Annotated in this window: 105 protein-coding genes, 1 tRNA gene and 3 pseudogenes (1 of these 109 running past the window's edge); 48 read left to right on the top strand and 61 right to left on the bottom strand. The window is 41.2% G+C overall.

The window, feature by feature from the left end; all coding sequences use genetic code 11:
* The 7 genes in view from BSCG_RS21295 to BSCG_RS21325 are tightly spaced (at most 21 nt apart) and all read right to left on the bottom strand, a layout consistent with a single transcriptional unit that may run on beyond the window.
* Window positions 1-664 carry the 5' portion of a hypothetical protein gene (locus BSCG_RS21295; RefSeq protein ID WP_008775167.1) on the bottom strand. Its footprint begins 17 nt before the window's first position, so the window shows 664 of its 681 coding nt (coding positions 1-664); it begins with the start codon at window positions 662-664; its stop codon lies off the left edge, out of view.
* A 20-nt stretch (window positions 665-684) separates the two neighbouring features.
* Window positions 685-1374, bottom strand: a complete 690-nt coding sequence (locus tag BSCG_RS21300; RefSeq protein WP_008775166.1) for a hypothetical protein — start codon at window positions 1372-1374, stop codon at window positions 685-687.
* A complete protein-coding gene (locus BSCG_RS21305) occupies window positions 1355-1840 on the bottom strand; it encodes a PH domain-containing protein (protein WP_008775165.1) in 486 nt (161 codons plus the stop codon). The genes BSCG_RS21300 and BSCG_RS21305 overlap by 20 nt, the downstream gene beginning before the upstream one ends.
* Before the next feature lie 5 nt (window positions 1841-1845).
* Complete coding sequence (locus BSCG_RS21310) at window positions 1846-3018, bottom strand: toprim domain-containing protein (RefSeq protein WP_008775164.1); 1173 nt, start codon at window positions 3016-3018, stop codon at window positions 1846-1848.
* Window positions 3019-3038: 20 nt separating this feature from the next.
* The gene (locus tag BSCG_RS21315; RefSeq protein ID WP_008997480.1) at window positions 3039-4658 is read right to left on the bottom strand and encodes a hypothetical protein; all 1620 of its coding nucleotides are present in this window, start codon (window positions 4656-4658) and stop codon (window positions 3039-3041) included.
* A gap of 9 nt (window positions 4659-4667) precedes the next feature.
* The gene (locus BSCG_RS21320; protein WP_008771378.1) at window positions 4668-4892 is read right to left on the bottom strand and encodes a hypothetical protein; all 225 of its coding nucleotides are present in this window, start codon (window positions 4890-4892) and stop codon (window positions 4668-4670) included.
* A 21-nt stretch (window positions 4893-4913) separates the two neighbouring features.
* Window positions 4914-5672: a DUF4099 domain-containing protein gene (locus tag BSCG_RS21325; RefSeq protein ID WP_008771379.1), complete on the bottom strand. Its 759-nt coding sequence runs from the start codon at window positions 5670-5672 to the stop codon at window positions 4914-4916.
* Window positions 5673-5892: 220 nt separating this feature from the next.
* Here BSCG_RS21325 and BSCG_RS21330 point away from each other — a divergent pair, with 220 nt between their 5' ends.
* Window positions 5893-6567, top strand: a complete 675-nt coding sequence (locus tag BSCG_RS21330; protein WP_008771380.1) for a M23 family metallopeptidase — start codon at window positions 5893-5895, stop codon at window positions 6565-6567.
* Window position 6568: 1 nt separating this feature from the next.
* On the opposite strand, the gene BSCG_RS21335 is transcribed toward BSCG_RS21330, so the two are convergent.
* Genes BSCG_RS21335 through BSCG_RS21380 form a run of 10 tightly spaced genes read right to left on the bottom strand, consistent with a single transcriptional unit; the run spans window position 6569 to window position 20090 of the window.
* The gene (locus BSCG_RS21335; protein WP_008997482.1) at window positions 6569-7096 is read right to left on the bottom strand and encodes a hypothetical protein; all 528 of its coding nucleotides are present in this window, start codon (window positions 7094-7096) and stop codon (window positions 6569-6571) included.
* 1 nt (window position 7097) lies between these two features.
* Window positions 7098-7496 carry a hypothetical protein gene (locus BSCG_RS21340; RefSeq protein WP_008771382.1) on the bottom strand — a complete coding sequence of 133 codons (399 nt, stop codon included), beginning with the start codon at window positions 7494-7496 and terminating at the stop codon, window positions 7098-7100.
* Window positions 7497-7522: 26 nt separating this feature from the next.
* Window positions 7523-10771 (bottom strand): DEAD/DEAH box helicase, encoded by a 3249-nt coding sequence (locus tag BSCG_RS21345; protein ID WP_008771383.1) that lies wholly within the window; start codon window positions 10769-10771, stop codon window positions 7523-7525.
* A 13-nt stretch (window positions 10772-10784) separates the two neighbouring features.
* On the bottom strand, window positions 10785-12371 hold the full coding sequence (locus BSCG_RS21350; RefSeq protein WP_008771384.1) for an ATP-binding protein: 1587 nt from the start codon (window positions 12369-12371) through the stop codon (window positions 10785-10787).
* A gap of 7 nt (window positions 12372-12378) precedes the next feature.
* Window positions 12379-14379: an AAA family ATPase gene (locus tag BSCG_RS21355; RefSeq protein WP_008771385.1), complete on the bottom strand. Its 2001-nt coding sequence runs from the start codon at window positions 14377-14379 to the stop codon at window positions 12379-12381.
* Window positions 14380-14391: 12 nt separating this feature from the next.
* Window positions 14392-14610 (bottom strand): DNA modification system-associated small protein, encoded by a 219-nt coding sequence (locus BSCG_RS21360; RefSeq protein ID WP_008771386.1) that lies wholly within the window; start codon window positions 14608-14610, stop codon window positions 14392-14394.
* Between the two features lie 5 nt (window positions 14611-14615).
* Window positions 14616-16976 carry a DEAD/DEAH box helicase gene (locus tag BSCG_RS21365; RefSeq protein WP_008771387.1) on the bottom strand — a complete coding sequence of 787 codons (2361 nt, stop codon included), beginning with the start codon at window positions 16974-16976 and terminating at the stop codon, window positions 14616-14618.
* A 10-nt stretch (window positions 16977-16986) separates the two neighbouring features.
* Window positions 16987-18006 carry a virulence RhuM family protein gene (locus tag BSCG_RS21370; RefSeq protein WP_008771388.1) on the bottom strand — a complete coding sequence of 340 codons (1020 nt, stop codon included), beginning with the start codon at window positions 18004-18006 and terminating at the stop codon, window positions 16987-16989.
* Entirely contained in the window at window positions 18003-19835 is a 1833-nt protein-coding gene (locus BSCG_RS21375) for a site-specific DNA-methyltransferase (RefSeq protein ID WP_008771389.1), read from the bottom strand. The genes BSCG_RS21370 and BSCG_RS21375 overlap by 4 nt, the downstream gene beginning before the upstream one ends.
* Window positions 19836-19847: 12 nt before the next feature.
* Window positions 19848-20090: a helix-turn-helix transcriptional regulator gene (locus BSCG_RS21380; RefSeq protein ID WP_008771390.1), complete on the bottom strand. Its 243-nt coding sequence runs from the start codon at window positions 20088-20090 to the stop codon at window positions 19848-19850.
* A gap of 189 nt (window positions 20091-20279) precedes the next feature.
* Here BSCG_RS21380 and BSCG_RS21385 point away from each other — a divergent pair, with 189 nt between their 5' ends.
* Entirely contained in the window at window positions 20280-24248 is a 3969-nt protein-coding gene (locus BSCG_RS21385; RefSeq protein ID WP_008775161.1) for an NACHT domain-containing protein, read from the top strand.
* A 59-nt stretch (window positions 24249-24307) separates the two neighbouring features.
* Here BSCG_RS21385 and BSCG_RS21390 read toward each other — a convergent pair whose 3' ends face one another.
* From BSCG_RS21390 to BSCG_RS21425, 8 genes and pseudogenes are all read right to left on the bottom strand, one after another.
* Window positions 24308-26488, bottom strand: a complete 2181-nt coding sequence (locus tag BSCG_RS21390; RefSeq protein ID WP_008771392.1) for a type IV secretory system conjugative DNA transfer family protein — start codon at window positions 26486-26488, stop codon at window positions 24308-24310.
* A 41-nt stretch (window positions 26489-26529) separates the two neighbouring features.
* Window positions 26530-27201, bottom strand: coding sequence for a DUF1566 domain-containing protein (locus tag BSCG_RS21395; protein WP_008771393.1), 672 nt, complete (start codon window positions 27199-27201; stop codon window positions 26530-26532).
* A 6-nt stretch (window positions 27202-27207) separates the two neighbouring features.
* Window positions 27208-27717 carry a hypothetical protein gene (locus tag BSCG_RS21400; RefSeq protein WP_008771394.1) on the bottom strand — a complete coding sequence of 170 codons (510 nt, stop codon included), beginning with the start codon at window positions 27715-27717 and terminating at the stop codon, window positions 27208-27210.
* Window positions 27714-28559, bottom strand: coding sequence for a conjugative transposon protein TraN (gene traN / locus BSCG_RS21405; RefSeq protein ID WP_008771395.1), 846 nt, complete (start codon window positions 28557-28559; stop codon window positions 27714-27716). The genes BSCG_RS21400 and traN overlap by 4 nt, the downstream gene beginning before the upstream one ends.
* Window positions 28560-28583: 24 nt before the next feature.
* The gene (traM, locus tag BSCG_RS21410; RefSeq protein ID WP_008775160.1) at window positions 28584-29744 is read right to left on the bottom strand and encodes a conjugative transposon protein TraM; all 1161 of its coding nucleotides are present in this window, start codon (window positions 29742-29744) and stop codon (window positions 28584-28586) included.
* On the bottom strand, window positions 29741-30106 hold the full coding sequence (locus BSCG_RS21415; protein WP_008775159.1) for a hypothetical protein: 366 nt from the start codon (window positions 30104-30106) through the stop codon (window positions 29741-29743). Before BSCG_RS21415 ends, traM begins: the two co-directional genes overlap by 4 nt.
* 11 nt (window positions 30107-30117) lie before the next feature.
* The gene (gene traK / locus BSCG_RS21420; RefSeq protein ID WP_008771398.1) at window positions 30118-30732 is read right to left on the bottom strand and encodes a conjugative transposon protein TraK; all 615 of its coding nucleotides are present in this window, start codon (window positions 30730-30732) and stop codon (window positions 30118-30120) included.
* A 27-nt stretch (window positions 30733-30759) separates the two neighbouring features.
* Window positions 30760-31218: pseudogene (locus tag BSCG_RS21425) on the bottom strand (hypothetical protein); the annotation flags it as partial.
* 202 nt (window positions 31219-31420) lie between these two features.
* Here BSCG_RS21425 and BSCG_RS21430 point away from each other — a divergent pair.
* The 27 genes from BSCG_RS21430 to BSCG_RS21535 all read left to right on the top strand — a co-directional run bounded on the left by BSCG_RS21430 (window position 31421) and on the right by BSCG_RS21535 (window position 61148).
* The gene (locus tag BSCG_RS21430; RefSeq protein ID WP_004292635.1) at window positions 31421-32563 is read left to right on the top strand and encodes a site-specific integrase; all 1143 of its coding nucleotides are present in this window, start codon (window positions 31421-31423) and stop codon (window positions 32561-32563) included.
* Window positions 32564-32577: 14 nt separating this feature from the next.
* Window positions 32578-33723, top strand: coding sequence for a site-specific integrase (locus tag BSCG_RS21435; protein WP_004292636.1), 1146 nt, complete (start codon window positions 32578-32580; stop codon window positions 33721-33723).
* Window positions 33724-34032: 309 nt separating this feature from the next.
* Entirely contained in the window at window positions 34033-35463 is a 1431-nt protein-coding gene (locus BSCG_RS21440; RefSeq protein ID WP_004292637.1) for an AAA family ATPase, read from the top strand.
* Between the two features lie 5 nt (window positions 35464-35468).
* A complete protein-coding gene (locus BSCG_RS21445) occupies window positions 35469-36089 on the top strand; it encodes a hypothetical protein (RefSeq protein ID WP_004312206.1) in 621 nt (206 codons plus the stop codon).
* The gene (locus tag BSCG_RS21450) at window positions 36086-36499 is read left to right on the top strand and encodes a hypothetical protein (RefSeq protein ID WP_004312207.1); all 414 of its coding nucleotides are present in this window, start codon (window positions 36086-36088) and stop codon (window positions 36497-36499) included. Before BSCG_RS21445 ends, BSCG_RS21450 begins: the two co-directional genes overlap by 4 nt.
* 233 nt (window positions 36500-36732) lie before the next feature.
* Window positions 36733-36975, top strand: coding sequence for a helix-turn-helix domain-containing protein (locus tag BSCG_RS21455; RefSeq protein WP_004292639.1), 243 nt, complete (start codon window positions 36733-36735; stop codon window positions 36973-36975).
* A gap of 30 nt (window positions 36976-37005) precedes the next feature.
* Window positions 37006-37479 carry a hypothetical protein gene (locus tag BSCG_RS21460; protein ID WP_004312208.1) on the top strand — a complete coding sequence of 158 codons (474 nt, stop codon included), beginning with the start codon at window positions 37006-37008 and terminating at the stop codon, window positions 37477-37479.
* 111 nt (window positions 37480-37590) lie between these two features.
* The gene (locus BSCG_RS21465) at window positions 37591-38106 is read left to right on the top strand and encodes a hypothetical protein (protein ID WP_005942618.1); all 516 of its coding nucleotides are present in this window, start codon (window positions 37591-37593) and stop codon (window positions 38104-38106) included.
* A 141-nt stretch (window positions 38107-38247) separates the two neighbouring features.
* Complete coding sequence (locus BSCG_RS21470) at window positions 38248-38685, top strand: plasmid mobilization protein (RefSeq protein WP_004292642.1); 438 nt, start codon at window positions 38248-38250, stop codon at window positions 38683-38685.
* Window positions 38682-39914 carry a hypothetical protein gene (locus tag BSCG_RS21475; protein ID WP_004312209.1) on the top strand — a complete coding sequence of 411 codons (1233 nt, stop codon included), beginning with the start codon at window positions 38682-38684 and terminating at the stop codon, window positions 39912-39914. The genes BSCG_RS21470 and BSCG_RS21475 overlap by 4 nt, the downstream gene beginning before the upstream one ends.
* 6 nt (window positions 39915-39920) lie before the next feature.
* Window positions 39921-40457, top strand: coding sequence for a hypothetical protein (locus BSCG_RS21480; protein WP_004292644.1), 537 nt, complete (start codon window positions 39921-39923; stop codon window positions 40455-40457).
* A 27-nt stretch (window positions 40458-40484) separates the two neighbouring features.
* Window positions 40485-40907: an integrase gene (locus tag BSCG_RS21485; protein WP_004312210.1), complete on the top strand. Its 423-nt coding sequence runs from the start codon at window positions 40485-40487 to the stop codon at window positions 40905-40907.
* A gap of 464 nt (window positions 40908-41371) precedes the next feature.
* Complete coding sequence (locus BSCG_RS30410; RefSeq protein ID WP_008775156.1) at window positions 41372-44449, top strand: non-ribosomal peptide synthetase; 3078 nt, start codon at window positions 41372-41374, stop codon at window positions 44447-44449.
* Complete coding sequence (locus BSCG_RS30405) at window positions 44427-47537, top strand: non-ribosomal peptide synthetase (protein WP_008775155.1); 3111 nt, start codon at window positions 44427-44429, stop codon at window positions 47535-47537. Before BSCG_RS30410 ends, BSCG_RS30405 begins: the two co-directional genes overlap by 23 nt.
* Window positions 47538-47539: 2 nt before the next feature.
* A complete protein-coding gene (locus BSCG_RS21490; RefSeq protein ID WP_004292648.1) occupies window positions 47540-48130 on the top strand; it encodes a 4'-phosphopantetheinyl transferase in 591 nt (196 codons plus the stop codon).
* Window positions 48112-50541: a TonB-dependent receptor gene (locus tag BSCG_RS21495; protein ID WP_017140788.1), complete on the top strand. Its 2430-nt coding sequence runs from the start codon at window positions 48112-48114 to the stop codon at window positions 50539-50541. The genes BSCG_RS21490 and BSCG_RS21495 overlap by 19 nt, the downstream gene beginning before the upstream one ends.
* A gap of 38 nt (window positions 50542-50579) precedes the next feature.
* The gene (locus tag BSCG_RS21500) at window positions 50580-51767 is read left to right on the top strand and encodes a YncE family protein (RefSeq protein ID WP_004292650.1); all 1188 of its coding nucleotides are present in this window, start codon (window positions 50580-50582) and stop codon (window positions 51765-51767) included.
* Window positions 51768-51819: 52 nt separating this feature from the next.
* The gene (locus BSCG_RS30855; protein WP_008778686.1) at window positions 51820-52479 is read left to right on the top strand and encodes a DUF6796 family protein; all 660 of its coding nucleotides are present in this window, start codon (window positions 51820-51822) and stop codon (window positions 52477-52479) included.
* Window positions 52458-52979 (top strand): saccharopine dehydrogenase NADP-binding domain-containing protein, encoded by a 522-nt coding sequence (locus tag BSCG_RS30400; RefSeq protein WP_008775153.1) that lies wholly within the window; start codon window positions 52458-52460, stop codon window positions 52977-52979. Before BSCG_RS30855 ends, BSCG_RS30400 begins: the two co-directional genes overlap by 22 nt.
* Window positions 52918-53541: a hypothetical protein gene (locus BSCG_RS30395; protein ID WP_241762141.1), complete on the top strand. Its 624-nt coding sequence runs from the start codon at window positions 52918-52920 to the stop codon at window positions 53539-53541. Before BSCG_RS30400 ends, BSCG_RS30395 begins: the two co-directional genes overlap by 62 nt.
* Before the next feature lie 4 nt (window positions 53542-53545).
* The gene (locus BSCG_RS21510) at window positions 53546-54655 is read left to right on the top strand and encodes a saccharopine dehydrogenase NADP-binding domain-containing protein (protein WP_004292658.1); all 1110 of its coding nucleotides are present in this window, start codon (window positions 53546-53548) and stop codon (window positions 54653-54655) included.
* Complete coding sequence (locus tag BSCG_RS21515; protein WP_008775151.1) at window positions 54639-55445, top strand: hypothetical protein; 807 nt, start codon at window positions 54639-54641, stop codon at window positions 55443-55445. The genes BSCG_RS21510 and BSCG_RS21515 overlap by 17 nt, the downstream gene beginning before the upstream one ends.
* Window positions 55435-56229, top strand: coding sequence for a methyltransferase domain-containing protein (locus tag BSCG_RS21520; RefSeq protein ID WP_005942640.1), 795 nt, complete (start codon window positions 55435-55437; stop codon window positions 56227-56229). Before BSCG_RS21515 ends, BSCG_RS21520 begins: the two co-directional genes overlap by 11 nt.
* Before the next feature lie 250 nt (window positions 56230-56479).
* Window positions 56480-56902 (top strand): methyltransferase, encoded by a 423-nt coding sequence (locus BSCG_RS30390; protein ID WP_241762140.1) that lies wholly within the window; start codon window positions 56480-56482, stop codon window positions 56900-56902.
* Window positions 56899-57594 (top strand): methyltransferase family protein, encoded by a 696-nt coding sequence (locus tag BSCG_RS21525; protein WP_004292666.1) that lies wholly within the window; start codon window positions 56899-56901, stop codon window positions 57592-57594. Before BSCG_RS30390 ends, BSCG_RS21525 begins: the two co-directional genes overlap by 4 nt.
* Window positions 57595-57601: 7 nt before the next feature.
* Entirely contained in the window at window positions 57602-59404 is a 1803-nt protein-coding gene (locus BSCG_RS21530) for an ABC transporter ATP-binding protein (protein ID WP_008775147.1), read from the top strand.
* A gap of 1 nt (window position 59405) precedes the next feature.
* Entirely contained in the window at window positions 59406-61148 is a 1743-nt protein-coding gene (locus BSCG_RS21535; RefSeq protein ID WP_004312237.1) for an ABC transporter ATP-binding protein, read from the top strand.
* A 564-nt stretch (window positions 61149-61712) separates the two neighbouring features.
* On the opposite strand, the pseudogene BSCG_RS21540 reads toward BSCG_RS21535, so the two are convergent.
* The 17 genes and pseudogenes from BSCG_RS21540 to mnmE form a co-directional block, all read right to left on the bottom strand.
* Window positions 61713-62396, bottom strand: a pseudogene (locus BSCG_RS21540) (hypothetical protein); the annotation flags it as partial.
* An 18-nt stretch (window positions 62397-62414) separates the two neighbouring features.
* Complete coding sequence (locus BSCG_RS21545) at window positions 62415-63170, bottom strand: DUF5045 domain-containing protein (RefSeq protein WP_008771400.1); 756 nt, start codon at window positions 63168-63170, stop codon at window positions 62415-62417.
* 20 nt (window positions 63171-63190) lie between these two features.
* Window positions 63191-63922 (bottom strand): hypothetical protein, encoded by a 732-nt coding sequence (locus BSCG_RS21550; protein ID WP_008775144.1) that lies wholly within the window; start codon window positions 63920-63922, stop codon window positions 63191-63193.
* On the bottom strand, window positions 63919-66444 hold the full coding sequence (locus BSCG_RS21555) for a hypothetical protein (RefSeq protein ID WP_008775143.1): 2526 nt from the start codon (window positions 66442-66444) through the stop codon (window positions 63919-63921). Before BSCG_RS21555 ends, BSCG_RS21550 begins: the two co-directional genes overlap by 4 nt.
* On the bottom strand, window positions 66441-69158 hold the full coding sequence (locus BSCG_RS21560; RefSeq protein WP_008775142.1) for a helicase HerA domain-containing protein: 2718 nt from the start codon (window positions 69156-69158) through the stop codon (window positions 66441-66443). Before BSCG_RS21560 ends, BSCG_RS21555 begins: the two co-directional genes overlap by 4 nt.
* 98 nt (window positions 69159-69256) lie before the next feature.
* Window positions 69257-69553, bottom strand: a complete 297-nt coding sequence (locus BSCG_RS21565; RefSeq protein WP_008775141.1) for a DUF4133 domain-containing protein — start codon at window positions 69551-69553, stop codon at window positions 69257-69259.
* Between the two features lie 12 nt (window positions 69554-69565).
* A complete protein-coding gene (locus tag BSCG_RS21570) occupies window positions 69566-69928 on the bottom strand; it encodes a DUF4134 domain-containing protein (RefSeq protein WP_008770785.1) in 363 nt (120 codons plus the stop codon).
* Between the two features lie 51 nt (window positions 69929-69979).
* On the bottom strand, window positions 69980-70312 hold the full coding sequence (locus BSCG_RS21575; protein WP_008775140.1) for a DUF4134 domain-containing protein: 333 nt from the start codon (window positions 70310-70312) through the stop codon (window positions 69980-69982).
* On the bottom strand, window positions 70309-70761 hold the full coding sequence (locus BSCG_RS21580) for a hypothetical protein (RefSeq protein WP_008775139.1): 453 nt from the start codon (window positions 70759-70761) through the stop codon (window positions 70309-70311). The genes BSCG_RS21575 and BSCG_RS21580 overlap by 4 nt, the downstream gene beginning before the upstream one ends.
* A gap of 244 nt (window positions 70762-71005) precedes the next feature.
* The gene (locus BSCG_RS21585) at window positions 71006-71893 is read right to left on the bottom strand and encodes a toprim domain-containing protein (protein WP_008775138.1); all 888 of its coding nucleotides are present in this window, start codon (window positions 71891-71893) and stop codon (window positions 71006-71008) included.
* 46 nt (window positions 71894-71939) lie between these two features.
* Window positions 71940-73007, bottom strand: a complete 1068-nt coding sequence (locus tag BSCG_RS21590; protein ID WP_008775137.1) for an AAA family ATPase — start codon at window positions 73005-73007, stop codon at window positions 71940-71942.
* The gene (locus tag BSCG_RS21595; RefSeq protein ID WP_008770791.1) at window positions 73007-73453 is read right to left on the bottom strand and encodes a helix-turn-helix domain-containing protein; all 447 of its coding nucleotides are present in this window, start codon (window positions 73451-73453) and stop codon (window positions 73007-73009) included. Before BSCG_RS21595 ends, BSCG_RS21590 begins: the two co-directional genes overlap by 1 nt.
* Window positions 73450-73845 carry a helix-turn-helix domain-containing protein gene (locus tag BSCG_RS21600; protein WP_008770792.1) on the bottom strand — a complete coding sequence of 132 codons (396 nt, stop codon included), beginning with the start codon at window positions 73843-73845 and terminating at the stop codon, window positions 73450-73452. Before BSCG_RS21600 ends, BSCG_RS21595 begins: the two co-directional genes overlap by 4 nt.
* A gap of 158 nt (window positions 73846-74003) precedes the next feature.
* Window positions 74004-74780, bottom strand: coding sequence for a hypothetical protein (locus tag BSCG_RS21605; protein ID WP_008997488.1), 777 nt, complete (start codon window positions 74778-74780; stop codon window positions 74004-74006).
* Window positions 74781-74837: 57 nt separating this feature from the next.
* Window positions 74838-76346, bottom strand: coding sequence for a hypothetical protein (locus BSCG_RS21610; RefSeq protein ID WP_008997489.1), 1509 nt, complete (start codon window positions 76344-76346; stop codon window positions 74838-74840).
* Window positions 76347-76357: 11 nt separating this feature from the next.
* Window positions 76358-77518: a site-specific integrase gene (locus BSCG_RS21615; RefSeq protein ID WP_008775134.1), complete on the bottom strand. Its 1161-nt coding sequence runs from the start codon at window positions 77516-77518 to the stop codon at window positions 76358-76360.
* Between the two features lie 227 nt (window positions 77519-77745).
* A complete protein-coding gene (gene mnmE, locus BSCG_RS21620; protein ID WP_008775133.1) occupies window positions 77746-79143 on the bottom strand; it encodes a tRNA uridine-5-carboxymethylaminomethyl(34) synthesis GTPase MnmE in 1398 nt (465 codons plus the stop codon).
* Window positions 79144-79428: 285 nt separating this feature from the next.
* On the opposite strand from mnmE, the pseudogene BSCG_RS30385 reads away from it, so the two are divergent.
* Both BSCG_RS30385 and BSCG_RS21630 read left to right on the top strand, forming a co-directional pair.
* Window positions 79429-79686: pseudogene (locus BSCG_RS30385) on the top strand (response regulator); the annotation flags it as partial.
* 82 nt (window positions 79687-79768) lie between these two features.
* Complete coding sequence (locus BSCG_RS21630; RefSeq protein ID WP_008775131.1) at window positions 79769-80428, top strand: NAD(P)-dependent oxidoreductase; 660 nt, start codon at window positions 79769-79771, stop codon at window positions 80426-80428.
* A 284-nt stretch (window positions 80429-80712) separates the two neighbouring features.
* Here the strand turns inward: BSCG_RS21630 and BSCG_RS21635 are convergent, their stop codons facing one another.
* The 4 genes from BSCG_RS21635 to BSCG_RS21650 form a co-directional block, all read right to left on the bottom strand.
* Entirely contained in the window at window positions 80713-81591 is an 879-nt protein-coding gene (locus tag BSCG_RS21635) for a nucleoside phosphorylase (protein ID WP_008775130.1), read from the bottom strand.
* Window positions 81592-81749: 158 nt separating this feature from the next.
* Entirely contained in the window at window positions 81750-82751 is a 1002-nt protein-coding gene (gene floA, locus BSCG_RS21640) for a flotillin-like protein FloA (protein WP_004316484.1), read from the bottom strand.
* Window positions 82752-82773: 22 nt separating this feature from the next.
* Window positions 82774-83244 carry an NfeD family protein gene (locus tag BSCG_RS21645; protein ID WP_008775129.1) on the bottom strand — a complete coding sequence of 157 codons (471 nt, stop codon included), beginning with the start codon at window positions 83242-83244 and terminating at the stop codon, window positions 82774-82776.
* Window positions 83245-83261: 17 nt separating this feature from the next.
* Window positions 83262-84683 carry a tetratricopeptide repeat protein gene (locus BSCG_RS21650; RefSeq protein WP_008775128.1) on the bottom strand — a complete coding sequence of 474 codons (1422 nt, stop codon included), beginning with the start codon at window positions 84681-84683 and terminating at the stop codon, window positions 83262-83264.
* A 183-nt stretch (window positions 84684-84866) separates the two neighbouring features.
* Here BSCG_RS21650 and BSCG_RS21655 point away from each other — a divergent pair, with 183 nt between their 5' ends.
* Together BSCG_RS21655 and BSCG_RS21660 are read left to right on the top strand one after the other, a co-directional pair.
* On the top strand, window positions 84867-85613 hold the full coding sequence (locus tag BSCG_RS21655; RefSeq protein ID WP_008775127.1) for an ATP-binding protein: 747 nt from the start codon (window positions 84867-84869) through the stop codon (window positions 85611-85613).
* A gap of 15 nt (window positions 85614-85628) precedes the next feature.
* On the top strand, window positions 85629-86000 hold the full coding sequence (locus tag BSCG_RS21660; protein ID WP_004302024.1) for a DMT family protein: 372 nt from the start codon (window positions 85629-85631) through the stop codon (window positions 85998-86000).
* A 66-nt stretch (window positions 86001-86066) separates the two neighbouring features.
* Here the strand turns inward: BSCG_RS21660 and BSCG_RS21665 are convergent, their stop codons facing one another.
* From BSCG_RS21665 to BSCG_RS21690, 6 genes are read right to left on the bottom strand one after another with little or no spacing between them, the layout of a single operon-like run.
* On the bottom strand, window positions 86067-87080 hold the full coding sequence (locus tag BSCG_RS21665) for an FAD:protein FMN transferase (protein ID WP_004309770.1): 1014 nt from the start codon (window positions 87078-87080) through the stop codon (window positions 86067-86069).
* A 30-nt stretch (window positions 87081-87110) separates the two neighbouring features.
* Window positions 87111-87692, bottom strand: coding sequence for a manganese efflux pump MntP family protein (locus tag BSCG_RS21670; RefSeq protein WP_004302038.1), 582 nt, complete (start codon window positions 87690-87692; stop codon window positions 87111-87113).
* A gap of 6 nt (window positions 87693-87698) precedes the next feature.
* Window positions 87699-88448 carry a DUF6048 family protein gene (locus tag BSCG_RS21675; protein WP_004309771.1) on the bottom strand — a complete coding sequence of 250 codons (750 nt, stop codon included), beginning with the start codon at window positions 88446-88448 and terminating at the stop codon, window positions 87699-87701.
* On the bottom strand, window positions 88432-89016 hold the full coding sequence (locus tag BSCG_RS21680; protein WP_004309772.1) for a DUF6452 family protein: 585 nt from the start codon (window positions 89014-89016) through the stop codon (window positions 88432-88434). The genes BSCG_RS21675 and BSCG_RS21680 overlap by 17 nt, the downstream gene beginning before the upstream one ends.
* A gap of 21 nt (window positions 89017-89037) precedes the next feature.
* Window positions 89038-89988 carry a glycosyltransferase family 2 protein gene (locus tag BSCG_RS21685; RefSeq protein WP_004309773.1) on the bottom strand — a complete coding sequence of 317 codons (951 nt, stop codon included), beginning with the start codon at window positions 89986-89988 and terminating at the stop codon, window positions 89038-89040.
* Window positions 89989-90020: 32 nt separating this feature from the next.
* On the bottom strand, window positions 90021-90578 hold the full coding sequence (locus BSCG_RS21690; protein ID WP_015532571.1) for a DUF4199 domain-containing protein: 558 nt from the start codon (window positions 90576-90578) through the stop codon (window positions 90021-90023).
* Between the two features lie 308 nt (window positions 90579-90886).
* Here BSCG_RS21690 and BSCG_RS21695 point away from each other — a divergent pair.
* Window positions 90887-90960 (top strand) — tRNA-Thr (locus BSCG_RS21695).
* A 169-nt stretch (window positions 90961-91129) separates the two neighbouring features.
* On the opposite strand, the gene BSCG_RS21700 is transcribed toward BSCG_RS21695, so the two are convergent.
* From BSCG_RS21700 to crcB, 4 genes are all read right to left on the bottom strand, one after another.
* Window positions 91130-91603, bottom strand: coding sequence for a hypothetical protein (locus BSCG_RS21700; protein WP_008644435.1), 474 nt, complete (start codon window positions 91601-91603; stop codon window positions 91130-91132).
* A 402-nt stretch (window positions 91604-92005) separates the two neighbouring features.
* Window positions 92006-93286: a phosphopyruvate hydratase gene (gene eno, locus BSCG_RS21705; RefSeq protein WP_004302046.1), complete on the bottom strand. Its 1281-nt coding sequence runs from the start codon at window positions 93284-93286 to the stop codon at window positions 92006-92008.
* A 179-nt stretch (window positions 93287-93465) separates the two neighbouring features.
* Complete coding sequence (locus BSCG_RS21710) at window positions 93466-94128, bottom strand: pentapeptide repeat-containing protein (RefSeq protein WP_008644437.1); 663 nt, start codon at window positions 94126-94128, stop codon at window positions 93466-93468.
* Window positions 94129-94158: 30 nt separating this feature from the next.
* Complete coding sequence (gene crcB / locus BSCG_RS21715) at window positions 94159-94536, bottom strand: fluoride efflux transporter CrcB (RefSeq protein ID WP_004309778.1); 378 nt, start codon at window positions 94534-94536, stop codon at window positions 94159-94161.
* Between the two features lie 357 nt (window positions 94537-94893).
* Between crcB and BSCG_RS21720 the strand changes: the two genes are divergently transcribed.
* From BSCG_RS21720 to BSCG_RS21745, 6 genes are all read left to right on the top strand, one after another.
* Window positions 94894-97053, top strand: a complete 2160-nt coding sequence (locus BSCG_RS21720; protein WP_004309779.1) for a glycoside hydrolase family 97 protein — start codon at window positions 94894-94896, stop codon at window positions 97051-97053.
* A gap of 164 nt (window positions 97054-97217) precedes the next feature.
* Window positions 97218-98627: an amidophosphoribosyltransferase gene (locus BSCG_RS21725; protein ID WP_008775124.1), complete on the top strand. Its 1410-nt coding sequence runs from the start codon at window positions 97218-97220 to the stop codon at window positions 98625-98627.
* 152 nt (window positions 98628-98779) lie between these two features.
* On the top strand, window positions 98780-100003 hold the full coding sequence (pepT, locus tag BSCG_RS21730; protein WP_004302053.1) for a peptidase T: 1224 nt from the start codon (window positions 98780-98782) through the stop codon (window positions 100001-100003).
* Window positions 100004-100064: 61 nt separating this feature from the next.
* Entirely contained in the window at window positions 100065-101150 is a 1086-nt protein-coding gene (gene gcvT / locus BSCG_RS21735; protein WP_004302054.1) for a glycine cleavage system aminomethyltransferase GcvT, read from the top strand.
* A 151-nt stretch (window positions 101151-101301) separates the two neighbouring features.
* A complete protein-coding gene (locus tag BSCG_RS21740) occupies window positions 101302-103575 on the top strand; it encodes a cation:proton antiporter (protein WP_008775123.1) in 2274 nt (757 codons plus the stop codon).
* A gap of 49 nt (window positions 103576-103624) precedes the next feature.
* Window positions 103625-104050: an HIT family protein gene (locus BSCG_RS21745; protein WP_004302057.1), complete on the top strand. Its 426-nt coding sequence runs from the start codon at window positions 103625-103627 to the stop codon at window positions 104048-104050.
* Between the two features lie 143 nt (window positions 104051-104193).
* On the opposite strand, the gene BSCG_RS21750 is transcribed toward BSCG_RS21745, so the two are convergent.
* The 4 genes from BSCG_RS21750 to BSCG_RS21765 form a co-directional block, all read right to left on the bottom strand.
* Window positions 104194-104610 (bottom strand): RNA-binding S4 domain-containing protein, encoded by a 417-nt coding sequence (locus BSCG_RS21750; RefSeq protein ID WP_004302058.1) that lies wholly within the window; start codon window positions 104608-104610, stop codon window positions 104194-104196.
* 101 nt (window positions 104611-104711) lie between these two features.
* Window positions 104712-105278 carry an aminoacyl-tRNA hydrolase gene (gene pth / locus BSCG_RS21755; protein ID WP_032849357.1) on the bottom strand — a complete coding sequence of 189 codons (567 nt, stop codon included), beginning with the start codon at window positions 105276-105278 and terminating at the stop codon, window positions 104712-104714.
* Between the two features lie 136 nt (window positions 105279-105414).
* Window positions 105415-106005, bottom strand: coding sequence for a 50S ribosomal protein L25/general stress protein Ctc (locus tag BSCG_RS21760; RefSeq protein WP_004302060.1), 591 nt, complete (start codon window positions 106003-106005; stop codon window positions 105415-105417).
* A 137-nt stretch (window positions 106006-106142) separates the two neighbouring features.
* On the bottom strand, window positions 106143-106544 hold the full coding sequence (locus BSCG_RS21765; protein ID WP_008651309.1) for a PUR family DNA/RNA-binding protein: 402 nt from the start codon (window positions 106542-106544) through the stop codon (window positions 106143-106145).
* 168 nt (window positions 106545-106712) lie between these two features.
* Here BSCG_RS21765 and nusB point away from each other — a divergent pair, with 168 nt between their 5' ends.
* The 6 genes from nusB to BSCG_RS21795 all read left to right on the top strand — a co-directional run bounded on the left by nusB (window position 106713) and on the right by BSCG_RS21795 (window position 110817).
* Window positions 106713-107639 (top strand): transcription antitermination factor NusB, encoded by a 927-nt coding sequence (gene nusB / locus BSCG_RS21770; protein WP_004302062.1) that lies wholly within the window; start codon window positions 106713-106715, stop codon window positions 107637-107639.
* Between the two features lie 39 nt (window positions 107640-107678).
* The gene (gene yajC / locus BSCG_RS21775; protein ID WP_004302063.1) at window positions 107679-108002 is read left to right on the top strand and encodes a preprotein translocase subunit YajC; all 324 of its coding nucleotides are present in this window, start codon (window positions 107679-107681) and stop codon (window positions 108000-108002) included.
* A gap of 20 nt (window positions 108003-108022) precedes the next feature.
* Window positions 108023-109036: a CdaR family protein gene (locus tag BSCG_RS21780; protein ID WP_004309789.1), complete on the top strand. Its 1014-nt coding sequence runs from the start codon at window positions 108023-108025 to the stop codon at window positions 109034-109036.
* Window positions 109026-109643, top strand: a complete 618-nt coding sequence (gene coaE / locus BSCG_RS21785; protein WP_004302065.1) for a dephospho-CoA kinase — start codon at window positions 109026-109028, stop codon at window positions 109641-109643. The genes BSCG_RS21780 and coaE overlap by 11 nt, the downstream gene beginning before the upstream one ends.
* A gap of 20 nt (window positions 109644-109663) precedes the next feature.
* Window positions 109664-110092, top strand: coding sequence for a DUF5606 domain-containing protein (locus tag BSCG_RS21790; protein WP_004302066.1), 429 nt, complete (start codon window positions 109664-109666; stop codon window positions 110090-110092).
* Between the two features lie 476 nt (window positions 110093-110568).
* On the top strand, window positions 110569-110817 hold the full coding sequence (locus tag BSCG_RS21795) for a hypothetical protein (RefSeq protein WP_004309790.1): 249 nt from the start codon (window positions 110569-110571) through the stop codon (window positions 110815-110817).
* Window positions 110818-110873: 56 nt separating this feature from the next.
* Here the strand turns inward: BSCG_RS21795 and clpB are convergent, their stop codons facing one another.
* Window positions 110874-113462 carry an ATP-dependent chaperone ClpB gene (gene clpB / locus BSCG_RS21800; RefSeq protein WP_004302069.1) on the bottom strand — a complete coding sequence of 863 codons (2589 nt, stop codon included), beginning with the start codon at window positions 113460-113462 and terminating at the stop codon, window positions 110874-110876.
* A 285-nt stretch (window positions 113463-113747) separates the two neighbouring features.
* Here clpB and BSCG_RS21805 point away from each other — a divergent pair, with 285 nt between their 5' ends.
* Both BSCG_RS21805 and BSCG_RS21810 read left to right on the top strand, forming a co-directional pair.
* Window positions 113748-114335, top strand: coding sequence for a DUF6621 family protein (locus BSCG_RS21805; RefSeq protein WP_004309792.1), 588 nt, complete (start codon window positions 113748-113750; stop codon window positions 114333-114335).
* 70 nt (window positions 114336-114405) lie between these two features.
* Window positions 114406-115302, top strand: a complete 897-nt coding sequence (locus tag BSCG_RS21810; RefSeq protein WP_004309793.1) for a LysR family transcriptional regulator — start codon at window positions 114406-114408, stop codon at window positions 115300-115302.
* Window positions 115303-115343: the final 41 nt, after the last annotated feature.

Raw genomic sequence — 115343 nt, 5'->3', positions numbered from 1 at the left:
TTCCGCTTCGTTTCCACCGTTTCATGGCAGACCTGGCTATCTCTGCTTTGTTGGCTTTGGGTTGTTCCCGTTCCGTGATTTCTGCCCACACGTCACCCATCGAGGTGTATTTCACCGCCATGGTCAGCCGTCGCAGCTTTTTGTTCATCAGTTGCAGCTTGGGACGGATTCCGAACACGATTTCCATCCGCTGTTTCTCCGTCATCTTGTTGTCTGACAGGCAGACCGTGCGTATGTCATTGACAATTTCCACGGAGTTGTATATCAGTTCCCGGTATATCTTGTTCCGGTTCGTAGAGAGTGCTACTGCTACGGCATTGGCAGGACTTTTCCTGAGTTGCCCGGTGAACTCTCCCATGTTTTCCGTGAGATGGGTTATCTCGTGATAGAAGCCGTATATCTGTGCGGCGTAACTGATGACCGAACGGAATGAATCCAGATAATCATTGAACTCCCGTTGCAGGTCGGTGACGGCTTCCACCTCCTCTTTCGTCCAGATGTGGCCGGTGGTTTGCAGGAGCATGATTTTCTCTTGGTTCTTCAAGGTCTTCTTGGACTTTTCGGTATAGATGAGAACCATTCCGGCAAGGGTGGGGTCTATCTGCGCGTGGACTTTCACGCCTATGCACAGCAGTGTGATTATGATAAAGATTGCCCGTCTCATTTTCTCTTTCCTCCATCTTTTTATCTTACCGTTGCTGCCCTGCGCCACCTGTTCATTGCCATTCGTGCCACTTCACCATTGTTCCTGTCCAGCATACCTGCCGTCACGTTGTTCCACACGTCCGTCATCGTGTAAGTCCTGATGCTCAGGTAAAGCAGGTTGAGTTTCTTTTGGAATGCGGACAGTTGGTCGTTCAATGCCCATAGGGTCTGGCTCCGTTCCGCTCCCGTAAGCATATTCTCCTTGCCTCCCTTTGCCACGGCATCACGGAGCAGGGAGAATACCGTCACCAGTTCGGTTGCGGTCTCGATGTACAGGTTGTTCATGCTCATTGCGGCGACAATGCCCTGTGGATTGTCGCTGATGGCTTTTTTCAACTTGCATAGCGAGATAAAAATCCTCACACCGTCATTGTACAGGTGGGTACAGGCTTTCAGCGAGGATGCGAAACCGCTTACCGTTTTAAGGTAACTGTTGTATTTCTTCTCCCACTGGCGCATCTGCTCGAACTCTGCGGCAATGGTATTCTGCAAAAGGGCGGTTTTCTTCTGCCCGTCCATCTGGTCTTTGACTTTGCCGAGAATCAGTTCGTTGCCTTCTGCCAATGCCACATATTCCAACGGATTGGTCGTGACAATCTGCGCCTTCGCCGTGACAGACAAGATGATGCAGAATAGGAGCATCGTTATTTTAGTGATTGGTGATCTCATAGATTCCTTTTCGTTGTTTGTTAAACTCTACACGCTCTCTGATAATATCCACGATATTGATTCGTTTGGGCAGACCTGTCAATTCCAACTTGGGCGTGGTCCTGTCCATAGACAACACCGTGACAGTCTTTAGCCCGAAAATCTGCTGCAACAAGCTCTGCTGTTCGTGGAAGTCCACCACACGGTACAATTCGATGTAACCGATACTGCGTTGGAACACGCCATGCTCGGCAGTCAGCTGTTCGCTACCGACGTGATAGCGTATGCGTTTCAGGTATATAAGCCGGTAAATCAAAATGAGGGAAAGGAGAACGGCAAGGAGGGTGGCGATAGATGCAAGAGGGGCGTTCTCCATTCCTCCATAGACCAGTCCCACGGGACAAAGCAACAGCAAGGGCAGTTCGTCGATGAAGAACTGTGCCGTTTGCGGTCGTAGTGAAATCTCTCTGTATATCGGTTGTTGCATGGCTCTTATCTGTGTATATTTGGTTGTCGGTGTTCTTCTTCCTTGTCAGTTGCACATCCCGTTGTACCGAGTGGTGCCCCCAATGGGATAATCGCGTCCTTGATGCTGCCAAGGTATTCCTCGCTTGTCTTGCCAAGCAGGGCATCGTTCCAGTCCTTGTAACAGGGCATCAAGGGAAATACTTTTATACGGTCGGAACTGATGTGTATGGATTCCGCTATGGCTTGGAATTTTTTCACGAACTCACGTCCGGCACTGTCGTTGTCAAAACACAAGTAGTGGTTTATATCCGGAGTGACGGAAAGCATACCGCGAATCTGCATATCGGTGGGAGTGCCGCCCGTGGAGACGAACACGCTTTTCTTGGAAAGGTCAGGGTTGTCCCGAAAGCCATTCCTGTGTATCTGGTAGAAAGCCATTGCATCGTAGGCACTTTCAAACCACGCAACGCCGCCTGCCTTTTGCAAAGGCTCACCGCTGAAATTGGCTATCCACAAGCCCTCGCTGCTGTTGCTGCCCTCGGCTTTGCCCTTGTAACTTCCGCTACCGTCCATCTTGGGACGGCCTCGTTCCTCCAGTCCTGCAATCTTGTCCGGCTCTTTGGGAAGTACCAGTGGAAAGGCAAGGTTGGCATACGCCAAACCGTCTGAACGGTGTCTGGTAGCCAGAAAGAAATGGTTGGCAAAAGCCCGTTGCGTGAAGATGTCGATGCCACGGTTCTTGAAGTAGGGATAAAAACGCTTGTGGGTCTCCCTGTCTTTCACGTCAAAACGGTGGATGTCGTAATCATCCAGCCTGAACGGAGTGTTCTCCCGTCTGGGTTGGATGATGCGCAAAGGTCTGTCATTGATGGGCTGGTTCAACAGCCTGTTGCAGACAAGGTTGACCAACCTGTCTGGAGAGACGCCGTTCCGGTGTTCCGCAAACTTCTCAGGGAATGCCTTGATAAAGGATATGATATTATAGAGCTTTTGCTGTGGTGGCTGGAAACAGCATTTGCCGTTCGGTGTGACGATGAACTTGTCACCCCGGATGCGTGTGCCGTTGCTGTCCGTGCGGATATAGGACGGATAACGCAAGCCGTCACGCTTGTTCAGGTGATAGCCTGCGTCCATCAGTATATCCTGAATGTCTAGCCGTTGCAGGAAGTCATCGTATGTCAGTTCTCCGTTTGCCATTTCCGTGTTCCTTTTATTCCTTAAAATCCTCTGCGCATCTCTGCCACCTCCTTGTTCATCTGCGCTTCAAAGTTCCTTGCTGCCACATCCATCGGCGAGTCCACTCCCGGCTTGAAATAAGGACGAGGTGCGGAACTGAAACGCTCTCCGTAAAATTCCGGACAGGGATGGTGCAGCCCGTGGGCGACATCCGACAACACAACCGCACCTGCGGCAAGTGCGGCGAATATCTTCGTCCCCAATCCGCTGCTCATTTCGGGACGGGTCTTCATATCCACTTCGTTGAATATCTTGGAAAAGAGCTTCATGCGGTGGTAGTCATCGACTGCCAGGAACTTGTCGTACTGTTTCTGGCTGATTTCATGGGTGATGGGTTCTCCGTTGATAATGGCGGTCATCTTGTATTTGCCCTCTGTTTCTGCTGGTTGTACGGCGATGGCTTCCACTTCCACTTCACGTCCGTGTTCTCCTTCCCGGTACCAGCCTTTGTTTTCGTTGATGTATGACAAGTCCCGTCCGTCAATCAAGGCTCCTTCTTGTGGTTCTCTGATGATATGTTCGTCTTCTTGCAGTACGGTCTGTTCGGTAGAGTGCGGTGCAAGGCTGTTATCGGATTCCAATGGCAGGAGCAAGTCCTGTTCCTGCCGGTTCCGCATAGCCAGATCCTGCTCCACTTCGGGATGCAGGGCAATGCTGATGCGCTCCTTGCTGTTCAGAGATTCCAATGTGACCTTATCGGAATAGTCATTTTGAATGACATTGTTCAGAATCTCCAGGCGTTTTTCAACCGGATGCTCTTCAATGGAATTGGAGGTCAGTGCGGATAATTCCTCTTCTGTCAGGTCATAGACCATATCGGCACTGACTTTCTCCGACTGGATGGTCAGTGTTCCGGCTTCCGTATCCACGATGATGCCGTGTGACGAAAGGCATTCTTGCCATTTCTCATTGGAGAAATAGACGGGTGAGGTAATCAGCTCCTTGTAAGGCTTTGCCGGTTCTTCGCTTCTTGGCTTGTTTACCATCGGGGTGATGACTGCCTGCAAATCCTGCAAGACATCCTGCTGGAATGGCTGTACCTGCTCTTGCGGTTGCCGATGCCCTTTGTAGTAGAATCCGTAACCGCCCGATTGCAATTCGCCGGGTTTCATGCGCCCGTCCGGGCGTTCTGCCACCATAGGTGTACCTGCATAGAAAAGCCGGCCGCCGACTCTGCGCAAGTGATAGCCTTCCTGCTGTCTGGGAGTCCATCCGAGGAAAGGGGGCGGCATACCGTACCTGCCGACCCTGCCATACTCACCGATGCCGATACGGTAGCCGTGAAGTCCCATTGCCACACGACCGTTGGCGTTGCGTGCGTGGACGAAGTTGCGGGGCATATCAAAATCCTCCTTTACGATGTCCGTGAAGGTCTCGTAGGCTTTCTTGTTGGCATGGTTCGTTCCCCAGTCGGTCAGGGCCTGCATCTGCTGCCTGCTGATGGGGTATCGTAACAGTGGGGAATCGTGCCCCTGTACTACCAGCTGGTAGCTGTCACCCACAGGTACGACATGGGCTTGCATACCGTTGCGCATCAAAAGAGCACGCATTTCGGGTTGCAAGTCCGGTCTCATCGGGTTTGTGTTGGTTCGTATTGCCATAGTCCGTGTTTATGCTTCACCGCTTTCCATGGCGGCTTCTAATTGTTCACTCTTGTAGTGGACGAATTGCTCGGCTGCCGTATCGTCAATCGTGAGCGAGTGCGCCTTGCAGTATTCCACCAGTTCTTCCTGCCATTCGGCAGAAAAGTGGTTGACGTAATCCAGCCAGCCGTATTCTCCGCGCTCCATCTTCTCGATGAGCACTTCTTCGGGATAATAGGTGTTTTGTGCCATAATTACAGTGTTTGAAAGGTTTTACTTGTGAAGTCCAGCACCCATATTGCGTTGGGCACTCTTTTTCTGTTCGTTCCAGAGTTCTTCCGTGTATTGCTCTTCCGGAATATAGTCGAGATTGCCGTCATCGTCCATCATCCAGCAACCGTAACAGCCGAAGGTGTATTTGTCCCATTCTCTTTTGGTCTGCTCGTTCCATTTCTTGGCGTCTCCCTGACAGAAGCGGATGCCGTCCTTCTCGTGCAGGCTGATGCCGACTGTTACAGGCTCGTCTTGCATCACAAAGGTCAGCGGTTCGCCCTGCTGCATCACCTTGATTTCGGCATTGCTGAGTTTCAGTTCTTCTGCCATCACCTGAAGGTTCCGGGCGATGACCTGCGTGGGGACGGACATGACCTGATTGGTCTCGGTATCGATCTGTACGAAGGCTTTTGTCTTTCGCCCGTCAGCCGTTACCGTGTCGGCAAGAATGACTTTGCCGGAACGGAGCTGCTTCTGTTGTTCCTCGCTGTACTTCTCCAAGGAGGATTTCTTCAGCACCGGGTAGAACACGACATCGGCTTCTCCGTTCTCCTTGCGCACGAAAGCGAATCGGCTATGGTCGGTGACCGTGTTTCCGTTATCATCGTTTACCTTGATGGGAAGCACAGGCGAGTGCCTGCCGTGACTGAGTTCTTCCAAAATGCGCATAGGAAGGTCTTCAATCATTTCCTGTGTGAGTCCGAACTGCGAGAGAGTTTCGTAAGGCAGTTCTTCAAATTCAAATCGTACTTGTTTCATACTTTAATATGATATTTTGATTATACTTTGGCAAAGGTATATACTATTGTTCATACTTCAATTAGTGTAGTTCTAAATAGCCTAATTATTTGTGTTTATTTATGCTTTAAGTATGATTATAATGCAGTATTCATACTCTGAACTTATTTAATGTTATATTTTGGAGGTAAATCAAGACATCTTTTGGCACGGTCGGAGAACTGTTCCTACATTTGCATCTATGAGTAATACACGAATCGTTATAGCCCTTCTTTTGTTATTATCCGGGAACCATGTGAAAGCGCAGTTCAACACGGTTTCCTGTCCGGGCAATCACTATAAAGTCGCTGTGGAAACCCCATCCCGGACGTCAAACGGAACAGAGGCGACACCCGAAAGCATCACCTCTGAAAACGAGAAGTCCGTACCCGACAAGGTTGCTTTGTCAAGTGCGGACTCAAAAAAGAAAGAGCAGGTAGCACGCTATCTCAGCGTATGCTATCCGCTCTCGTATGTCAAGATCAATTCACCATATGGCTATCGCAAGGATCCGTTCACCGGAAAAAGGAAGTTTCACAACGGTATTGACCTCCATGCCCGGAGTGCCAAGGTGTTTGCCATGATGCAGGGGAGAGTGCTGAAGGTAGGACAGGATAAAGTCTCCGGAAAGTATGTCACGTTACAACATGGCAACTTCACCGTCAGCTATTGTCACCTGTCGCAGGTTTCTGTGTCGAAAGGGAAAATAGTCAAGGCAGGGGAAGTGGTAGGCATAACCGGCAGTACAGGCCGCAGCACCGGGGAACATCTGCATCTGACCATTCGTCATAAAGGAGATTATATCAATCCTTGTATAGTCCTTGATTATATTCAGTCCCAATCCAATAAGTGGGACGCTGTCCCATCTTTTGGATGAATCATACGTGGGTGTCTATTTTTACGCACTTACGACCTTTAAGTCCTATCATTCCTTTAGTAACCAATTCCATTGCAAGGTCTTCTGCATCACTGCCGCTCACTGCTGAGACTTTCAAGGTCTCATGCTCGTCAAGTTCGGTGGTAATCTCTAACTGGTATTGATGTATCACAGAAATGCAATCGTTTTCTAATGCTCTTTCTGTCATTTGGGATGTCCAGATGATTTTAGACACCGGTGCCTTGCGGATGTTTTTCAACATTTTCACCTTTACAGGAGCATCCGTTCCGTCTTCGTTTACTTTTCTGAATCGTTTGCATCCACACGAACAGCACCAAATAGGTGGACGGAGAGGTATATTGTCGCCACCCATAATGGCGGTCTTGCGATATTCAAGCATGAAATCCATTTCCGTCATATCCCCGGTGCCATACACAATATCAACGACTTCACTGCCACAAACCGGACATTTTGATGGCTTGCGTGTCACGTTGATAATTTGTGGTCTTGTATCATTGGGCATACTCATATCATTCAAAATACTTGTTTAAAAAATCTTCCTGAAATTCATTGAGCTCTTTGAATTGCGTGTGTCGATTGATACCGATCTCTTCCAATGTATCTAATGACAATTCCTTGCCTTCGTACATTGTAAAAGTCGGTATTAGTTTATAACAATTTTCATCAGCCTGAAATGGCGTAATCCAACAAGAACTATCTTCACGAACACAACTTGTATCAACGACTTCAAGACGATAGCGTACTTGATAATGCCCCTTACCGATAAGATATAAATAGCATATATCCCCAACTTCCAATTTTTTATTGCGAGACTTTTTCCAGTAAGCACATCCTAAAGTTTGGATGCTCTTTACGTGGTCAATCATGCTTTCTTTCCCTTTTAATAAAAATACTCGTATTGGCTTCATATCCTATAGTTGTTAAAACAATGTTTTTATAGATTGCAATATACGTTCAAATCAATATTTGATACATCCTTAATATATGAAGAGACACAACCCAACAAATTAAGTATGTCTGGGCTTGGATTTGAACAGCTTAATCCTGGTTGCACAATATTGATGTGCATAATCAGATCTTTTTTCCAGTTCACCTGTGAGCTTAATTGTTCGAGTTCTTCTTCAGTCCCTTTGAGTATTCTAGAACATTCTCTTCCTTGATATTTTTTTATCTTCCGAGCAAAAAGACGATTAAATAATTGGCGACTTTTATCTCTATCGTTCCATTTTAAGCATTTTTGAGCTTGTCCGCAAACCTCATAAAAATTTGAAATCATATTGCTTATTTTTCCTCCATGTGCGTATTTGAGATGAAATAAATGCATGTGTATTGCATTATTTTCATTTTTGAATCCTATTAAATCTGCAATTTCTCCGCTACCGTCATCATCGTAAATCAGATCGAATTTTTCCGAGATGTATCTTGAAAAATAGTATTGAATAGAGTCCGTCTCATAAGGTACTACATGTTGTGATTCATTTTCAATTTTAGTATCCGCCCAATCTATACCTATCAATTTTTCTTGAGGGAATGGGATAATATCGGAATTTACACGCACTAAATTATTAGCATAAAGACATGAACCATCAGCAAAATATATAACAGGTGCTGCATCGTCATTATTAAAATAATCACAAATATCATCATAGAGACGAGTACCATATCTCATTTTTAGTTTATTTCCCCGTATCTGTTTAACGCGATATATTGGGCGGCTATCCTGTTCGGAATACTCGATTATATAGGTGAATTTAGAATCCTCAATAAGTATATTAAACGTAATTGTGCTCTTTATCTCGTAATCCGCTAATTCAATAGTAGCATACCATAATTGATAGTCAACAAGGTTATGAGATAAGAATATTCCATGCTCTGGGTAATCTCTGTATAATTCCGGGTCCCAATCAATTGCAATAGGTGCAATTTGGGGTAATTCAGAAATTGCTTGAACTCTTAAAGTGTTATTGATAAAAGAATTAGGATCTATTTTCTCATTTTCAACTAACTTCCCAATCATTCTAGCCCATTTTGTGTATTCAAGTAGATTACCTCTTGTATGACTCCATATTTTCCCCTTTACAGAACAACCTACACTAACCCTTTCTCCACGTCTATAGCCGTTACCAAACAAATTATTCGCCGTTAATTGTTTTTGCTCAGTCATGGAAATACCTTCTTGAACATCTTTCCCATAGTAAGACTTAAACGAAACATTACCCATTCGAGCTTTTCTTCCTCCAAAATTAACAATGGCAAAACGTCTTATATCGTGGAAGACACGAAATACACAGTGCCCTGAAATTTTACAGGTATCATCTTCGCCAAAAATCGCCTTTACTATCTCATCCGTTTCACTTAAAGTACTATATACGTAGGCGTGGTTATATTTGGGTGTACAATATCTATGAATGACAAGAATATTCCAAAGTAAATTCTGTACACATTCGACATTACCCCAATCAACATTTTCAATGCTGCCTCCGATTACAACTAATGTATCTCCATCTGTGGTGCTACTTCCGAAACGATAATCATAAATCTCAGGAGATAGTATATTTTCCCAAGCTTTGGGATTCCACGTGTTTGAAGTTCGATATATGACTGCACTTAATGGAATATTTATACTTTGGAATGGAATTTTTGATAATTCCAAATTGTTAAATGACTGGATGAATTGATTAAAATCTTTTTCTTGTTCAGTCGTTCCATCATTTAGGAGTGGCAACAAGCTGTTCCAATCTGCATCCTTAGCATATAGTTCTTCTAGCTCTTCCAATATTGGAGGATATGCAATGTTCGTAATAAAACTTGCATTTCCAAGGTTAGAATCATATGATGTACGTGTAAATCGACCTATGAATTGTAAGGTGATTGGTAAACTCTGCTTTGCGTCGTGAATTGCTGCAATCTTTAATTCAGGCATATCAAATCCTTCTCCCAACATATTTACGCAGACAATAATTTTATGTTTTTTGTCTTTTATGTTGTTTAAAATTGATTTTTGGTTTGGCATTGAACTAAATACCATCACCGGATTTAAATCAGAGTATTGCTGATATATCTCCATTACTTCCTTGGCTCTTTGTTTTGTACTGCATCTAGCCATAAGAATATGGTCGTATCCATTCTCCATATCAGAACGGAGTTGCTTAACAGCTACCTCGGCTATATGTTTATCAGCTTGAATTAAATCATACTCCCTTATTGGAATAAATTTTATAGGTTTGTAATATCCCTGCGATTGTGCATCTTTTAAGGAAAAGTTATATATAAAATCTCCTTTTAATCTTCGGCTATCATTTCTGAATGGAGTTGCGGTAAATAGTGTGACTTTTTCATCATCAAAAGAGTCGATGAACTCGCTCCATGTTTTAGCTTCGGAGTGATGTGCTTCATCAACAAATAGATGACTTATGTTTTCCTTTAATAAATTTATAATCTCCGATTCGCAATTTGTAATAAGAGGCATAGTCGTGATTATAACATTTGATTTTTCAATTAAAGTGTACCAACCATTATAATCCATACCTTCCTTAACAATACCAACATTCGGATAAGAGCAATCACTTGTAACTATTCCAAATTTGTGAAGTACGCCCAAAGTAAAAAATTTATTTGCTAATTGGTCTCTTAACGCATCAGATGGAACAGTTACAAGTACTTTGGCACATTGATTCGCAATGAGGATACTTAACATGGTTTCTGTCTTTCCTGTCCCAGTTGGCATGACTATTATATTTCTGCCATGATGAATTTGAGCCTTTGACATAAACGCATATATAGCTCCAAGTTGCGGAGCACGAAGCCCTAAAATGGATTCTTGAATATTTTCCTTCTTATAAAGGAATTTACCTCTCCAAGAAGCTGTTATTTCCTCAGGACGTAAGGTGTCTATTTTGGGGTGTTTAATCCATCTGATAGATAAAATATTTCCTCTAAGAAATTCACTTTTGCGAGGTATCTTGTTTGTTAATACGACATATTGATAACCATCAATACTATGATCATTTTCATCTCGCGTAAGAAGTATTTCTGTATTATTTGCGCGTATAACAAAGGGTGAGGTGGAAACAATATCAAATGTAGCTTCACTAAATTCAGTAGCAAATCCGTTAAGATGCTCAACTCGATTGTTTCCACAACTCCACAAAAGTTGGATTATTTCGAAAGGTAATTTTATCATAATCTAATCTTGCTTATATCAAGTGCGTTACATTGATTTTCTTGTACTTTTTGCCCATACTCAGTGCAAAAGCCATTTGGTCTTTGATTATCAGCTCTCCCTTTTGAAGCCCAGCAATGGCAGTGCGAATTTCTTGAAGTTCATTGCCACTTACACCAAATAAATCCTTGATAACCTTGTCATCAATAGTTTGCTGCTTCATAATGAGCGGATATTGAGCATTGGCATAAAAGTCAAATCCTTTGCTCTTGAAACTACTCATATTTTGTGTGGCAAGAATGATGCTTAATCCCTTATTTCGACCTACGGCAATCAGATTACGCAGAGGACGATTGTCAAAGTCAAGCATATAGTGAGCTTCGTCTATAATGGAGAAATGGCGTATCTGAACCACATCGTCGTTTGTTGCTTGCTTTTCTAACTGTTCATAGATGTTATTCAGCTTAGAGATTAAGAAGTACACGATTGCCTTGGCAATAGGCCCGTCCTTCGGATAACCATCCATCTTGATGATATAGCAATCACCAATCAAATCAGCTTTGTCCTCTTCCTCAAATATATTGGCTCGTACCAACTGTTTAAGTACAGACGAAATACTGTCGTCTTTTGCAGGGTCGGTCATTTTAGCTTGATATTCCTTCAACATCATTGTGAATGTGATAGGCGATCCGCTGGTTTTCTTATATGCTTCAACAATAGCCTCACTCAGCCGGTTATTCATATTGGCACTTGCCGAAACTCTGTCAATGGAACAGAGAGCTGATGCCATTTCAGACGAATAGAGATTGATTTCGTTGATAGGTCGCCCTGTAAAGTCTTTGAACGGAGTGAATGGAAGCGGATGCTCGATGGGGTCAAGTATGCAACTGCGATCCACATCAAAGTGAGAGAGCCAATGATTGTTTTGGATATCGCTAAATTCTCCTTTATAATCGAATAACAGAAAATTTACAGGATATTGCGATTCGGAAGACAACGCTCTAAATTGCTGCATCAATACAGCTAACAAGTTTGTTTTTCCAGATCCGGTAGCTCCAGCTATGATAATTTGAGAGTTGGTAATGTTGCGGCTGTTGATGTCAAGGTTCGCTTCCATTTCCTCGTCTCCATAGTTACCCACAAGTAGATTAAGCACTGGAATGTCTTTTGTCATAGCCACCTTGCTGCCCATAGAATACAAATATGTATCCAAATTGTTTTCTTTTATCAGATAATCACGACCACGAAGCATTTCCGCTGCTATGATACGTGAAAGGGTGGCGTTCTGGGTCCAGTCAATATTCAAACTTGAATATCGTAATTTCAAAAGAGCTGCATATAGGGTTGACAAGTCGTGCATGGTAAAGAAACTGGGGACAATACGTGCAGAACTTGTTGAAAGCTGAATGTCCTTAAATTCTTCCTCTTTTCGCTCGGCAGGAATACTCAGTCCCACAATGAAACAGATTCTCATTACCTTATTGAGGGTAAGACTCACACGCTTTTCTCTGTCCACAATACGAGACAGATTGATTTTATTCTCCATCAGATCTTTGACAGGACTGATTTCATCCAGCAGACCTTCCATTTGACGTGTATTTGAAAAATTGATGATACTCATGTCGTTACTACTGATTAAGCGTGATACCAAAATAGCCTTCATCTATGGTTGTCCGTTGCTCTTCCACATTCCTATGTAGGGTATAGGTCTTTGAGATAAATGGCTCTAACTTTATATAGTCGCTGTCCGTTCTGATTTCCGAAGTGGTACACAACAGAATTGTCTGTTCTGCCAACTGCGGGAAATACTCTTCCATAAGTGCATCACGGCTTTCATTATCAAGTACGCCCATCACCGTGTCTATCATCACCGGTGGATTATAGTCGCCTAAGTTACGAAGCACTTTCAAAAGAACTTGAATGAATATCTGCTTGGATGCAGCGTTGAGTTGATTCAATGAGATTTCATTTCCGGCTGTATGGTATAGCTTAATATTGAATTTTTCCATACTATCGGATAACTCAACACGCCCAACATGTCCTTTATAGGAAACAAGCAACTTGTTTAGTTGCTCTTGCATTTCCGTTTCTATCTGTGCTTTTTTCTTTTTCAAAAGCATATCTGCCACTTTGTCGAAGAATGGACGAAGTTTCATCAATGTGTCATACTTCAAATCCGGCTCTTGCTGTATCTGTACATCGTATTGATGAATGCGTTTCTCCAAACGTTGGATTTCGCCTTTCAAGTTGCCTTCCAGCGATTTTTGCTTTTCTATATTATGTTTGGCTTCCTCATAATTGGCTATCAGCATACTATTTCCACCGGAACGAGTCTGTTCCAATGTGCGCTTTTCTGATTTCAAATTATCTATGTTCGCTAATTGAACCTCTAATTCTTGTCTTTTTCTGTCGATAGAAACGAACTGGTTATGACCGCCTTTGCCGGGCAGTTCACGAAGAGCAGTTACTTCCGAATCGTCTAAATAATCATATGGATCTTCTGTATTGGTAGCATTCTGTAAAGCTACCATATGTGCTACTACATTTTCTTCATCCACCGCATGACTACATAGGGACAGTTCTTTTAGATATTCTATAATTTTGGAGGTTACATCACGTAACGTTTCTATCGGATAGGCACCGGTATTCTGTTTTTGTAGCTGCTCTTTTACACGGAGAAGATTGTTGATTTCCTGCGACAGGTTTGATGCCAGTTTGGGCAGGAACACATTGATTTCAATGTTCTCTACAAACGACTTCAAGACCTCTGCATAATTTGCAGCTTCGTCAGTGATGTTTTTTATTTTGCCGTCAATGTCTTGTATGCGTTTGTTCAGGTTGGCTGTTTGTTGCGCACCTTCTTTTGCACGTTGATACTCTTCTTCTACCGAAGTCATATATTTGTACAGCCTGTCTTGTTCGGCAAGACATTCATTCAACTCACTTATCAACTGTTCCTTTTGACCGCATAAGGCATTGTATTCCTTTGCTTCCTTTTCTGCTTCTAAACGTTGTTGCGCCCATTCCTGCTGGAGTTTTTCTGATGCGTGTTTTAGTTGTAGATATTTTTTGAAACCGAGCACGTTTTCAAAGTTATCTCGAATGGTTTGCTGAAAGACGTTCTTTTTCAGTAGTTCGCTCGATTGCATGGCATCAAACAAGAAATATTGGCTGAGTTCCTGGGGAAGATTAGCCTTGATGATTTTGTTTATCTCCTGTTCGGCACGTAGTCTGTCTTTGGCGGCTGTCATGGTACCATACACATACATATTGCCATTCATGTTGAGAGAGACACTTTCGAGAGGTCTTCCTTGTGGATTAAGCACGTAGGTTCTTTTCAAGATGTATTTTTGCTGTTGTCCTAATACTTTGCCTACAAATGTTATTTGCAGACTTATCTCCGGCTTCGCTGTATTTATAGCACCTTGATTGAGCAATTCAATGAAATGTTCTTTGCTCTCTATTTTCAACCCGTACAAAGCCCCACTGATGGCTTCAAATAGAGTCGTTTTACCACCACCATTCGATCCTCCGATAAGGATGATTGGCCTGTCATCATCCACCGTCAAATCAAGGTCGAGGGCCAGATAGGTTTTATAGTTGCTTATTTTTATTTTCTGTATGAGCATGGCATCTAAATTTTATTGACGAATTTTCTGAATGGCGTTACGGATAATCTCTTCCGTATCGTTGTCACTCATTTCTATCACATCTACTTTCTTAGCGTGATACGCTTTAAGTATGTCTTCACTAAGCCAATCAAAGTCAATCTCTTCTTTTTCACAGATTGCCTCTATCATAGCCAAGTCATCCTTTCGGATGCCATAGTGTACAAATTTGGGGTCTATTCCTTTTGCCATAATCATCATGCGTTTTGAGGATAGAAACAATTCCAGTTCAATGTGTCGGTAGTGTTCTTTATGGGAAGCGGCGAGAACAACCAGTTTTCATCCTTCCGAAGAATGACACCACCGTAGAGCGGCTGTTCTTCCGTTGTGTTTTCTTTTATGTATTGCAACAAGGCGTTATGCTTGTCGGACGCAAACACATCGCTGCCTATACTTTTGGTATCGAACAGATAGATATGTCCGTTCTTCATCCGGATTACAAAATCCACGTAGAAGAGTGATTTTGCCTGTTCGTCTCCGGTGGTATATTCTATGGCGTAATGCTGTTTGCCTTTATCCCCGTTCTTATACCACCAGTCTATGTATTGGCTGTTCTGTTCTAAATAGGCAACAAAATCTTTTTCCGGATTCGAAGCCTGATTGAGTTGCACAAATGGCAGTAGCGCATGATTACCGGTTTCTTCTATGTGACTTGTTTCGTTATCGTATGTCCGTTCTTCCGGCACTTCCCAGCCGTATTTCCTGAATACTCTTTTTGCTGCCGATTCTTTGCGGGCCTTGTCACGGATACGGGCATACCTTTCCAAAGCGGAGTCGATGATACGGTCGAATTTGGGGCGGTTCGAATGGTAGAGTACCACTTTTTTGGCTTCCGTCTCATAGATTCCAAAGAAATCGGCAAGTATCTCTAACAGGTAACTTGCTATTTTGTCAGTTCTTCCTTTGCTCTCGAACTGATGGCCTTTAGTGGCAATGTATGCCATAAACACACGGTCTATCTCCGTGGCTTTTCTCGCGTATTTTACAGTATCAACTTCCAGCACCTGTTCTTCATTTTGGAAGTGTACATCTTGCGGTATCTCGATATTGATGTTCTTTACATCAAGGCGCAAGGAGTTAGCCACCTTTTTCCTGTTTTCATTGATTTGAAGGTCATCGCTATCCGGCAATGTATTGCTTTCTTCATCATTATCCAACTTGGCCAACTCCTCCAACGAGAACAGCAAGTTGCCTTCCACAAAGTCCCAAAACCTGCGGGCTTCTTCGTGTAACACCTTACGGAAGTCCGGGCCTAAATAGTTACGTTCTACATTGGGGCGTTCTGTATAGCTTGACGGTAAGTTTACATTTTTCAGATTCTCACGGCGATGCGCGGTAATGGTATTGTTCAAGATATATCCGGCATCCGCCGTAACAATCTGTATCTTGTCCTTTGCGATGTCGGTAAACACATAGCCGGAGTTCAGTATCTCCTTTTGATAATGTTTCTGCTCCGGCATACGCATGATACGCCCCACTGTCTGTATGGTAAACTGGTCGCTTTGCAATTTGCGGAAGATGAGCAATACCGCTGCGCGAGGGCAGTCCCAACCCAAGGCAATCGCCTCTTTGAAAAGCAATACCTCTGTCAGGTTATCCGGCTTTTCAAGGTCTGTCAGATTCTCTTTCTCGCCGGCAAGCCATACTGCCAGCCGATGATTGTCTGTTGTGATGCCACACATCACTTCAAGATATTTCTTTACTTGGTCGGCGATGGCTGTATCTTCGGCTGTCATACTCTCTTTGGTGTCGTTAGGCAACTGAATCAACAGCAGGGGATTGACGTTGGAACCTACCGCTTTATACGCTTCGGCTATCTGGTTACGCTTGTCCAATGCCGCTTTGATAAGGTTGGCATTGAGTTCCAGTTCATCACTGAAATTCAGCTCTATTTCCGGATTGAGCACCACTTCCTTTTTTATCATTTCTGCAGCAATCACATCCTGACGATAGACCGTGACCTTTTCCTTTGGATTGGCAGTTTTGGGAGTGGCAGAAATACGAATCTCCACAGTCGGATTGATTCTATCGAGCACGGCAGCCGACTTGTCCGCTGTCTTCGACCAGAACATGTGTTCCTCATCAATGATGGCTACAATAGGTAGGCCGAATTCCTCTTTCGTCCTGTCGGTTATTTCGTAAAGCGAAAGTGAACAATCACCCTCACGTACCATTACATTATTCTCCTTATTCACGCTTTCCCAGTTTACAAAGAGTATTTCACCGGGACGGATACCTTCATTCTGGTCCAGTTCATCGAACATTACCGGGCGAAGCGTGCGTGTCTCCTCGAATGCGCCTTTCAATTTTTCATAACTCTGTATGTGCAGTTTGCGTGGGGCAAACCATATAAATGCCACTTCCTGGTAACGGCTGTCACCACGGTCGTGCAATTCGTCCATCAGTCCTGCCAGCATCTGGCAAGCCATCACGGTCTTTCCGGCTCCGGTAGTCGCCTCGAACACTAATTTATTGCGCTGCCCTCCAAGGTTTAACAGGCGGATAGTTTTATCTACCAATTCGGTTACGGCTTTCTGTTGATATGCTAAATTCTTCATTGTTTTCCGTCTATTCCTTTAATTTTTTCTGTTCCTTTTCAAAATTCTCCAAGAAATGAATTTCCACAGGCGATAGTTCATACATGGTCCGTTCCTTAAACTTATCATATTCCATATCGGCTTTCTGTTTGGCTATTTCTGCCGATATTCTGCCAGCATGGGTAAGTAGTTCTTTCCCGGATAGTTTGAGAAAGTCGTCCAACTTCTGAATCCAGTCTTTCATATACATGGGCTGGTGCGACTTGGCTTGCAGTTCAGCAAAATCAAGGTATAGGCTGACTATTCTATTGAGCGTATCCAATTCATCAGCCGAAAGATAGTTTTTCGCTACCTCTGCATCAGTACGTTTAGGCATTGCGCCTGTCCACGAGGTCAATCCCATGAAATCCTTTTCTGCATCGGCACGTTCATATATTACTTCAGCGGCAGTGTGTCCGTGAGCGGAAAAGTGCATCTTGTTCTGTACGGTCTTGAAAAAGAGTTGTGTGGCTTCTGCCCGTGGGTCATAGTCTATGCTTAACGCATAGATTGCCAAAACCTTTCGGTAGAACACTTTTTCGGATGAGCGGATGTCGCGAATACGTGCAAGCAATTCGTCAAAATAGTTGCCACCTCCGGCACGTTTCAGCAGTTCATCGTTCAGGGCAAATCCTTTCACGATATATTCGCGCAGTACATTTGTAGCCCATATACGAAACTGGACGCCACGATGTGACTTTACACGATAGCCTATGCTGATTATCATGTCAAGGTTGTAAAAGGCTGTTTGATGCGTTTGTTGCTTACCTATGATAGCTCCGTGTTGAGTGGTTGTTGCAAAAAACGCAACAACCATATCTGCCTGCAACTCACCCTCTTCAAACACGTTTTTTATGTGCCGTGAGATGGTGGACTTATTTCTCTGAAACAGTTCTGCCATTTGGTCGGCAGTGAGCCACACCGTATCGCCCGACAGGGTTACTTCTATCTTCGATTGCCCATCTGGGGTTTGGTAGAGTATGATGTTTCCTTTATCCTGCTGCTCGTTCATTGCTCGTCCTCCTTTTCATCAAAATTAAGCATACCGTTGAATGCTTTGTCGTCATTGCTGGCAGCATCGTTTTCTTGTTCAAGAGTGATGTCTTTTTTCTTTGGCAGGATGCGCTTGTAGGCGTTGTATATGGCCTGCGGAAGAGCGCAAAGCTGCACTTTGTCCTGTACCTCTTCAAATTCACCTTCCCACGGGTCTTCGCTTGGCGAGAACACATACACGCGCATCTTCCCCTCGTAATCAGTCTTTCGGATAAGGTCTGCCAACAGCGGCACGGCCTCTTCCTTATATATAATCATCATACGCTTCTTGCCATTGTCGAAATAGCGGAACACATTCTTGTAGGTCGGTTGTTCACCGAATTTTGTCTGTTCGGTATAGAGGTCTTCCTTAATGCAGAGCATATCGGTGGAGAGGTTCATCAGTTGACGCATATTCTTCATGCTCCGGCTTCTGCCGACAAAACTTGTACGATAGTAGCGCAGTGTGTTGTTCTTTAAGCCGGTGACTTCTTCACCTTTAGGTGTGGTGTAGCCATTGATTACCCGTTTGTTTCGTTCGTAGGTCACTTCTTCGCAGATGTTATTCTCATTGTTGGTGACGAGGATGCACTTGCGGTGCCCGCCATCTTCAGCATTGAGTTGCATAGTGGCGTGAAGGGTGGTACCGGAGCCGGCAAAGAAGTCAAGAACCATAGCGTTAGGTGATGTTACAACTGCTGAGGATAGTAAGAATTTCACAAAGGTTGATGGCTTTGGAAAAGCAAAAGGTCTAATAGCAAAAATATTAGCTATTTCTGCTGTACCTTGGGCTGTGTTGAACAAATCTGATGTGATTAGATTCCTATAAGGTGTTGTCCTATCTACCTGTCTGTTAGAGTTATCTACTTTTTGGTAACGCTTACAATATACTGCCCATTCATTTTTGTTTTTCTTAAAAACGATAAAATCATTATCTAACCCCCATTGAACTTTTGTTTTACTCCATAAATAGTTCCATCCTTCATTCTGTTGTTGTCCTCCACCCGGGTATCGTAAAGTTCCATCTGGCATTTTAATTGGAAAATTAAGTGCTTCTGAATAATGTCCCCCTACTCGTCTTCGATCAAGTTTATCCAAAGTATAATGTCCTCTCTCTTTGATATGTTCATCCGTTAGTTTAAATGTATCATCTGAAGGTGGCTGTCCGTCAAAATGAGCTTTTGAACGATTTGCAGTATAGACTAAAACATATTCTGTTGTTGTTACAATTTCATTCCCTGTATTAGAGCCTGCTGTTGACTGCCATATAATATTGGTTATAAAATTATTATTTCCGAACACTTCATCACACAGCAATTTCAATTGCGCTTGTTCGTTATCATCAATTGAGATAAAGATAACGCCACGGTCAGACAGCAGTTGTTTTGCAATACGCAACCGCTTGTTCATAAACGACAGCCATTTGGAATGACGGTAGCTGTCTTCCTTGTCAACAATACAGTCGTTATAGACAAAATCCTTGTTTCCCGTATTGTACGGTGGATCGATATAGATAACATCAATCTTTCCCTCATGCGTGTAGGCAAGTGAGGTCAGGGCTTCCAAGTTATCACCCTCGATAAGGATATGGTTCGGTGCATTGGCATCATCGCTGATTATGGCTTTCATGGCATCCTCTATCAATACCGGCAACTCATCCCGCAAACGCTCCTCCACATCCTCCGGCTTATCCTCCCACACAAGCCCATACTTCTTTTGCTTGCGCAGCAGGCCCAACAGTTCCGACTTTTCTTCGTTTGTCAGTCCATCGAGCTGCACTATCTTATTGTATAATTCCGTTTTGTTCATATCCACGTATTATCATTTAACGAGTCTGACAGTCTGGATGCTTTCCTCCAACGAGGAGTTCAACAACTCTTTCACATCAACATTCAGCACATTGGCAATCTGCAACAGAGTTTCCAATCCGGGCTGTGAGGTGTTCGTGCACCATTTAGACACTGTTGCCGGATCCTTGCCCAATTGTTCTGCCAGCCATTTGTTGGTTCGCTTCTTTTCAACAAGAACGACTTTGATTCGATTTATATCTTTCGTCTCTTCCATTTTGGTTTATTATTTACCTTACCATGCAAAAGTAATGAATTTATTTTATTCAGACATCATTCAAGTTATATGATTTTCCATTGAAATTGCGAATTAGTTCAATATTCCTGCTTATCTATGATTATTAGATCAGGAAAAAGGGTTATCTTTGCTCTATAGTTATTTTATGATAAGACTGGTACATAAAGAATGGAAAATTATATTACACCTCAAATAGTCAGGTATCAAAATGTGTATGATCTGTTAGAGAATAACAGAACCACTTCGTTGTTTGGTGTCGAAGAAAATTTGTCAATAGACAAATTGCTTCAAGAAAAATTTGTTTGTATAGTGGGTGAACCTGGTATTGGAAAGAGTCGGCTTGTTGATGAAATAAAGAAGCAAATTTCTGGTCATTTGTATTTATGTCCTGCATCTAAATTTAATTTAGAATCCGCTCCGACCAATGAGGATTTCTGCATAATAGATGCCTTGGACGAGGTTGAGGGAAATATATTCCATACTGTTTTACTTTCAATAAGACAATATAGGGAAAATAATCCCGAAACAAAGGTGCTATTTACTTGTAGAAAGCATTATGTGGCATCTTATAAAAAGCATTTCTCAGTTTGCAGTGATTTAATTTTTATTGAATTATGCAGGTTGAGTGAGCATATTGTAAGTGATGTTGTTAATTGTAGATGTTCGAATATAACAAACGAAAATATCAGTAAAAGCGCAAAGTTAAAAGAGCTTCTAACAGTTCCTAGATATTTGACATTTTTATTGGAGTATGATGAGAAAAAAGGAGGATGTTTAAATGTCGGAGAACTTTTTGAGTATATGATTGTCCGTTCAATACAAACAGCCATAGATGTTTATCCGAACACTACGAATAATGAAAGTGTTAAAGTTCTTATACAACGAGTATTGGAAAAAGTGGCTTTCATTATGGAAATAAGCAGAAAGGATCAAATTTCAAAAGATGAATTATATACGGTCTTAGATGAAGTAGAAGGCAATATGACACAGATGCTTATTGCTAATTTTGATTTGTTATTCTTTGAGAGTCGTATATTAAAAGAAACAAATGGGATATTGCAATTTGAAAATACTGAACTACAGGAATATCTTGCTGCTAAAGAATTATGTAGGCAGGACAATATTGAAAGTGTACTTTATGATGTTGCTGTGCATAAAGAATTGAAACGTATTTACATAAACTGGTACGATGTTATTCCTCATATTTCATATGCGGAAGATAAAATACATACATTTGTTAATGTGCTAAAACTTATTGTGGCATATGAATCTAATCTTGAAAATGAGCCATTTGAAACTTTGCTGAAATATATAGATTCTTCTCTTCTTTCTCTTCAACAGAAAGAAGAGTTATTCTTCATCATTTTTGACCACTATCAACGTGTACCTGTATATATTAACTGGAGAGGGGCAATTTGCGGATTATTACAAGAATGCTATACTTCAAGTTGTAATAATAAAATAATATTGGCTGTAGAACGGCTTAATAAGATTCAAATAACGAATATCTGTACTATATTGGAAGTAATTGCCGAAGATGACAAACTGAGCAAAGAAGTTTTCGACCATTGGAATAATGCAGCAAATATTCTCATGCAAACAGGCGATGAGGAAAAACAACTGGTGGCTTTAAGTTTGTATAATGCACTAAAAAATGAAGACGAACTTGTCAAATTATCTGGTTCATACAGTCGTTTTACTGAAAGAGTGAAAGAAAAATACTGTGAAGTGACCGGCTATGGAAAATTTACAAATAATAATGTTGTAGATTGCTGGTTGGATAGTTGCTATGCAAGTGATTCATATGCAATAAATGCAGTACTATTTATAATGGATGGTCCTACAATTATTTATGCGTATAATAAGATTACAGAAGCTAATAAACTTGGTGATTTTTTTAATCATAATAGGACTTTACATATCCATTATGAGTGGCATTTAACGAAACAATTTCATATTGCGTGGGATATAGATTTAGAAAGTAAAAAACTCATGACAAAAGTTATTGTGAGTTTCATTAATAATCATCTGTATATGAGCTATACAGAGATCAATCCTATTATTAAACAAATACTGCTTGAGAAAACAACAGGATCCTTGTTTATTGATAGTTTTGATAGAGTATGGGATTTAGAAGATTTATTTCGACATTTTGATGCAGAAATTGTTGATGCTGAACTTATATCTTCTTTAGACAAACTTTTACATGAAATAAAGATAGGAGAATGGCATATAGACAATATTCTAACTGCTCTTATTAGTAAAATCAGAAATGATGAAGTTAAGAGCATTTCTATATCCGAATACATAAAACGTTATGCAGAGACATTTGAACGATGGGATGAAAACTCAAAGAAAAAAGTAGAAAGTCAAACAAATTCACATGAATATCAGCGACTTATTGATTCTTATCAAATCCTTTCAAAACTAAATGTACACGAATTCTACAAGTATGAAGCTGCATTTGAAGTATCTAAAAATGTAGAATTTATACAACAACAGGAATTTATTCAACCTTTTGTGGATGTTATTGCAAAATTTTTCACAGAACTAAATTTGGATGAAATGACATTAAAGAAGACATCCGAAAATTCTTTTAATCTATCTACATCTTTAATTAAAATACCGTATTTTGTTAATGCAATTTATCGGTTAGGATTCCGTAAAGTGTTGGAAGAAAATAGAACTGTTTTGATAAAGACTTTACCTGTTGTCTGCTGTACTTTGAATGCTGGGGCCAACGAGATAAAGGAAATATACAAGTCTATTATTTGTAGTATTAGTGATGATGAGAAGAAGCAACTTGTCGAATGGTGGAAGTCAAGGGAAGATGATTTTATGAATATTAGTACGGAGGATGTTTTAACCTGTATTACCGATTATGGAATTGATGCTTTGTCCTATAAAGTGGAAGAGTATATCGAACAATATAAAGCCAATCAAGACTTTAGTCACAGTATTGCTGCATCTAAAGCTTTAGCTCTTGTATCTGAAGGGTACTGTAATTGGAATATAAATAATTACAGAGCATTGTTCGATTCTCTTGCTGATGATAGTATTGGAAGCATAAAAATGCAGTGTAATGACATAATGATTGAAAAATATCAAGATCCAGAGGCAATGACATGGAGGATTGAATATTTAAAAAATCATGTTGTAAAGTCTCTTTGTCGTAAAACTGGGTATGTATATGCGGTTTCTAAGGAAGAATCAGAAATGACACATCCACAGATGTTCAAATGCTTTATGAGCATAAAAAATAATGAGAGACTGATTGAACAAATGTTTGATTTGTTTGATTTTGGCTTATCATTATGTATAACTTCAGAGACACAGGAATACTCAAGCTATCTTCTTAATCAGATATGCTTTTTCTTTATAAATACCAATAATATTTTTTATATATTAGAATTAAGAAAAAAGGTGGCGTATTTTAATGATACAAATGCGAGTTTTCTCGTAAACAACATTATGGATAATGCTGAAATAATGTATTTGAAAAAAGAAAAAATTACAATTGGTAAAGCTATTAAGCAATACAATAAATGCGTCAAAGAATCACATTTGGAAATCCGGAACGATAACGATTTAAGACGATATTTTAATTATATTTATTCTGAGGTTCAAAAAGAAATACAAGACCAAGGTATATATTCTTTAGTACGACAAGAGGCTTTAAGTGAAGATTTTATTCAGAGGGAGTTGAAAAATACCGTCATCAATAAATGCTGCCAAATGGGATTAGAGGCTGTTCGTGTAGATCGGGAGGTTACTCTACAAGATAATAAGCGTACAGATCTTCTTATTCGATATGGTTTATGTAATCCTATTATGGTAGAGCTTAAACTGCTTCACAATAAAGAACTTAAAAATAAAAAAGAACGTCAGGAGTATAAGAAAAAGTTCATACAATACACTAATGCAACAGGTGCTTGCTTGTCTGTATTTTGGATATTTGATGTTCATAAAAAAGGTGGTAATTGTTCTAATTTTGATGATTTGAAAAATGAATACACTGATTTACCACATACCTTAGTATTGCTAACAGATTGTAAATGTAGTAGTTGTATTGACACTGGCGTATCAAAAAATGGAACGAGGCCTAAAATCAAGAAAACTCAAAATAGAAAAAAATAAAGCATTATTGGGGTTGGAATATGGGGGCAATGCCTGATGATTTGCCCCCATTAGAAAAGCTATTTCACTTTATATTTCTGAATCTCTTGTATCATTTCCTTGACATCTTCTCCAACCTGTACGAAGTTCTTGTAAAGGATGCGTTCCCGTTCATCCCTTGATTTGAAGGTGTAGAACTTGGGAAGCGGTACATAGCCGGCTTCTTCCTTTTTTATTTCTTTCATGTCGAAGTCTGTCTTGCAGTAAAACTTGGAGGTCTTGAACTCCTCGCTTTCCTGAATGTTCATGCTTCCACCGCTTCCTGTTTTTGTCTTCACAAAATCACGGGCTGTCTGACCGCATATCCATCCGGTCGGCATATCGGAGATTTTGGATGCAGGAACAAGACTGTCCATGTTCTCATTGAGGTTGATGCTGGTTTTGTCCCGGTCGATGGTCACGCCCTTTTTGAGTTGTACCACCTTGCCGAAGATGTCGGAAGACAGCCATTCCAAGGTCTCTTTGGAACGGGCAGAACCGCTGACCACATTGCCGACAGTGGTGATAATCTTCTGCATACCTACCTTGCCATAATCCGCTTCGAGCTGCGGAAGTTCCTGGAATCCCAACGCCACTGACACCTTGTTGCTTCGAGCCGTACCGATAAGGCGGTCTATCTTGTGAAAATACAAAGTCGGCAGCTCATCAACGATGATGCTTACCGGGATATTTTTGCCTTGTCCCGTGTTCACTCGTGTAACCAGACGATTGAGGATAAGGGCGTTCAGCGCACCGATGATGCTCTCCATTTCCGGGTCATTGGCAATCAAGAGATAAGAAGGACTTTTCGGGTCAGAAACTTTCAAGTCGAAGTCGTCACCGTCCTTGTGGAATATCCAGTAACTTTCCTTGGTGGCAAGGCGTGAGGTATAGACACGTAGCGTACCAATCATACCTTCCAACTGTTCCATTGCCTTGTTCTTCAAAGCGGTTTGAAACGGACCGAGCAACGGCGTCACCTCGTTGTCGGTCTCCAACACCTCGAAAATGGTCTGGTAACTCTCATTGAGGAATGACAGGATATGTGGCATATCGGAATACTTTCCGAGCCAATAAGCCGGTTCCACTTCCTCGCCTGCGGAATTGAACACCCGTCCGGTGGGTATCATCCGTTTGGTCTGTTTGTCCTGTACCTTCTCTGCCGTGAGCATATTGCCGTCCTTGTCGTATGGCTCTTTGCCCCAGTTGCAGAAGAAATAGATGCAGGCTGCAAGGAAGTTGACAGCGGATGTCTGAAAGAACTGGTCACTGCCACCGCCTCCTTCTTTCTTGCCTTTTTGTAAGGACTCAAGCAGGGTTTCTGCGGTTTCAGATGCGGCAGCAAGGTTGTTGATGTATTTCAACTGGATAGGGTTCACCCTCCTCGAATACTCCACATCAACGAAATTGATGATGTTGAACTTGCACCCCTTGGGCAGATTTCCGAGCTTCTGGTTTTTCTTGTAATGATAGTATAATTTGGTAGCCAAGGTCGGAAACTTATAATCGTAAACGACTAAGGCAAAGCCTTTTGCCGAGTGTTGCCGGATAAACGGTTCGATAATGGAGAAAGTCTTGCCGGAACCCGGTGTGCCGACCACCCATGTGCCTCGGAAAGGATTGCTGATGTTCACCCAACCTTTGCGGAACTTCCCCTTGTAATAGTAGCGCATGGGGATATTGACCGAATACTTGTTCTCCTGCAACTCCCGGCACTGCTCAAAACTCTCATTCTCAAAATTGAAACGGTCTTTCAGTAATCCCTCTTTGAGGAACTTGGAAATGTTGTCAAGGGCAATGTGTACCAGTACCACACCGATTATTGAGGCAAGCATATAAAGCCAGATGTTCAACCGTAAAGTGTAAAGCCTTGTTTCCATCGGATATCCGAACAACCAAACAGACAATACAACCAGCCCCATACCTATTATAATAGGATAAAGAACTTGTTTCCGTGCATTGAACTCCAGTTTCTTCTTGTTCCTTGTCCCTATACAGGTGATGCATATAAGCAGGAATGTGGCTAACTTGCTATACGCGAGATTCCCGTCATTGTAGATTACCCACCGCTTGATACGCCCGTGTATGTCGCAGAGTATGCCGCCCCAATGGTCAAGCATGGCCGGGTCAATGGCATACTCGAAAAACTCCAGCAGAATGGAGACATAGATGATCGAACGGAATATCTTGTAAAAACCTTGTAACTCTTTGCTTTCTTCCATTTCGTTTCCAGTTATTCGCTAATTCTTGTATATTCTGATTCTTAATCTCTCAAGGTAATGATTGCTCGTACCTTGTGCGCCTGTGTCTTGGGTGTTTCCTGCATCGAGCCGCTTCCCATGGAATAGAGCCACGCTTTCGCCTTTTCCTGCCCGGCCACTTCCGTACTCGTCCAGTACCAGCAGTCATCGGCTGCATCGGGCAGTTCGTCGCCACCGCACATCCTGATGATGGGGTTTATCTGGCTCTTGGCATTATAGAGCATCCGCATCTGTGCCACGGATGGGATATAGGACGACTGTCCGTACCGCCACAGGGCGAAGACTGCTTCTGCCATAGGCGAGGTGGTTTCTCTGGTGTCGTAGATTGCAAAGGTGTTTTCGTTGCCGTCCAGTGCCGTGATGTCAGTAGATGTGCGTTGGTTTACCCCTATGCTATCTGCAAAAGCCTCCGGAGCCAAGTCCCACAGGTAAACCGCATAGCCGTTGCCTTCAATGGCTTCATCGTGATTGACATGGAACACCACGGCAATGGGCTGTTTTTCGGATTGCTTGAAGTCTGATACCGACAACACTTTGCCGTCCGTACACAGGATATGACAGGGCTTCATTGCCGTGTCCGGGAAATCCCGGTGTGCGTCACAGGCCACGAATAACATGACGATGGCCGACAGACTGAATAGCCTGCAAGCGTTTATGTATAATTTCTTTTTCATTTTCCCTTAGTTTAGAGGTAATTTTACACCTAAGACAATGCCCGTGCGGAACAGGTCTTCTCCTTTTATCATCAAATCGGTTTTCACCTGGCAGAAAAGTCTCCAGCCACCTCGAAGTACGTAATTGTGTTCATAGCCGAGGTGGATGCCGCCCAAGAACCGTTTTGTGTCACTCCCGGCCGATGCCCCGATACGGACATTGCCGTAATGGTTGCGACCACGCGCCACACAAGGCTTGTAGGCTACTCCGAATCCGTAACTCCTGTAATTCCTCCAGAATGATTCCGGACAGATATGACCGCAGGATGCGCATTCGTCCCATTTGAGATAACCATTGGCAAAAAACTCCCATGTGTGGTGGTACTTGCCCTCATGTTCGTATGAGAGGGTGATGTCCAGCCCGTTTTGATACAGGCAACCGACACCCAACGAAAGACGGTCGCTGTTGCTTTGCGCTTTACCGTTCATGGCAAATGTCATTACCGTGACCAATACCAATAATATCTTTTTCATCATTCCTCCTCCAATAATACACGGTTAAACGAATCGGCTGAAAGCACATCCTCGTAGTCTATATTCAGATGTATGTTCCTGCCGCTTATCTGTTTCTCGGTCATTTCAATGGTCAGTACCTTGTCGTTGGGGAAGGTCATCTTCTTCAACACGATGACATTGCGGTAGCCATGACGGAATGACTTTGCCTGTTCAAGTACCAATGCGGGAGCCAGCTCTATGATTTGGGCGTTGGTCGCCTTGGACAACTTCTTGTCCGCGAGTTTTACCCGGATCTCGTCAATGTCAAAACGGATGTTTGTCTTGTTCTCAATGGAGAAGTCAATGAAAAAATAATCACCGACCGCGTAGATGTTGTTCAATCTCATCGTCATGCGGTGTTCCCGGCTTCTCACGTTGCGGTATTTGGCAGGAGAGTTCCATATACGCCTCGCAAACTGTGTCATATCCGCCTGTGACATACTCACGGCAGGATTGTTATAGGCGTTACGTTCCCGGAACTCGATTTCCTTGTCCGTCACGGCTTCCTGCATCCTTGTGGTATAGAGCAACGCATACTGGGTACGATAGCGTTCCGTGACAATGGTGACGATGGCCAGTATCTCACCGTCCTCGTATCCCGTCTCCTTTGGTTTCAGACGGATCGTGTTGTTTATCGGTTGGTCACCGACTACTTTGTCCGTGGAAATATCCACGAAGCGTATAGGTTCGGAAGCGGTAATGACCGTGGTCACTTGCTCGTTGACGGTCAGTTGCTCCAGTTCCTCGTAAGTCTGCTGGGCGAATGTAGGCAGGCTCGACAATGCCGCCGTTACTCCGATACAGATAGTCTTGATAATCTTCATATCTATGATTCTTTGAATGGTTATTTACTTTGCATTTCTTTTTTCCTTGCTGTTGATGATATAGACAAACGTACCGTATTTCAGGTTGACCTTGTTCTTTTTGATGTTCTTGCTGATGGCGTTGCTCGTCTTCTGGTAGGCATCCTGAATAGCCTGCATTCCCCATTGGGTAAGGCTGTTGCCATTACTGCCGGTATTCATGTTCATGTTGCTGTTGAACGCTCCGCTTGCCACATCTTTGGCGGTTTCCCTGAATGAACTTGACGGCACATACAGTCCCTCCAGTCCGTCGGTATCATAGAGCGAAAGGCTGACCTTGATGATTTCATCATTCACCAGTACGCTGTTAATGGTTCCCTTGACCCTCTGCGAGGAAAAGCCGCTCATGATGGCGTAGAGATAAGAACCGCTTTTGACCACCGTCTCATTGATTTCCACATCATCCAAAAGCCGAAGTCTGACACGGCTTCCGTCCACGGCCTTGACATCCTCGTCTATAATCGCCTTGATCAGATTAGGCTCATGCTCGTTTTGGGCAATGGTGTTGAAATAGTCGGAGGTCACTTTTACTTTCTTGACCATTTCACCCGGTTCTTCGTTTTCGGAAGGAGCGTTTACCGCCCGGCTTTCTTCATTGATTGTTCCGCTTGCGGACACTCCGGTTTCCGTGCGTTGTTCAAGACTGTCTTCTGCAAGCGGTTCAACAGGTTCCACCTGTGCCTGCGCCTTTAGTCGTGCTTCCGCGAGGGCACGCTCCAGTTCTTTGAGGGCTTCCTGCTCTCTCGCTTTGGCATCGGCAGTTTCCTCTGCCTGTAATTTCTGCTGTTCCAGTTCACCCAAGAAGGCAACTTCGTCCTGGCTGTACTGCGATTCGTATTTTTCCTTGTCATCATCGGGTTCGTCTCGTTCTATGTTATCCACAGCCGTGTAGTCGGCAATCTTGCCCCACGACTTTGCCATGTTCTCGTATTTGCTTCCTATGCCGTCGCCGCCCTTGATGGTGGCATCGGGCAGGTCGGGATTCAGGAACTCCGTGGTCTGGAGTGTCTTGTCGGCTATCTCTGCCTTTTCTGCATTGAAGAGGTCAAAGATGAAATAGGACGCGCCCAACAGCGGAATATACAATATGGCAGGAAGCATATATTTGGGCTGCCTGAAATTGATTTTCTCGAATATCCTTTTCATCGTTGTCTGGTTTGGGTGGGTTCAACAATGGGAGCAACCGGCTCCTTGTGGCGTTCTCTGAGCAGACTGTCCTGCATTTCTGTAGCACTTCTTATCTCCTGACCATGCCGATAGGCCTTGGTCAGCCGATAAATGTTGAAGGTGAATGTGCCGATTACGAAACCGAATACCATGACAAGGAACAGTATCTTGTTCCTGTTGGCAAAGCCCTGTATCTTGGCGGCCAGTTTGTCAAGACGTGTCGCCTGGGCGAATTTGCGACCGGCATTCACATCACGCTCGTATCTCTCTTTGTATTGTGGATCGTTCTTGTCCGGCATCTTTTCGCCGAACAGCATCCTGCGGAATCCTTTGGTGTTCATATCTGTAAATTTTAATAGGTTGCTTTCGTTTTCTGTTCGATGTCTTTATTGAGGAGGGTACGCCAATTTACGATAAGCAATCCGTGCGGATTGTTCTCGGTTCTCGGCACTCGTTTGAGTTGTCCTGCCGTCACCAGTTCACGCATCAGGATGTTGCTTCTGCGCTCGATACGTTGCCGTCCGTAATAAGTGAACTCCATATTGCTTTTGTCAAACCGCACACTGTCGCAGTAAATGGAGAATACGGCACTCGTTCCCAAGATGTTGGAGTAAAAGCCTTTCTCTTTGAGCGTGTTGTACTGTGCAAGTCCGGTCTCGTCCACCAGGTACATCGCCTTTTCCATCGTGTATTTGATGTACTTGTCATCGGGAGGAAGCGTGAAAAAGAAGTGGTGGAACATTTCCACATGACTTTTGGCTTCCACATCAAGGGTTTCGTCCATCGTGGTACGGTTGACCAATATTGGCACGTTGCCGTCCAGCACATAGACTTTCTTCTGTGCATCTGTCACCATTGTCCGTGCCGTCCAAATGCTGCTTACGCTGATGATGATGCAGCCGACAAGGAAGAACGAGCAGATGATTCCCACTAACTTGATTTTGTTTTCTAAATTTCTGATTACCATTGTATATTTTTGATTATGAGTTTACGATTATCGCATCATAGTACCGATTGCACCAGTCGCTGTCATCTTCGCCTGTTGAGCCACACCTTCACCGAAGTTTCGGGTTGAGAATGCGGTATCGCCCTCCGGTATCATCCAGGCGGCCAAGTCCGGAACAAGGTTCAAGCATTTCAATGCCACGATACTTGCAGCCATAAGGTAGCCTGCCGAGAAAAAGGAGTTTTGCAGATAAGCAGCCATTGTCTGCTCACTTACCGTGATTGCCGTCAGGTTTTCCACCTGTATGCAAAGCACAATGTCGAACAGAAGCAGGACATAAAATCCGACGAAGTAGAGCATCGCACCATAAAAATGTACCGTCAGATACCTTGTCAGCCATTTGGCCCAAGCTCCTTCCCATTTGGGCAAGAGGCTGAAAGCCCATTGTATCGGTCCGAAAATCGTGAGCATTCCGAGCAGGATTTGCTGGCAGTAAATCGTCGCCCATTAGCCAATGTATTGAAACGAAGGGAAAATAAAAACAGATAAAATCTATATAAATACTGATTATCAATGTATTATTAACTAATGATGATTTCTGTTGTATTCCTTAAAAATCTCTATTATTCGACATTTTTGTTACCTAAAACGATACTTATATTCGGATTATTTGTTACCTTTGTATATGGATATAAATCATTGATATACAATGGGAAGAAAAAAGAAATCATTAATAGAGAAATCTCCGTTCAAGTTACGTCACCGTAAACTGGCGGACGGACGTTTATCCCTGTTTCTTGACCGTAGTGTAGACGGCGGGCATGAGTACGAGTTTCTGCAACTCTACCTCATGCCGGAAACATCTGCCAAAGCAAGGCGGCAAAATGCGCAGACACTCCGCAAGGCGGAAGATATTCAGCGAGAACGGACAGAAGCCCTGCTCAATGCGAAGGTGGGAACAGTACCGGAAAGCAAATCTTCCGATATGCTGCTGTCCGACTGGATGACCATTGTCCGCAAGAACCACGAACACCGGGAAGCACGCGACCTGAACGGAATCGACAACGCCCGTAAAAACTTGCTGAAATTCCGTGCAGATGTCAGGCTCTGTGATGTGGACAGACAGTTTTACATTGATTATATCGACTGGCTTCGTTCTTCCTGCAAGACCGCATGGGGAAAACAGATTACTCCCAAGACGGCTCATTCCTATTATACCACTTTGCGTACCGCTTTGAACGAGGCTGTACGTGAGAGACTGATTGAATCAAATCCTTGGTACAAACTGGAGATGACCGAGAAAATCAAAGTTCCCGAAAGCAAACGGGATTTTCTGACCATCGAGGAGATAAAGAAAATGATAGCCACGCCATTTTTTAACGAGCAGGTACGGCAGGCATACCTGTTTTCCTGTTTTTGCGGACTTCGTATCAGTGACATACGGAAATTGCGTTGGCGTGACATTTCCATATCAGGCGGGCAATGGCTCGTGTCGGTAGTAATGACAAAGACCACCAATCCCGTTTATATCCCCCTTTCGTCCCAAGCGGTAAAATGGTTGCCGGAACGTAATGGCTGTACACCGGATGGCCTTGTCTTTGGAGGGCTGCCCAATACAAGCAACCTTTGTGTCAGTCTCAAGAACTGGGCTGATAAGGCAGGCGTAAAGAAGAACGTGACATTCCACACGGCACGTCATTCATGTGCGGTGCTGCTGCTGACGCTCGGAGCGGACATCTATACCGTTTCCAAAATCCTCGGCCACCGTTCCGTGCGTGCCACACAGGTTTATGCAAAAATAGTAGACAAGAAAAAGGACGATGCAATCACCTTGGTTGACGACGCATTCTAAATACATTATTATATATGGCAACAACAAAGAAATCGACCAGACTCAAGGAACCGGTAAAGGTGCGCACGAAGAAGCTCGCCGACGGTTCGGAATCCTATTATCTCGACATCTATGTTGACGGAAAACGCAGTTACGAGTTCTTGAAACTGTACCTGTTGCCCGAAATCAATCCTATGGTCAAGGAGCAGAACCGGGCCACAAAAGCGGCGGTAGAGGCCATCAAATCAAAACGCATCATCGAACTGACTCACTCGAAGGCCGGACTGAAAAAGACATCCGTCCGTTCCAAAATGCTACTGGACGACTGGATGGAAGCCTATCTTGCCGAACAGGAACGAAAAGGCGCGAGAGGACTGAAACTGTTACGAACAGTCTGCCGGTTACTTCCCCTTTACAAGAAAAAGGTGAAGATGAGAGAGATTGACAAGGACTGGTGTCTGGGTTTCATCGACTGGATTCAGCACACCTACAAGACCCGGTGGGACAAGCCGCTTTCACCCAAGAGTGCAGCGGACTACGTGGGTTATTTCTCCACCGCACTCAACGCCGCCGTCCGTGCCGAGGTTATCCCGGAGAACCCGATAATGACACTTGCAGCCACAGAACGTATCAAGGTGCCGGAATCCAAACGGGAATACCTGACCATTGACGAAATAAAAGTTCTGATTGACACGGAATGCCCCCGCGAAGACGTGAAACGTGCCTACCTTTTCGCCTGTTACTGCGGTTTGAGGTTGAGCGATGTTTATGCCTTACGATGGAAAGATATTGTTCAGGACGGGGAACAATACCGGATGTCAACCGTGATGCAAAAAACTACCACACCGATTTACTTGCCTCTTTCCCGCCATGCCGTCCGTTGGCTGCCTGAAAGGAACGGTGCGGAAGACGGGCTGCATGTCTTTGCCGGACTCCCGGCAGAACCCAATATCAACAAGGTACTGGCCAAATGGATGGCAACGGCAGGAATCAATAAAAAAATCACCTATCACACGAGCCGCCACACGTTCGCCACAATGATGCTTACCCTCGGTGCGGATCTTTATACCACGAGCAAGCTGCTCGGCCATGCCAACGTAAAGACTACGCAGATTTACGCGAAAATCGTTGACAGCAAGAAAGTTGAAGCGGTGAATCTGGTTGATAACGTATTTGGCTGACATCCTGCGTTGTACTCCATTACCACCGTTTTCAGCCTTATTTGAATAATTGCCGAATTTTGACCTTTCCGGCCAGATTTCAATCCGAAGAGGTCAAAACTCGGCATATCTGTTTATCAGATACATAAACCTGAACTTATCTTCTTGATTTGGATAGATAATTTCAGATTTATGGACGCAGTTCATAAACCTCACAAAACCTTATATCTGAATTTACAGCGTAATATTTCATAGATAATATCAAATAAGTGGTTCTAAAATTTGCTTGGGCAATTCCAAATGCGTAATTTTGCATCAAAACATGAAAGTATGGATAAACTTATTGGCCGCGACAAAGAACACGCGGAACTGGAAAGATGCCTGAACTCGGACAGATCGGAGCTGGTCATAGTCTACGGCAGGCGGCGTATCGGAAAGACATTCCTGATTGAAGAATTTTTCGACCGGGAGTTTGATTTCAAATATGTCGGTGCGCATGGAATGACCACCCGCAGACAGTTGAACAACTTCCTGAATGTGCTCAACAGTTATTCGGGAAAAAAGTTCTCCCATTTAAGCAACTGGGATGAAGCCTTTTATGCCCTTGAAGAATACCTGTCGTCCCTGCCCGCTGACCGTAAACGGATTGTGTTCATAGATGAAATGCCTTGGATGGATTCGGGAAAATCCATATTCGTGTCGGCCCTTGAAAACTTCTGGAACGGCTGGGCCATGTCACAGCGGAACATCATGCTTATCGCCACGGGGTCCGCGACCTCATGGATGAAAGACAAGATTGTCGCCAACAAGGGAGGCCTCCATGCCAGAGTGACGTGTAACCTGCATCTGTCCCCGTTCACCCTGAATGAGACGGAGCGGTATCTCGCTACCAGAGGCATCGAATGGGATCGTTACCAGCTTACCCAGACATACATGGTGCTTGGCGGTGTTCCGTTTTATTACAGCCTTCTTGACCCCGCGTTGAGCCTTTCCCAGAATATAGACCGGCTGTTTTTCAATGAAGGCGCACTTTTGAAACTGGAGTTCGAGGAGCTATACAACGCCCTTTTCGACAATGCCGACCTGTACACGTCAATCGTACAACTACTCAGCGAACACGAATCGGGAATGACAAGCAAGGACATATTCCAGTCACTATCATCGAAGAGCAGCAACATAACCAAGGCGATAAAAAACCTTGAAAGGTCCGATATGATAGAGAAATGGCTTCAGTACGGCAACAAACGTCGCGGAGCCGTTTACAGGCTTACGGATTTCTTTTCGCTGTTCTATTTCAAGTTCCTTGCCGACAACCTCTCACACGATGATGAATGGTGGAGCAATCATCTTGATTCCGGAAATGTATTCGACTGGATGGGTAGCAGTTTCGAGCTTGTCTGCATGAGACATCATAAACAGATCAAGTCGGCTTTGGGAATAAGGGGCATGGCTACATCCTTGTCCACATGGCAGGTCAAGCCCAATAAGGAGGAAGGAATGCCCGGCGGACAAATAGACATGATAATAGAGCGGGCTGACCGGATCATACACCTGTGCGAGATGAAATTCTGCATGGACACATACCGTATCAAGCCCGAATACGAACGCCGGTTGCGTGACCGTTCCGGTTTGTTCAGGGAACTTACCAAGACCAACAAGACACTGGTTCATACCTTTATCACGACGTATGGTGTGGCCAATGGCAAGAACAGAAGCATCGTCCACAGCGAGGTGACGATGGACGACCTTTTCAATTCCTGACGATTATGATGATACGGCAAATAACACAACGGTTGCACGAAGTGAACACGCTTCTTGCAACTTACGGACAAGGCGTCTTGTCTTTTGAACAGGCCTTGCCGCCGTCCCTGTTCTATCAGGATTTCAACGACACGAACCTTCTTGTCAAGGAGGCAGCCTGTCTGGTAAAGGAGAACCCCGGACAACTTCTGGACTTTTCTTCTTCCCTTCTTTCGGAAACGAACAAATACCTTTCACTCGACAGGACACCGTTGCAGACAGTGAACTTTGAAGCCCTTTTCGAGGAATATCTAAGCCCCTTTGAACACCGGTACGAGGAAGCGAAAACAGCCGCCACAGAACTTTGGCGCGAGTATTCGGCAATGAGTAACCGGTTGGATTTCCTGCCTCTGGATTCGGAAGAATACAGGTCGCTCGACACGGAGTGCGGAGTAGCAAAGGCAAAATATGACCAAGCTCATGCACACGCAAACCTATCATATAAGGAATGGCAGCAGGAGCGTGACCGGAATTTCTGTGTCTGGTGCTTCAAACCGGTATTCCTCGACGTGCTGGTGGAGCGTCTGCAAGGAATCGCCGGAAGCATCATCTCCGACATCAGACGCGTGAAGGAGGGCAACCCATGAACCGTGCAGGCCTGCTGCAAGAGACCACCGCATGGATGGATACCGTTGACCTCGCCCTGTGCCTGTTCATTTACGAGGTGTGCAACGACTACCAGTTCGAGTATCTGTCGGGCAGCGACTTCGTGAACTTCCTGAACCTGAAACCCACCGAACGGGAGGTCATCGTGCGCCCGAAAGAGAACCTTCGCATCTGTTACATGGTGTTTTCCATCGCCCGTACCATCAGGCCGCGAGAGCGCGGGAAACTCTGGTCGGAAGAGTTCCTGAAACGCTGCGGCATATCCAAATCCTACTACGACAAGCACCGCAGCGATGTTTGCAACAATGCTGCCACCAAAGAGAATCAAGATTTCCGCAAATCCATCGACAAGGCCGTTGAAAACGCAAGACGGCTGAAAGGTACCCCATAACCGCCCGTCGTTTCCCCATTCAGCCCGGTATCTTCCCATTATAGCTATGCGCTATACCGTTCATACACAACGGTATGGCGCATTTTCTTTTCATGCACTTTCCCCATTCGTCCCCCATTGGCCCACCTTGGAGCAAACTTAACTTTGCATCGGAAACAGAAGAAAGGAAAAGTCTGAAAAAACAGCAGATTCCGATTCTACGAAAGTACAAGTAACAATAAAAATGAACGTATATGGAAAGTGAACGTAATTTGATGACCACCACGGAAGCAGCCCGTTACCTCGGACTGAAGCCAAGCTATCTCTACAAGATGATGATGCGCCGCGCAATCCCTTACTACAAGCCGGGCGGCAAGCTGTGCTTCTTCGCCAAGGAAGACCTCGACGCATGGCTGAAACGGGTACGGGTGAAATCGCAGGTCGAGATCGACAGCGAGGCATCCCACTATCTGGTAACACATGAGAAAAACAAATGATTCATCAACCTTTTTTAGAACAATGCAGTTATGGACAATTCAAAGAACATGGAACCGGGTATCAGGAATGCCACGGTTCAGGAATCCCCGAACAAGGAACAGAGAAAGAAAGAGAGCAGACCCGTAATCAGCGCGAAGGTACAGACCATTCTGGACTTTCTTCGCGGCTGTTCCCCCTACGAGGCCGATTCCATACGGGTAATGGTCGGTTACGGGACGGGCAACGGCGATACCGCAACGATTGAGGCGACGGACATGTTGGCTGTCAACCGCTTTCTCAATCACGGGCTTGCCAAAGAAAACGGAACAAGTAACGAGGCCGTGATGAAACACCGTCAGGAACGTGCGCAAAAACTGTTGGAAGCCGTCAAGGATTTCGTTGACATCGGCCAGCTCTGCCGCGTCAGCATCGTGCTGATGAAAATCTCTTCCGACTTCAAGGCGGTGGAGGACGCACGGGGACACCTGCAATCCCAACCCGCCGCCAACGTGAACCGGAACTGATGTCAAAACCGGAACGGGGTATCGGACGGACAAGGAAACTCCCGCACGCACTATCTCATTGAAACTGTTGTAGGTTTTCCGATACTCCATTCCCTTATTTTTTATTGAATTATGCAAGAAAACAAGAGGAACAAGGAAACATCCCTTTTCAAAAAGCCGCAGGGCTTCCGTACAGTCCGCATCCACTTTACCGCAGAGGCAATCGAATGGCTCGGAGGGACAACGAAAGATGACGACGGCAATACAATCGGCAACCATACTCTTTTTTATGACCTGCTCTCACGGATGCGACTGTCCCCCGGCAGGGGCGATTCATTCCGCAGGCCGCAGGAATTGCAGCCCGGACAGTTCCAGTTCTCGGAAACCAGACTCGCGGAGGAATGGAACATAGGGAGAAAAAGAATCCGCAATCTCCTTGCAACGATGGAAAAGCTGGGCATGATAGCGGTGGACGCTTCCAAAACCGCTTCCGTCGCTTCCATGACCTGTGTCGAGGAATGGACGGACTTTCAGAACTTCCACGTCGTAAACCTTTGCAATCCCGCCCTGAATGGTATTCGAACGGCATCTGAACGGCCTTTGAATGGCATTTTATCCGGCAGCGGAGGCACGCCGCAGGAGAGGTGAAAACGTCTTTCAGTTTCGAGATATGCCAAGGTATCACCTCCCTTCGGTCAGTCATCCCTTGGCGCTCTCGCGGCTCACTGGCAGTTCGCCGGTGGCGGCGCTCGCAGGCTCGCACCGCTTAACCCTTATAAAACAACAGTTATGACAGAAGACAATAAGCAAGACACATCATTTCCGTCCGGCGGCAGCCGCACCGAATACATCGGAGCCAAAGTCACCGTGGAACAGAAACAGTACATCCGCCGCCTTGCCGCCGAGTGCGGCATGACCGTCAGCAGCTACGTGCTGGCAAGAGCTTTCAACTACAGGCCGAAAGCGAGGCTGACGGCAAGGCAGGAGGCGGTCATGGAGACCCTTATAGGATGCCGCAGCGACCTCGTGAACTACACGTCCGCGCTCCGTGGCATGAACCCCGAAAAGCGCAGACAGATGTTTAACAGTTACCCTTTCATGCTCGAATGGCTCAAGGAACTCGGCAGGCTGGCCGAGCGTGTCACGGACGTGCTCGACAAGGTACGGTTTTCCAACCGCCTGCCCGACGGGACAAGGAACGGTGAAGACAGGGAGGACGAGCCATGATAGGGAAAGCGAAATCCATCTCCCACGGGATAAATGACATCAGGTACATCACGGGAGAATCGAGGAACAAGAAACATCCCGAACGCATCTTCCACGTGGGGGACAATCTGCTGCCGCCCGGTCTGGATGCCACGGGTATATGGGATTCTATGCGGCTGACGCTGGAGAAGTCCAAACGGGTCAAAAATTCCGTCATCCGCATCGAGGTCAGCCCTGCGCCGGAACACACCAAAGACTTTACCATCGACGACTGGCAAAGGTTGTGGGACGACTTCACGGATGAGTTCGACAACATCGAACTGCTTGACAAGAACGGCAAGACCTATTCCCCGAAAACCGCCCTCAAAGGCAGCAAGGGCACGGTGTGGCTGCATCTGGAATCCAAGAGCGGCATTCCCCACCTTCACGGTGCGTTCTGCCGTATCGACGAACGGGGGAATATCAACAACGACCATGACATACACCTGCGGGCACAGCGGGCAGCCGAGCGTGTGGCCCTGAAACGGGGCTGGACGACTGCCGCCGAAGTACGTGAGACGAACATCGGGCAGGTGAACCGGGACTGCATGGAAACCCTGCAATCCATGGAAAGCTGGTCATGGGATGAGTACGTGGCCAGACTCCGGAGCAAGGGATATGAGTTTTGGGAGCTGCGCGACAACAAGAAGATATTGCGCGGTTACGTGCTGAAGAAAGGCAACGCCAGATACAAGGCTTCCGAACTCGGCAGGGGGCGCAACCTCATGGCGACCAAACTTGAAAGCACGTGGAAAAAGCTGCACGCGGCTCCCAAGACAAGGACTGTTTCGACACAGCCCGCCGCAGGGAAATCTATACCGACTACACCCCGGACGATTCCGGTTCACGCACAAGGAACGACACCGGTTCCGCAATACACCGGCTATCGTCCCGGTACCAGCCCGTACCATATCGACATCGACGGGGAAAGCCGCCGGTTCTTCATTCCCGATGAAGCGTTGGACGTATTCAATGACGAGTTCGACTACCGGGAGACAGCCAACAGCCGTGACCTCACGGACATGGCTGCGGCACTTTTCGTCGGGATGCTCGATACTCCGGCGGTTCCTTCGGGAGGTGGTGGCGGCAGTTCCAACGACCTGCCTTGGGGAAGATGCGAGGACGAGGACGAACGGGAATGGGCACGCCGGTGCGCCCGTGAAGCGGCAAGGGTAATCGGAAAGAAACCGAAGACAGGACGAAAAAGATAACAGCCTATGAATAAAAAATTCGATTTCTCGGAAATAGACGGGGCACTTCCGACTGCCGAAAAAATGCAGGAGCAAGACCGCATAATCGATGCGCTGAAAAACAATTATGAAGCTGTCCGCATTCTTAGTGCCAACGTGGAAAAGCTCGAAAACAGACTTTCGGAAGCCCTGCCCAAAATGGACGGGGCTGTTTCTTCCCTGCGTGGGGCAAGCACGGTCACACTCGGCGAGGAAGCGAGAAAGACGCTTGAACAGGAGGGAGAGAAAATCTGCCGGAAGATGGCCGACAGGATGGAACGGGAATGCGCAAGGCTAGCCGGACGCCTCTCGGCGAATGACCGTGTGCTTATCTCCGCAACCGCTTTCTGGTGTATGGTAGAGGCAATCATCTCCCTCGCGGCGGCTTTCGTTTGTACCTGCGCCGCGAACGCTCGTCTTATACATAGCATATTGCTGTGGGAAGTACTCGGCTGTACCGCTGCTTTTCTCGTTGTCTGTGTCACGTTGACCATTTTTATATGCCGCAAGTTAAGACGAGAATGAAACATTACCAATTAAATAAATATAAGTATGACAACAGTAAAGGTGAAATTCCGCCCGTCAACAGTCGAAGGCCGTCCGGGCACTATCGTTTATTTTGTAACTCACCGCCGTGTCGTCAGGCAAATCACAACCGGTTATAAGGTGTTCTCTCATGAATGGGATGATAAACAGTCAAGACCTGTTTCGGCACCGGCTGGCGAACGGATAACCGTTATTCAGACAATAATCCGAAAACTGGAGGAGAATTTGGAAAAGCTGAACAGGATTATTGAAAGATTCGATCTGCTACGACGAGGTTATTCATCTGAAGATATAATTATGGAGTTCCGGTGCACCGAAAAAGAAAATACCCTTTTTATATTCATGGAGAATCTCATCGAGCGACTCTGCCAATTAAATCACATCGGTACGGCCAAGAACTACCATACCGCACTCGGCAGCTTCAAATGATTCCGGGATAACAAGGACGTTCCGTTGGCAGTAATAGACCAGATGATAATGGAAGATTATCAGGTATACCTGAAATATACATTGACTGTTATAGTAAATAACTAAATATTTTTAGAGCATTGCGTATCAGTAATATATTAAATGTGATGATTTCTAGGTCTTAATAAAGAAGCAATAGTTATTTATGAGATATAAAGAACTTATCATTTTACAAAAAATAGGAAGGTAAAAATACATATAATACCCCTTTGTAGGTAATATTTCCTTATCATAAATGATTATGTATAACAATCTAATATAAATTAATATCAACTGACTACTAATACGATAGCTACACACAATAAATAGAAATATATAATTTAAGTAATATTATATGCATACAACAATTTATTAAAAATACCTAATAATTGGTATTGATGGATTTAGCTAAACAAACGAACTTTGCGGGCAAAAAATAAAGCAAGATGGAAAACCTATATGAATTGTTGGAAGAAGCAGCACATAAAGTGCCGACAAAAGGAATTGTTATTGTAAATAATAGTCAATGTGATCTTTTTCTAACTTATTCAGAGTTACGAGAAAAATCTAGAAAAATAGCTTTTATTTTAAAATCTTACTATCAAGTAAAGCCTGTCAGTAAGATAATAATCTCTGTTGAAAAATCCGAAAATTTTATATTATTATTTTGGGGATGTGTTATGGCAGGTTGTATACCCGTTTTAATGCCTTCTGTACAATTCAGTAATAAGAACTCTATTGCTTTTGAACGCCTAAAGAATGCAATTGATATATTAGGTGTAGTTACACTTATAACAAATGATATTAATCTATTTGAATATTATAAATCTTCATTTCATAAAGCTGTGTGTGTTGAAGATATTATGAAACAATTGGATTTGTTGCAAGATTATTCTTTACACATACCTAAAAGAGATAGTAAAGATTTATGTGTTATTCAGTTTTCATCAGGAAGTACAGGGGCACCCAAAGGAGTCATGCTTAGTTTTAACAATATTTTAACTAATTTGAAAATAAAAACTCTTGCGGATGAAATTACAACTGAAGATACTTTGATTCACTGGATGCCATATTTTCATGATTATGGTCTATTTGGAAATCATTTGGTTTGTTTGTATAACCAAATTACAGAAATAAAAATAGAGCCTTTTTCCTTTTTAAGAGATCCTTTGATTTTTCTAAAGAAAATTTCCGAATATCAAGTAAGTATTTGTGGCGGTACGACACCTTCAGGATTGGATTTGTTAATTCAAAAGTTAGAACAATCTAATGACATAAAAGAATTGGATTTATCTCAAGTGAAGACTCTTTCAATTGGAGCAGAAATGGTTCCATCTAATTTATACGTCCGATTATCCCCCCTTTTTCAACTTGGGTTTAATCGAAATGCATTCCGCCCTTCATATGGAATGGCTGAAACAACATTGATTGTTTCTTCCTGTTTACCGGGTTATGGAAATAAAAATATAAGAATAAATAGAGAGGCGTTCTATGAAGGGATTATCAAATTAGTCGATAAACAACAAGATTTTTGTGAATTTGTTAGTGCAGGTAGAATATTACCAGGCTTACAAGTACGCATTGTTAAAGACGGTATTCCTCAAAATAATTTAAATTTAGGAGAGATTCAAGTAAAAGGCGCTTGTGTCATGTCTGGTTATTATAATGACATACAATCAACAGATGAAGTATTAAAAGACGGTTGGTTAAGTACAGGAGATTTGGGCTTTTTTGATTATAACAATATTCTTTATATAGTAGGTCGAAAAAAGGAAACAATTATAGTAAATGGACAAAACTTTCATCCTTTTGATTTAGAAAATTGTGTCTTAGAGAAATTTGGTCTTTCAATTGAAAAAACTGTATTTACATCTTTTTATTCTTCTACAGAAAATCGTGAAATTGTACTTCATTTCTTTGTATTATCAAGAAAAATGTCGGAAGAACAAATAAGACAATTAATAAATGAATGTAACGCATTTCTAGCAGACAAAGTTGGATTTGCTCCAGAATACTCTATAAAGATAAAAAAAGGAGAAATACTCAGAACTTCTAGCTCTAAAATAAAACGTCGATCTATGGCAAAGTATTTTGAGCAAGGACAGTATAATAAATCAATTGTAAAACTAAACAAAGAATCTCATAATATGGATTATTTATTGGTTCTCAAAAAAATATGGTCAGAAGTTTTAAAAACAAACCTCATTCATATAGAAGATAACTTCTTTTCTTTAGGAGGAGACTCAATACGCAGTATGATGGCTGTTTCTAAACTTGAAGAACTGTTAAATATTAAATTAGAAAATAGTTTCTTCTATAAATATCCGACCTTAGTCTCTCAAAAACATTATCTTGAACAATATTTATTAAAAGAACTTCAATCTCCTTTAAATGAATATGAACTGTTAGTTCGAGAGTTTATCAGCGAAGAAATAGGAATTCCCTCTTTAGAAATACAATATACAGAAAATATTATAACTAAAGTGACTTCTTTTGCCGCTGTATATCAAATGATGAAGCGCTTAACTGAAGTTTTTGATAAAATAACATTAGATGATATAAAAGATAAAACTTGTATACGAGATATAGCACAAACCATTAAGGAACGCTATGCAACTCCAGAGGGGTATTCTTTTCCGTTAATGGATTTCCAAGAAACATTATTCTATCACAGTAAAAGTTTTATCCGTAATGAACCGACAGGATTAAGTTGTTATATCATTTGTCGGACACAATTGAAAGGTTTTTTTGATCCAGCATGTTGGGACAAGACGTTAAATCACATTATTAACTGTCATCCATTGTTACATTCTATTCTTTCCGAAGAGTCGGATAAACCTGAGATGATAACTCTTCCTGAATATCCGACATTTAAAAGTTCTTATGAAGATATAACTTCAATGAACAAAGAACAACAGGAAACATTCTTTTTACAAAAGGACGAAAAAGATCATGATCACAGATTTGACCTTAAAGAGTATCCTTTATTCTATTGTAATATTTATAAAACAGGGGAAGATGAACATGAATTAATTATACATATTGATCACCAGATAATTGATGGTTTCAGCTTTTTTCAATTCCTTCAAGAATTAACATCAACTTATGATCAGTTTATCGCTGGTAAAGAAATAACTGTTGAACAAGAAAAAGGTCTAACTTTTTCTGACTATGTTTTTGTGGAGAGATTCAGAAGGCAAACAAAGCGATATCAGAATGCAATGGATTTTGCCCTAAAGGTGTTTAAAGATTTACCAGAGAAAATATCTATTCCCACGAAATGTCAGCCATCTTTAATAAATAAAGTCCATTTTAATACCTTACATACGGAATTGGATTCTTTATTGATGAATAAAGTTCTTGAAATCAGTTCTCATACTTCTGGTATATGCCTTAATTCCTTACTTATGGCATGCTATTTTAAACTGATGAATTTGTGGTCTGGACAAAATGATCTCATTATCAACATGCCTGTATTTAACAGGGAACAGCATTTACCTAATGACAAAAAATATAATAGGTAGTTTTCTTGATATTTTCCCTGTCCGTATCCAAACATCTCCACAAGAACCGATTGTTTCTATTGCACGTAAGATAGAACAATTTGTACGAACCATGCTTGAGTATCCAATATCTTCAATAGAATTGTCCAGAAAAATCGCAGAACAGGAAGGCTTAAAACAAAGCTCTTTGAGTGCAATTATTTTTAGTAATTCTATCAATATGCTTCCCAAAGGTATCAGTCATTCATCTAGATATTTGACAATTGGTGCGCCTAAAGTACAGACAGGTGCACCTGGTACTTATATAGACCTTGTTATGTATACATGGGAAAATAAATGGTGTTTTGATTGGAATTATGTTCGTGAGCTATTTGATGCGGAATACATACAACTACTTTCTGAACAATTCACGTCTATGCTTAACCAATTGGTAGATGATACAAACACTAAGGGATACGAAGAGCGTTCATGTTCAAATATACTCCCTCTCTTCTATATAAAATTATTGGAGCAAACAAATAAAACAGAACATGCTTATCCTCTTAAAACAATATATGAACAGATCAGTAATACTGTAGATTTGTATCCTAATAGAGAGGCGATCTCTTATCAAGGAGTTTCTTTAACTTATACAGAGTTTTGGAAAAAAGCTAATCAGATGGCGCATTTCTTACGTTCTCTTGGAGTGGTACGAAATTCTAAGGTTGCTTTATTACTGAACAGAACGCTTGATTTGCCTATAGTACAACTTGGAATTCTTTTAGCAGGTGGGGCGTATGTGCCAATTGACCCTTCTTATCCTTCGGATAGAATACAGTATATGATAAATGACTGTGGAGCAGAAGTTCTTGTAACTCAAGGAATACATGTAGACAATATTAATAGTTCATATACCCCCAACATTAAACATTGTGTGTTACTTGATGATGATTCTATTCCTTTACCTGATACATATCGTCGATACACCGTAAATGATATAAATAGTCAATCTATGGATAATATAGTACCTTGTAATACTCCTGATGATTTGATTTATATGATTTATACTTCTGGTTCAACAGGACAACCTAAAGGTACAATGCTTAGGCATAGAAATGTATCCAATTTTTTGAATTATGAGAAAGAAGCGTTTAATGTAAACTGTAATAACAGGTTTGCTTTAATAACATCGTATTCCTTTGATATGACTGTTACTTCTAATTGGCTACCTTTCATTGCCGGAGCTTCTTTACACATTCTTTCCGATAATGCAACTAAAGATATAGAGAAACTTCTGTATTTTATAGATGAAGAAAAAATCAATTTTTTGAATGTAACTCCCTCTCATTTTTCAATGTTGGTAAATATGTTGGGATTTTTGGAGAGACCTGTAAACCTATCACCCAATATGACTATTATGCTGGGTGCTGAAATTATCAATGTTTCGGATATAAACAGGTGGTTAGAAAATTATCCTTTGCACAAATTTATTAATGAATACGGCCCTACAGAAACAACGGTGGCTTCCACTTTTTATCCTATCCCGATTGAAGAAGACGGCAAATGTCATTTAAATATAGTTCCAATAGGGAAACCGATTTATAATACACAAGTATATGTATTAAATGATAATTTAGAATATACACTACCAGAAGTTCCTGGTATCCTTTATATTGGAGGCGAGGGAGTGTCATGTGGTTATTTGAATAAAGAAGAGAAAACGAAATCTGTATTTATCAATAATCCTATTACTCATGAAGGAATTGTATATAATACAGGAGACGTTGTAAAGATGACTGTAACTGGCGATATTGTATTTGTAGGACGTAAAGATTTTCAAGTAAATGTCAGAGGGTATAGAATTGAATTAGGAGAAATAGAGAATGCTTTATTAAAAGTATCAGGTATTACAGAGGCTTGTGCAGAGATTCAATATGATGTAAACAAACAGCCTGTAGTTGTAGCTTTTTATGTTACAGCAAATAATTGTGATTTAGAATACAAGGATATAATGTCTGTTCTGCAAATGAAGATACCTCACTATATGTTACCTTCCGCAATGGCTAGAATAGAGCAGATTCCAATTTCTGCCAATGGAAAAACAGACAAGAAGCAATTACCCAATATTGCGAATCAGAAACAAAATTTTGTTAAAAGGGATATTGTAGGTCCAAGGAATGAAAGGGAAAAACAAATAACCTTAATCTGGGAAAAGGTATTAGGGATACCAGAGGTAGGTGTATTTGATAATTTCTGGGATATAGGAGGCGACTCTATCCGATCTGTAAGGTTAATAAAAGAATTAAAGGAGGTCGGATTAACCAACATCAAATTAAAAGATTTATTCGATAAACCTACGATAGCCGAACTGCTTGAACAAGAAATAGAGAATAATAAAGTTGAGAATCTCATTTGTATGAAAAAGGTTTCTACTCCATATGCAAAACTTATATGTCTTCCATATGCAGCAGGAACCCCTGGTATGTATAGTACATTTTCTGGGGATTTTACCGGAGAAATCAACTTATATACAGTACAATATCCGGGACATGGAGATGGACGTGAGATAAAGTCCTCTGTAGAAGAAGTTGGTGCGCTATTAGCCAATGAACTGAAAGAGGCTGATAAAGAGATTCCTTTGTTTATCATGGGATATTCTTACAGTTGCTATATTGCTTATGATATCTGTAAACGATTTGAACAAGAAAATATTCCGATACAGGGTATTATAATGATTGGTGGAACTCCTCCTACATTGCGTGATGACTTAATGCAATTCTTTTCAAATGACGATAATGCCCTTTTGGATTATTCACGTGCAAAAGATCTGTTGAATGAAGAATTGATCGCAACTTTATCAGATGAAGAAAAACATGAATATTTGCATGAGTTGAGAATGAATACTGTAGCAATGGTAAATTACAAGTTTCTTGATTGTAAATTGAAAACCCCATTATGTTCCATCGTCGGTAGAGAGGATGAGCCTACAATTCGAAACAATCAACATCTATGGAATAATTACTTTCAGAAAGTTTCTTTCCACCAATTGCCAGGAGGGCATGTTCTTATTACAAAATATCATGCGGAATTAGCTAAGTTGATAATGAATTATATAGAATTGCATGTATAAATATGCTTGTATTACCCTTTTCCGATATAGCAGTAGAAATTGTGGAAGATAGTCCTTTTGCTACTTCAGATAATCTCTTTAATGAGGAAAAAATATTCATTAAAAGAGAATGGTCTGAAATACGTCTTAAAACTTATATTTTGGGACGTTGTGCCGCACATCGTGCCTTACAGACTTTACAAAAGGAAATAGTTCCCATTTTAAAAGGAAGAGATGGTGAACCAATATGGCCATTTGACATAGTTGGTTCTATATCTCATAAAGATGCAATAGCAGTTGCTGCTGTTGGAAAGAAAAAGAGGTATAAGGGTATTGGAGTAGATATTGAAGATCAAACGACGATATTATCAAAAAAGGAATATTCTCTTTTTTGTACACCCCAAGAGATAGCGTGTATAGATAAGAAAGAATTTTCTCCTATTGACATTTTTTCACGTAAAGAAGCTATTCTAAAGGCATATTATACAGCATATAGTAAATTATGCAATTGGATTGATATTGACACGATAAATGTATCTAAAGCTTCCAATGTAACTATAATATGCATGTTAAAAAAAAATTTTATTATAAACCTATGTTGTGTAGAAAAGTAAAAACAATTTTAGTCATTATGGGAATATGTTGTTTCCCTATGATATCTTGGGCACAAGTTTTTCTTTCTGGTCGAATCGTAGATAAAAAGACAAATGAACCTGTTGTAGGAGCTTCTGTATATATACGAAAAAATCAGGTTGGAGATAATGCAAATGATAATGGGTTATACAGAATAAAATTACCTCAAAACGGAACGTATCTTGTAGAGGTTTCTTTTATCGGATACAAAACAATAAAACAGTCTGTTACTGTAAATAGAAATACAACTAAAAATTTCTTTTTGGAAGAAAGTACAGAAGTGTTGAATGAGGTCGTGGTAAAAGCATCCTCACAGCAGGCAGAAATAAATCATATACGTAAAAGTCCTATGGCTGTAACGGTTGTTGATGGAGCAAAATTAAGAGGTCGTTCAACTGGAATTGAAGAAGTACTTACTCGTACTTCTGGAATCAAAGTTAGAAAATCCGGAGGTTTGGGTAGCTCTTCTAAAATGTCCATACATGGTCTGGAAGGAAAAAGAGTAGCTATTTATATAGATGGTTTTCCTTTAAATAGCCCCGATGGTTCATTTGATATAAACGACATACCTATTGATGCCATTAAATATATTGAGATATATAAAGGAATAGTTCCTGCTGAATATGGCAGTGATGGTCTGGGAGGAGCGATTAATGTTGTTACAAGAGAGGACGAGTGTGACTTGGTAGGCTTTACTCAGGAGTTTGCTTCATTTGGTACTTCCAAAACGTTAGTCAGTGTAAAAAAAATGTTTGAAAAACCAGGGATTCAAATTGGAGGAGGTTTTTTTCATAATAAATCGGATAATAATTATAAAATGACTTATCCTGTTTTTGAAACAAATTTACCTTCAAGTGCCTACCAAGAAGTAATAAGAAATAATGATTATTATAGGTCCACAATGTATAATGTAGGTTTAACATTTACAAAATTCTGGTTTGATAAGATTGAATTAGAATGTGCTTTTTATAACAATAAAAAGGGAATTCAGGCCTTAGATTTTGATTCACGTTTTTCTCATACACATGGGACAAACATTATGCCTACTTTAACTTTAGAGAAGAAGAATTTCTTATTTAAAAACCTTGAATTCAAGTCAGGTCTAGTAACTCCAATCATTCATACGCATTTGGTTGATACCGCTAGAACAAAACGGCAATGGGATGGAACCATAACAAATACAATGGGAGAAACTGATGATAATTTATTAAACTATTCAGATGACAAACAATTTGAAATCAGACATAAATTGAATTTAAAATACAAGTTAAAGCAACATACCTTTAATCTTAACAATCAATTCACATATTCAAGGTATAGACCTAAGGATGATTATACAGCAGAATATGTTGGTTTTGACCCTAGTGGTTTTCCCAGTAATATGAAGGGAAATACTTTGGGGTTAGCACATGAGTATTCTTCACGTAATAACAAACTTCAAAACTCTTTAATGTTCAGTCTATACTATTTAAATTCTGGAATATATAGAACAAGTGATAAAATTGTAGATGAATCTGAAAGTGTTAAGAAAGAACCGAAAAAAACAAAAATAAACAATTTTTACTATGGAATAAGTGAAGGAATCAGTTATGAATTTTTCAAAGGGGTGAGAGGTAAATTTTCCTTATCACATAACGTGAGGCTTCCTGATACGGAAGAATTGTTTGGAGACGGAGTGACAGTAAAGCCTTCAGTTGATTTAAATCCCGAAATAAGTAATAATATAAATTTAGGGTTAATCATGGATAAAAGTAATTTTATGGGGTTAAGTCGTTTTCAGTTAGAGACAAATTTATATTATATGTATATAACAGATATGATAAGTTTATTTCCTGCTGATATACGAATGATTTATACGAATTTGGGTAAGACTCAGATCATGGGGGGAGATTTTGATTTAAAAATAGATGTGACTCCACAGCTTTATAGTTATTTTAACTTAACCTATCAAGATATTCGGGATAAGCTAAAATGGACTACTAATGACCAAAGTGTGAAAAACCCGACTTATGATAAACAGGTACCCAATATTCCTCGTTTTTATTTTAACTATGGTTTAGAGTATCATACAGAGGGATTACTTGGGAAACATGAAATATCTAGAATCTATATAGACGCATCTTACGTTCATGATTTTGATTGGAGTTGGCAAATGAGTAACTTACCAGAACAGCGAAAGAAATGGTTAATTCCTCGTAGTCATCTTTTTACGGCAGGATTCCAGCAATCTATTTGGAAAAATAAAGTATCATTAGGGTTTGAAGTTGAAAATATATTCAACAAGGAGAGCTATATGGAATTTAAAAAGCCTTTACAAGGTCGTACTTTTAAAATTAAATTACGATTTAATTGGTTTGGTGATGAATCTTCAGGGGGAGCGATGAGTTTGTAATATTATAAATAATTATTTTAACTAAAAAAATAAAAAAAATGAAAAATCAATGGTTTTTATTGTCGCTATTAGCGACCTTTTTAAGTTTTATTTCATGTAGTAAAGATGATCCGTTTCCAACAGATGAAGAAGACGATATGAGTTTTGTTCATAGTGTCACGGTGGGTGATAATGCTTATGTTAGTCTATTTAAAGATTTAAATGTAGAACAGACAAGTACACAAAATTCTTTGGTCTTTGCAAAAGAATCTTTTCTTTTTACTTATGGGGGTAACATTTATGTCTTAGAATCGATGAATGCCCGTTTATATAAGTACAGAGTCGAGAATGGTTTGCTAATTCAAGAAAAAGAAACGATGATTCTCCCTTCCGGTTCTCTTCCTGCATTCCTTACATTTGATTCAGAAGAAAAAGCTTATATATCATGCGTAGGATTGGGAAAATTGTATATAATAAATCCTACGACAATGCAAAAAACAGGTGAAATAGATTTATCTGAATATGCAATTGGGAAAGAAAGTGGTGATAAAAATCCTGAACCTGGTGCTTCGGTTATTAGAGATGGTATTTTATATGTAGGATTAGCTCAAGATAAGTCCCAGTTTAACCCTAATACTGGAGCTTATGTACTTTTGATTGATACAAAGACAGACAAGCCTATTAAAATGATATCTGATAATAGAGCTACAATGGCAACCGCTTATGAGTATTCAGGTGATCCTTTCATTGATGAAAAAGGCGATCTTTATATTTATTGTGTAGGAGGCTTCGGATATTTTGCAAACTGTACAGAAGGTTTCTTGCGTATAAAGAAAGGAGAAACAGACTTTGATCAGTCATACTATTTCCCAATAGAAACAATTAGTATACCGGACATAAAGGGTAATAAAGCAAATTATATTTATAGCAAAACATATACAGGAAATGGTAAGCTATATGGATATTTCAATGTTCCGGGATATGTTAGTAATCCACCTGATTATGTAAATGACAAATCAATGCAAACATTTGAAATAGATGTTTATAATAAAACTGTCAAAAAAATGAACTTTGACGGAACTACGGGTTGGTCATGTAGTCAATGTAAAGCAGGAGACTATATGGTGTTCGGGATGGCTTCTACTCAAGGAACAGGTTATTATCTTTACAACTATAAAGAAGATAAGTATGAACCTTTAAAGATAAAAACAGAAGGTAATCCCTTCAAAATTCAATATTTAAAATAAATAAAGACTGCCGGAAGCTAAAAGATTCCGGCAGCTTTTTAATTTTTATGGAATGAACAATCGTAATTATGACTGTATAATCATTATAAGTGTAATCTCAGGTTTATTTATCACAACCTGCGACTATCTAGTACAGATGAAAACTGTTGAAACAGATTATTTTGTTTCAAGACTACTTTCTTTAGAAGAAACTATTTTAAATTTATCATCTTTTGGATGTATTTTTACTTTTCCTTTTTGGATATTAGGGACATACTTCATATACACAACAATGTGTAAAGTTAATAAAAAGCTTGCGCTTATTAATACATTCTGTATATCTTATTCTTTATTGATGTTGGGGTTTTATCATTACAGCTATGCCATAATATATAGTATTGGTACATCAAAAATGATAATGCAAACAAATATAGATTGGCAATTATTAACAGGATCTAATATACCTTTTTTCCCCTTTATGTTTATTCTACTTCCAGTGACCTGGCTGATTGTTGGATTTAGTAACTTTTCATCCAAAGCTATAGTTCCTCGATGGTCTATAGTTGTGAACCCTGTTATACTAACAATTATTTTATCTATTGTCACTTGGATAATTCCCAAGACCGAATGCTTACTACCAGGCATTTTTAGTTTGGGGATCACTCTGTATTATATAATTTGTTGGATAAGCTTAAAAAAAGATAGAAATTTATGTCTAAAAAGAAAGTTTTAGTAATTGGTGGCACAGGGATTGCGGGACAATTTATTACAGATTACTTGCTACATTATCATGATATTTGTGAATTATTTATAGCATCAAGAGGTATTCATAAGATATCAGAGAAGAAAGTAAAGTTCATAAAAATGGACATACATGATACCCAAAATATAGAATCTGTTATTAAACAATTTGATATTATAATTTTGGCACTTGGTCCTTTTTCATGTGTAGGAACAGATATTTATACAATTTGTTTAAGAAATCACGTAATATGTGTTGATATTAATGATGACTATGGACATAGTGGACGTGTACTAGAAATAAAAAATGAGAACATAACAAATTTTCGGGGAACAATTTTTACAGGAATGGGATTATGTCCAGGGTTGACAACTTTCATGCTAGAATATGCTGCAGAACAATTAAAAAAAACTAGTTTTAGAAGCCGAATTGAGAATCTATTTTGGAGCAGGTGTTGTTTCTGGAACAGCTTCAATAATCAATATGTTTGAGGGTTTTAAAGATGACCTGATGCTCCTTTCAGAAAGGGAAATCCGAAGAATAAAACCAACTAAATATCATTCAGATAGAACTTTTACTTTTGATCGTTTTCATTCCAATATGCCATTAATATTCTTTTCTAGTCCTGAAATAAGGACTATACAACGAGCTAGTCGATTTGAAGAACTACAAAATTTTGATTGTGCTTTTCATCTGCAAAATCTTCCTATGGGCATAGTTCCCTTACTAAGAAAGAGCTCTTTTATTAGAAAATTGATTTGTAAAATGGTCAATAAACAACAGGGGCAATTGGAGAAAAATGAGAAAAACGAGAAATCTGTGATAGTATGTACTTATGTAAGAAATCAAAATTCTATTGTAAAATGTTTATTGCACTCAGATTCCTCATTTAGATTAACAGGAGTATTTTGTGCGGTAATTGTGCTCTCGATAATAAAAGGATGTATACCAATTATGCCTGGCATCTTTACTTTTGAAGACATAAATATCAATCTGCACATGTTAAACGAAATATTAAAAAACAACAACATAAATATATCTATAGAGGAATAGTATTATGGTTTATAATAAATATATAGGAATAATAGGTGGAACTGGAACAATTGGTTCTATTATAGTTAAATATTTATTACAACTACAAACTCACTTCCATGTTTTAATTGGTGGTAGGAGATCCATAAAAGAAATATCTATGTCTACATTTTATAATAGTGAGCGACTTAAGTATAACCAAATGAACTATAACAATGATGTAGAATTGGATAATTTTTGTTCTCAATGTTTGTTGGTTATTAATGCTGTTGGACCTTCATTTAAAATAAATGACAAGATTGCCTTACATGCATTAAGAAATAATTGCCACTACATCGATATAGGAGGATATGGCATTTTGCGTGATTTATTAAAACCATATGAAAAAAGCATTGAAGCTCAGAAACTTTGCTTTATTATAGGTGTTGGTTGGATGCCTGGTATTTCAGGCGTATTTTCTAAAACTATTATAGAGACTCATTTAAACAGCCCAGAAAATACTAATTTTAATATCTATTATGGTGCTGTTGATAATTGGTCATATAGTTCAACTTATGATCTGGCAGCATCATCTATGGGAAAAACACGTTCCTATGTTTATTCTCATGGAAAGGAAATACAGGTGTCTCCTTTTCGATATACACATCACAAATTTTTTCCTTTCATTGGACATAAAAAAATATGTATGCCATCATTTGACGAACAATTAACTCAGTTGGCTACTTCTTTAAAACAAATAAGAAAGATATCAACATTCATTATGCTAAATGACTATATCTCAATGGGGAAGTTTATGTTTATAAAGATCTTTTATAAACATAATTTAAATAAAGCAACACTTATGTTGCAAGATGATTATCAACGTCTCGTTAAGAAAGAGAATAAGTGGGGAAGTGTAATTTGTCAAGTTTCTAAAATAGAGCCAGAAAGAAAGATAGATACCTTTTACTATTTATATACAAAAAATAATTTATTATATACTGCATTACCTGCTGTTATTACTACTCAATACATTTTAGAAGGTAAAACAAAAATAGGATTAAATTGTCTTTGTGACTCTTTGAATTGCCAATCTTTTATGTCGGATTTAGACTTTTACGGAATAAAATATTCATATTATGAACATAAAAATTAAAAAGAAAATTCTTGTGTGTATGTTGTGGTTATGTGCCATAGCATGTTTCACTGGTTTTCCCTGGATATTTTTCTCATGGGATGTAATTCACTCTTACATGGGAATCCATGATATACCATCAGACTTGACAATTGTCTTGTTTCGAGAAGAATGTTTGTTCTTCGGTTTTTTCTGTATTTATTTTCTCTTTCTTAGAAATATCGAAAAATATAAAGGACTTATTAGCTTCTGTTCTTTCTTAGTCGCATTTATGGGTGGTTTTATGTACTTGCTAAAACTTCAAACAGGGATTGTACATATATCATCAGATTATGAACCTTTTATTTGGCTTATAATTGGAAGTTTCATATTTTATTTAAATCATAGTATTAATGGTATAGCACCAAAGAAACAAAAACTTCCCGTTTTAAGTTGTTTATTCCAAGTGCAGGCAGGAGTATTGCTATTGAACATTGTAAATATTTTAGTCCCCGAACAGACTTGGAAAATAATGTTCAATATTTCTTATTCTACAGTTTCACCTTATGATAAATATACATTTGGAATGATAAGTGGTTTTACTGCTTTCTCTTCTATTATTATATATTATATCAGTAATAGGATTCTTTTTTTTATGAATTTATCTAAAGCGATTCTCATTTTCTCTTTTCTTTATTTCTTAGGTTTCTTTGTGTGGGGAAACTTTAGTGAGTTGTATAAACCTCTATTTATTTTATATGTAGTATTAGTTGAGATTTTAAATATTGTAGGAATTAATTATATATTTAAAAGGAGGATATATGAGAAATAAAGAAGGGCTAGTCGATGATTTGATAACATCAATTCCAGGAGAATGGAAATTTGATGAACAAGTATCACAACATTTCGACACTCATGTAAGAAAAAGTGTCCCATTGTACGAGGAAGTACAAAAGGCTGTTATCGAAATAAGTGAATGGTTTATTAGAGACAATAGTGTTGTATATGATTTAGGTTCCTCTACAGGAGAAACCATTTCTCTTTTATTACAAAAGCATTCAAGAAAAAAGAATGTGAGATTCATCGGAGTCGAAGAAAGTTTACCAATGATAGAGATTGCAAGAAAAAAATGTAGTAGCGAATTAGTTCAATTTCTACAACAACATATAGAGGAAATAAATGAATTTGCTAATATAGATTTAGTTTTATCATTGTATACGTTACAGTTTTTACCTTTATGGAAAAGAAAAAAAGTCTTACAACGGATATATAATGGATTAGTAGAAGGTGGAGCTTTTATATTTGTAGAGAAAATAAGGGCGGAAAATTCACTGTTTGAGGATATATGGAATGACTTGTATTGGGATTTTAAGCAAGAAAATGGTTTGAATGAACAACAAGTTATAAAAAAGGCTCAAAGTTTGAGAGGCGTTTTGATTCCATTGAGTCTTACAGAGAATTTGAGTCTACTATCTGATGTCGGTTTTCAATGTATGGATACTTTCATTAAATGGCACAATTTTGCAGGAATTATAGCTGTAAAAATGCCTTCGAAAAATGATATAGAAGAAAATACTTATTTAAATACAGATAAAAATAATAAAATACAGCAATGAATACAAAGTTGATAATTCACATAGTAATTAGTTTGATCTCATTAAGTGGATTAATTGTTTATTATTACGCATTTCTACTAGGTTACAAAAAACATAATTCTCAATTAAAAAAACAATCAAAGCTTCCGGAAAAGTTATATTTTATGAGCACTTATCCAGCACTCATATGGTATGTATTACCCTTTATAGAGCAACCAAGGATGCATGGAATATATGACTGGTTAAATGGCGAATTTGTTTTTTTAATGTTTTGTATATTCCAGTTTCTTTTCTGTTGTTTGTATATTTCTTTGGCATTTGGGGTAAAAAGTCTGTTTCTCAAAATATTGAAGCTACTAAAAGTGCATTTTATGCCCCAAGTAAATTGTTAACAGAAGGAATATATGCAAGAGTTCAACATCCAATGATCATAGGGGATATATTAGGACATTTTTCTTTGGTGTTATTAACAGGTGGAATCTACACTTGCATTTTATTCCCTATATATGTATTTATAGATCTCTTTATGATAAAAATACAGGTTAAGTATTCTTTAGAACCATATTATAAATCAGAACTTATAGTTTATAGAAAGAAAACCCCTGTTCTCCTTGATCAAAAACTATTATTTATAGTTTTATTTATGGCATTGTTGGTTATTTGTAATTTTTTAAATTATACAAAAATAATATGATTTATTTTAGCTGGGCCACCCAAATTATTTTGGCCATAATTTCATTTCTTTGGTTGATTCCTTATTATATAGCATTTAAGGTTGGGAATCGTAAATATATGTCTAAAACACTAGATTTATCTTGCAATAATAGATATACATTAATGTATTATTCGGGCTTTTTTATATCTATTCTTTGGTATATTATGCCCTTCTTAAATCAACCTCGCTTCAAACTAAACATTTTTTCTTTGTTTGACATAAAAGTAATACTGTTGGAAAATGTTCTTTACAATATTATCCTTATTGCATTAATTGGATATTTTATGTCTGTTTGGGGTACTAAAGTGGTAAATTGTAATCTGCAAGCAACCAAAGATAGGTTTTTGCATCCTTCAAAGTTAATAACGGAAGGTCCCTATAAAAAAGTGAGAAATCCGATGATAATGGGAGATCTATTTTGTCATTTAAGTTTTATTCTTCTGCTTGGAGCCATACATACATTATGTTTATATATAATTTATATATGTATTAATCTTGTAATTGTATATATAGAAAATAAATATTCATTATGTATACATTTCAAGAAAGAATATGAAGAATATGCTAAAAAAACTCCAGCTTATATGAATCAGGAATTATGGCTGTTTGCTATTTTTTACTTGGTAATTATTGTGACAAATATTTGTCTAACTACGACAATATATATTTAAATAAATAATGAAGAAAAAAGAAGGATTATCTAGGTTACTGGAAATTGCGGGAGAAAAAAAAAGTTTATTGCTTTTCTCCGGGTTATTTTCCGCTATAAGTGCATTATGTATACTTATACCATTTTGGTCTATATATGAAATATTAAAGGAATTGCTTGTTCATGCTTCTGATTTATCTACGATAGATTCTGAGCTAATGATCAGTTGGGGGTGGCTTGCTTTTATTGCTTTGATTGTGGGTGTACTATTTTTGTATGCGGGATTAATGTTATCTCACATAGCCGCCTTTCGTATTTTATATGGGTTAAAAATAAAACTTTCAGAGCATATAGGTCAGTTGTCTTTGGGATATTTAAATTCGACATCTATCGGTTGTATAAAGAAAATCATGGAACAAAATGTCGAAAAAATAGAGCATTTTATAGCTCACACTATTCCCGATTTGGTGAATGTGTTTGCAACCATAACTTTTATGTTTATTATCTTTTTTTCTTTAAATGGTTGGATGGCATTCACCGCTCTATTATGCATACTTTTAAGTATAGGAATGCAATTTTCTAATTTTGTAGGGAAAAGAGCTACTGCACTTACGAAAATCTATTTTGATGTCCAAGAACGCATGAGTGCTTCAGCTGTTCAATATGTGAGAGGTATGCCAATTATAAAGATATTTGGACAAAGTATACGTTCTTTTCGGCAGTTCAATGCCGAAATCGAAGCGTATAAAACATTTGCTTTAAAATGCTGTAATAACTATCAAAATGGTATAATTGCATTTATTATTCTGTTGAATTCAATAGTCACGTTTATTCTTCCTGTAGGAATATTAATAATGACCTCTGATCCTAAAAACATCTCATTAGCTGCAATTTATCTTTTTTTCATCGTGATGGGGCCCGGAGTAGCTTCCCCTGTATATAAACTCGCATTTTTAGCTTCAGGAACTGTAGAAATTAATGAAGGAGTAAAACGTATAGACAAAATATTTGAGGAAAAAAAACTATGTGAACCAGTTGTTCCTCAAATACCTCAGACGTATGATATTGAATTCAGAAATGTAAGTTTTGCTTACGAAGATAGAGAAAATATGACAAAGACAGAAGCGCTGAAGGATATCTCTTTTATCGCTCGACAAGGTGAAGTAACAGCTCTGGTTGGACCTTCTGGGTCAGGGAAGTCAACAATAGCCAATCTCATTCCTCGCTTTTGGGATGTTTCCTCTGGAGAGATTTTAATAGGGGGAATAAACATAAAAAATATTTCCTCACCCCAATTATTGGAGATCGTGTCTTTTGTATTCCAAGATACGTTTCTTTTCAATGATACCATATATGCCAATATTACAGCAGGAAATACTCAAGCTAGTTTATCGGATGTTATACAAGCTGCTCAAGCTGCCCAATGTGATGATTTTATTCGAAGTCTTCCTAAAGGATATGATACGATTGTCGGAGAGAGAGGCGTTTTTCTTTCTGGAGGAGAGGCACAACGAATTTGTATAGCTAGGGCTATTTTACGAAATTCTCCTATTTTAGTATTAGATGAAGCAACAGCTTTTGCTGACCCAGAAAATGAATATAAAATACAACAGGCCTTACAAAAGTTAATAAAAGGTAAAACTGTTATTATCATAGCTCATAGATTGTCTTCTATCACCTCTGCTCATCAAATTCTTGTTTTTAAGGAAGGATGTTTAGTTCAAAAAGGAAGACATGACGAACTTCATGTTACTACAGGCATATATAAAAATATGTGGAATGCTTATATAAATGCACATAACTGGAAGTTAAATCTAAAAAAAATGAAATAATATGATTACAAAGGCTATAAAACATATTACTATAGGACAAACCAAACGTTTATACAAGCCTGTGGGGTATACAATGCTTGCAAACTTTATAAATATAGTTCCCTTTTGTCTTTCAATAGAAGTTATAAATACCCTTTTTAAAGCTTTTGATGGAACTGGAACTCCTCTAAACATATCTAAATTATGGGGGCTGATTGTGATAATGTTTGTATACATAATTTTTATGATTTTTGGAGAAAAGAAATCCTATAATGCAAATTTCCGGGAAGCATACAATATTAGTGCAGAAGGTCGTATTGCTTTAGCCGAACATTTACGCAAGTTGTCATTAGGTTTTCTTTATAAAAAAGATTCTGGAGAATTATCTTCCATGTTAATAACTGATTTTGCTATGACAGAACAAGGGATGTCGCACCATCTTCCTCAATTGCTTGGTGCACTGGTCATGCCTATTTTTGCTTTTTTAGGTTTATTGTTCGTAGATTGGCAGATGTCTATTGCTATGTTTTTATCCCTTCCTATTTCTTTTTTAATACTTATTTTCACTTCTAGTATTCAAAAGAAACTAGGGCAAACTCAAATTCTGGCTAAAATACGTGCCAGTAGCAGAATGGAAGAATATTTACAAGGTATACGTGTTATCAAAGCATATAATATGACTGGAATAAAGTTCATCCGTTTACAGGAAGCATTTAATGATCTCAAACGTGCGAATATCAAAACAGAAGCTCTGATTGGACCTATTGTCATGTTGTCTGTAACCCTTCTTCGTATGGGACTTACTTTGATGATATTATGTGGTACATACCTTTTAATTGGAGGAAAACTTTCTGTTGCTATTTTTGTGATGTTCCTTATCGTTGGCTCCAGAGTTTTTGACCCACTAACATTAGCACTAATCAATCTTGCAGAATTCCGTTATTATTCTATTGCAGGTGAACGTATTTTGAATTTACTAAATGAACCAGAAATGTCAGGAACACAAGATGCTCCGGAACAAGGAGATATTATATTTAGAAATGTATCTTTTGGGTATAATGATAAATATATCCTACATGATATAAGTGTTACAATGAAACAAGGTTCTTTAACTGCTATAGTTGGGCCTTCTGGAAGTGGAAAAAGTACATTGATGAAACTTTGCGCTCGGTTTTATGATCCTGATAAAGGTGTAATATTATTAGGTAACAAAAATATACGAGAGATTGATCCTGAGAAACTTATGCAACGCATTTCAATGGTATTTCAGGACGTATATTTATTTCAGGATACCATAAAGAATAATATTCGATTTGGTAAAGAGAATGCTACAGATAATGAGATAATAGAGGCGGCTAAAAAAGCTCAATGTCATGATTTTATAATACATTTACCTCAAGGATATGATACAATGATAGGTGAAGGTGGATGTACCTTATCTGGAGGAGAAAAACAGAGAATCTCAATTGCACGTGCTATATTAAAAGATGCTCCTGTAATTTTATTAGATGAAGCAACAGCTTCTTTAGATCCAGAAAATGAAGTGGAAATACAGTATGCAATCAATTCTTTAATACAAGGTAGAACTGTTATAGTTATAGCGCATAAACTAAAAACAATAAGTGATGCTGATAAAATTATTGTTTTAGATGGTGGAAATATTATAGAACAAGGGACACATGAACAATTATTAAAAGATGAGGGATTATATGCTCATTTATGGGATATTCAAGAAAAATCCTGTAATTGGAAAGTAAATGTATAGAGATGGCATAAGGAAAATCAAAGCCGACTCCGGAGCTTTTTGGGGGGAGGCGGTTTGGCGGCGTTTCCGCCGTTAAACCGTCCTGTTTTCGTTTAACGAAAAGACAACTTGCTGTTTGCAGGAGCAGACCACGTTTATCCAATAATTATTGTGTATCAGCCCATTGTATGGCTATTCTCCTGTGATTTTCGGGGCATTTCCATCAAATATTTGCCGACAGCTCTCCCCATTAAAGGGTGGATATCTCTCCATAATTATGTGACTTACGCTCATAATTCAGGAATAAGGAGACGAATATACGGGAAATCTGTCCTTTATATACCCTATTGTCCATTAATGGATTGTTACTTTCACACATCTACAAATGGAGAGTGGCAGTGAGTCGTATATGCTTCATGGTTTTTCTGCATTATCTCCATTAATGCGTACATTTGTTTATATTCAAATGAGAGCATTTGCTACAACGTACAAATAAATTATATCATTGTTGCTTTTTTGTTATCCATTCTAATAAAGTAAGAATTAATTCGCTTATTTATAATGTGATAATGTGTTTAGTAGGTTAGTCGCCCACCAGCCTATGCGAAATACAATTAAGGCTATGAGCATCACGATTTTATCTATTCCTACAACAATCCCGGAAGTAAGTGAAGTGAACCAAAGTTTGGCTGCATCCTTTTCCATATTGGTCACTTCGTCCACCCCGGTCTGTTCCATAGTGGCTTCTATCAGATTAGGGTCGGAAGTTCCGCTGTGTGCCACATCCGCCTGTGCTTGCAGGCTGGTGTACATCGTATCTCTTGCATAGATGAGTTGCTGCACCTCCTGAAATTTATCCTCTATCTGTGTGGCTTCTGCCTGGTACAGGTCATGAGTGTAAGAGCCGATACAGTTTGGGATATAGGATAGGAAATCCAACACACACCAGTTGCTTCCGCTGTTTACCATACCCGTGTCAGCCGGAGGATACCACCAGCATAGGATAATTGAAATTGCCAATGGCTTGAACAACTTCATGATATCCAGCGGTTCATTCTTGACCATCATCTTGTACGCCATACCTGCTGCCATGACGATTGCAAACAAGGCCGCGAGTGCCATACACATCTGGAGAATCCACCAAAACGGGCCTTGTGAACCTGTGAAGGTGGCATCCGTCAGGAACTCGTTGGTCTGAAAAATCACATCATCAATCTCTTCTTCAAGCAGATTGATGCCGAAATCTGAAAGTATATCTCCGCTTGCCATCTATTTTTCCATTTAATTTTATCTGTTCACACTCTCATTACCGTCTCCGTCTTCGCTTCCGTCATCATTCTGCGACCCTCGCACTGCTGACCGGGATTCGTTCCAGCGACTCATGGCATTGCTGATAATGCTTCTTTTGTCTATCTGGCGGTTCTCCGTTGCCGAAAGGAGATTCTTCGTGGCATTGCGGTTGCTCAACTGGACGAGATATTTCACCAGTACATCGTTTTGCCGGGAGACATCGGCATAGATTTGCAGATACTCTTTCTTACGCTGCGCATTGGGCATATAGGCATCCCTTGTTGCCTTGATTGCGCATTGATAGACACGGTAATAGTCGTTCCACCGTTCTTTTTCTTTTGGCGAGCCGCCTGTCATCATTATGCGGTCAATGTTCTTCTGAAACTGCCGCATCTGGGATTCTATCTTGTCCTTTTCCGCAAGCCAGGCCAGATCCACTTGTCGGTCTGCCACATTCAAGGCTTCAATCTTGGCTCTGCTTGTGAGTGCGGAATCTATGGCTTCCGCTTCATCTACCTGCTGATAGGAAGCCACGCCTGCCGCCGTGCGGAATGTGAGTTTGTTCTTGACCGCTGCCGTTTTCTTGTATTTGTTGTGCAGCAACGTGTAATAAAGTTCCGGTTTGAGCGCACCGGCTCCGGTTTCTTCCACCGTGATTTGGTTCATCTTGGGCGAATCGTGGTTGTAGGTGACATATTGGGCGTTTGCCGCAATGGTTGCCACGAACAGCATCGTTGTAAAAATCCATTTCATAATTTCTCTATTTTTAGTTATCAATAATCCTGTTTACCTGATTGTCTCCACCGTCCGAAAGCATCGTCAATAAGTTCCCGTTTGGTTTTGGTACGATAGACTTTCTCTTTCCAATAGCCGATACGAACCTGTATGTACCGCCAGGTCTCGAAATAGGCACGGTTCAAATGCTTCTCGATATTGTCAAGAGAACAGTTGATGCTGTTCAGCACCATCAGCAAGTCCGAAGTGGAACAGGCCGCCGCACCTGTGGCGTACAGAACCAAATCGCTCACGGATTTATATAGGTATTCTCCTTCCTGGGCTATCATCCGTATGGCTCCGGCATTGATGGATAATATCAGCGTGTCCGCCAACTCTATGTGCTTTCGCTTGATGACCTTCTCACTGAAATCTTCAAGCATCGCCTTGTAGTCGGATATTCTTTCGCTGACCCCTTTGTAGGTGGAATGTACATTCAATGCCGTGCGCAGGGACTGGTACATCACGTCAATTACATCGAAAGCTCTGGTGTACTTGTCCAGATCCACGTTCAGTTCCTTATAACCCACCATTTCCTTGCGGCTGTACTCATGCAACAGTTTATTGCTGTGTTCCAAGGTGGAGCGAGCCAGCAAGAGGCTTCGCTGTTGCTTGTGGTCATTGATATAGGCTTCAACCGTCCCCACATCAAAACTCCATTGCGCATTTGCGGACAGGGGTGCCAGCAGCATTATCAACAGTCCGAGTATATATATCCTGCCTCTTTTCATCGCTTGCCCTCCTTAGTCTTTCTGTTTCGTGCGTTTTCCATCCAACGGTCGTGACATTCCTCCACAAGGGAAAGTCTGCGCCCCTGATCATCGTCAACGGGTGGCAGAACATCTTTCAGCACGTCAATGATACTGCGCCTGTAGTGCATCATCTTTTCCAATGATACCAAGTCGGCGTAAATCTTCGTGAGCCGGGAATCCACTTCACGGGCTATCTCCAGCCGGTCGCTTGACCAAAGCAGGTGATACATATCGTTTGTTTTCGTGTCCTCCTGCGGTGCAGTACGGGCGTATTCAGTCGTTATCTTGCACTTCGGATATTCTTTCGCGATTTCCGCTATGCGGTCATTGACCAGTTTCGTCTTTTCCTTGTCGCTCATATCGGGGTCAAGTGTAATCACTTCCACCACATGGGTATCGGAATACTCCGTTGTCAAGTCCCACGATATTTGCAGGATAGCCCTGTGTATCTTGATGCCAAGGAAGTATTTGGGCTTTCGGGCGATTTTCAGTGTCGCCTTGAATGTGATGATGCCGTTGATATTCGGGATTGTGCCTTTTCGGACATGGGTGTAGCCGTTCCAGGAACCGTTGTCCTGCCAAGTGATATTGTAAGCCGTCTTGCAGTCTTGCATGATAGCCGGTATCCGGTAATAGTCATCGGTCTGCACATCGTTATCGCTTTTGGCTTCTTCCTTTGCTTGTGCGATTTCCTCTTGCTTCTGCTGCCAGGTGGCAAGTTCAGGTTTCAACCTGTCTATTTCCGTTTTGTTCTCATTGTATTTCTGACGGAGAGGAACGGCATCCTCTACACTGGCATTGGCAATCTGTTTGATAAGCGATTCGTTTTCCTTTTCCAATGCGGATATTTGTGACTGGAGCGCGTAAACCTTGTTGTCCGCTTCCCGCTGCATGGCATCGAGTTCAGACAAATCCAGTTCCTCGCTTTCGGCTGTAGTCTTCATCGCGCACTCCTTGGAATGGGCGTTCAGCGTTTTTCCGCATTTCCGGCACTTGTACTGGGTTGTTCCCTGCCCAAGTGTCGCACCGTCCGAACAGGTGACACTGATTGTTACCGTCTCGCATCCTTTCAGTTTCTCTTCATTGGTTGCTTGGTAATAGTTCCGGCTGTCGGAAGCGATATAATAGACATAGCCGTCTTCGTTATCGTTAAACTCCGACAGATGTGCATTAAGTTGTGCCTTGAATGTGTTCAAATCCATGGAATAGGAATCGAACACGTCTTCATAGACTATTTCCTCGTTGTTCCAGCTTTTCGTGACATGGATTTCGTAGGCGTATGCCTTCTTGGTCTGCTTCTTTCCTTTTTTAATGATATAGCTGGACTGGTAATAATTGATGGTGTAACTGAAGCCGTCATTGGCGTTGTTAAGCTGTTGCACTCTGTTCCTTGACCATCCGGCGTAGCGTTCCGAATTGGAAAGGGCCTGTTCCTTTTGCGATGCGTTGGGATAGAAGTTCGGATAGCTTGTCTTGAAGCGGGTCCATTCACCACCTTCAAGGATGCTCTTGTCATCTGTCGGGGGATAATAGTCGCAGAGGGAGACACTGCCACGGTCACGCCTCGCGATGTACCATCGCTGGGTGTAGTAATTCCCGGCTGTTTCGTCCAAATAATCGGTAATCCACGAAGTGAGGTTGTAGTCGCTGAACTTGAACAATCCTGCCACATTTTCTTCACTACCCACGATACCCAGTATGGTCTGTCCGGCATTGTTCTCCAGTTGCTCGAAAAGTCCGTTGTAATGCTCGTAGATGTCAATGACCTTGCTGACCTTCCCGTTCATCAGCTCGTGAAACGAGTTCTGTTGCAACAAGGCGTTCCCGATATTGGTGATTCCCGAAGTGGCAAGACCGGCTCCCATCCGGTAAAGTTTGTCCAAATCGGCTTTCAGGTTTTCCTTGGTGAAGTTGCCCGGTATTTTGGATATGTCATCAAAGAGCCGTTGCCAGTCCACGTTGCCAATCTCGGAAAGTTTTAAGATGGAGGCGATTTCCTCATTGATTTCCAGAAAGGCGATATCGGAGAAAGACAGTGTGCTGTTGGTGACAACGCTCTCGAACTGCATACAGAGGGATTTGGTGTCATCGCACACTTTCATCAGATAACTGCACCAATGGAGTGCGGTTTGTGGAGAACGGAGCATCAGCTTGGCGACAATCCATGTCTTCGGGATAATCTTGTGCGCCACCAAGTGATAAATCCTGCGGTAGTAGTAATTTTCGGTGGCACTGCTCCAGATGCCCAAATCAGTGAGTGCCTTCCTCTCCAGGAACTTGCTGGCAAATATTCCGGCAGTGGCCACTTCCGAAGCCTTGTAGTGTTTCAGTATATTCTGCACCTGCTCGTCATAATACGCTTCTGCAACGGTTCCAGTACCGTAGGCGGCAACCATAGCGGCAACGGTTTTCGCATCGAAGTTCACGCTGTAATACTGGGCATGAACTTGTTGGGCGAAAATCGTGGCTATTGTCATTATTATGAGAGCGAATCGTTTCATTGTTGTTTTGTCTTTGGTTGATGAAGATTCAATACCTTCCCGGCAGCATTCACTTTTTGGGCAAACGGCAGGGACTTGCTTATTCCGGAAGCATCCCAGTCAGCGCAATAACGCTCGATGGCTTCCTTGTGGCTGCATTGCAGTTCAGCCTTGTAGAGTTTCAAGGCTTCTTTCTCGGCCCGTTCCGTGGTATAGGTCATGTAACACTCATGCGGTTCCTCCACACCATACACACCGCTGGTAGTGCCACGGCGGATAAAGACCTCACGAAAGAACGAACGCCCCTCTTTATTCTCCAGCCGGTTGATGGTAAAGATTTTCTTGCAGTCCACGTCTGTCAGACCGAGAATAGCCTTGATGGTATCAAAGCGTTCACGGAACTTGCTTTGGTCAAGCAGCATTACCACATCGGAGTTGTTGATGATAGCCTCCTTTACAATCTCAGACCCGATGATGTCCTGAATCTCTTGTGTGACCACGCCCACTGAAGCCCAGAACTTTCGGGCGGTCTTATACATGAATTTGATGTATTCTGCCATAAGAGGGCTGGCTATGGCTTTCCATGCCTCCTCAATGACCAGGACTTTGCGGTTCTTCTTGATACGCATCTTTTGCAGGAACACGTCCATGATGATGAGTGTCACCAAGGGGAACAGGAGCGGGTCATCTTTTATGGAATCGATTTCAAAGACAATGAAGGTCTCATCAAACAGCGAACTGTCCATGTTTTCGTTCAGCGTCTTGTCGTGGTTGCCACCTCGATAGAAATCTTTCATCATATACCGGTAGGTGGAAATGTCTATCCCGGTTATACTGTTTTCATTGCAGATGTCGGGAATGCGTTGTACGGAGAACTCATAGAATGTGTTGAATGACAGTGATTCCACTTTCAGTTCCTTTCTCCTGCGTTCTATCTCGTCTATGACAGTTTCTATCCGTGCGTTCAGTTCCGTTTCACTTTCAGCGCGATTGCCGCTTTTGTTTCGTTCGTCAATCAAAAGGCTTTTGCGCAAATCCTCCCGTTGGGGTGGGGTGAAACCATCGAAACCGTTGAAGTAGGTATCGTAATATTCGGTGATGACCTGCTCGATCAGCCTGTCTTCCGTTTTGGTGACCGTCCCTTGGCTGCCTTTCCAAATCAGCAGCACGAGATTTTTCAGGAAGCCTGTCTTTTCCACGTTCAATTCCTGCCTGTTGATGCGGAAAGGGTTCATCGTAATCGGGCATTCCTCCGTGTAAGATATATATTTTCCACCCAAATACTCGCACAATCCCTCGTATGAGTTACCGGTATCTACCATTACCACGTCCGTCCCTTGCTCGTGAAGCTGGCGCACAACGCTGTTCATGTGGAAGGATTTGCCGCTGCCACTTGGACCCAGACAGAAAAAATTACTGTTGTCGGTCAATTTCTCCGCGCCCTCTTTTCCTGTGATGTCGATAGCCACAGGCACGCCTTGCCTGTCCGTGTAATATATCTTCAAAGGAGTTTTCTCGCTATGCAGGATGCGTTCCTTGTACATCAGACAGGCTGCCGCATCACCCAAGGTAAGGAAACGGTCATAGTCGGGATTCATACCGTAACAGTTGCCCGGAAAGGAGTTGACGAACAGCTCCAACTGGTTGTAGGCTCTTTTGGAAATATGGATGCCCATCCTTGAAAACTGGTTTTCCAGATGGTTGGTGCATTTGTGGAGGTCGGTGTCCGCGGACATGGCTACTACAAGATTGTAGTGCGTATAGACCAGTTGCTTGCTTTCCCTTGCCACCACCTCCTGCACACGCTTGATGTCTTCTACCGCCATTTGATTACCGGGATTGGGCATACTCGCATGGCGGTTCTTCTTTTTGTCAAGCAAGGCCAGTTCTCTCTTTTGGTTGGGAATGAATATCATCTGGTTATACACCACCGCTTCGGTATTGGGAATGCCGGACACAACCGACACCAGATCCATCGGCATACTGCTGTTGTTGACTTCCACGTTGGTGTAGGGATGGATGACAGACGGCAGGCTCACGTTATCCACATCCACAAGGCTATACACCTTGCACCGTTTGTCTCCCATGGAGATACATTCATCATTCACCTTGAAGTTAGTCATCGAGACTACCTTGTCACGGAAGTTCATGGCGAAATAGCGGTCAACATATTCATTGACTTCCTGCCTGTTCAGGAATCTCACCTGTACGCCGGCATCACGCAGTTGGTCGTGAACCTTGCGTATCTTTACAAGGAAGTCTCGCCACTTCTTGCCGTCAAAAGAAAACAGACGGCTTTTCTTGACTTCCTGTGTGATAGTCAGGTAACATTCGCTGTCGGTATAAGGTCTGCCGTTGAAGTAACGGAAATAGGATGTGGAGAGAAATTCACGGTTCTCGTCACTCTCTTCCGTGAACTTTTTCCGGATAAAAATATCCTGCTTGTGTATGGCATAGCCTTCTCCCAAAGTTTGGGCAATGGCGGTGAAAAGTTGCGTGAACTCATAGTAAGAGTCGATATTGGCGCAATATTTCTGTACCGGGTTCTCCAGTTTCAGCACGGCAGAATATTCTCCAGTCTTGGTATATATCACACCCATCCCGTCCGCTTCTTCCACGGAGAAATAGATGTCCTGAAAGATGCGTTTCCGCTTGCCGCCAGTTCCAAAGGCATAGACCGACACGGCCATGCCCACGCAAAGGGCAATGAAGACTATGAAAACATATATAATCATTCGGCTGTTTACAATTAAGGGCAGGCTGACCTATTGAAAGGTCAAGCCCACCCACGTTCAACATTCAATATATCCATTCATGGTCAAATGGTTTTCTGTTACATTTTCTTTGAGTAGGCATAGATGAACACCCCACGTTCCAGCCGTTTGCTGTGCAATCCCTTGCGCTGCTTGAACAGAATCAGTCCCACACCGCTTGTCACGGTGACGGACAGGACAATCAGGGCAAGGATAAATCCTGCCACACAGTAGGCTATGATGAAGCCGACAATGGCGATGCCTATCGTGGCTGCCGCCCAATAGATGTAGCGACCCTGAATACCCATAAATTCAAGGGGACGTTGCAGCCCCTTGAACAATGGATAATCCGGATAGTGTTCCTCTTTCCCGTTCATGATACCTGCGGTTTAGGAGAGTCCGAAGAACAGAGGAAGTGCCTGGGCTGCCGCGATAAGGAAGATGCAGGCTCCGACCACCATCATGATTTTCTTCTTGACATCCTGCTCCTCGTTGTTCATCGCGATATATACCGAGATCGCACCCACTACGGCTACCACACCGGCAATGGCGTAACAGAGTTTCACCACGATAGGAACATACTTGGCGATTTCCTCGCTCACTTGGGTCAGTGCCGCTGTTCCGGCCGAGTAGTCTCCTGCGGTAGTCTGTGCCATCAAAGCGGTCACACCGCACATTACCATCAGGCAGGTCATCTGCGTTTTCTTTGAAGTCGCGATTTTCTTTGCGAATCGTTTTACTTTTTCAAACATACTTGTCTTGTTTTAATTGAACTTTATTGATTGTTTTACACTCGTGATTTTCTAAATTCGATAGCCGAAAAATGCCGGGAAGACTATTGTTGCACCTATGATGAAAAGGCAGGCCCCGACCAGCGTGAGTATGTGCTTGGTTATTCCGTCCTCGCCCGTGTTCATCTTGATGTATATCTGGAATGCGGCTATGACCGCAAAACCTCCTGCAACCGCGTAAATGATATACTGGACATAGAGCATCATCGTCACCACATAGTCGTGCATGGAAGCCAGCGCATCCGCTCCCCACGAGTAGTTCACGCCGCCGCTTTTAGCGAAGACGGAACAAGGGAGCAGCGCACATAGTGCGCTTAGTATTCTTTTGCCATTGTGTCGGGTCATAGTTCATCAATTACGTTCTTGGTGGTTACACCTCTGTCCGGATGCAATTCTCCAATGCCGTTTTGAATCATCAGCTTGTACAGCTCCGCAGAGTTATAGGGATTGGAGAAGGTAACCTGTGTCTCTTCCATGTTAGCCTTGACTTTGTTGTTCAGAGCCTCGATGACATCCTGTTTTGGCTTTTCGTCTGTGGAATTTGTTTCCTCCGATACATTCTGTGTCTCATCGATGTAGTGGGTCTCATACTCGTTGTCACCGATATTGAAGCCCTTGTCGTTCTCCACCACGCTGACGCTTTCTTCCTCGTCAAAATCGCTCACGTCAAATTCTTCTTCTCCGGATTTTATCTTTTCTTCGTTTTTACCATAAAGGTCTCTTGCTATCATCACAGCGTAGTAGATGATGTATGCCACGGTCAGCGCAATGGCGAAGATGAAATATGCTTTCATATCTTATAGTCTGATTTTAGAATATGATTAAAATATGAACGCAAAGGAAATACAATAATTTCATACTACGAAATATCCTCGCGAAAAGCGGCTGAATATTAAACATTATTCCGAGAAAATCTAAAATCATACTCAATTATCATACTTTGACGGGTTTTATCCGGGGCAATAAACAAGAAAAGCCCTCCGTATTTGGGAGAGCCTTTCATTGGTTGGAAGATTTCTATCAGAGGGAAGACAAAGACTAACGCCTTTTGCCTCTCAGATAGTCATTGAGGTCTTTGTAATTATAATAACATTCCGAATGGTCAGTTACACGGTTGCCACAAAGTCCGGCAATAGTTTCGACTGTTTTTCGCCCGGCAAGGTCGTTATCCAGATAGCAATGGATGGCGGTGTACCGTTCCAGTTCCACAAGACACTTTTTCAGATTACTGACTGAGTTCATCACAAGAAAATCGGTAGGACTGTCGATGCAGACATGATAGTCTCCTTTTCTATGAAGTTCTTGGTAAGACAAGAAGTCCATAAAGCCCTCGAACACGCAGACATGATTTTGGATTATATCCTTGTTATACCTGATGACGGATATGTCTTTCCCCTTTATACATCCTTTATAATAAGGATTGCGCACCTCGTAACCGCCGGTCTTGTTTTCAAAGGCTATGGCGAAATAGTGTCTTTTGCGTAGCTCATAATGAATTTCCTTGCAATAAAGCCTGCCGATATTCTCACTGATATACCTGGAACGGAGGTAAGACAACAGGGCATGGTGGCTCAGTTCTTTTACTTCCACGTTTTCCATTTCTTCCTCGATAGGACAGGGACGGACACTCCGGCTTTGTAATTGTTGAAAAGGTACGCCAATGGCATTCTCGCTGATGCGGAGCAATACCATACTTACATTGCCAGTACGATAAAGGTGTTTTCCCAGTTCTATGATGTCACCTCCGGCAGAAAGCCCAAAGTCGTACCATTCGTTCAAATTATCGTTGACCTTGAACGAGGGGGTACGTTCCTCTCGCAATGGGGAGAGGTACCAATACTGGCAGCCACGCGCATTGACCGGAGAATGTCCTATTATCCGCAGATATTCCACGAGCCGTATCTGTTTCGCTTCTTTTATATTCATTTTAGTATGGTTTACTTATATATACCCACAAACTAAACCATACTGCTTAGAGATGGAAAGAACTATTATAGGAGTAGGTACGACCGTTTTTTGTAATGGCATGATTTTCCAACAGGAACTTACACAAGTTTACCAATGTGTTTCTTCCTCTTGAATACCCAATGCTCTCATATCCCTTTTTAAGAGCTTCAAGCAAAGATTGATAGCCATATTCCGCGCATTCTTCAAAGGTTACTTCCAAGGCGGTTCGGTGTTGCTGCTCGGTCATATCTATATAAGAAGCCAGTCTGTCCATTTTGTTCTTTTTGAATTGATGTTCTTTTACCAGGTGTGGGAGAGAGTCTTCTCCGATTTCAAATGCGAAAGGCGTAAATTCCCTGTCCCTTATGTGCATGGCTCTTACTTCGCTGATTTTTCCATTTTCATTGTTTTTTGATATTTGCAGGATAGTCTCGGCCTTATTGTTCAGTTCTGTTCCGATATGCCCTCTGGTATTGTCATCCCCTTTGTTTAGATGTAAGACGGTGTGGATATGCAGTTCGTAATAGCTTGACCATCTCATCAGTTCATTGATTATGTCAAGAGATTCACTGGGACTGTTTATGTCATGGATTAAATCACGGATGCCGTCAATGATTACGAGCCCGATGTTTTGCTCTTCGTGGAGTGCCCATCGTATAATATCTCTCCTTTGGTCGGGAGTGTATTCTCGCAGAACCAAGAATTGGATGTTGTCATTTTCCTGGTCAGTAGGCAATCCTGCCAGTTTGAGGATTCGATGAAGCACTTTGTGGCAATGGCACTTGCTTTGTTCTGTGTCGATGTATAGGATTCGATTCTTGCAAGATGGCAGTTCTGCTTTGTACTTTAGAATCTCCTTTCCGGAAAGAGCCGATGCGACAATAGCACTGACATTGAATGTCTTTTTGCTTTTGGGTTTGCCGGTGGAAGCACTGAAATTTCCGATTGTGGCAATGGTAACACCGTCTATTTGTACGATTTCCTGTGGAAACTCATATTTTTCGGTAACACTCAGCCGTATATATTTCAATAAAGACTTATATTTGGCTTCGTCTATCCGATAATTGTTGGGTTGTATCATATCAGGTTGCATTATTTTTTCCCTCCTTTTGTTGGTTTGTTCTTACTTTTTTGTCCCAATGTGTAAGCGATGATATTGGCTTGCCTTTCTATTTCTGTATTGGAGAAACAGGGGTTGCGCTTTATCCATCGGTTCAGGTCATCCCTGAGAATGAATATGTTTTTTCCATTCGGCTTATACACGGTAAGTTCTTTCTGCATGGTTAACTTATAGACATAGCCTTTGGACACTTGTAGATAGGCGGCTACCTCGTCTATATTGAGAAACTCTTTTGCGGCATAAGCTATCTTTTCCACATTTTCAAGATGGGATAGCAGTTCGGCCAAAGAACCGAATCGTTTCAGGTAATTTTCAACATTCAGGATTTCCTGCTGAAAATTTTCCAAGGAGTTGTTTTCGAGGAATGATTTCAATCCTTCGATACGGGAGAGTAGTAAGTCTATTTCTTTTCTATTCATAATTCTTCTCTTGTTATAGCAGCAGGTTGCCCTATTGTTTGTACTTGATTTCTCATTGCCCATTCGCAAAGTTCCTTTCTGTTGAAATACACCAATTTGCCGTTTGGCTTGTAGTGTGGTATTTGCTTGAGAGAAGTGAGTTTGTAGATATAACTCTCGGACAAACCGAGATAAGCAGAAGCTTCAGCGGTAGTCAGCACTTCCTTGACTGCCCAAATACGCTCTTTCAACTGTGCAATGTAATTCTCGATGGTCTGGATTTTATCCACTTCGTTGATCTTTTGTTCTAACGATTGGAGCCGTTCAAAAGGTTTCTCCGTTGCCATCATCGAAATCATGTTCTCCATTTTGGAGAGCATCTTATTTTCATTTGTCGTTCTTCGATGTCTCATTGATTGATGCTGTTAAATTTGACAATGGGAGGTATGCCCTCCGTGAGTAATCGATTACGGAGGGCAAAGGTAGATGAGTATATTCGCTTGATTATGTTGAGATTGTTGAGTATCAACACAATTCTCAATACAACTCTCAACAATTTGTTATTCCTTTGTTATACTTCTCTGTTTTTGATTAGAGTGATATACTTGTCTATGATTGCCAAAAACTGCTTATCTATGGCGTTGGGAGTGGTGTCTTTTATCCGATTGAGGGTTGATGACATATCGTGTTGGGTCAGTAATTTCTTCCTTGAAGAACTGATGACAAGATGTTTTTGGGCAATTACCGATTGCCAGTTATAGGTTATCACATCGTGTGAAGCCAGTTTGTCCAACAATAAAACCAATTTGCTGTTGTTTCTTGAAGTCACAGTCTGCAATGTGTCTGCCGCATAACAAATGGCAACATTGTCTGCATCCAAAACTTCCTTAAACAAACAGACCTCATTGGCAAGCTGCACAATGAGGTCCAGAGTATGTCTGTCAAGTAAAGGTTTGATGTTGGTATTCTGATTGGTCTGAATAGGATTCCCCGGACTGCTGTTGTCGGACTCGGTAGTGGATTCCGACAGATCAATGGCGTAAAATTCGTTCAGAAGTTTTATGATCCCATTTTCGTCCAATAGGTCATGGTCGAAATGTTTGCGAATCAAAATTTCATGCTTCCCCAGAAGCTCTATTACCGTGTGGTAATTCTTTAGATGTTCATTCTTGCTCCAGGCATCATTCGCATCGTGAAACCGATGTGAATGGGTAAAGTCAAGCACGTATCGCCTGTAACTTTTTTGCTGTGTGGTGACTTCGTCTTTGTAAGACTTATGGGCTTGCTCAACCAACCGGAATAGCCCTTCTTTACCGGTCTGCGCAGGAGTCCATTGGAAACCTCGCATCGCTCTTTTCAAAAAGAGAGAGGTGCAAAGATAATTTCTTTGACATAAAACATTATTTTAAGTATTGTTGTTTGCCACCTTTGCGTTGATGGCGTTTTTGTTTTGAGTGCTAAGATAGTTATCTGCAATGGTTTTTAGTTGAATATCGTATGTGTCAATCAATCCTTTTTTGACTATAAAACGAAAATTACTATCCATACTTTCTCTGTTAGGTACTTTATCACGTTGCAAGCGGAAACAGTTTACGCACTTTACCCATACATCATAGGGATTGTGTTGCTTAAAGGCCAAATGTACAAAGTACATAAGTGAAGTCTGTGTTTTCATCCATACTATAGGATGTTCAAATACCGTTTCATCGAAAATACCTTTGAATGCGGCAAATGTGGTGTCGGAGGAGATATATCCACCGTCAAGTAGGGCAGAGAACATGGAATGTATCTCATCTTCGCTATTCGGACTGTAAAATACAACTTTGCTCGTATGAATAAGCCGTTCATCAGAAGTTTCTTCATTGAACGTATTTTCAATGTGTTTGAACTTATCACAGATAGCCTTTAATCTAACATCATACCTATCCAACCATCCGGCTCGCTTAATCCAACTGTAACCTGATACAAAACAAGCTTTGTGCGGAGTGTGTCCGTTTATGCTGAAACAACATTCTCCTTTTATCCACAAGTCCTTCTTGTTGAATTTGTAAAATGCCTGATAGACGAAAAAGGACAACTGCCGTTGCGTTTTAATCCATTCTACCGGCTTGCTGAATGTCTTTTTATTGAAAATGCCGACAAATGTTTTCAAGCCAGTGTCAGGTGCGATGTATCCGTATTTCACTAAATCTCGATACAACACTGCTATATCTTCTTCACTCTGTGGCGTGTAGAATGTCTCTGTCTGATGTGTTGGCTCAAATTCAGTAAAGTCAACTTCCGGGTAGAGGGCTTTGGTCGTTTCGTAAAGTCCCGTATTGTATCTTGGAACACGCCAAGTGCTGAATCGCTTTCCATATTCCCTTTTCCATTGCTTTTCAAAAAGGATGTAGGTGCTGGGAAGTTTGCAGATGGTAGATACAGCATAGGCTATCACTTTCAGTTGCAGCGGCTTCGTTTGCGGCATCGGCTGATAGTGTTCATCCAAGAGACCTGCGCGTATGGCTCTTTGTAATAATGTAGCCACCTGTTCATTGGCTAAAGGCTCAATCAAATCTTTATATTCGCCTTTCACCTCCTCTTCTTGCCTTTTGCAAAGTGACAGCAACGCTTGCATATTGTTCGCATAACAGTCAATTACCTTGACGTATGCAGAATCAATTTCCAGCCTATGACTTTGTACATAGTTTACGACAGGAACGGTAAATTCGTTATTTGTTATAAGGTTTGCCAAAAGAGGAGAGGGGGCTTGTTCCATATATAGACAAATCTCTTTCGCCCATTTTCCGATATTCATCCACGAAGAGTCAAGTGCTTCAAATTCGATTTCGTCATCCAAATCCAACTGGCTTTTCATTTCGCCGACGATTCGGGTAATCTTCGTTATCTTTATAACGGTTTCTTGCCTTGTCATAAGCACGGGATTTAATCAATATCTGGAATCAATGATACGGCATTCTGCTTGTTTTTGTCAAGCACCTTTGCATAAATTTGTGTGGTTGCCAGTTCTTTATGCCCTAATAGTTTTGATACTGTGTAGATGTCTGCGCCCAAGTCAAGCATAAGCACAGCGAAGGTATGTCTCCCGCAGTGGAAGGTCAAATTTTTATTGATATTGGCAGCCATGCTCCAACGCTGTAATTCCAATGAAGTCCAAGCTCCGTATGTAAATCCTGTAAAGACGAGATCTTCCGGGTTGCCTCTTTCACCGAGGTATTTTTCTGCCTGTGAGGAAATGTCAAGGTACTCTTGTCCGCCAGTCTTCTTTTGTTTGAAGACGATTCTCGTGTAATCTCCAAATTTTTGAACCTCGCTCCATGTGAGTTTCTGAATATCGCTTTTACGAAGTCCGGTCAGGCATGAAAAGAGGAAAGCTCTTTTTAGAATAGGATAGCGGCAAGGAGTAGCAGCCAACTGTTTTACCTCTTCCAAGGTCAGATAGTCACGCTTTACTTCTGCGGCTTTGAATCCCTCGATTCCACGCAAAGGATTTACAGGTATGATTCTTTCATCGTAAGCCTGGTTGATACAGGCGCGGAGCTTATTGAAATAAGAGACTTTTGAGTTTTGGGACAAGCCTTGAAACACATCCCTTTCCCTACGTGGACCGGTACGCTTGTGAGTGTCTTTTTCCACATTGTTCAAAAAATCCTTGAAGCCGTTTATAAACTCCGGAGTAATATCTTTGAATGTGGTTTTCTCATCACAATAGATTTCGAGATAACGCAAGCAGCTTCTCCAGTTACCCCAGTTTCCGTCAGATTCAGGATTCTTGTGTCTTTCTTCAACCATCTTCCGATAGTATTCCAGAAAAGGAGTATCTTCTTTGAATTGGCGAGTGAAAGAATACTCTCCATTCTGCATTTCAATGAGGCGTTTGGATTTTATAGCCTGGGCGGTTGCCAATGTCTGTCTGTTTTGCTCACGCTCCAGCGGAGTAGTGGCATCGATCAGATAAAGTTTCAAATACTCTTTCTGACGTTTCCCATTTCTGTAGATGTCGAGATACAAGCTCACGTTACCGTTTGCCAACTTCTTTTCCCGTAATTTTACGGGTTCTTTCTGGATTGTTGTTTTCTTAGTCATAGCCTGTTCCTATTTTAATGAGAGATGTGATTCATTGTCTTCGGGGGACAGATTTTTGTCCCTCGCATCCCTTTCGGGGGACAATCTGGGGACAAAATTACGAAAAAAATATGAAAACAGGCAGAAAGTATGGAGAAAAAGAGAAAATGCAAATCCTTATAAAATCATTGATTTTTCGCACTTTACAGATTTATATTTTCTCTTTTTATGCTTTTCTTTTCTTTGTATCACTTGCCGATGCAAAAATGTTGAAAGATATTTTGAAGCACCATATCATTCGTAACCTCACCAGCGATGTCCGAAATAAAGAAGATACACTCTCGTATGTCTTGTGAAAGAAAATCTCCGGAAATCTGCGAATCAAGTCCACTCTGTACTCTATGAATAGCTTCCAAAGCTTTATTTAAAGCTTCGTAATGCCTTACATTTGTCACAATAATGTCATTTTGTGTCACTGTAGGCAAGTGTGCGGCATCAATAAGCATTTTTTGCAGTTCACTTGTGTTCTCTCGTTGTTTGGCCGAGATGAAAATAGATTCCGTAGATTCTTTGGGGAAGTCTTTTAATAAAGATAATAAATTCTCTTTCTGTTTGTCTTCGATCAAATCCGCCTTATTAAACACAACAATCAAATGTTTTCCTTCACAACGCGGAATAATCTTCTCTGATAACTGCTCTATTTGAGAGGCAGCATTCACAGCATCTACCATCCAAAGAACAATCTCTGCCTGATCTAACTTTTGGAAAGTACGTTCGATACCGAGACTTTCAATCGTATCATTGGTTTCCCGGATTCCGGCAGTATCAATGAAACGAAAAGTGATTCCTCCGATGTTGATAGTATCTTCGATCACATCACGCGTTGTCCCGTGGACATCACTGACAATCGCCTTATCCTCATTCAATAATACATTCAGTAAAGTCGATTTTCCGGCATTTGTTTCACCGATAATAGCTACAGGGACACCGTTCTTAATAGCATTACCAACACTAAAAGAATGAGCCAACCGCGAAATGACCTGTTCGATTTCATCTGCTAGCTTCCTTAATGCAGAACGATCGGCAAATTCAACATCCTCTTCGCTGAAATCCAACTCCAGTTCAATCATAGAGGTGAAATTCAGCAATTTGTTGCGTAACTCCGTCAATTCTCTGCTGAAACCACCTCGCATCTGGCTCATAGCCAAACGATGAGTGGCAGCAGATGAAGAAGCGATCAAGTCCGCCACAGCCTCTGCCTGACTTAAATCCATCTTTCCATTGAGGAAAGCACGTTGCGTATACTCTCCCGGTTGGGCCATGCGGCAACCGTTCTCAATAAGCAACTGCATCACCTGTTGAAGAATATAAGAAGAACCGTGGCATGTGATTTCCGTACTATCTTCTCCCGTGTATGAATGAGGGGCACGGAAAAGACTGACGAGCACTTCGTCAATAATCTCGTCCCCGTCATAAATACGTCCGAATGTCAAAGTATATGGTTTTTGCTCACTCAATAATTTGCCAGTCTTGGCGGGCTTGAATATGCTGCCGGTGATAGAAATAGCTTCCGGACCGGAAACGCGGATGCTTCCGATAGCACCGCCCTGGGCGGTAGCGATAGCGCAGATCGTATCTTGATTCATTTGTTTTTTCTTTTTGGATGAGCAAAGATAATTGTTTCTAAGTAAAAAATAGAAAATTGAGCACAACTTGTGCTTTATTTGTTTATATTTGCTGCCGTGCAGTGGTACACCAAACAAAATAAAACAATAATGCTTATGGAACCAGCGATCAATTTATATTCTCCGAATGAGAAAAGCGAACTCATACGGGAAAACTACCAGGAAATACTTTCTGTGCTTGCAGCTCATCAAATAGCTTTGTGGGAGTATGATATCATTACGGGCAAATGCTCTTTTTCAGAATTGGGGCAGGAGGCTATCAATAGTTTCATCCGTGAAAGCCCGGATTTGATACTGATGGATATTCGTATGCCGGTGATGGACGGTATTCAGGCTACTGAAAAGATTCGTACGATTTCTCTGACCGTGCCTATTATTGCAGTGACTGCGTATGCTTTTTATACCGAACAGCAACAGGCTATTCAAGCCGGATGTAACGCCGTTATTTCAAAACCCTATTCTTTGGAGAGGCTAAGAGAGACGATAGAATCTTACATCGGATAATTAATTTTCTAAAAGAGAACCAACATTCTGAATATTGTAGTGTTACTATTATAATAGTAGTAACATTATAATAGATTTGAATATGGAGAAAGTGAAAAAGATAGTCCTTATCGGAGCAAGTGGCTTTGTTGGTTCTGCTCTTCTGAACGAGGCTTTGAATCGTGGTTTCGAAGTTACAGCAGTAGTTCGTCATCCGGAAAAGATAAAGATAGAGAATGAAAATCTGAAAGTGGTGAAAGCCGATGTAGCTGTGCTTGATGAAATGGCCGACGTTTGTAAAGGTGCGGATGCCGTTGTTAGTGCGTTCAATCCGGGATGGAATAATCCTGATATATACGATGAAACCATTAAAGTTTATCTGACTATAATTGATGGAGTGAAGAAGGCTGGCGTCAATCGTTTTCTGATGGTTGGTGGTGCCGGTTCTTTATTTATCGCTCCGGGCTTGCGTTTGATGGATTCCGGCGAAGTACCCGAAAATATATTGCCGGGAGTGAAAGCCTTAGGAGAGTTTTATCTGAATTTCTTGAAGAAAGAGAAAGAAATAGACTGGGTGTTCTTCTCTCCGGCAGCAGATATGCGTCCGGGAGTACGTACAGGGCGTTATCGGTTGGGAAAAGATGATATGATTGTAGACATTGTAGGAAACAGCCATATCTCTGTCGAAGATTACGCTGCCGCAATGATTGATGAATTGGAATATCCGAAACATCATCAGGAGAGATTCACGATTGGTTATTGATAAAAAATCAAATTAAAAATAACTGTGTGATATAGTGACGCTATCCTTCTCGGATAATGTCACTATAATCGTATTATAGCGTTACTATCACGGCGTCATAGTGATACTATGTTGAAGATAGGCTAAATGATAAAAATGGACTGTCTAACAAGTCCCTTATTAAGAATTTCCCCCACGCTATAACTATTTGTAGCGTGGGGGAATTTCAATATTTAGAATTCGTTAGACAGCTTTATAATTCTATTTTAACGATTACAATTTTATGCTTTCAGAAGAGCGTACCTCTATATTCTGTCAAGTACAGTTTTAATCAGTGTATCAATTGTGTTCTTATATCCTGTATTGGCCTCTTTAATGAGCCGGTTGGCTATCACCATGCAGACGGTCATAGCCTTGTGTCCCATCAACCGGCTAAGTCCTGCCAAAGCCGAACTTTCCATTTCGAAGTTAGTAATCTTATAGCCTTTATATTCGAAAGATTCAATCTTATCATTCTGTTTCGGGTCTGCCAATGGAACACGAAGTTCACGTCCCTGCGGACCAAAGAAACCTCCGGCAGCGATTGTTACTCCACGTACCATGTCATCTTTGGCAATCCGGTCAATCAGTTCTTCGCTGGCGTCAATGACATAAGGGGCAGGCGCGCACATATTTCCCGACCAACCCATGTGATTGAGGAATGCACGTTCAAAAGATAAGTCGCATACAGCATTTCGTCCGGCATAGAAATTCAGCAATCCGTCGAAGCCGATAGACTTCTGCGAACACACAAATGTTCCGACAGGAGTGTTGGGCTGTAAGCCACCACATGTACCGATACGTACTAATTCCAGTTGGCGGAACTGATCCTTTTCTTCGCGGGTATTAAAATCTATATTGGCGAGTGCATCCAGTTCATTCATTACGATGTCGATATTATCGCAGCCGATTCCTGTAGAAACCACTGTAATCCGTTTACCTTTATAAATACCTGTGATGGTTTTGAATTCGCGGCTTTCCACTTCACATTCTTTGTTTTCGAAATGAGAAGCTACGAGTGCTACACGTCCGGGGTCACCTACCAGAATTACTTTGTCTGCCAACCATTCGGGCTTTACGTGAAGATGGAATACTGAACCGTCTTCATTGATAATCAATTCAGAGGATGGAAAGTACTTTTTCATGTTATTGAAGGGTTTTAGTTTTATAATAGGATTTGTATCTATAAATAGAAACGCCGGAACCGGATTTAAGTTCAGAAGAAGCCACTATCTTTTTCCTTTAGAAAAGGGGAGTGCGTCTTACAACTGAAATGAAATCGGATTCCGGCGTTTGTGAACGATTATTTGCTCAATGGCTGATTGCCTGCATTGCCTGTTGCCGGCTTAGCGATATTCTCGCGCATGGAGGTGTCAGCTTCAATATTCTTCATGCGATAATAATCCATGATGCCTAAGTTGCCGCTGCGGAAAGCTTCAGCCATCGCTTTAGGAACTTCAGCCTCTGCTTCGATCACTTTAGCACGAGCTTCCTGTGCTTTTGCTTTCATTTCCTGTTCGGAAGCAACTGCCATGGCACGGCGCTCTTCGGCTTTTGCCTGTGCGATGTTCTTATCTGCGTTAGCCTGGTCAATTTGCAGAGCAGCACCGATGTTCTTACCTATATCGATGTCCGCAATATCAATAGACAAGATCTCGAAAGCCGTTCCTGCGTCCAAACCTTTACGAAGTACAAGTTTAGAGATCGAATCCGGATTCTCAAGGACCGATTTATGGTTTTCAGAAGAACCGATAGATGAAACGATACCTTCGCCTACACGGGCAAGGATCGTATCTTCACCTGCACCACCGACCAACTGACGAATGTTGGCACGTACCGTAACACGTGCTTTGGCTATCAGCTGAATACCGTCTTTTGCAACAGCCGTAACAGGAGGCGTGTCGATCACTTTCGGGTTTACAGACATCTGTACAGCTTCGAATACGTCACGTCCTGCAAGGTCGATAGCAGTAGCCATCTGGAAAGGTAATTCGATATTCGCTTTCGATGCGGATACCAAGGCGTGAACCACCTTTTCCACATGTCCTCCCGCCAGATAATGGGCTTCCAGTTCATCACGGGTAATGTTTTTCAGACCGGCTTTGTGAGCCTCGATCATTCCCGGCACGATGATGTACGGCGGAACGTTACGTATACGCATTAAAAATAGTTGTATCAGCGAGATGTTAACTCCCGACACTTTTGCCGACAACCAGAGGAAGAACGGCACGTAATGGAAAAATATTATCAAGAAGATAATACCTCCAGCTATCAGAAAGATAGGCAAGTAGAAAGATGATTCCATTGATGTTATTATTAAGTGAATATTATTCTTTGTGTTTTTCAACCATGATTGTACCGTCGGTGATACGGCTTACAATAATCGGAGTCTTTTCATTGAGGAATCCGTCTATTGATTTTACTTCCACAATTTTTCCGTTTATTTCGGCATAACCGATTTGTGCCAGACGTGTGGTGCTGATTCCTGTATCACCCACTTTGACGCTGTCTTCTGCGCTACGGTCTACTTTCGAATCAATATCCTTTTTCAATGCCAGTTTGTCCAGCATCTTCGATCGCATAAACCAGATCAGTGATCCGATGCAGGCAATCGCCGATATGCCAAGAGTGATAAATCCTCCTGCCATACCTAAATTGGCAAACGCATAGTAGTTGGCATAAAGAATGCAAACCAATGCAGAAATTCCGGCCAGGCTAATGCCCGGGATGACGAACTGTTCTACCAGAAACAGTATGACTGCGGCAATAATGAGAACGGCGATAATGAGTATATCCATAGTTCAGAGTTATTAATTTATTTTGTTTTTTCTGCATTGCGTACATTCACTTTGAGAGTATCCAGCTCTTCGGACATTTGCAGTACCCGCTTTTCGAGGTCGAGGATGGCAGGAGCCATTTTCTCTTTTCCCTGTTGGTTGGCACCGGCATATTGTTGACGCAGGCTATTCAGCTTTTCTTCTTGCTGATAATAGTCTTTCTCCATCTGTTGGTAACGCTGGAAAAGTGACTTTGCTTTTGCGGATTTAAAGTCGCTCATCAGATAGTAAGTCGTATGATCGTCAATGACAAATTCAAAGTCCATCGCACGACGTTCTTTAGGCTTATGACTGATGGCAGCTTCCAGGCGTTGCAATGCTTCGGTTACAGCTTGTTTGTCTTTCCAGGTTTCTTTCAGCGAATGAATCTGTGCCAGACGAATAATCTGTTGCTGTTCCATTGCTTCATAATTATAAGTCTGCTTGGAAGTATTAGGAATGAATACATAAATGCATACCTTTCCTTCAGGCTGGAAACGGTCGGAAGCAAACCATCCGAGGTTGTTGTATTCGTCAATGACGTACATATAATCATTGTACGGTGAATTGAACGGCATACCTACATTGTCCGGAACAAGATAAGTGTCGGTATTCGTGTTGTAACGGGTGACAAAGATGTCGTAGCCACCCAGTCCTTCACCATCGCTGGCATAGTAAACCGTGACGCCGTCCGATAGAACGAACGGATAATTTGCGTTTCCGGAAGCATTGATACTACCCGGTAACGGGCGTCCGTCACTCCATTCATTCAGCAATTTGTTTTTTGAGAAGATGTCAAGATTACCGTTCTCGCCCTTTTCGCTATAATAGATTTTATTTCCAATTTCTGTTTCATAGACAGTTCCCGGATGATCTCCTTCTGTCTTGAAAAAATCATTGAAGGTAAACAATTTACCTGATTCTTCACTAATCTTGTATGCATGGAGGAAAGTCGCCTTGTCTACAACGAAGCTGTCAATGATACATACATCTTCCACTCCCTTCAACATCCGGAGGTCAGCTTTGCTCTTTTCCAGAAGTTTCTCCGCTTCTTCCGTCGATTTCTTACGTTTACTTAAATCTGCGATATATTCTTCAAAACAGTTTACAGCATCTTCGAAACGATACGTTTCATTATATGCTTGTCCCAGATAGAGTTGTCCACTGGTAACACGTTTTTTCACTGCTATCTCAAGAGGTTTCACAGCTTCTTCCGCTTCTCCGGTTTTCAGGCAACATACGCCATACCAATAGTTATAATTCCCGTTCGACGGTTGTGATTTAGCATACTTTTTGAAGACAGGCTTGGCTTTTTCATAGTCACCCTTAGTGAATAAGGTGCGTGCCTGTTCCAGCGTTTGTGCAGATACTTCGCAAAGGAAGAGGCTGCAAATTAAAAATAGAATATATTTTCTTTTCATCGTTTTGAGCGTTTATGAGTGACGGGTAGATTGAAAACATTGCTGCTTTCGGGCACCGGTCCATTTATCAATTGTTCAAAAGTACAAATTTATTAGAAATAAACCCTTTTTCAGTGATTCTATTATGTTAATTCTTCTTTAAATCATTCTTTTCGCTTACTTTTGCAGCCGATTTTCAAAGATATGACACAATTTACGGAAGAAGAGAAAGCCATTCGCCGCATTGAACGGCGGTTTAGTAAAGGAGTGGTGCAATATGGATTGATAGAAGAAGGAGACAAAATCCTTATCGGACTGTCAGGAGGAAAAGATTCGCTGGCGCTTGTTGAACTGTTGGGTAGACGCGCACATATCTATAAGCCTCGTTTTTCTGTCGTTGCCGTTCATGTAGTGATGAAGAATATTCCTTATCAGAGCGATACAGAATATTTGAAAGCGCACTGCGAGGCGTATGGAGTTCCCTTTGTACAGTATGAGACTGCTTTTGACCCTGCTACCGATACACGTAAATCTCCCTGCTTCCTCTGCTCATGGAACCGCCGGAAAGCTTTGTTTACTGTTGCCAAGGAGCACGGATGCAATAAAATCGCTCTCGGTCACCACATGGATGATATTCTGGAAACTTTATTGATGAATATCACTTATCAGGGAGCATTCAGTACAATGCCGCCCCGGTTGGTGATGAAGAAGTTTGATATGACAATTATTCGTCCGATGTGTCTGGTCCATGAAGCTGATTTGGTAGAATTGGCAGCTTTGCGTCATTATCAGAAGCAAGTGAAGAATTGTCCTTATGAATCGCAGTCCAGCCGGAGTGATATGAAAGGAATTTTACGGCAGTTGGAAGCGATGAACCCGGAAGCTCGTTATAGCCTTTGGAGCAGTATGACTAATGTACAGGAGGAATTATTACCAGATAAAATAGATTAATTTGAATAGATTGTTATGAAAGGATTCTATACCATTTTGTTACTGATTGTATCTAATGTCTTTATGACATTTGCTTGGTACGGACATTTAAAGATGAAACAGGAGTACAGTTGGTTCGCAGCTCTTCCGCTGATTGGTGTGATTGCGTTCAGCTGGGCGATCGCCTTTTTTGAATATTCCTGTCAGATACCGGCCAATCGCATTGGCTTTATAGGCAATGGAGGCCCGTTTTCATTGATGCAACTAAAAGTCATTCAAGAGGTAATAACACTTGTTATTTTTACAGTGTTCACTACCATCTTCTTTAAAGGTGAGGCTTTACATTGGAATCATCTGGCTGCATTTATTTGTCTGATTGCAGCAGTGTATTTCGTGTTTATGAAATAGATATTTGCCAATTGAATAGAGGTTCTGTTTTACTCAAGTAGAACCTCTGTTTGTATAATATATATATTACGGAGTAGTTATGTATTTTTTCATTCCCTCCGTATAATAAGTCTTGAACTCTCCATTTTCTCCACTATAAATAAAGTAGGCGTCAATCGTTGTATCCGCTTTGCAGAAAGCTTCCGCTTCTTCCAGTCCCATCACCATGAAGGCGGTGGCAAGGGCGTCGGCAGTCATACAGTCTTTGGCGATTACCGTAGAGGACAAGATATTGTGTTGTACCGGATAGCCAGTTCTAGGGTCAATCGTATGGGCGTATTTCTTCCCATCCTTATAATAATAATTGCGATAGTTTCCGGAAGTAGCCAAGCCTAAATCTGTTATCTCAAGAATTGTCTGTAAGTCTTGGTTTACGGCCAGTGAATCGTCGATGGGCTTATTGATTCCAATGCGCCATAAGCCTTTGGAAGGATTTTTCCCTTTCACTACCACCTCGCCGCCTATATCTACCATATAGTTTTTTATTCCCTTACGGTCGAGCAGTTGTGCAATTACGTCTACCGAATACCCTTTGGCCACGGCACTACAACTTAACATAGTACGAGGATCCTGTTTGATAACTTTGCCGTTATCCATTTTCACTTTTTCATATCCGGTGATTTGTAACAGACTGTCTATCATTAATGAATCAGGAAAAGCACCTTTTTTGAAACCGAATCCCCAAGCATTGGCAAGAGGGGCTACTGTAATGTCGAAAGCACCCTTTGTCTCGCGGGAAATTTCCATCGAGCGATGGAAGCATTTCTGGAAAAAACTATCAGTCACCAGCTCTTCATTGCGGTTGACGCGACTGATAACAGAACTGTCATTGAATGGCGATAAAGATTGGTCGAAGCGTTTTAGTTCAGCTTCTATTTCCGGTTTTAAGTCACCGTCATGCTGATAAGTAATTTTATATACTGTCCCAAACACCAAACCTTTGACACTGTAATAGCCAACTTGTTGATTATGTCTGACTAATATCCAGATAGTTGCCAAAATCAGGAAAGCCAGCCAAAGGAAACTTTTTTTTGTTTTCATACGCTCTTCTATTTGATGAGAAAACTCGTTTTATTGAAGAAATAAATGTTCAATTAATATCTTTAGTCCGATAATGACTAGAATGATACCTCCCCATAACTCTGCTTTCAGTTTCCGGGCGATGCCGCAGCCACATTGGATACCAAAGATCAGACCGATGAGTGACATGACAAATGAAACAAACCCGATGATGCTGATAGGAGGAAGGATTTCGGTATAGTCCTGAACTCCCAGAAAGGCAAAGGAAATGCCGATTGCCAATGCATCAATACTTGTGGCTATTGCCATAGTCAATACCACTTTCGGATTTGCCGGATTGAACAGTTTACAACATTCTTCTTCTTTGAAAGATTCTAAAATCATTCGTCCGCCTAAGAAGGCAAGGATCGCGAAAGCAATCCAATGGTCTACACTTTCTATAAGATGACTGAATGTCTTTGCACACATCCATCCGATAAATGGCATGATTGCCTGAAAAAAGCCGAAAGCAAAAGCCATGATTAGCATGGGTTTCCAACGGGTACGTTTCAAAATAATACCGCTTGCAATTGAGACAGCGAAACAATCCATCGCCAGACCTATTGCAAGCAGCCAAATCTCTAGTCCTGTCATTGTATTCTAAAGAGGCAATTTATAAATAAGGGAATAAGTGATTCCCATGTTATTTGATTTAAACTTTCCGTAACCGGGCACGTACCATGGGTCTCCATATTCTCCGGTAGATGCTTTGGTTTTGTATTTCATACGTACCGACCACCCCATGTTGAAGTTTTTGTAAATACGTACTTTGACGCCTAAAACGATTTCCAGCCATTGCACCGATCCTTTCATACCCAGATGGCTGAATGGCACACTTCCTCCCCAATAACCGTCTTCCAAACTGGGGTTACCTATTACATCTCCCCAGATAGGATCATCTGCCGGCATTGTGGAAACATCATATTTAAATGAACTGAATGCATAGCGAAGTCCTGCATACAAGTAGCTATTTTTCTCTTTTTTCTTTGCCATGGTGTTGTAGTCCACACCGATTCGGAAGAATGGGGCCATTTTGCTCTTATAGTGTATGCCTGTTTCGCTCCAGGTATCTGTTCCTCCCATACCAAACTCAATAGTAGGGATGAATTTATTCTTGAGGTTAACGGCTACGCTGACTTCAGAACTCATAAAGTCGCCTCCCAGCAGCTTGCTTCCAACGCCATATAAATCCACACCGACATACGTACCATTGTAGAGCGGAATGGTATCTATCTCGGCAACCTCTTTTTTCTTCTGATCTCTTTTGGGCGTTTGCGCCGGACGTTGCTGTTGTGCCAGCAACGGAAGCCCAATGCAAAAGAGCAGAAGCAGACTAATTAGTCGTTTCATCAGGTGTGCGTTCTGGCCGATAATTATAGAATATCTGCAAGTTCTCGATTTCATTTGTATTGGCTTCTTTATTTTTTATATGAAGAGAATCTATCTGGTCCGGCTGCCCGTTGCCATAGGGAGGAGGGTTACCCGGTCTTCCCGGTTTTCCAAATTTAGCGCTGATTATATTTTGTTTCATCATATAACCACATTCCATGGACTGGAAATAAGGAGTATTTTGTTGTACAATGTATAATGTGTCAAAATCTTTTTCTCTACGTTTGGGATCGTATCTGAATATGAACACAGTAGTGTCACTTGTGTATCGTAGTGGTAACATCAGGGTATGCACATTCTTTTCATTGTTCAGAATGATAGAGTCGGTGCCTAATGCTGTGATTGTTAATGAATCAAGCGTGTCTTTTAATGCAATAGTAGGGTTATCCGGATTAATGGTATATATTGTGCAGTACATCATCGGACGTCCTGCCAATGAGCAATCGTTCTCATCCGAGCAGGCACTGTGTAAGCTGACTGCACCGCCAATGATAGTCAATATGAGAAAGATACGAATTAAATTCTTCATAGTCAGTTTATTGAATGTGAATCAAATTTTCTTTTCTATCTGATAGTTATTCCGTTCCGGTGCATTGCGCGAGATGAGTTCGCCAAGGAATCCGGCTAAGAATAATTGCGTACCTATAATCATTGCCGTAAGTGACAAATAGAAATAGGGAGAGTCGGTCACCAGTCGGTAGGGGAGACCGTTGTACATGGCATATAGTTTACTGGCACCTACGATGATGACAGAAATCATTCCTATCAGAAACATCAATGATCCCAACAGTCCGAAGAAATGCATCGGCTTGATGCCGAATCTGGAGAGGAACCAAAGAGAGAGTAAATCCAGATACCCGTTTACGAAACGGTTCAGTCCGAATTTTGTTGTGCCGTATTTACGCGCCTGGTGGTGTACCACCTTTTCACCGATTTTCTTGAATCCGGCGTTCTTTGCCAAATAAGGTATATAACGATGCATCTCACCGTACACTTCGATATGTTTTACGACCTCTTTGCGATAGGCTTTCAATCCGCAGTTGAAGTCGTGCAGGTTTTTGATGCCTGATACTTTGCGGGCAGTAGCATTAAACAACTTGGTGGGCAGTGTTTTTGAAATAGGATCATATCTCTTTTGCTTCCAGCCGGATACCAGGTCGTAGCCATCCTTTGTAATCATCCGGTAAAGTTCGGGGATTTCGTCTGGGCTATCTTGTAGGTCCGCATCCATCGTTATGACTACGTTTCCTTCCGCTTCAGCGAATCCACAGTAGAGTGCAGGTGATTTACCGTAGTTACGGCGGAATTTGATACCTTTTACATGTTCCGATTGAGCTTTAAACTTTTCGATCACTTCCCATGAATGGTCGGTACTTCCATCGTTAACGAAAATCACTTCGAATGAGAATCCGTTGGCTTGCATTACCCGTTCTATCCAAGCATAGAGTTCGGGTAGTGACTCTTCTTCATTGAATAATGGGATTACAACTGATATATCCATTTTTTTATTACTAATTACTTACGAATTATAAATTACGATTGAGACACTCCGTCATTTTCCGGTTTGGCCTTTTTCATTACCATCAATGCGGTGGGAATGGCCAGGATACTTCCCCAAAATACATCCCATGACAATAGTTGCATGGTGATATTGATGGAAGTAAGTGAACGGGCGGTATCTATTGTTTCTTTTATAACTTCTTTGTTTTCTATCAGAGCCGGGGTGTTGGTCATCAGTTCGTCCCACAACTGGATGTAAGAGTTGATGATAAATCCATGATCGATGAATTGGAAATAGGCGTAGTGAGCCACAGCTACCAGCAGAGAAGCAAACATATACATAAATATGGTAAAGAGCATGGCATGTGAAAATTGGATACTTCCTCCGCAAATCTTATCCCGGTACATTTTCGCATAGTGATATCCGATGAAAGGTACGGACAATGTCAGGATTACAAATAAAAGCGAAAGGAAAGGTATGTGGAATCCCAGCGGAAATAATATGAACTTCAATATCCAGTAGATTCCCATATACGTGCCAAAATGCATGGCATATTTTTGTAAATAGCTTCTGTTCTCTGTCATCTTCATTTATAAATTGCGCACAAAGGTACAAATAATATCGGTTGGTAGGGGAAATCTGGTTGTTAAAGTTAATAAAGCAGAGGAAGTTGTTGTCTGAATATTTTTTTGCAATTTTAATTGCCTGAAATGTAGCCTGTTAGTCTTTTGTTAGTAAAAAAGTTGTCTGCAGCTATTGCAGAATACATAAAAATGTCTACCTTTGCAACCGCAAAACGGGTAAGTCCTATACGGCCAGCTCCCTTCGAATCCTCCAGGGCTTGATCGCAGCAAAGGTAGTTGGTTGTAGCGGCGCGATATAGATAGCTTACCCACCCGCCTCTTTAGCTCAGTTGGCCAGAGCACGTGATTTGTAATCTCGGGGTCGTTGGTTCGAATCCGACAAGAGGCTCAAAAAAGGATATATAACAAATCCAAGAAAAAAGCATTCAGGTATTAGTCTGGATGCTTTTTTATATATATTCGCATATTATCGAAATACACAGTTCCCTAATTGTTGTAATATCCCATTTTTAAGAAAAGCAAAGATTTACAGTTTCTTTTTGATTCATTATTGTTATTCATTCTTGTATATTATGCTCAGGATAGGAGCTGAGTAAAAGCATCACATTGGATAAATGGCGTTGCAATATTCCATGAAGTTGCTTGATGATATTTATATTCCCGGAGAGAAAAACGATGAATTGCAGTTGAGAGGCAATTTCTTGGTTCGTTTGTTTGCGTTCTTTACTTTCGATGTTATTTTGCATTAGATAAATGCCTAATGCTTTCTGAATATCGGCTATTCCCTTGTCCCATTCATGTTCGCCAAGTGTTTGAATGAAAGTACAATATTGCTTGAGCTTTTTGCTTAGCTTTTTTAAACTGTTGTATTCGGTGTCAATGGGAGGATTAATGTGCGCAGAGCGTATTATGTTTGACATCTGCAAATAATACGTTTTCATTCCATTTTCAGAATTGAATGTAGTCAGGATATACTGTTTCGTAGCTTCTGAAACCTCTTCCTGTAAGTCTTTTAATTGACTGTTTTCCATAATCATTAGAATTTAAAAGATGAATAATAGATTGATGGGAGAGGAAGAAGTGCTAATAAAAAAGCGGTTTCGCCTGTCCCATTGTCTAACATACCGACGGCAGGTTTAGAGGTGCATTAACACTCTCTATGGGGGGACGAAACCGCCCATATAAGAGTTCACATACGAACATAAAAATGCTCGCTGCGATAGTAGGCAGGTTTCCCCACCGTCTGTTAATATGTTAGACGTTGCAAATGTAGCCTTATTAATTCAATTCGCAAAATATTGGAGATATTTATTGATGCTTAGTGAAGCTAGTTTTCTTACAATGCAAAAAGATTTAGTGAATGGTTAATATGTAAAAATCCCCGGATAATCTAATTGTCCGGGGATGAATTATTCAAGTAAGAGAATATTGAATTATTTAATTCTCTTGTAACCATATACAGCCAAATCTCCCAGTTCCTCTTCAATGCGGAGTAACTGATTGTATTTAGCCATACGGTCTGAGCGGCTTAAAGAACCTGTCTTGATCTGTCCGCTGTTAGTAGCTACTGCGATATCGGCGATAGTAGCATCTTCTGTTTCACCCGAACGGTGAGAAGTAACAGTAGTGTATCCATGACGGTGAGCCATTTCGATAGCGTTCAGTGTTTCTGTCAGCGAACCGATTTGGTTTACTTTAATCAGGATAGAGTTGGCACAGCCTTTTTCGATACCCATTGCAAGGAAATCTACGTTGGTTACGAACAGGTCGTCACCTACCAACTGGCAACGGTTGCCGATGCGTTCGGTCAGCTTTTTCCAGCCTTCCCAGTCGTTTTCGTTCATACCGTCTTCGATAGAGTCGATAGGGAATTTGTTGATTAGTTCTTCCAGATAGTCAACTTGTTCTGCGGAAGTGCGTTTCTTACCTTTTTCACCTTCAAACTTGGTATAATCGTAAATACCATCGTGGTAGAATTCGGAAGAAGCACAGTCCATACCGATCATAACGTCTTTGCCCGGTTCGTATCCTGCTGCTTTGATAGCGGCCAGAATAGAATTCAAAGCATCTTCCGTACCTTCGAGGTTAGGTGCGAAACCACCTTCATCACCTACAGCAGTGCTAAGGCCACGGTCTTTCAAGACTTTCTTTAAAGCGTGGAATACTTCAGCACCCATGCGCAGACCTTCTCTGAAAGAAGGAGCACCTACGGGACGGATCATAAATTCCTGGAATGCGATCGGAGCATCGCTATGTGAACCACCGTTGATGATGTTCATCATCGGTACAGGCATTACATACGTATTTGTTCCACCGATATAGCGGTATAGAGGAAGATCCAGATAGTTGGCAGCAGCTTTAGCTACGGCAAGAGATACACCGAGAATAGCGTTAGCACCTAAATTCGATTTAGTCTTAGTGCCGTCCAATGCCAGCATTGTGTAGTCGATACCTCTCTGATTGAGTGAAGACATACCAATCAGTTTCGGAGCGATGATTTTATTTACATTATCAACCGCTTTTTGTACTCCTTTTCCACCATAGCGCTGTTTGTCACCATCGCGAAGTTCCAATGCTTCGTGTTCACCTGTGGAAGCACCTGACGGCACAGATGCACGTCCCATAATGCCGGATTCCAATACTACGTCAACTTCTACTGTGGGGTTACCTCTTGAATCGAGAATTTCTCGAGCTACAATTTTTTCAATTTTCATCGTTTCTATTGTTTTTGAATAAGATTTCTGCAAAAGTACGGACTTGACGGGGAGTGAGAAATCACTATAAATAGGTATTCTTTTTGTGCCTATTCCCTATATGTCGTTAGTCCGACCTTATACTATAACAACGGGACGATGCTTTTTGTTTGAGTGCGGCGGGGTGAATTTGCAGGATTTTAATCTTCGATAATAACCCCTAACAGTGGAAGCAAATCCATTGCTTGCAGGGAAGTGATGACAGCCCCTTTCAGATCGCTGATGTTAAGCGTGATTCCGCTGATACGGGAAGTGCGCAAATCTATTCCGCGAAGCGGAGCGTGTGAAAAATCGGCTTCTACGAGATCGCAACTCTCAAATGCGACGGATGAAAAACGGCAGTCGTTCAGACTTCCGTTGCGGAGCTGGCTGTGTGCAAAACGTACCTGGTTCATTTTACTCATAGCCAGATTGATATAACCTGCGTTGCAGTCATGCAGCAAGACGTGATTCATCGTTGTTTCCGATAAATTGGTACCCAATAGTTTGCAGGAAATGAATTCTACCCGGTAGAGCGAACTTTCAGCAAAAGAAATGTTGGATAGGTCGCAGTTCTCGAACCTGACATCGCTCAGTTGAGAGGAACGGAATTTACATTCGCTGAATGTCTGATGCTGAAAGGTGCAGTTTTTGAAACTTTTGTAAGATTTGTCGATGCCTTCTTCTTTTCCTTTGCAGAATAAAAGATGAGAGACGGTTTCTTCTCTGTCGAGCCATTCCTGTAGGGTAATAGTACTGACTTCCTGTTCTTCCATCATGGGAGGAACAACGCGGACGGGTTTGGTTGGGTTTCTTTTAATCATGCCGTAAAGGTAGGATTTATATTCGAATTATTAAATCTGTTTTCCCACATATCCGCCGGCTAACGTTGCGGCTAATCCTATTCCTATACTTAATAATGTATATAGAACAAATGCTCCGTAAAATTCTCCTTTCAGCAGACCTACGCCATCACTGGAGAAAGTAGAGAACGTTGTGAAACCTCCACATAAACCCGTTGTCAGAAACAAACGGACCTCGAACGGAAGGTGGAATCGCTCTGAAAGAGCATAGAACAGACCGATGAGAAAACTGCCGAGAAGATTGACCGTGAAAGTGGCCCATGGAAAATGATAAGGGACGATTCGTTCGTGCATTAACAACTGGATAAAATAACGTAGTGCACTACCAGTTCCTCCACCGATAAAGATATAGATAACTTCTTTACTCATTTGATTGAAAGATTGATATTATTTGTAGGCGGCTTCAAAATCCTTTTCGAATTGTTGGAAGCCTCCGGGATAAACTAAGGTGTTGTGTCATATAAATAATAAAATGTTTGTTGATGTGATTGAGATAATAATCTGCAAATATAGAAAGATTATGCAATATTCATATTTAATCCTTTTAATTTAATCACCATAGACACTATATTTTGGGGGGGAGACAAAATGTGTTATCTGTTTTATTATTAAGTACTTATTTCGTTTTTGAATCTGTATTCCTCTATATTTTCTTTATAAAGAAAAACACTACTTGGATTTCCGGTCTATCTTTGCCATACGATTATTAACTAACTCATTTATATCATGAAGAACATGAAAATAGGAACTGCAATGTGGGTCTGCCTGTTGCTCTCTTTTTTCTTCGGCACATCAGCAAAGGCCGAAAGTATCACTTCTCCTGACGGACAATTAAAACTTAATTTCTCTGTCAACATGCAAGGAGAACCGGTGTATGAACTCTCTTATAAAGGAAAAGAGGTGATTAAACCTTCGAAACTGGGACTGGAATTGAAAAATGATCCCGGACTGATGAATGGATTCACTCTGGCCGATATTAAAACTTCTGCTTTTGATGAAACATGGGAACCGGTGTGGGGAGAGGTGAAATCGATCCGCAACCATTATAATGAAATGGCTGTTACCCTGAATCAAAAGGCGCAAGATCGTAATCTGATTATTTGTTTTCGTCTTTATAATGATGGCTTGGGGTTCCGCTATGAGTTCCCGCAGCAAAAGAATCTGAATTACTTCGTTATAAAAGAAGAACATTCGCAGTTTGCTATGGCCGGCGATCATACGGCATTCTGGATTCCAGGCGATTATGATACGCAGGAATATGACTATACCGAATCCAAGCTTTCAGAGATTCGCGGATTGTTGCAAGGGGCAATTACTCCAAATGCTTCTCAAACTCCTTTTTCACCAACAGGTGTGCAGACATCTTTGCAAATGAAGACAGCCGACGGGTTGTATATCAATCTGCATGAAGCGGCTTTGGTTGATTATTCTTGTATGCATCTGAACCTTGACGATCAGAACCTGATTTTTGAATCATGGCTGACTCCTGATGCAAAAGGGGATAAAGGTTATATGCAAACGCCTTGCCGTTCACCCTGGCGCACGGTGATTGTCAGTGATGATGCTCGTGATATTCTGGCTTCCAAATTGACTTTGAACTTGAATGAACCTTGTGCCTACGAAGATGTTTCCTGGATTAAGCCGGTGAAATACATCGGTGTGTGGTGGGAAATGATTACCGGAAAAAGTTCCTGGTCGTACACGGATGATGTTTATTCTGTGAAACTGGGACAGACGGATTATTCCCAAACAAAACCGAGCGGGCGTCATGCAGCCAATAATGACAAAGTGAAGCGTTACATTGACTTTGCTTCAGAGCATGGATTCGACCAGATCTTAGTGGAAGGCTGGAATGAAGGCTGGGAAGACTGGTTCGGAAATTCGAAGGATTATGTCTTTGATTTCGTAACTCCGTATCCTGATTTTGACGTGAAGATGCTCAATGCGTATGCAAAGGAAAAAGGAGTGAAGCTGATGATGCATCACGAGACTTCCGCTTCTGTACGTAACTACGAGCGCCATCTTGATAAAGCCTATCAGTTTATGATAGATAACGGATACAATGCTGTGAAGAGCGGGTATGTAGGTAATATTATTCCGCGTGGAGAACATCATTACGGACAGTGGATGAACAATCATTATTTATATGCGGTGGAAAAAGCGGCCGAATATAAGATCTGTGTAAATGCTCACGAAGCAACCCGTCCGACAGGATTATGTCGCACATATCCGAATCTGATCGGTAATGAATCGGCTCGTGGCACGGAATATGAAGCCTTTGCAGGGAATAAGCCGTTCCATACCACCTTGCTTCCTTTCACCCGTCAGATTGGTGGACCGATGGATTATACACCGGGTATCTTTGATACAAAACTTTCTTTCCTGTCAGGCGACCACAGTTTTGTACGTACAACTTTGGCAAAACAGTTGGCACTTTATGTAACGATGTACAGTCCTTTGCAAATGGCAGCCGACCTTCCGGAGAGTTACGAACGTCACATGGATGCATTTCAATTTATCAAGGATGTAGCCGTTGATTGGGATGACAGCAAGTATCTGGAAGCGGAACCGGGAGATTATATTACCGTAGCACGTAAGGCAAAAGGTACTGATAACTGGTTTGTAGGTGGTATCACCGATGAGAATCCCCGTACTTCTGCTTTTACACTTGATTTTCTCGAACCGGGAAAACAATATGTAGCTACTCTTTATGCTGACGGAAAGGAGGCGGATTTTGAAAAGAATCCTACTTCTTACCAGATAAAAAAAGGACTTGTTACAAACAAGAATAAGATGTCTGTGAAGCTGGCACGTAGCGGAGGATTTGCAGTAAGTTTGATTGAAGCAACTCCCGCTGACTTGAAAACGATCAAGAAATGGAAATAAGATTCCGGTAAAAAGATTGTTTTCGGATTCCCCGCTTTTTAATAAATATTAGTTGTGCTTCGCAAAGAAAACTAAAACTTTGCGGAGCGCTTTTTTTATAGGACGAATTCTTTTTTGTACTTTTGCGCCATCTTTTTTAAAACATCATCAATAAAGAGAACAACATGGGAGGTTTTTTCGGAACAGTCTCGAAAACTAGCTGCGTGACTGATTTATTCTACGGCACAGATTATAACTCACATCTGGGTACCAAGCGAGGAGGACTCGCAACATACAGTGAGGAAAAAGGTTTTATACGCTCCATTCACAATTTGGAAAGTACTTATTTCCGAACCAAGTTTGAAGGAGAACTGGACAAATTCAAAGGAAACGCCGGCATCGGCATCATTAGCGACACAGACGCACAACCTATCATCATCAATTCTCACCTCGGGCGCTTCGCCATTGTCACAGTCGCTAAAATAGTCAATATCCAGGAATTGGAAGAAGAACTTCTCAGTCAAAACATGCACTTCGCCGAACTTAGTTCGAGCAACACCAACCAGACGGAACTTATCGCATTACTTATTATACAAGGCAGAACTTTTGTGGAAGGTATCGAAAATGTGTTTAAGCACATTAAGGGTTCTTGTTCGATGTTGCTTCTGACGGAAGATGGTAGTATCATCGCTGCCCGTGACCGATGGGGACGTACTCCGGTGGTGATTGGAAGGAAAGACGGTGCTTATGCTGCAACGAGCGAATCGTCCAGTTTTCCGAATCTGGATTATGAGATTGAGAGATATTTAGGTCCCGGTGAGATTGTCCGTATGTATGACGATCATGTTGACCAGCTTCGCAAGCCCAATGAGGATATGCAGATTTGCTCGTTTTTGTGGGTGTACTACGGTTTCCCGACTTCTTGTTATGAAGGAAAGAATGTAGAGGAAGTGCGTTTCACCAGCGGATTGAAAATGGGACAGACAGATGAATCGGAAGTGGATTGTGCTTGCGGTATTCCTGATTCGGGAGTGGGTATGGCTTTAGGATATGCTGAAGGAAAGGGGGTTCCTTACCATCGTGCTATTTCAAAATATACACCGACATGGCCTCGTAGCTTCACTCCGAGCAATCAGGAGATGCGTTCGCTTGTTGCTAAGATGAAGTTGATTCCCAACCGTGTCATGCTGCAAAATAAACGTTTGTTGTTCTGTGACGATTCAATCGTGCGGGGAACTCAATTACGTGACAATGTGAAGATTCTGTATGATTACGGAGCAAAGGAGGTGCACATGCGTATCGCTTGTCCGCCATTGATTTATGCTTGTCCGTTTGTTGGTTTTTCGGCTTCTAAAAATGCATTGGAGTTGATTACCCGTCGTATTATCAAGGAACTGGAAGGGGATGAGAATAAGAACCTGGAGAAATATGCTACTACCGGTTCTCCGGAATACGATAAGATGGTTAGTATTATTGCAGAGCGTTTCGGTCTCAGTTCATTGAAGTTTAATACACTGGAAACGCTGATTGAGGCTATCGGATTACCTAAATGCAAGGTTTGTACACATTGCTTTGATGGTAGCAGCCATTTTTAAAGTAGTCAAATAGGATATTTAAGTATCCGGATAAAAGTATACAATAAAAAGAGCCGTGAATTGCTTTGTAATTCACGGCTCTTTTTTTACCTTTACGGCACTATAAACTATCAATTTGTAAATTGTAATTAGTAACTTGTAATTAAAACAATATGACTTTAGTAGACAGATTTTTAAAGTATGTAAGCTTCGATACACAATCTGATGAATCGACAGGGCTTACTCCAAGTACTCCGAAGCAGATGATTTTTGCTGAATACTTGAAAAAAGAGTTGGAATCTTTGGGATTGGAAGATATTACTTTGGATGAGCATGGCTATCTTTTTGCTACACTTCCTGCCAATATAAATAAAGAAGTACCCACTATCGGGTTTATTGCCCACATGGATACAAGTCCTGATATGACGGGTAAAGATGTCACTCCGCGCATTGTGGAAAAGTATGACGGTTCGGATATTGTGCTTTGTGCTGAAGAGAATGTAGTCCTTTCTCCATCACAATTCCCGGAATTGCTGGATCATAAGGGAGAAGACTTGATTGTAACCAACGGAAAAACGTTGCTCGGTGCCGACGACAAAGCCGGTATCGCGGAAATTGTATCAGCGATGGTTTATCTGAAGGAACATCCCGAAATCAAACACGGTAAAATCCGTATCGGCTTCAATCCTGACGAAGAAATCGGTGAAGGTGCTCATAAATTCGATGTAGAGAAATTCGGTTGTGAATGGGGATATACGATGGATGGAGGTGAAGTAGGGGAGTTGGAGTTTGAGAACTTTAATGCTGCTGCCGCAAAAATAACCTTTAAAGGACGTAATGTGCATCCGGGATATGCCAAGGATAAGATGATTAACTCTATCTATCTTGCCAATCAGTTTATTACGATGCTTCCCTCACAGGAAAGACCAGAACATACGACCGGCTATGAAGGATTCTATCATTTGATTGGTATTCAGGGGGATGTGGAGCAAAGCACTGTGTCTTATATCATCCGCGATCATGACCGTGCAAAATTTGAGAACCGTAAAAAAGAGATAGAACGTCTGGTAGCTCAAATGAACGCTGAATATGGAGCTGGTACTGCGACACTCGAACTGCGCGACCAGTATTATAATATGCGTGAGAAAATAGAACCGGTAATGCACATCATCGATACTGCTTTTGCAGCTATGGAAGCCGTGGGTGTGAAACCGAATGTAAAACCGATTCGTGGAGGTACGGATGGTGCGCAGCTTTCTTTTAAGGGATTGCCTTGTCCGAATATCTTTGCCGGTGGTCTGAATTTCCACGGTCGTTACGAATTTGTGCCTATCCAGAATATGGAGAAAGCAATGAAAGTGATCGTAAAAATAGCAGAACTGGTGGCTTCCAAATAAAAAGACGGTAAGCTCCGGTAATACTTAATACCTGATACTTAAAACTTAATACTTTAAAATAATGAAAACCACTCCGTTTACAGAGAAACATATAGCACTTGGTGCTAAAATGCACGAGTTTGCAGGTTATAATATGCCTATTGAATACTCCGGTATCATTGATGAACACATAACTGTTTGTCAAGGTGTCGGTGTATTTGATGTATCGCACATGGGAGAATTTTGGGTGAAAGGACCGCAAGCGTTGGCCTTTCTGCAGAAAATAACATCTAACAATGTGGCGGCACTGGCTCCGGGTAAAATACAATATACTTGTTTTCCGAATGAGGATGGGGGGATTGTAGATGATTTGCTGGTTTATCAGTATGAACCGGAAAAATACATGTTGGTGGTGAATGCTTCCAATATGGAAAAAGACTGGAACTGGTGTGTTTCTCACAATACGGAGGGAGCCGAGTTGGAAAATTCGTCGGATAACATAGCTCAACTTGCTATACAGGGTCCGAAGGCTATTTCGGTTCTGCAAAAGTTGACGGATATTGATCTTGCTACTATTCCTTATTATACATTTAAGGTTGGAACGTTTGCAAGTGAAGAGAATGTGATTATCTCCAATACGGGTTATACCGGTGCGGGAGGTTTTGAGCTTTATTTCTATCCGTCTGCGGCTGATTCTATATGGAAGGCTATTTTTGAAGCTGGTGAAGAGTATGGCATTAAACCTATCGGTTTGGGTGCCCGTGATACGCTCCGGTTGGAAATGGGCTTCTGTCTGTATGGCAATGATCTGGATGATACGACTTCTCCGATAGAAGCCGGATTGGGATGGATCACTAAGTTTGTGGAGGGCAAGGATTTTGTCAACCGTCCGATGCTGGAAAAACAGAAAGCGGAAGGTGTTACCCGTAAACTGGTTGGCTTTGAAATGGTTGATCGCGGAATTCCCCGTCATGGCTATGAACTGGTGAATGATGAAGGCGAGAAAGTGGGAGTGGTGACCTCCGGTACGATGTCGCCTACCCGTAAGATTGGTATCGGTATGGGATATGTGAAACCGGAATATAGTAAGGTGGGTACGGAAATCTGTATCGATATGCGTGGTCGGAAATTGAAAGCTGTGGTAGTGAAACCGCCTTTTAGAAAGTAAAAAATAAGCTTGTTATTGTGTATAGCCCCGGATAAGTTACGACTCTATCCGGGGCTAACTTATTTTATGATGGTTATTGCAAAACATATCCGTAAATATGTTGTTTATCCCATAGAAATAATATAATTTTGTCATCAAATACGATAAAATAATGTCTCAATTACCTACTCTTATAGCTGACCTCGCACTTATATTGATTTGTGCCGGTGTTATGACTTTGTTGTTTAAGAAGTTGAAACAACCTCTGGTCTTGGGATATGTAGTTGCCGGATTTCTGGCAAGTCCGCATATGCCGTATACTCCTTCAGTGATGGATACTGCCAATATTAAGACTTGGGCGGATATTGGTGTTATTTTCTTGCTGTTTGCTCTTGGTTTGGAATTTAGTTTTAAGAAGATTGTCAAGGTGGGTGGTTCTGCCATCATTGCTGCCTGTACCATCATCTTTTGTATGATTTTGTTGGGAATAGGAGTCGGCATGGGTTTCGGCTGGCACAGGATGGACAGTCTGTTCTTGGGCGGTATGATTGCGATGTCGTCTACTACTATTATTTATAAAGCTTTTGATGATTTAGGATTAAGGAAGAAGCAGTTCACCGGACTTGTGTTGAGTATCTTGATTTTGGAAGATATTTTGGCTATTGTATTAATGGTGATGCTTTCCACTATGGCGGTAAGCCAACATTTTGAAGGTACCGAGATGTTGGAGAGTATCGGGAAATTATTGTTTTTCCTTATTCTGTGGTTTGTTGTCGGTATCTATCTGATTCCTGAATTCTTGAAACGCTGCCGGAAATTGATGGGAGAGGAGACTCTGCTTATTGTGTCGTTGGCACTTTGTTTCGGTATGGTAGTGGTGGCGGCTCATACAGGATTTTCTGCTGCATTTGGTGCATTTATAATGGGATCTATTCTGGCGGAAACAATTGAGGCGGAATCTATAGACCGACTGGTGAAACCGGTAAAGGATCTTTTTGGAGCTATCTTTTTCGTATCGGTCGGTATGATGGTGGATCCTGCAATGATTGTAGAATATGCCGTACCTATTATAGTTATTACTTTGGCTGTTATCTTGGGACAGGCCGTTTTTGGTACATTCGGTGTTATTCTCTCCGGAAAGCCTTTAAAGACGGCTATGCAATGCGGCTTTAGTTTAACGCAGATCGGCGAATTTGCGTTTATTATTGCTTCTTTGGGAGTCTCTTTGCATGTAACGAGTGATTTTCTGTATCCGACAGTGGTAGCGGTTTCTGTGATTACTACTTTCCTGACTCCTTATATGATTCGTTTTGCCGAGCCGGCTTCTACTTTTGTGGATGCTCATCTTCCGGAATCATGGAAAAAAATAATGATGCGTTATTCTTCCGGTTCGCAAACAGCTCTGAATCACGAGAATTTGTGGAAGAAGCTAATCTTGTCAATGGTACGTATAACAGTTGTTTATTCAATTGTCAGTATGTCGATTATTGCACTTTCTTTTCGTTTTGTTGTGCCATTCTTTAAAGAGAATCTGCCTCATTTCTGGGCATCGTTGTTGGGAGCGGTATTTATGATTCTGTGTATTGCTCCTTTCTTGCGTGCCATTATGGTGAAGAAAAATCATTCGGTTGAGTTTATGACCTTATGGCATGATAGCCGTGCCAACCGCGCGCCGCTGGTATCGACAATCGTGATTCGTATTATGATAGCGGCACTTTTTGTCATCTTTGTTATTTCCGGATTATTTAAGGCGTCTATCGGATTGATTATTGGAGTGGCTGTACTTATTGTATTGTTGATGGTATGGTCTCGCCGTTTGAAAAAGCAATCGATATTGATTGAACGTCGTTTCTTCCAGAATCTCCGTTCCAGAGATGTACGTGCAGAGTATTTGGGAGAGAAAAAGCCGGAGTATGCCGGTCGTTTGTTGTCGCATGATTTGCATCTTGCCGATATGGAAATTCCGGGTGAATCCAGTTGGGCGGGAAAGACATTGATGGAGCTGAATCTGGGGAAGAAGTTTGGAGTTCATGTTGCTTCTATTCTTCGTGGAAAGAGGAGGATTAATATCCCCGGTGGTTCTGTCCGCCTGTTTCCGATGGATAAGATACAGGTGATAGGGACGGATGAACAATTAAGTGTGTTTAATGAGGCGATGCAAAACGGAGCGAAGATAGACTGGGAGGTCTATGAAAAGAGCGAGATGGCTTTGAAGCAGTTTATCATTGACAGTGATTCTGTTTTTCTGGGTAAAACGATTCGTGAATCGGGTATCCGCGACAAATATCATTGTATGATAGCCGGTGTTGAAAGTGAAGACGGTACACTGATGGTTCCTGATGTAAATGCTCCGCTCGAAGAAGGCGATGTTGTTTGGGTGGTAGGCGAAAAAGAGGATGTGTACCAATTAGTCGATCAAAAAAACGAAAAAGTACAAGCCGGATAAGGATGGAATAGTTATTTTTGCAACGATAAAAACTTAAAATAATAATATCATGAAGAGTGATCCGAAAGAATGTCTGTATTGCCAGAACAATGAAACGTTGCATAATCTGATGATTGAGATTGCGCAATTGAGTGTGTCACGTGTGTTTTTGTTTAAGGAACAAACCTACCGTGGACGTTGTCTTGTTTCTTATAAAGACCATGTGAACGATTTGAATGAATTGAGTGATGAAGACCGTAATGCTTTTATGGCAGATGTAGCGCGTGTCACTCGTGCCATGCAGAAAGCTTTCCAGCCGGAAAAGATTAATTATGGTGCTTACTCGGATAAATTGTCTCATTTGCATTTTCATTTAGCACCTAAATATGTGGATGGACCTGATTATGGAGGTATATTCCAAATGAATCCGGGAAAGGTTTATTTGACTGACGCAGAATATCAGGAGCTGATTGATGCTGTTAAAGCGAATCTGTAAAAAGAAAGGGTGAACTGCAACTCTATAAGTGGGAAGCTATACAAATCGTAAATAATGAACGGTGAACAGCCTGCGTTATATCCACAGGCTGTTCACCGTTCATTATTTACGATTCATCGTTTATTTATCTTTTTCTATTTATCCTATTCTTCAAAATCGAAATCAAAGTCAAAATCATCCATAAACTCTGGAGTTGTAAATTCTTCCAGTTCCCGGCGATCTTTCTTGGTCGGGCGTCCGGTTCCACGTGCCCGGTCTACGAATCCGCTGATTTTGCTCATTTCAAGTAATTCATATTGATCGGGCGTCGTTACATTTTCCATCATTTCCGATACCAGTTTAGCTCCTACACGTTTCTCAATCGGTTGTAATACTTTGAATGAGTATGTGATAGGTGGTTTCTTCACTTGAATAACGTCACCCGGTTTTATCATACGGGCAGCTTTGACCAGCGAACCGTTGATGGTAATGCGTCCTTTTTTGCAGGCTTCTGCTGCAATCGTCCGTGTCTTGAAGATGCGGACAGCCCACATCCATTTATCTATTCTTGCTTCAGCCATTTTAGTTAGTTATTTAGTGATAAATAATTAGTCGGTTAGTGGACGTTATCATTGATCGCTAACCGTTCATTGCTATCTTTATTTTTTATAGAACAGGTTCATCATTTCTTGTTGAACTGGTTCATTGTGATGTCGATACCGGCAAGACAGAAACTTTTGATAATTTCCCCTGCCATCTCCAGTCTTTCATCCATTGTCTTCCAGTCTTCATCAGTGAAGTGACCGAGTACGTAATCGATTTGTCCGCCACGTGGAAAATCACTCCCGATTCCAAAACGCAGACGGGCATAGTTTTGAGTGCCCAGAATGGCGGCAATATGCTTCAATCCGTTATGGCCTGCATCACTTCCTTTTCCTTTTAGGCGTAACGTTCCGAAAGGAAGAGCCAGATCATCTACTACGATCAGCACATTTTCCAATGGAATATTTTCTTTCTGCATCCAATAGCGAACGGCCAATCCACTCAGGTTCATAAAAGTCGATGGCTTGAGCAGGATCAACTGACGTCCTTTGATGGAAAAGCTGGTGGTGAATCCATAGCGTCCATCCATAAAAGGAGGAGCATTGTTAATTCTGGCCAATGCTTCTACTGTCATGAATCCGATATTATGTCGGGTTTCATGATACTCGGGACCAATGTTTCCCAGTCCGACAACTAAATATTTTATCATCGTTTTTCCGTAAAACAGTTCATTAATATAGAAAGAGAAACGCAGATTAATACAAATTAATGCAGACTGAACATCTGCTTTAATCTGCATTAATCTGCGTTTGAAGTATATCTCTTTACAGGGATAATCTCAATTACTTGCCAGCGGCTGCTGCTGCACCTCTTGCTGCACGAGTCAACTTAACAGCACATACAACGGCTTCTTTAGCACTAATCAGTTCAAGGCCTTCGAAGCTCAATTCGCCAACTTTAACAGTCTTACCCAATCCCAGGTGAGAAACGTTAACGATCAGTTTCTCAGGAATTACATTGTACAAAGCTTTCACTTTGATCTTACGCATCTGCAGTGCAAGTTTACCACCGGCTTTCACACCTTCTGCAAGACCTTCCAACTGTACAGGTACTTCCATTACGATAGGTTTAGCTTCGTCAATCTGATAGAAGTCAACGTGCAGGATAGTATCTTTTACCGGATGGAACTGAATATCTTTCAGGATAGCGTTTACTTTTTTGCCATCGATAACCAAGTCTACAACGTAGATGTGCGGAGTATAAACTAAGTTACGAAGTCCTTCGTTAGTCACTGTGAAGTGAACTACTTCATTACCTCCGTAAAGTACACAAGGTACACCACCGTTTTTACGAATTTCTTTCAAAGCTCTAGCTTGTTCAGAAGAGCGTTCTGCAATTGTTCTTGCAGTTCCTTTTACTTCAATTGATTTCATTTCTTTAAAAATTTGTGTTACTCTAAATTAAGTTAGCTTGCTTAATTCACCATCACACGATGTGGATTATCACACGATGTTGCAAAAAAGCGGTGCAAAAGTACGTCTTTTTTTTGAAATATCAAAGAGTTACTTTCTTAAAAGTCAATATCGATCTTAATTTCGTTCTCTAACTTGTTTTCCCGGGCTTCTTCGATTGCTTTCTGTTCACTTTCTTCATCCGCTTCGGTGTTCAGGCGGGCGATGTATTCGTTCGCATCACTGCACTCAATGAAGTTGACTGCTTCTTCGAGTCCTGCCATAAACTTCTGAAAGTCCTCCCTATATAGGAAGATTTTGTGTTTTTCGAAACTAACCTGAGAATCGTCACCTTCTCCCGTTATCACTTTCTTACTCTCTGTAATAGCCAGGAACATTTCATCTTTACGATTCTTTTTTACGTCAAGGTAATAGATGCGTTTACCTGCTTTAATGGACTTGGAGAATACAATCTCCTTATCATTCATGTCTGCGCTCATTTTCTTTTTTAAATCTTCCATATCTTTCGGTCCGTTTATAATCGGCCTCAAAATTGGATATTTTTTTTAAACTGTCAAAAGAAAAAGCGCAGAGAATCAAATACTGCATTAAAAAATGTGATTTATTAGTGGAAACTCATTAAAAATATCTACTTTTGCAGTTCGATAACAACAGTATTAATTTGAATTATGATCAACAGAGTTCTTATTCGTCTTAAGATTATACAGATAGTATATGCCTATTATCAAAATGGCAGCAAAAATCTAGACTCAGCGGAGAAAGAGTTATTCTTTAGTCTTTCAAAGGCGTATGACCTTTATAATTATTTGCTAATGCTGATGATAGCATTGACAGAGTATGCACAAAAACGTATTGATGCGGCAAAAGCTAAATTGGCACCTACGAAAGAGGAGTTGTATCCCAACAGGAAGTTCGTAGATAACAAGTTTATTGCTCAATTGGAAGTCAATAAGCAATTGGTAGAGTTTATAGCCAATCAAAAAAGAACCTGGGCAAACGACCAGGACTTCATCAAGGAACTTTATGAGAAAATTGTAGAAACCGATATCTATAAAGATTATATGGCTTCTGACGACCACTCATACGAGGCCGATCGTGAATTATGGAGAAAACTCTATAAAACATACATCTTTAATAATGATTCTCTCGATCAGGTATTGGAAGATCAGAGTCTGTATTGGAATGATGACAAAGAAATTGTAGATACATTCGTCCTGAAAACGATCAAACGTTTTGATGAAAAGAAGGGTGCCAACCAGGAACTGCTTCCGGAATTTAAGGATGACGAAGATCAAGAGTTTGCACGTCGTCTGTTCCGTCGTACTATTTTGAATTCCGACTATTACCGTCATTTGGTTAGTGAGAATACAAAAAATTGGGATCTGGACCGTATTGCATTTATGGACGTTATCATTATGCAGACTGCATTAGCAGAAATTCTTAGTTTCCCGAACATTCCGGTCAGTGTTTCGTTAAATGAATATGTAGAGATAGCGAAGTTGTATAGCACAGCTAAAAGCGGTAGCTTTATCAACGGTACGCTGGATGGAATAGTTAATCAATTAAAAAAAGAAGGTAAGTTGACTAAAAACTGATACCTTTGTCCATATAGTAGAAACTAAAACAGATTATTTATGAACGTATTGACTGTATTATTGCAAGCTCCTGCCGGTGCTGCCGGAGGTGGAAGTATGATGTGGATCATGCTGATAGCTATGTTTGTTATCATGTATTTCTTTATGATCCGTCCTCAGAATAAGAAGCAAAAAGAAATAGCAAATTTCCGTAAATCTCTTCAGGTAAATCAGAATGTGATTACTGCAGGTGGTATCCACGGAACAATCAAGGAAATTACTGACGATTACATAGTACTTGAGATTGCTTCTAATGTAAAGATTAAAATAGACAAGAATTCTATTTTCGCTGATGCGTCAGCTGCTAGCAATCAATCTAAATAATAGTTGATAAATAAGTGCCTATGTTTGATCGTAGGAAAATAGAATATACATATTTAAAACTATCAAAGAAAATTAAGGATTTTCTGCTCAGTGATAAGAGCAGAGAGTTCTTAATTTTTTTATTTTTCTTCTTGATAGCCGGTGGATTTTGGCTGCTTCAGACTTTGAATAGTGACTATGAAGCGGAGTTTTCCATTCCGGTGCGAATGAAAGATGTTCCCAATAATGTAGTGCTGACTTCGGAACCGCCTTCCGAACTTCGCGTCAGAGTGAAAGATAAAGGTACGGTGCTGCTCAATTATATGCTGGGGAAAAGTTTTTTCCCGGTAAATCTAGGTTTTCTTGATTATAAAGGAAAAGATAATCATGTGAAGATTTACGCATCTGATTTTGAGAAAAAGATATTGAGTCAATTGAATGTGTCTTCCAAAATTCTTTCAATCAAGCCGGATACATTAGAGTATATCTATTCTGAAGGAAAGTCTAAGTTAGTACCTGTCCGCTTTCAGGGAAAAGTGACAGCCGGACTTCAATATTATGTATCAGATACGATTTGTAATCCGGACTCTGTATTAGTTTATGCTCCGGAAGGAATTCTGGATACTATTACCACCGCATATACTCAAAAGATAAACCTGGAGAATATTTCAGATACAACCCGGCGACGAATTCCGCTGAATTCTGAAAGAGGAGTGAAGTTTGTTCCGGCTTCGGTAGAAATGACCTTTCCGGTAGATATTTATACGGAGAAAACAGTAGAGGTGCCATTACACGGAGTTAATTTCCCGGCTGATAAGGCATTACGTACCTTCCCTTCCAAAGTTCAGATTACTTTCCAGGTGGGATTGAAGCGGTTCCGCAGCATAAAAGCAAGCGATTTTATCATCAATATTTCTTACGAAGAGTTGTTGAAGCTCGGTTCTGATAAATATACGGTTAAATTGAAGTCGTTTCCGAGCGGAATCAATCAAATCCGTATTGTTCCTGAGCAAGTAGACTTCTTGATAGAACAAATTACTTCTAATGTCGATTAAGATTGGTATAACCGGTGGTATCGGTAGCGGGAAAAGTGTGGTTTCCAGATTATTTGGAATAATGGGAATTCCTGTTTATATTTCAGATATAGAAGCAAAGCGTATCACGCAGACAGATCCGGTGATTTGTCAGGAACTTTGTGCGCTGGTCGGTCAGGATGTGTTTCAAAATGGTGTGTTGAATCGTTCTTTGCTGGCATCCTATATGTTCGGTCATCCGAATCGTGTGCAGAAAGTGAATGAAATTATTCATCCACAGGTGAAAGAAGATTTTCGTCGGTGGGCTGCCCGGTTTGGTGGTGAACAATTGGTAGGTATGGAGTCTGCCATACTTGTGGAAGCCGGTTTTAGGAGTGAAGTTGATTTTCTGGTTATGGTGTATGCGCCGCTGGAAGTGAGAGTGGAGCGCGCCATAAAACGGGATTGTTCATCGAGAGAACAGGTGATGAAGCGTATTGAGGCACAAATGAGTGATGAAGTTAAGAGAAGTCATGCTGATTTCGTGATAGTCAATGATGATGAAACACCGTTAATTCCGCAGGTTTTGGAGCTTATTTCTTTGCTATCTAAAAATAATCATTACCTTTGCTCCGCAAAAAATAATTAATAAATAAAAGGATATATACTATGTTGAAGACTATCTTGTCTATCTCAGGTAAACCGGGATTATACAAACTTATTTCGCAAGGAAAAAATATGTTGATTGTTGAATCAGTCAATGCTGAGAAGAAACGTTTCCCCGCTTATGGTAATGAAAAAATTATTTCTTTGGCCGATATAGCAATGTATACGGACGATGCAGAAGTGCCTTTGTATGATGTGCTGGAAGCTATAAAAGAGAAAGAGAAATCAGCGCAGGCTTCTATCGACCCGAAAAAGGCTACTCCTGAACAATTGCGTGAATACTTGGCTGAAGTATTACCAAACTTTGATCGTGAACGCGTATATGTAGCAGATATCAAGAAATTGGTAGCTTGGTATAACATCTTGATTTCTAATGGAATCACAGAATTTAAACCGGAAGGTGAAGTTAAGGAAGAAGCAGCTGCAGAATAATCTGTACCGTTTATTTAATCAAAAATAGAGAACATGATAAGCATTTTAAATGCTTATCATGTTTTTTCGTATAAACACTTGTATGTTCAGAAAAAAATTAGTATTATTTGGGTAATCTTTTACTAAAATAAATATCTTCTACTTATATTGTAAATAATGATGCTTTTTTATGTATCTTTGTCGCTGTTCACTATTCTTGGGAATAGCAGTAGTGAACGGTGAATAACAATAGAGAACAAAAGCGTTATAAAGATATTATTCAAGACTTGAGATCTGGACAATATTGAACTACTTAGGAATAATGTTTAAACGCTCGTGTTCTGCCATGTATGTAAATATGTGGTTGAACATTAGTTGTTTTGCATGATTTAGCTAGTAGATGTCTAAAGCGTCAAGGGGGGGATAATTGTAGTAAGTTCCCACGCTTTTTATTTTTAATAGCCTTCTAGGGGAGCAGACGGTTTTTGATATAGGGTATGGAGACAATAACAAATAAAGAAGTAAACGTCCGTTTGGACAATGAAAAAGGGACATTATGCCTGACAGGTTTGTTGGCAGGTACAATGGTATTCCTTTACGATTCACAGGGAGAATTAAAAGGCAAACATAAATTTGCTTTGCCTTCATTGACTATGGAAATCCCTCAACAGGGTACCTATGTTTTGGTAATGAGCCATCCGAATTGCCAACCGGAAGTCCGGAGATTTACATATTCAGGGATATAAATAATACCGGTATGCTTCTTATCAAGCATACCGGCATTCTATTTAAATGGAAACTCTTAATTTCTGAATACCAATCCGTCTCCACCAGCGTCAACGGTAATTGCTTTGCTGCGGTCGACTTCTTGGGAAAGTAACTTTTTGGATAGATCGTTCAATAGATAACGTTGAATAGCCCTCTTTACCGGACGAGCTCCAAATTCTGGATCATATCCCACTTGAGATAAGAAGTCCAATGCTCCTTCCGTCAGTTTCAGTTCCACTCCGTTTTCGGCAAGCATTTTCTGAACTCCCTTGATTTGTAAGAGTACGATCTGCTTGATTTCCTTTTCATTCAATGGTAAGAACATGATCGTTTCATCAATACGGTTCAGGAATTCCGGGCGAATCGTCTTTTTCAACATATTCATGACTTCCTTCTTCGTTTCTTCAATCACTTCTTCTTTATTGGAACCGTGCAACTTCTCCATCTGACTTTGTATATAAGAACTACCCATATTCGAAGTCATGATGATGATTGTATTTTTGAAGTTGACCACCCTTCCTTTATTGTCAGTCAGTCGTCCGTCATCCAATACCTGTAACAGGATATTGAAAACATCCGGATGAGCTTTTTCTATCTCGTCAAACAGGACAACAGAGTAAGGTTTCCGACGTATAGCTTCTGTCAGCTGACCGCCTTCATCATATCCTACGTATCCCGGAGGCGCTCCGACTAAACGGGAAACACTGTGCTTTTCCTGATACTCGCTCATGTCGATACGAGTCATCATCGTTTCGTCATCGAACAGGAATTCTGCCAATGCCTTCGCCAGTTCGGTCTTACCTACACCGGTGGTTCCGAGGAAAATGAACGAGCCAATCGGACGTTTCGGATCCTGTAATCCGGCACGACTACGGCGCACGGCATCTGCCACGGCTTCAATCGCTTCATCCTGACCGATTACACGTTGATGAAGTTCCTCTTCCAAGTGCAATAGTTTATCCTTTTCACTTTGCAGCATCTTGCTGACAGGAATACCTGTCCAACGGGAAACAACATCGGCAATGTCCTCAGCATCTACCTCTTCCTTAATCATGGCTTTATCGCCTTGCATATCACGTAGCTGCTTTTGAGTATCTTCTATCTCTTTGTCCAAAGCCTGAAGTTTACCGTAACGGATTTCGGCTACTTTACCATAGTCACCTTCACGTTCAGCTTTTTCTGCTTCAAATTTAAGATTCTCTATCTCAACCTTATTCTGCTGGATTTTATCCATCAGTGTTTTTTCACTCTGCCATTTGGCTTTAAAGGACTTTTCCTGTTCTTTAAGTTCGGCAAGCTCCTTACCGATGATTTCCAGTTTCGGTTTATCGTTTTCACGTTTAATAGCTTCCCGTTCGATTTCCAGCTGCTTGATTTTGCGGGAGATTTCATCCAGTTCTTCAGGAACAGAATCTACCTCCATACGCAGTTTGGCTGCAGCTTCATCCATCAGGTCAATGGCTTTATCCGGCAGGAAACGATCGGTAATATAACGGCTACTCAATTCGACGGCTGCAATGATGGCATCATCTTTGATACGCACATGGTGATGGTTCTCGTAACGCTCTTTCAGTCCACGAAGGATAGAAATAGTACTCAAGTTGTCCGGTTCATCCACTTGTACGATTTGGAAACGACGCTCCAAAGCTTTGTCCTTTTCGAAGTACTTTTGATATTCGTCGAGGGTTGTTGCTCCGATAGAACGTAATTCTCCACGAGCTAAGGCAGGTTTTAGAATGTTTGCAGCATCCATGGCGCCTTCACCCTTTCCGGCTCCTACCAGTGTATGAATCTCATCAATGAACAGAATTATATCACCTTCTGATTTCTTCACTTCATTGACAACTGATTTCAGTCGTTCTTCAAACTCACCTTTATACTTTGCACCGGCAACCAGTGCTCCCATATCCAATGAATAGACCTGTTTGTTTTTCAGGTTTTCAGGTACATCTCCTCGAAGGATACGATGTGCCAAGCCTTCTACGATTGCTGTCTTACCAGTTCCCGGTTCACCGATTAGAATCGGATTATTCTTTGTACGGCGGCTCAATATCTGGAGTACCCGGCGGATTTCTTCATCACGTCCAATTACAGGATCCAGTTTTCCGCTACGGGCAGCTTCGTTCAGGTTGATAGCGTACTTTTCCAATGATTGATAAGTATCTTCACTAGATTGTGACGTTACTTTTTCTCCTTTCCTCAACTCGCTGATGGCATTGCGTAATTCTTTTTCCGTCATACCGGCATCTTTCAAGATAGTGGAGACGGTACTTTTCACAGTCAGCAATGCTAGTATGATATGCTCTAATGAAACAAACTCATCGCCCATTTCTTTAGAATACTGTGTTGCTTTCTGCAATACTTCGTTAGATTCACGACTCAGATACGGTTCTCCGCCGGATACTTTTGGCAGGGAGTCGATCTGTTTGTCGACAACAAGAGCTACCTGCTGTCCGTTCATGCCAAGTTTCTGGAAGATGAAGTTAGTGACATTTTCACCCACCTTCATTACTCCCTGCATGATGTGGACAGGTTCAATGGCTTGTTGTCCCCGGCTTTGTACCAGGTTCACGGCCTCCTGTACCGCTTCTTGAGATTTGATGGTAAAATTGTTAAAGTTCATATCTTTGTTCTCCTTTCTTATTTCACGTTTTTAATAACACCTAAGAGGGCGCAAAAGATTTGCCAAGTATAAAAATATGACAAAATAGCATGAGTATTAAGGAGTTAAAGGACAAAATGACCTTTTTATCTGGGAGTAACTGACGAATTTGCTATAAAATATCATTTGTTACCTGATACGCTTGTTTGTGTAATCTTAGCCTGTGATGAAAGAAAATAAATATTGAAAAGTGGATAAATAAAAGTATTGTAGTATCTTTATCCGCTGTAATAATATAGATGGTATATGAGTGATAAGCCCCAAATAAAACTTGCTGAAGCAGTGGTGTTGATTGACGCTGCTTTTTTGAATTTTGTAATAACAGATATAAAAGGATATTTTGAAGAAACTTTGCATCGTTCTTTACAAGAGATAGACCTTTCGATGTTGACCACCTATATAACCTTGGATGCAGGGATTACAGAAGGGAAGAACGAGGTGCAATTTCTTTTTGTGTATGATAAAGAATCCAGTCGATTGCAATATTGCCAACCTTCCGATTTGCAGGAAGAATTGAATGGAGTTGCGTTTCAGAGCCCTTATGGTGAATATTCTTTTGCCAGCGTTCCGTCGGAAGGAATGGTGTCAAGAGAAGATTTGTTTTTGGATTTACTCTCTATCGTTTCCGATTCGGCAGACGTGAAAAGGATGATCGTTATTTCTTTCAATGAGGAGTATGGAAAGAAAGTGACTGATGCTTTGCATGAAGTGAAAGGCAAAGAGGTCATTCAATTCCGTATGAATGAGCCCGAACTTCCGGTGGATTATAAATGGGATATGCTGGCTTTCCCTGTCATGCAGGCGTTGGGGATAAAAGCGGAAGAATTGCAATAACTATTGTGCTTTTATTCTTTCTGTAATTCATTATTCGTCATTGATTTCTTAACTGTTAATCATAATTGCCGTGTCCGATTTTCGTTTAAAAGTATTTCAGAGCGTAGCGAAGAATCTAAGCTTTACGAAGGCTTCGCAAGAATTGTTTGTCAGTCAACCTGCTATCACCAAACATATTCAGGAGCTGGAGACTTACTATCAAGCTCGTTTATTCGACCGTCAAGGGAGCAAAATCTCACTGACTAAGGCCGGAGAATTGCTGCTGAAACATAGCGAGAAAATCCTGGACGATTATAAACAATTAGAATATGAGATGCATCTGTTGCATAATGAATATATCGGCGAACTGAAATTGGGGGCCAGTACTACGATTGCGCAATATGTACTTCCTCCTCTGTTAGCGAACTTTATAGCCAAGTTTCCGCAAATCAATCTTTCTTTGATTAATGGAAATTCCCGGGGAGTGGAAGCTGCCTTGCAAGAGCATCGGATTGATTTGGGACTGGTCGAAGGGATCTTCCGCTTACCTAATCTGAAATATACTCCATTTTTGCAAGACGAACTGGTTGCCGTGGTGCATACACAGAGTAAATTAGCTGTCACGGATGAGATTACTCCGGAAGATTTGCTGAATATTCCTTTGGTTTTGCGGGAGAGGGGCTCCGGTACATTAGATGTGTTTGAACGTGCCTTATTGCAACATAATCTCAAACTTTCTTCTTTTAATGTATTGATGTATCTCGGTAGTACAGAGAGTATCAAGCTTTTTTTGGAACATACGGACTGTATGGGAATTGTTTCTATCCGTTCGGTGCATAAAGAGCTTGTAGCTGGCAATCTCCGTGTAGTCGAAATAAAAGGAATGCCGATGCTGCGCGAATTTAACTTTGTACAGCTGCAAGGGCAGGAGGGAGGATTGTCACAGGTGTTTATGCGTTTCGCCGGACATCATAGTAAAAGCCTGTAAGTTTGTCTTTTTCTCTCGTGCAATCGCTTCTCCAGAATAAG

It is taken from the genome of Bacteroides sp. 2_2_4 (assembly GCF_000157055.1).
Taxonomy (GTDB): domain Bacteria; phylum Bacteroidota; class Bacteroidia; order Bacteroidales; family Bacteroidaceae; genus Bacteroides; species Bacteroides ovatus.
Note: the sequence above shows the minus strand (reverse complement) of the source record. Positions and strands in the feature narration are given on the sequence as shown.

Coding starts and splice junctions, on each gene's coding strand:
- BSCG_RS21300 (WP_008775166.1), bottom strand. CDS start 1,374: ATGAGATCACCAATCACTAAAATAACGATGCTCCTATTCTGCATCATC.
- BSCG_RS21305 (WP_008775165.1), bottom strand. CDS start 1,840: ATGCAACAACCGATATACAGAGAGATTTCACTACGACCGCAAACGGCA.
- BSCG_RS21310 (WP_008775164.1), bottom strand. CDS start 3,018: ATGGCAAACGGAGAACTGACATACGATGACTTCCTGCAACGGCTAGAC.
- BSCG_RS21315 (WP_008997480.1), bottom strand. CDS start 4,658: ATGGCAATACGAACCAACACAAACCCGATGAGACCGGACTTGCAACCC.
- BSCG_RS21320 (WP_008771378.1), bottom strand. CDS start 4,892: ATGGCACAAAACACCTATTATCCCGAAGAAGTGCTCATCGAGAAGATG.
- BSCG_RS21325 (WP_008771379.1), bottom strand. CDS start 5,672: ATGAAACAAGTACGATTTGAATTTGAAGAACTGCCTTACGAAACTCTC.
- BSCG_RS21330 (WP_008771380.1), top strand. CDS start 5,893: ATGAGTAATACACGAATCGTTATAGCCCTTCTTTTGTTATTATCCGGG.
- BSCG_RS21335 (WP_008997482.1), bottom strand. CDS start 7,096: ATGAGTATGCCCAATGATACAAGACCACAAATTATCAACGTGACACGC.
- BSCG_RS21340 (WP_008771382.1), bottom strand. CDS start 7,496: ATGAAGCCAATACGAGTATTTTTATTAAAAGGGAAAGAAAGCATGATT.
- BSCG_RS21345 (WP_008771383.1), bottom strand. CDS start 10,771: ATGATAAAATTACCTTTCGAAATAATCCAACTTTTGTGGAGTTGTGGA.
- BSCG_RS21350 (WP_008771384.1), bottom strand. CDS start 12,371: ATGAGTATCATCAATTTTTCAAATACACGTCAAATGGAAGGTCTGCTG.
- BSCG_RS21355 (WP_008771385.1), bottom strand. CDS start 14,379: ATGCTCATACAGAAAATAAAAATAAGCAACTATAAAACCTATCTGGCC.
- BSCG_RS21360 (WP_008771386.1), bottom strand. CDS start 14,610: ATGGCAAAAGGAATAGACCCCAAATTTGTACACTATGGCATCCGAAAG.
- BSCG_RS21365 (WP_008771387.1), bottom strand. CDS start 16,976: ATGAAGAATTTAGCATATCAACAGAAAGCCGTAACCGAATTGGTAGAT.
- BSCG_RS21370 (WP_008771388.1), bottom strand. CDS start 18,006: ATGAACGAGCAGCAGGATAAAGGAAACATCATACTCTACCAAACCCCA.
- BSCG_RS21375 (WP_008771389.1), bottom strand. CDS start 19,835: ATGAACAAAACGGAATTATACAATAAGATAGTGCAGCTCGATGGACTG.
- BSCG_RS21380 (WP_008771390.1), bottom strand. CDS start 20,090: ATGGAAGAGACGAAAGATATAAATCGAATCAAAGTCGTTCTTGTTGAA.
- BSCG_RS21385 (WP_008775161.1), top strand. CDS start 20,280: ATGGAAAATTATATTACACCTCAAATAGTCAGGTATCAAAATGTGTAT.
- BSCG_RS21390 (WP_008771392.1), bottom strand. CDS start 26,488: ATGGAAGAAAGCAAAGAGTTACAAGGTTTTTACAAGATATTCCGTTCG.
- BSCG_RS21395 (WP_008771393.1), bottom strand. CDS start 27,201: ATGAAAAAGAAATTATACATAAACGCTTGCAGGCTATTCAGTCTGTCG.
- BSCG_RS21400 (WP_008771394.1), bottom strand. CDS start 27,717: ATGATGAAAAAGATATTATTGGTATTGGTCACGGTAATGACATTTGCC.
- traN (WP_008771395.1), bottom strand. CDS start 28,559: ATGAAGATTATCAAGACTATCTGTATCGGAGTAACGGCGGCATTGTCG.
- traM (WP_008775160.1), bottom strand. CDS start 29,744: ATGAAAAGGATATTCGAGAAAATCAATTTCAGGCAGCCCAAATATATG.
- BSCG_RS21415 (WP_008775159.1), bottom strand. CDS start 30,106: ATGAACACCAAAGGATTCCGCAGGATGCTGTTCGGCGAAAAGATGCCG.
- traK (WP_008771398.1), bottom strand. CDS start 30,732: ATGGTAATCAGAAATTTAGAAAACAAAATCAAGTTAGTGGGAATCATC.
- BSCG_RS21430 (WP_004292635.1), top strand. CDS start 31,421: ATGGGAAGAAAAAAGAAATCATTAATAGAGAAATCTCCGTTCAAGTTA.
- BSCG_RS21435 (WP_004292636.1), top strand. CDS start 32,578: ATGGCAACAACAAAGAAATCGACCAGACTCAAGGAACCGGTAAAGGTG.
- BSCG_RS21440 (WP_004292637.1), top strand. CDS start 34,033: ATGGATAAACTTATTGGCCGCGACAAAGAACACGCGGAACTGGAAAGA.
- BSCG_RS21445 (WP_004312206.1), top strand. CDS start 35,469: ATGATGATACGGCAAATAACACAACGGTTGCACGAAGTGAACACGCTT.
- BSCG_RS21450 (WP_004312207.1), top strand. CDS start 36,086: ATGAACCGTGCAGGCCTGCTGCAAGAGACCACCGCATGGATGGATACC.
- BSCG_RS21455 (WP_004292639.1), top strand. CDS start 36,733: ATGGAAAGTGAACGTAATTTGATGACCACCACGGAAGCAGCCCGTTAC.
- BSCG_RS21460 (WP_004312208.1), top strand. CDS start 37,006: ATGGACAATTCAAAGAACATGGAACCGGGTATCAGGAATGCCACGGTT.
- BSCG_RS21465 (WP_005942618.1), top strand. CDS start 37,591: ATGCAAGAAAACAAGAGGAACAAGGAAACATCCCTTTTCAAAAAGCCG.
- BSCG_RS21470 (WP_004292642.1), top strand. CDS start 38,248: ATGACAGAAGACAATAAGCAAGACACATCATTTCCGTCCGGCGGCAGC.
- BSCG_RS21475 (WP_004312209.1), top strand. CDS start 38,682: ATGATAGGGAAAGCGAAATCCATCTCCCACGGGATAAATGACATCAGG.
- BSCG_RS21480 (WP_004292644.1), top strand. CDS start 39,921: ATGAATAAAAAATTCGATTTCTCGGAAATAGACGGGGCACTTCCGACT.
- BSCG_RS21485 (WP_004312210.1), top strand. CDS start 40,485: ATGACAACAGTAAAGGTGAAATTCCGCCCGTCAACAGTCGAAGGCCGT.
- BSCG_RS30410 (WP_008775156.1), top strand. CDS start 41,372: ATGGAAAACCTATATGAATTGTTGGAAGAAGCAGCACATAAAGTGCCG.
- BSCG_RS30405 (WP_008775155.1), top strand. CDS start 44,427: ATGACAAAAAATATAATAGGTAGTTTTCTTGATATTTTCCCTGTCCGT.
- BSCG_RS21490 (WP_004292648.1), top strand. CDS start 47,540: ATGCTTGTATTACCCTTTTCCGATATAGCAGTAGAAATTGTGGAAGAT.
- BSCG_RS21495 (WP_017140788.1), top strand. CDS start 48,112: ATGTTGTGTAGAAAAGTAAAAACAATTTTAGTCATTATGGGAATATGT.
- BSCG_RS21500 (WP_004292650.1), top strand. CDS start 50,580: ATGAAAAATCAATGGTTTTTATTGTCGCTATTAGCGACCTTTTTAAGT.
- BSCG_RS30855 (WP_008778686.1), top strand. CDS start 51,820: ATGAACAATCGTAATTATGACTGTATAATCATTATAAGTGTAATCTCA.
- BSCG_RS30400 (WP_008775153.1), top strand. CDS start 52,458: ATGTCTAAAAAGAAAGTTTTAGTAATTGGTGGCACAGGGATTGCGGGA.
- BSCG_RS21510 (WP_004292658.1), top strand. CDS start 53,546: ATGGTTTATAATAAATATATAGGAATAATAGGTGGAACTGGAACAATT.
- BSCG_RS21515 (WP_008775151.1), top strand. CDS start 54,639: ATGAACATAAAAATTAAAAAGAAAATTCTTGTGTGTATGTTGTGGTTA.
- BSCG_RS21520 (WP_005942640.1), top strand. CDS start 55,435: ATGAGAAATAAAGAAGGGCTAGTCGATGATTTGATAACATCAATTCCA.
- BSCG_RS21525 (WP_004292666.1), top strand. CDS start 56,899: ATGATTTATTTTAGCTGGGCCACCCAAATTATTTTGGCCATAATTTCA.
- BSCG_RS21530 (WP_008775147.1), top strand. CDS start 57,602: ATGAAGAAAAAAGAAGGATTATCTAGGTTACTGGAAATTGCGGGAGAA.
- BSCG_RS21535 (WP_004312237.1), top strand. CDS start 59,406: ATGATTACAAAGGCTATAAAACATATTACTATAGGACAAACCAAACGT.
- BSCG_RS21545 (WP_008771400.1), bottom strand. CDS start 63,170: ATGAAATGGATTTTTACAACGATGCTGTTCGTGGCAACCATTGCGGCA.
- BSCG_RS21550 (WP_008775144.1), bottom strand. CDS start 63,922: ATGAAAAGAGGCAGGATATATATACTCGGACTGTTGATAATGCTGCTG.
- BSCG_RS21555 (WP_008775143.1), bottom strand. CDS start 66,444: ATGAAACGATTCGCTCTCATAATAATGACAATAGCCACGATTTTCGCC.
- BSCG_RS21560 (WP_008775142.1), bottom strand. CDS start 69,158: ATGATTATATATGTTTTCATAGTCTTCATTGCCCTTTGCGTGGGCATG.
- BSCG_RS21565 (WP_008775141.1), bottom strand. CDS start 69,553: ATGAACGGGAAAGAGGAACACTATCCGGATTATCCATTGTTCAAGGGG.
- BSCG_RS21570 (WP_008770785.1), bottom strand. CDS start 69,928: ATGTTTGAAAAAGTAAAACGATTCGCAAAGAAAATCGCGACTTCAAAG.
- BSCG_RS21575 (WP_008775140.1), bottom strand. CDS start 70,312: ATGACCCGACACAATGGCAAAAGAATACTAAGCGCACTATGTGCGCTG.
- BSCG_RS21580 (WP_008775139.1), bottom strand. CDS start 70,761: ATGAAAGCATATTTCATCTTCGCCATTGCGCTGACCGTGGCATACATC.
- BSCG_RS21585 (WP_008775138.1), bottom strand. CDS start 71,893: ATGAATATAAAAGAAGCGAAACAGATACGGCTCGTGGAATATCTGCGG.
- BSCG_RS21590 (WP_008775137.1), bottom strand. CDS start 73,007: ATGCAACCTGATATGATACAACCCAACAATTATCGGATAGACGAAGCC.
- BSCG_RS21595 (WP_008770791.1), bottom strand. CDS start 73,453: ATGAATAGAAAAGAAATAGACTTACTACTCTCCCGTATCGAAGGATTG.
- BSCG_RS21600 (WP_008770792.1), bottom strand. CDS start 73,845: ATGAGACATCGAAGAACGACAAATGAAAATAAGATGCTCTCCAAAATG.
- BSCG_RS21605 (WP_008997488.1), bottom strand. CDS start 74,780: ATGCGAGGTTTCCAATGGACTCCTGCGCAGACCGGTAAAGAAGGGCTA.
- BSCG_RS21610 (WP_008997489.1), bottom strand. CDS start 76,346: ATGACAAGGCAAGAAACCGTTATAAAGATAACGAAGATTACCCGAATC.
- BSCG_RS21615 (WP_008775134.1), bottom strand. CDS start 77,518: ATGACTAAGAAAACAACAATCCAGAAAGAACCCGTAAAATTACGGGAA.
- mnmE (WP_008775133.1), bottom strand. CDS start 79,143: ATGAATCAAGATACGATCTGCGCTATCGCTACCGCCCAGGGCGGTGCT.
- BSCG_RS21630 (WP_008775131.1), top strand. CDS start 79,769: ATGGAGAAAGTGAAAAAGATAGTCCTTATCGGAGCAAGTGGCTTTGTT.
- BSCG_RS21635 (WP_008775130.1), bottom strand. CDS start 81,591: ATGAAAAAGTACTTTCCATCCTCTGAATTGATTATCAATGAAGACGGT.
- floA (WP_004316484.1), bottom strand. CDS start 82,751: ATGGAATCATCTTTCTACTTGCCTATCTTTCTGATAGCTGGAGGTATT.
- BSCG_RS21645 (WP_008775129.1), bottom strand. CDS start 83,244: ATGGATATACTCATTATCGCCGTTCTCATTATTGCCGCAGTCATACTG.
- BSCG_RS21650 (WP_008775128.1), bottom strand. CDS start 84,683: ATGAAAAGAAAATATATTCTATTTTTAATTTGCAGCCTCTTCCTTTGC.
- BSCG_RS21655 (WP_008775127.1), top strand. CDS start 84,867: ATGACACAATTTACGGAAGAAGAGAAAGCCATTCGCCGCATTGAACGG.
- BSCG_RS21660 (WP_004302024.1), top strand. CDS start 85,629: ATGAAAGGATTCTATACCATTTTGTTACTGATTGTATCTAATGTCTTT.
- BSCG_RS21665 (WP_004309770.1), bottom strand. CDS start 87,080: ATGAAAACAAAAAAAAGTTTCCTTTGGCTGGCTTTCCTGATTTTGGCA.
- BSCG_RS21670 (WP_004302038.1), bottom strand. CDS start 87,692: ATGACAGGACTAGAGATTTGGCTGCTTGCAATAGGTCTGGCGATGGAT.
- BSCG_RS21675 (WP_004309771.1), bottom strand. CDS start 88,448: ATGAAACGACTAATTAGTCTGCTTCTGCTCTTTTGCATTGGGCTTCCG.
- BSCG_RS21680 (WP_004309772.1), bottom strand. CDS start 89,016: ATGAAGAATTTAATTCGTATCTTTCTCATATTGACTATCATTGGCGGT.
- BSCG_RS21685 (WP_004309773.1), bottom strand. CDS start 89,988: ATGGATATATCAGTTGTAATCCCATTATTCAATGAAGAAGAGTCACTA.
- BSCG_RS21690 (WP_015532571.1), bottom strand. CDS start 90,578: ATGAAGATGACAGAGAACAGAAGCTATTTACAAAAATATGCCATGCAT.
- BSCG_RS21700 (WP_008644435.1), bottom strand. CDS start 91,603: ATGGAAAACAGTCAATTAAAAGACTTACAGGAAGAGGTTTCAGAAGCT.
- eno (WP_004302046.1), bottom strand. CDS start 93,286: ATGAAAATTGAAAAAATTGTAGCTCGAGAAATTCTCGATTCAAGAGGT.
- BSCG_RS21710 (WP_008644437.1), bottom strand. CDS start 94,128: ATGATTAAAAGAAACCCAACCAAACCCGTCCGCGTTGTTCCTCCCATG.
- crcB (WP_004309778.1), bottom strand. CDS start 94,536: ATGAGTAAAGAAGTTATCTATATCTTTATCGGTGGAGGAACTGGTAGT.
- BSCG_RS21720 (WP_004309779.1), top strand. CDS start 94,894: ATGAAGAACATGAAAATAGGAACTGCAATGTGGGTCTGCCTGTTGCTC.
- BSCG_RS21725 (WP_008775124.1), top strand. CDS start 97,218: ATGGGAGGTTTTTTCGGAACAGTCTCGAAAACTAGCTGCGTGACTGAT.
- pepT (WP_004302053.1), top strand. CDS start 98,780: ATGACTTTAGTAGACAGATTTTTAAAGTATGTAAGCTTCGATACACAA.
- gcvT (WP_004302054.1), top strand. CDS start 100,065: ATGAAAACCACTCCGTTTACAGAGAAACATATAGCACTTGGTGCTAAA.
- BSCG_RS21740 (WP_008775123.1), top strand. CDS start 101,302: ATGTCTCAATTACCTACTCTTATAGCTGACCTCGCACTTATATTGATT.
- BSCG_RS21745 (WP_004302057.1), top strand. CDS start 103,625: ATGAAGAGTGATCCGAAAGAATGTCTGTATTGCCAGAACAATGAAACG.
- BSCG_RS21750 (WP_004302058.1), bottom strand. CDS start 104,610: ATGGCTGAAGCAAGAATAGATAAATGGATGTGGGCTGTCCGCATCTTC.
- BSCG_RS21760 (WP_004302060.1), bottom strand. CDS start 106,005: ATGAAATCAATTGAAGTAAAAGGAACTGCAAGAACAATTGCAGAACGC.
- BSCG_RS21765 (WP_008651309.1), bottom strand. CDS start 106,544: ATGGAAGATTTAAAAAAGAAAATGAGCGCAGACATGAATGATAAGGAG.
- nusB (WP_004302062.1), top strand. CDS start 106,713: ATGATCAACAGAGTTCTTATTCGTCTTAAGATTATACAGATAGTATAT.
- yajC (WP_004302063.1), top strand. CDS start 107,679: ATGAACGTATTGACTGTATTATTGCAAGCTCCTGCCGGTGCTGCCGGA.
- BSCG_RS21780 (WP_004309789.1), top strand. CDS start 108,023: ATGTTTGATCGTAGGAAAATAGAATATACATATTTAAAACTATCAAAG.
- coaE (WP_004302065.1), top strand. CDS start 109,026: ATGTCGATTAAGATTGGTATAACCGGTGGTATCGGTAGCGGGAAAAGT.
- BSCG_RS21790 (WP_004302066.1), top strand. CDS start 109,664: ATGTTGAAGACTATCTTGTCTATCTCAGGTAAACCGGGATTATACAAA.
- BSCG_RS21795 (WP_004309790.1), top strand. CDS start 110,569: ATGGAGACAATAACAAATAAAGAAGTAAACGTCCGTTTGGACAATGAA.
- clpB (WP_004302069.1), bottom strand. CDS start 113,462: ATGAACTTTAACAATTTTACCATCAAATCTCAAGAAGCGGTACAGGAG.
- BSCG_RS21805 (WP_004309792.1), top strand. CDS start 113,748: ATGAGTGATAAGCCCCAAATAAAACTTGCTGAAGCAGTGGTGTTGATT.